The following is a 115,343-nucleotide window of genomic DNA, read 5'->3' on the forward strand; positions in this document are numbered from 1 at the left end:
AAACGTCTTCGATCGGCATCAGGAAGGGCTGGTCAACCGGACGCTCAGGCGTCGGGATGTAGGCATCAACAGCAGCCATCAGTTCACGAACGGCGTCTTCGCCGATCTTCTTGTCGCTGTCTTCCAGAGCGGCAAGAGCCGAACCCTTGATGATCGGGATATCGTCGCCCGGGAATTCGTAGGAGGACAGAAGTTCGCGAACTTCCATCTCAACCAGTTCCAGAAGCTCTTCGTCGTCAACCTGGTCAACCTTGTTCAGGAACACGACCAGAGCCGGAACACCAACCTGACGGGCAAGCAGGATGTGCTCGCGGGTCTGCGGCATCGGGCCGTCAGCGGCCGAGCAAACCAGGATCGCGCCGTCCATCTGGGCAGCACCGGTGATCATGTTCTTGACGTAGTCGGCGTGGCCGGGGCAGTCAACGTGGGCGTAGTGACGGCTTTCCGTCTCATACTCAACGTGAGCCGTCGAAATGGTAATACCACGGGCCTTTTCTTCAGGCGCTGCATCGATCTGGTCATAGGCGCGGAAATCGCCGAAATACTTGGTGATCGCAGCCGTCAGCGACGTCTTGCCGTGGTCAACGTGACCGATCGTACCGATGTTGACGTGCGGCTTCGTGCGCTCGAATTTACTCTTTGCCATGATTGGCTCCTATCCTTTCAGACCCCGTGACGGGGTTAGTCTCTACTTGTCGTTACGGGTGTATCCCGGTCACTTCTGACCGGAATACTTCGCCTGAATTTCCTGGGCCACGTTGGACGGGACCGGAGCATTGTGGTCGAAGACCATCGAATACTGTGCGCGACCCTGCGACATCGAACGCAGGTTATCGACATACTTGAACATGTTCGCCAGCGGAACCAGAGCGTCGATAACGGCGGCATTGCCGCGCGTTTCCTGACCCTGGATCTGACCACGACGGGAGTTCAGATCGCCGATCACGTCACCGACGTAATCTTCCGGCGTTACAACCTCGACCTTCATGATCGGTTCGAGAAGCTGTGCACCAGCCTGACGGGCCGCTTCACGGAAGCAGGCACGCGAGGCGATTTCGAAGGCGAGAACCGACGAGTCAACATCGTGGTAAGCACCATCGACGAGCGTGGCCTTGATGCCGAGCATCGGGAAGCCAGCCAGCGGACCGGAAGACAGAACGCTTTCGATACCCTTCTGAACGCCGGGGATGTATTCCTTCGGAACGGAACCACCAACGATCTTGGATTCGAAGACGAATTCTTCGCCATCCGGATTGGGTTCGAAAATGATCTTGACGCGAGCGAACTGACCCGAACCACCCGACTGCTTCTTGTGGGTGTAGTCTTCTTCATGCGCCTGCGTGATGGTTTCGCGGTAGGCAACCTGCGGCGCACCGACATTGGCTTCAACCTTGAATTCGCGCTTCATGCGGTCAACAAGGATGTCCAGATGCAGTTCGCCCATGCCGGCGATGATGGTCTGGCCGCTTTCCTCATCCGTAGCAACACGGAAGGAAGGATCTTCAGCAGCAAGACGGTTCAGCGCGAGGCCCATCTTTTCCTGGTCAGCCTTGGTCTTGGGCTCGATGGCGATCCGGATAACAGGTTCCGGGAATTCCATGCGCTCAAGAATAACAGGCTTCAGCGGGTCGCAGAGCGTGTCACCAGTGGTGGTTTCCTTCAGGCCGGCCAGAGCAACGATGTCGCCGGCAAAGGCTTCCTCGATGTCTTCACGGCTGTTGGAGTGCATCTGCAGCATACGGCCGACGCGCTCACGCTTTTCCTTGACCGTGTTCATGACCGACGAGCCCTTTTCGAGCTTGCCCGAATAGATGCGGCAGAAGGTCAGCGAACCAACGAAGGGGTCGTTCATGATCTTGAAGGCGAGCATGGAGAGCGGCTCGGCATCATCAGCGTGACGCTCGATGTCCTTCTCGGTCTTCACGTCGATACCCTTGATCGAGGGAATGTCGACCGGCGACGGCAGATAGTCGACAACACCGTCCAGCAGCGGCTGAACGCCCTTGTTCTTGAAGGCTGAGCCACAGAACATCGGGAAGAAGTCAACAGCGATCGTGCCCTTACGGATAAGTTCACGGATCTTGTCGTTGTCGGGCATTTCGCCTTCGAGATAGGCTTCCATGGCGGCTTCGTCCTGCTCGACGATCGTTTCGATCATCGTTTCGCGCCACTCTTCAGCCTTTTCCTTCATGTCGGCGGGAATGTCGGTGACATCCCATTCAGCACCAAGATGCTCACCGTCCCAGACGAGAGCCTTCATCTCGATCAGGTCGATCACGCCGGCAAAATCGTTTTCAGCGCCGATCGGCAGCTGAACGACAACCGGGGTAGCGCCAAGACGGGACTTGATCATCGAAACCGAGCGATAGAAATCGGCGCCGATCTTGTCCATCTTGTTGCAGAAGATCATCCGCGGGACGTTGTACTTGTCAGCCTGACGCCAGACGGTTTCCGTCTGCGGCTCAACACCGGCATTGGCGTCGAGCAGGGCAACAGCACCGTCGAGCACGCGCAGCGAACGCTCGACTTCAATGGTGAAGTCAACGTGGCCGGGGGTGTCGATGATGTTGAAGCGGCGCATCTTGCCGTCGCGGCCCTTCCAGAACGTGGTGGTCGCAGCAGAGGTGATCGTGATGCCACGCTCCTGCTCCTGCTCCATCCAGTCCATCGTGGCTGCGCCGTCATGAACTTCGCCGATCTTGTGCGACTTACCGGTGTAGTAAAGAATACGCTCGGTGGTCGTTGTCTTGCCGGCGTCGATATGCGCCATGATACCGAAATTGCGGTAGTCTTCGATTTTATATTCGCGAGCCATTGAGGACTGCCTTTCGAAATATCGAACGGTTGATTACCAACGGTAGTGGGAGAACGCGCGGTTGGCGTCGGCCATCTTGTGCGTGTCTTCACGCTTCTTGACGGCAGCGCCACGGTTGTTCGCAGCATCCATGAGCTCGCCCGACAGGCGCTCAACCATGGTGGTCTCATTGCGCTTGCGCGCAGCTGCGATCAGCCAGCGGATTGCCAGAGCCTGACGACGCTCGGGACGAACATCAACCGGAACCTGATAGGTCGCACCACCAACGCGGCGCGAACGAACTTCAACATGTGGGGCAATGTTGTCGAGAGCCTGATGGAATACATCAATCGGGCTCTGCTTCATCTTGCCTTCAACCGCATCAAAGGCACCGTAGACGATCGTTTCTGCGACCGACTTCTTTCCGTGCAGCATGACGGCATTCATGAACTTGGTGACGACCAGATCACCGAACTTGGGGTCCGGGTTGATCTCACGCTTTTCTGCACTGTGGCGTCGTGACATGTTTTGTCTCTCAACAGTTGCGGCACTTCATCACGCGGAGAACCTCGCGCAGTGCCATAAAAACGAAAACCGAATTACTTCGGACGCTTCGCACCGTACTTCGAACGGCGCTGCTTACGATTCTTGACACCCTGAGTATCAAGCACACCACGGATGATGTGGTAGCGAACACCAGGCAAGTCCTTTACACGACCGCCACGGATCATGACGACCGAGTGTTCCTGAAGGTTGTGACCTTCACCAGGAATGTAGCCGATGACTTCGAAGCCATTGGTGAGGCGAATCTTGGCGACCTTACGAAGAGCCGAGTTCGGCTTCTTCGGCGTCGTGGTGTAAACGCGGGTGCAAACGCCACGCTTCTGCGGGTTTTCCTGCAGAGCAGGAACCTTGTTGCGCTTTACCTGCGCCTGACGCGGCTTGCGGATCAGCTGGTTTACGGTAGGCATTGAACCATCCCTTTAGAATTACGTCTCTCATCGCCCTTGCGGGCACAACTTGATGCCGTCTCCGGCGATAAAGAGCACATTCAGCTTTTATATGCGCACAAACGTGGCCCGACCCGCCAATAGCAGATGGACCCCAAAAGCAGAGGACACGGTCGCCTTGCCGCGTCATGCGTGCAGCATTTGATCTTCAACGTGCTGTATGGGAACCTAGTCTGAGGTGAACTCCGGGACGAGTCATCCCGAACGGCCAAGCCTCACATGGGTTCGATGGCGTGGGACATACTGTGTTAACCCCGTTCAGTCAAGGGGAACGGCGCGAAATAGTTGGTTTCGGGCCACCTGACGAAACCCAAACGGGCGTTTTACGAAGGCCGGGTAATATTCGCCCTGCAAAAACGCCCCTCAAGCAAGATCCTGTCGCCTGTTCCGGGTATTTCACGTGAGATAGACCTCACCGTTGATTCCTGTCGCCTGGCAAAAATGGCGATCATGACTGACAAGCAGAATCGCACCATCATAGGCATTGAGACCTGCTTCGAGGATCGCGATCGAATCGAGGTCGAGATGATTGGTCGGTTCATCCAGGATCAGCAGTGAAGGCGGCACCTTGCTACCCAATACGCAGGCGAGCCCTGCCCGCATGCGCTCACCACCGCTCAGTTCACCGGCGGGCCGCAATGCTGCCTCGGCGCGAAAGCGAAAGCGGGCGAGCGCGGCCCGGCATTCATTTTCACTCTCACCTCCATTCAGCCGCCGGTAGTTTTCTGCCAGGCTGGCGCCATCATCAAGGATCGAAACCTGCTGATCCAGAAACACATAGGGCACAAAGATCTGCGCTTGCCCTGCCAGAGGCGCCAGCCTTCCGGTGAGAATGGCAAGCAAGGTCGATTTGCCACTTCCGTTGCGCCCGGCAATAGCGGTGCGGAACGGGCCGGTGAATTCAAAGCTCAGCCCGGAAAACAGGACCTTCCCGCCATAGCCGCCACACAGCGCCTCCACTCGGATCACCTGCCGGTCTGCAGCAAGTCCGCTCGGCGGCAGCGTCACGGTAAAGGGGTCGACCACGTCGAAACGTGCTTTGGCCGTCTTCAGTGCGTCCGCCGCCGCGGCCTCCTGCCTGGCATTCAGCATGGTCATCCGCCCGGACGTGGCCTCTGCCTTGCGCTTCAAGCCGCCGGCAACGATCCTGGGCTGATCACCGCGTGCCGCCATGCGCCGGCCATTGGCGTCACGTCTCGCCTTGCTTTCGGCTCGTCTGCGCGTCGCATCGACGGTTTTCCGCTTCTGCTTTAAAGCATCCGTGAACGTCCTTTCAGCAACGGCGCGTTCAGTCTCTTTAGCCGCTTCATAGTCTGCGAAATTACCGCCATAGCGCGCCACACCGTGTCCGCTCATTTCAACGATGTTATCCATTCTGTCGAGCAATTCACGGTCATGGCTGACGATAATCGCGCCCTTCTGCCAGTTTTCAAGAAACCGGCAAAGTGCTGCCCTGCCCTGCCTGTCGAGATTGTTGCTCGGCTCATCCAGAAGCAGGAAATCGGGCTCGGCAAAATTGAGTGCAGCCAGCCGGGCGCGCGAAAGCTGCCCGCCGGAAAGGCTCGACAGTGGCGTATCAAGCAGCGGCTCCAGCCCGAGCCGCTCCAAAGCCGCACAGGCACGTGGCGCTGCCGACCAGTCACATTTCAGAAGTTCGTCAGCACTGAGCGTTCCCGCTTCTGCCCGCGCCGTCAGTGCCAGCATGTCGCGCAGCCCGAAAAGGTCCGACAGGCAATCGCCATCCGCGCAGGAAAATGACTGATCAAGAAGGCCAATACGCGCCGGAACAGCAATATGACCGGTAGTTGGCGCCAAATGACCGGCGATCAGCGCCAGTAGCGTCGACTTTCCGATACCATTCCGGCCAATGAGACCATTGAGACCGGAACCGAAACGACAGTTAATGTCCTGAAAAAGAAAATGTCCGTCATCTGTCCGATAGGACAGATCCGACAGGATCACGGAATTTGGCATGCATCATCTCCAAAGCATAAAAAACTTTCATTGCTTAGAGATTGGAATCCATGCCAGACACATCCTGTTGGTATTGCGGTTAGACATCAGATATCGCAATTGCGAGGCACAGACAAGTGCCGTTGAAAATCACAAAACAGCGAGGAAAAGATCATGATCGCCATTCCAGGCTATACGCGTGACGGAGAGCGCATGGTGTTCATCATCACCGGCAAAGTGTATCATGAATGGAACGGAGATGCAGACGTCCATGTTCTGGTTGCAGCACCGGATGAGGACAGCGCCGTGCGCAACACATTAAACGCCTTGGCAGCCGAAGGCTATTCCGAGGCCGACCTCGACCAGATCGGCTTGATCACCGAGATTCCCGATGAAGAGCCGCATGCCTCGGCCTACGAAACCGCTCTTGAAGGTGAAGTCGCCATTATCAAGATTGCAGAGGAGTAGACCGGTGGCGGTCCACCGGCAACGCTGGCACAGCTACAGCCGGCAGCTTTCCCGGCTTGCCACAGCAAACGGGCGCACGATCGCCAGTTCCTGCCCCATACCGCCGCCAAGATCGGAAAAGGCCTGCAATACCTGTAGCGCCATCGAATATTCGGTCCGGCCAAAACGTGCTGCGATTTCCGCTTCGGTTTTTTTCCTGACCCGGTGATAGACATCTGCAGCCTCGCGTCCCCGCTCCGTCAGCGTGACGTTGAGTCGCCGGCGATCGCGCTCATCCGTCAAACGGTTCAGATAACCACGAGCGACAAGCGCGTCGACCAGTTGTCCTGCCGATTGCTTCGACAGTCCGAGCTCGCGGATGAGCTCGCGCAGTGGCAACCGGCCACGCACCGCGATCCCCGCGATAACAAGTGCGCCGCCCTTGGGCAAATCATCATAGCCGGCGCGTCCGAGTGAACGGGTCAAAAGATCGCCATAGGCTTTCATCGCATTGCGCAACAAGGCCGGTGTGATCATGCCGTGTCGAATATCTCTGTTTTCCATCGCGAACGCTCCGTTTCATTATCTCCTGCAAGACTGATTATTTTAGGGCGGCCTTATAGTAAAATCGGCTTCCCTGATGCTGGATCTGCATTGCGTTCAACCAGCAAGACAACGAAAAGGCCCGGCGGATCGCTCCGCCGGGCCTTTTATCTCAAACCGTATATGACAGGCTTATTCGCCTGGCGTCGGCTCGCTTTCATTGTTCATCTGCGTCAGCATCGGAGTGGCTTCATCCGCACCGCTGGTCTTGCGGCGCTCTTCAAGGATGAGGTCATCACGCGAGGTGGCGATACGGCGGATCTGCGCCATGGCGCGGCCCGTACCGGCCGGGATCAGACGGCCAACGATGATGTTTTCCTTCAGGCCCTGCAGCGTATCGACCTTGCCGGCAATTGCCGCTTCGGTCAGCACCTTGGTGGTTTCCTGGAAGGAAGCCGCCGAGAAGAAGGACGGGGTCTGCAGCGAGGCCTTGGTGATACCCAGAAGGACCGGGTTGCCTTCGGCCGGGCGCTTGCCCTCTTCAATCAACGCGTCATTCATGTCTTCGAGTTCGATGACATCAACAACATCGCCGGTGATATAGCCACTGTCGCCCGAAACCGTGATCTCAACCTTCTGCAGCATCTGGCGAACAATCACCTCGATGTGCTTGTCGTTGATCACAACACCCTGCAGACGATAGACTTCCTGGATCTCGTTGACGAGGTAAGACGCCAGCGCCTCAACGCCCTTAATCGCAAGAATGTCATGCGGAGCCGGGTTGCCGTCGAGGATGTAATCACCCTTTTCAATGTAGTCGCCATCCTGAAGATGGAACGGCTTCGACTTCGGAATCAGATATTCGACGCTTTCGACACCATCTTCGGCAGCCTCGATCTGAATGCGACGCTTGTTCTTGTAGTCACGGCCAAAGCGGATCGTACCATCGATTTCGGCGATGATCGCGTGATCCTTCGGGCGGCGCGCTTCGAACAGTTCGGCAACGCGCGGCAGACCACCGGTAATGTCCTTGGTCTTGGCGCTTTCCAGCGGCGAACGCGCAAGCACGTCACCCTGGCTGACCTTCTGGCCGGGCTCGACCGAAAGGATGGCGTCAACCGAGAGCATCATCCGGGCTTCACCGCCACGCGGCAGCTTCACCACTTCACCCTTGTCGTTCTTGATCACCATCGCCGGCTTCAGATCGGCGCCACGCGGGGTCGAACGCCAATCGATAACAGAACGCTTGGTGAAGCCGGTGGCCTCATCGGTCGTTTCAGTCACCGAGAGACCTTCAACCAGATCTTCAAAGGCAACGATACCGGCAACTTCAGTCATCATCGGACGGGTATAGGGATCCCATTCCGCCAGACGCTGACCGCGCTTGACCGCATCCCCGTCATCGACGAACAGCTTCGAACCATAGGCAACACGCTGCGACGAGCGTTCCTGACCACGCTGGTCGAGGATCTGAACCGCCATGTTGCGGCCCATGGCGACAAGAACGCCCTCGGAGTTACGCAGCACGTTGCGGTTCTTGATCTTGACCGTGCCCTCATAGGAGGATTCCAGGAAGGACTGGTCAACCACGTTCGCCGTACCGCCAAGGTGGAACGTACGCATGGTCAGCTGGGTACCGGGCTCACCGATCGACTGGGCGGCAATAACGCCAACAGCCTCACCGATATTGACCGGCGTACCGCGAGCAAGGTCACGGCCGTAGCAGACCTGGCAGACGCCGGTCTGGACTTCGCAGGTCAGCGCCGAGCGGATCTGCACCGACTGAATGCCCGAAGCCTCGATCTTGATGACGTCCGCTTCGTTGATCTGACGGCCGGCTTCAACGATCAGCTCGCCCGTGTTCGGATCTTCAATGTCGACCAGAGCCGCACGTCCGAGGACGCGCTGGCCGATGGAGGCAACGATCTGACCGGCATCGACGATGGCCGTCATGGTCAGGCCCTTATCCGTGCCGCAATCATTGGTGTTGACGATGCAATCCTGGGCAACGTCAACCAGACGGCGGGTCAGGTAACCCGAGTTCGCCGTCTTCAGAGCGGTATCGGCAAGACCCTTACGTGCACCGTGCGACGAGTTGAAGTACTCGTTCACGGTCAGGCCTTCCTTGAAGTTCGAGATGATCGGCGTCTCGATGATTTCACCCGACGGCTTGGCCATCAGGCCGCGCATGCCACCCAGCTGACGCATCTGGTTCACTGAACCACGCGCACCGGAGTGAGACATCATGTAGATCGAGTTCATCGGCTTCTGACGACCGGTCTCTTCATCGAATTCGACAGCCTTAATGCGGGCCATCATCTCTTCGGTGACCTTTTCGGTTGCCTTGCCCCAGGCGTCGACGACCTTGTTGTACTTTTCGCCCTGCGTGATCAGACCGTCATTGTACTGCTGTTCGTATTCCTTCACCAAAGCTTCGGTGTCGGCAACGATCTTGTGCTTGGCATCCGGAATGACCATGTCGTCCTTGCCGAAGGAAATGCCAGCCTTACAGGCCTGGGCAAAGCCGAGCGACATGATGCGGTCGCAGAAGATAACCGTCTCTTTCTGACCGCAGTGACGATAGACCGTGTCGATCATCTTGGAGATGTTCTTCTTGGTCATTTCCTGGTTGCAGGTTTCATACGGCACATTGACGTTCTTCGGCAGAAGTTCGCCGATGATCATGCGGCCAGGCGTGGTCTCATAGATCTTCGAAACCATCTCGCCGTTTTCATCAACGGTGCGGAAACGGCCCTTGATCTTGGTGTGCAGCGTCACGACCTTGTTTTCCAGAGCGTGATGCAGCTCGCCCAGATCGGCAAAGACCATGCCCTCGCCCGGCTCGTTCTGGTTCAGGATCGAGAGGTAATAGAGGCCGAGAACCATGTCCTGCGACGGCACGATGATCGGCTGACCATTGGCCGGATGCAGGATGTTGTTGGTCGACATCATCAAGACGCGAGCTTCGAGCTGGGCTTCGAGCGACAGCGGCACGTGAACAGCCATCTGGTCGCCGTCAAAGTCAGCGTTGAAGGCGGTGCAGACGAGCGGATGCAGCTGAATGGCCTTGCCTTCAACCAGCGTCGGTTCGAAGGCCTGGATACCCAGACGGTGCAGCGTCGGCGCGCGGTTCAAGAGAACCGGATGCTCGCGGATGACCTCATCGAGAATATCCCAGACTTCCGGCCGTTCCTTTTCAACCAGCTTCTTGGCCTGCTTGACGGTCGAGGAATACCCCTTGGCGTCAAGACGGGCATAGATGAACGGCTTGAACAGTTCGAGCGCCATCTTCTTCGGCAGGCCGCACTGATGCAGCTTCAGTTCCGGGCCGGTCACGATAACCGAACGGCCGGAATAGTCGACGCGCTTGCCGAGCAGGTTCTGACGGAAGCGGCCCTGCTTGCCCTTGAGCATATCGGACAGCGACTTCAGCGGGCGCTTGTTGGCACCGGTGATGACGCGGCCACGGCGGCCGTTGTCGAACAGCGCATCGACAGATTCCTGCAGCATGCGCTTCTCGTTACGGATGATGATGCCCGGCGCGCGCAGTTCGATCAGGCGCTTCAGACGGTTGTTACGGTTGATCACGCGGCGATAGAGATCATTGAGGTCAGACGTCGCGAAGCGGCCGCCATCGAGCGGCACCAGCGGACGCAGATCCGGCGGGATCACCGGAACGACCTTCATGATCATCCATTCCGGGCGATTACCCGATTCAATGAAGTTCTCGACGATCTTCAGCCGCTTCATCAGCTTCTTCTGCTTCAGATCAGACGTCGTATCGGCAAGCTCGGCGCGCAGATCTCCACCGATCTTTTCCAGATCCATGCTGGCGAGCATTTCATAGATGGCTTCAGCGCCGATATTGGCCGAGAACTGGTCTTCACCGAACTCATCGATCGCCAGCATATACTCTTCTTCAGAGAGCAGCTGGTTCTCCTTCAGCGAGGTCAGGCCTGGCTCGGTGACGATGTAGTTTTCGAAATAGAGAACGCGCTCGACATCCTTCAGGGTCATGTCGAGCAGCGTCGAAATGCGGCTCGGCAGCGACTTCAGGAACCAGATATGGGCAACGGGAGCGGCGAGCTCGATATGGCCCATGCGCTCGCGGCGAACGCGCGACAGCGTCACTTCAACGCCGCACTTTTCGCAGATAATGCCCTTGTACTTCATGCGCTTGTACTTGCCGCACAGGCATTCGTAATCCTTGATCGGCCCGAAGATACGGGCGCAGAACAGGCCATCGCGTTCCGGCTTGAACGTACGATAGTTGATCGTTTCCGGCTTCTTGATTTCGCCATAGGACCAGGAAAGGATCTTTTCAGGGCTGGCAATCGAGATCCGGATAGAATCAAAGACCTGCGCCGGCGCCTGCGGATTGAAAAGATTCATGACCTCTTGGTTCATGCCTGTCTCCTTGAATGGGCGGTTGAGCCCTTGGGGGCATCACTCTGTCGCTTCCCGGCCGACACAGTATGCCTTGTAAAAACGGGTATAGCCGCAAAATGCGGCGAAAGCGTTTCCCGACATTTAAAATCGGGAAACCGGCCGCGCCTCCCTCAGGCAGGAGGCGCGCCGCTTTTCAATCTTATTCGGCTGCGTCAGGCAGCACGGTCTCTTCGGCTTCAGGCTCGCCGGCCTGATTTTCCAGTTCGACCGAAAGCCCCAGCGAACGCATTTCCTTGACCAGAACGTTGAAGCTTTCCGGAATACCGGCTTCGAACGTATCATCGCCACGGACGATCGCCTCATAGACCTTGGTACGACCGGCCACGTCATCCGACTTGACCGTCAGCATTTCCTGCAGCGTGTAGGCAGCGCCATAAGCTTCCAGCGCCCAGACCTCCATTTCGCCGAAGCGCTGACCGCCGAACTGCGCCTTACCACCGAGCGGCTGCTGGGTAACAAGCGAGTAAGGACCGATCGAACGGGCATGGATCTTGTCATCAACCAGGTGGTTGAGCTTGATCATGTACATGTAGCCCACGGTGACCTTGCGGTCGAAAGGCTCGCCTGTACGCCCGTCATAGAGCACCGACTGTCCCGAAGGATCATAGCCTGCACGGCTCAGCATTTCCGAAACATCGCCTTCATGGGCACCGTCGAAGACCGGCGTGGCGATCGAAACGCCGCGCTTGGCTTCTTCGGCCAGCAGGACCAGCTGGTCGTCATCGAAATGCTCGACTTCGCTGCGTGCTTCAGAAGCGTAGACTTCCGTCAGCGTTTCCTTCAGCGGCGCGATCTCATTGGTCTGGCGATACTCTTCGAGCATCTCGCCAATGCGCTTGCCCATGCCCGCACAACCCCAGGCCAGATGGGTTTCAAGAATCTGACCAACATTCATGCGGCTCGGCACGCCAAGCGGGTTCAGCACCACGTCAACATGGGTACCGTCTTCGAGGAACGGCATGTCCTCGATCGGCAGGATGCGGGAAACCACACCCTTGTTGCCGTGACGGCCGGCCATCTTGTCGCCCGGCTGGATCTTGCGCTTCACAGCGACGAAGACCTTGACCATCTTCATGACGCCCGGAGGCATTTCATCGCCGCGCTGGACCTTTTCGACCTTGTCCATGAAGCGCTGCTCAAGCCGCGCCTTGGATTCGTCGTACTGGCCACGAAGCGCTTCGACTTCGCCCTGCATTTCCTCGCTCTCAACGGCGAACATCCACCATTGCGAACGCGGATAGGACTGAACCACCTCTTCCGTCAGGACAACGCCCTTCTTGAAGCCCTTCGGGCCTGCAATCGAGGTCTGGCCATCCAGCATTTCAAGAAGACGGGCATAGACGTTACGGTCCAGGATCGCCTGTTCGTCATCACGGTCCTTGGCGAGGCGCTCGATTTCCTCGCGCTCGATGGCCATGGCACGTTCGTCTTTTTCAACGCCGTGACGGTTGAACACGCGCACTTCAACGACCGTACCGAAGGTTCCGGGCGGCATGCGCATCGAAGTATCGCGAACGTCCGATGCCTTTTCACCGAAGATGGCGCGCAGAAGCTTTTCTTCCGGCGTCATCGGGCTTTCGCCCTTCGGCGTGATCTTGCCGACCAGGATATCGCCCGGATGCACTTCTGCACCAATGTAGACGATACCGGCTTCATCAAGGTTCTTCAGTGCTTCTTCCGAAACATTCGGAATGTCGCGGGTGATTTCTTCCGGACCCAGCTTGGTATCGCGGGCCATGACCTCGAATTCTTCCAGATGGATCGAGGTGAAGACGTCTTCAGCGACAATCCGCTCCGAAAGCAGGATCGAGTCTTCGTAGTTGTAACCGTTCCACGGCATGAAGGCGACGAGCGCGTTGCGGCCGAGCGCCAGGTCACCAAGGTCCGTCGACGGGCCGTCGGCGATGATGTCGCCGCGGTTGATGATGTCGCCGACGCGCACCAGCGGACGCTGGTTGACGCAGGTGTTCTGGTTCGAGCGCTGGAACTTCATCAGCCGGTAGATATCAACGCCCGACTTGGAGGCATCGAGATCTTCCGTGGCGCGGATAACGATACGCGTTGCATCGATCTGGTCGACCACACCGCCGCGACGGGCAGCAATGGCAGCACCACTGTCACGGGCAACAATCGGCTCCATGCCGGTACCGACAAACGGCGCTTCGGCGCGCAGAAGCGGAACGGCCTGACGCTGCATGTTCGAGCCCATCAGGGCGCGGTTGGCGTCGTCGTTTTCCAAGAACGGAATGAGCGCTGCGGCAACCGAAACCAGCTGCTTCGGCGAAACGTCCATCAGGTTGATGTTTTCGCGCGGCGCCAGCATCACGTCACCGGCATGACGGCAGACGACGAATTCCTCGACGAAGCTGCCCTTCTCATCCAGCATCGCATTGGCCTGGGCGATATAGTACTTCGCCTCTTCCATGGCCGACAGATAGATCACTTCATCGGTGACCTTGCCGTCATCTGAAATCTTGCGATACGGGCTTTCGATGAAGCCATACTTGTTAACGCGTGCGAAGGTCGCCAGCGAGTTGATCAGACCGATATTCGGGCCTTCCGGCGTCTCAATCGGGCAGATACGGCCGTAATGGGTCGGATGCACGTCGCGGACTTCAAAGCCTGCGCGTTCGCGCGTCAGACCGCCCGGGCCAAGGGCCGAAAGACGGCGCTTGTGGGTGATTTCCGACAGCGGGTTGATCTGGTCCATGAACTGCGACAGCTGCGAGGAGCCGAAGAATTCGCGAACCGCAGCGGCAGCCGGCTTGGCGTTGATCAGATCCTGCGGCATGACCGTGTCGATCTCGATCGAGGACATGCGCTCCTTGATGGCGCGTTCCATGCGCAGCAGACCCAGACGATACTGGTTCTCCATCAGCTCACCGACCGAACGGACGCGACGGTTGCCGAGGTTGTCGATATCGTCGATCTCGCCCTTGCCGTCGCGCAGCTCGACCAGCGTCTTGACCACGGCGAGGATATCGTCCTTGCGCAGAACGCGAACGGTATCTTCAGCGTCAAGATCCAGACGCATGTTCATCTTCACACGACCGACAGCAGAGAGGTCGTAACGCTCGCTGTCGAAGAACAGCGAGTTGAACATGGCCTCAGCCGATTCCATGGTCGGCGGCTCACCCGGACGCATCACGCGATAGATATCGAACAGGGCGTCCTGACGGTTCTCGTTCTTGTCGGCAACCATGGTGTTGCGGATATAGGCGCCGACATTGACGTGGTCGATGCCGAGGATCTGCAGCTCATCGATACCCGACTCGGCGATGCCGGCCAGATTTTTCTCGTCCAGTTCCTCACCGGCCTCGAGATAGATCTCACCGGTCTCCAGATTGACAATATCTTCAGCAAGATAGGCACCGAACAGCTCTTCGTCCGAGACACGCAGCGCCTTGACGCCCTTGTCCTTTAGCTGACGCAGCATGCGCGGGGTCAGCTTCTTGCCGGCGTCGGCAATGACTTCGCCGCTGTCGGCGTCAACAAGCGCGCTGACGACCTTCTGGCCCTTCAGGCGCTCGGGCGAGAACGGCACGCGCCAGCCTTCGCCGTCGCGGACATATGTTGCCTTGTCGTAGAAGGTGTCGAGGATCTCTTCGGTATCCATGCCGAGGGCCATCAGCAGAGATGTTACCGGGATCTTGCGGCGACGGTCGATACGCGCATGGACAATATCCTTGGCATCGAATTCGATGTCGAGCCAGGAACCGCGATACGGGATCACGCGCGCTGCGAAAAGCAGCTTGCCGGAAGAATGGCTCTTGCCCTTGTCATGGTCGAAGAACACGCCCGGCGAACGGTGCATCTGCGAGACGATAACGCGCTCGGTACCGTTGACGATGAAGGTCGCGTTGTTGGTCATCAGCGGCATGTCGCCCATATAGACCGACTGCTCCTTGATGTCCTTGATCGATTTCGCGCCGGTGTCTTCATCGATATCGAACACGATCAGACGCAGCTTGACCTTGAGCGGCGCGGCAAAGGTCAGGTCGCGCTGACGGCATTCATCAACGTCGAATTTCGGTGCTTCGAATTCGTATGAAACGAATTCGAGCATGGAGGCACCGGAAAAATCGGTGATCGGGAAAACGGACTTGAAAACGGCCTGAAGCCCCTCATCGGGGCGGCCGCCAACGGGTTCGTCAACCATGAGGAACTGGTCGTAAGACGCTTTCTGAACCTCGATAAGGTTCGGCATCTCCGCCACTTCCGGAATTTTTCCGAAAAACTTGCGTACGCGCCTGCGACCGTTAAAGGAAAGGGTCTGAGCCATCGTCGCTCCTTGTCAAACTGCATCCGGGCCTGCAACAGACGGTCACCGCTGGCCAGTCGGCTCCGTCACGATAAAGGGGTCTTCTTGAGAACCCATTACCCAAAGACCCGATTGGGGGCCTTTGGGTAATGACTTCGGGTAGAAAAGAGCCGGATCGCGGGTGGCAAAACCACCCGCGATCCTGAAACCAAAAGCTTACTTGAGCTCAACCTTGGCGCCAGCTGCTTCCAGCTTGCCCTTGAGTTCTTCAGCTTCAGCCTTGGAAACGGCTTCCTTGACAGCCTTCGGAGCGCCTTCAACGAGGTCCTTGGCTTCCTTGAGGCCCAGGCCGGTGATGGCGCGGACTTCCTTGATGACGCCGATCTTGTTAGCGCCGGCTTCAGCCAGGATAACGTCGAATTCGGTCTTTTCTTCAACGGCTTCAGCCGCAGCGCCAGCGCCACCAGCGGCAGCAACAGCAACCGGAGCAGCGGCGGAAACGCCCCACTTTTCTTCGAGCATCTTGGAAAGCTCAGCAGCTTCCAGAACCGTCAGGGCGGAGAGGTCTTCTACGATTTTGGCGAGATCAGCCATGTTATCATTCCTTCGTGTGTTTGGTTCGAACTGGTTCGAAATTCATAAACAGCGAAAAACCGCCTCAAGCGGCTTCGTCCTTCGTGGCGTAGGCGTTGAGCACGCGCGCAAGCTGGCTTGCGGGTGCCGAAGCAATCGTCGCGATGCGGGTCGCCGGGGTCTGGATCATACCAACCAGCTTCGCACGCAGCTCGTCCAGCGAAGGCATGGTCGCGAGCGACTTGACACCTTCCGCGTCGAGCACGGTTGCCCCCATGACACCGCCCAGAACAACGAGCTTGTCGTTGGTCTTGGCGAAATCCATGACGACCTTCGGAGCCGTAACCGGATCATCGCAATAAGCGATGAGCGTCTGACCCGTAAACAGATCAGACATTCCCTCGGACTCCGTACCCTGAAGGGCAATTTTGGCCAGGCGGTTCTTCGCGACCTTGACCGTGCCGCCGGCTACGCGCATCTTTGAACGAAAGTCGTTCATCTGCGCAACCGTGACACCGGCATAGTGGGCCACAACAACTGATCCGGAAGCCTTGAAGACTTCGTTCAGCTCCGTGACGAATTCGCGTTTTTCCGCTCTTTCCACTGCCTATCTCCAGTTGACAGGACCAAATGGCCCTGCCGGGTTTGCCTTTGCCGCACGGGACTTGGCGTTACCGCAAAGATCCCGAGCGACGCTCGAGGATCCTGTCCCCTTTCGGCGCGCTCAAAGAACGAGCCCCAAGGCACAACCAGGTTCGAACCAAATCCTTCGCCAAAATCACGGAACCTCCGCAAAGAATGACGGCAAAATCGGTCTCACCCGTCTCATGCAGGCTGATGGATTAAGGTTGCCCACCTGCAATCTCGGACAGGAAACCGGGATAAATCCCGGAGTTTTTCCGGGCCCTGGAGCCCGGAAAACACGTCAGAAAGCCTTGAAATCAGGCTTCCAAAATCAAATCAGGCGTTGACCGTCGAGAGGTCAACCTTGACGCCCGGACCCATGGTCGAGGACAGGGCAACGCGCTTCAGGTAGTTACCCTTGGCGCCAGCCGGCTTGGCCTTGACGACAGCATCGGCAAAAGCGCGGATGTTTTCTTCGAGCTTTTCAGCACCGAAGGAAGCCTTGCCAACGCCAGCGTGAATGATGCCAGCCTTTTCAACACGGAACTCGACAGCACCGCCCTTGGATGCATTGACGGCACCCGTCACATCCATGGTGACCGTACCAACCTTCGGGTTCGGCATCATGCCGCGAGGGCCAAGAACCTTACCAAGGCGGCCGACGAGCGGCATCATGTCCGGGGTCGCAATGCAGCGATCAAATTCAATCGTGCCACCCTGAACCAGTTCAACCAGTTCCTCGGCACCGACGATATCCGCACCGGCTTCCTTGGCTTCGTCAGCCTTGGCGCCACGCGCAAAAACAGCAACGCGAACCGTACGGCCCGTGCCGTTCGGCAGGTTGACGACGCCGCGGACCATCTGGTCAGCATGACGCGGATCAACGCCGAGATTCATTGCGATTTCGATGGTTTCATCGAACTTGGCGACGGCGCGCTCCTTGACCATGGCAACAGCTTCACTCAGCGAGTAGAGCTTGTCGGGATCAACACCTTCGCGGATCTTCTGAATACGCTTTGCAATCTTGGTCATGGCAATCAACCCGTCACTTCCAGGCCCATGGCGCGGGCGGAACCCTCAACCATGCGCATTGCGCCTTCGATATCGGCGGCATTGAGGTCACTCATCTTCGCTTCGGCGATCTTGCGGACCTGCTCGGCGGAGATGGAGCCTGCCTTTGCCTTGCCCGGGGTCTTGGAGCCCGACTTGATCTTGGCTTCCTTCTTGAGGAAGTAAGATACCGGCGGCTGCTTCATGACGAAGGTGAAAGACTTGTCCTGGAAATAGGTAATGATCACCGGGATCGGCATACCCTTTTCCATTTCCTGCGAAGCGGCATTGAACGCCTTGCAGAATTCCATGATGTTAATGCCACGCTGACCAAGAGCGGGACCGATCGGCGGCGACGGATTCGCCGAGCCTGCCGGAACCTGCAACTTGAGCTGGCCTGCAACTTTCTTAGCCATTACTCTGCCTTTCCTGTCTCGACCGGGAGACCCGGTCCTGGTGCCGGATCACTCCGGCGGCTGCGGTTGCGTGGTGCGGAACATTCAGGACCCGGCTTGAGGCCCCTGCCCTTCCACGCGAATAACCCCGAAGGGAACTTAAACCTTTTCGACCTGCCCGTATTCGAGCTCGACCGGTGTTGCGCGACCAAAGATCGACACTTCGACCTTCAGGCGAGCACGCTCTTCGTCCACATCCTGGACAACACCGTTGAACGAGGCAAACGGACCATCGGAAACACGCACCTGCTCGCCGATCTCGAAAGATACGGTCGCCTTCGGGCGCTCAACACCTTCCTGAACCTGACCGAGAATATGATCCGCCTCGGAATCAGGGATCGGAACCGGCTTCTGCTCGCTGCCGAGAAACCCGGTCACGCGCGGCGTATTCTTGATCAGATGGAACACCTGATCATTCATATCAACCCGGACAAGAACATAGCCCGGGAAAAACTTGCGTTCCGAATCAACCTTGCGGCCGCGACGAACCTCAACAACCTTTTCGGTCGGAACAAGGATACGATCGAAATACTGATCGAGGCCCTTCTGTTTGGCCTTCTCCTCAATCGCCTCAGCCACCTTCTTTTCGAAGTTGGAATAGGCATGAACAATGTACCAGCGCATCGCCATCTTAATTTCCCCGCCTGTTAATTGCCGAGACTCAGCACAAAGCTAAGCCCCCAGCCCATCAACTGGTCAGCAGCGAAAAAGAACAACGCCGCAGCAACGACCATAACGAACACCATCAGGGTCGAGATCATGGTTTCCCGGCGCGACGGCCAGACGACCTTGGCCGTCTCGGAGCGAACCTGCTGCAGAAACGTGAATGGATTGGATTTCGATGCCATAAACTGCCCACACCATTACGGCACGTAAAGCGGCATGAGCCAGCCCCACGCACCGCGCGTCTGTTTTGATCTACATAGCACCGTTTTTCAAATTCGCAAGAGGAAAAACGGCAATACCCGAAATTCTACGCTTGAATACAAGCTGCGCAGTAAAGCAGATTGCAAGCGAAATGGCAGGGGCAGAGGGGCTCGAACCCCCGACCTGCGGTTTTGGAGACCGCCGCTCTACCAACTGAGCTATACCCCTTTGCCTCTTCCGTTTTCGCCAATTGGGCGATCCGGTTTCAGACATGGCGCTCCATTTACGGTGCTGCGCCACGCTTTGCAAGTGGCTTTTTCAAACTTTTGCCACCATCCACATTCGCACCGGCACCTGCCAGTGCACCCGCCTTTCCCGCTCAGGCCCTCAGCGCCAGATTGTCCGGGTCAAACGGGCTCTCCTCAACCACGGTGGCATCATAGAGTTCACCCAGTATCTTTATTTTCAGCCGCGTCCCTGGTGACGCATAGGCCGGAGCGAGCATTGCAAGCGCAATCGATTTGCCGATTCGCCAGCCAAAGCCACCTTGCGTCGCGCGCCCGGCCAGTGCTCCATCTTCGGCGTAAATCGCTTCGGAGCCACGCGCATCGACGTCGCTATTGCCCTCGACCAGCAAGGTCGCGAAGATGGCGCTGAGCCCTTCCTCCTTCTTTTTCAGCAGCTGATCGCGACCGATAAATGCCTTCTGCGGCTTGATGAAGCGATCAAGACCTGATTCGTAGGCCGTATATTCGATGGTCATTTCCCGCTGCATGGCGCGGTAGGATTTTTCCAGCGCCATGGCATTCATCGCCCGGATACCGAAAGGCTTGACACCGAATTCGGCGCCAGCCTCCATCAGCCTGTCAAAAATATAGGTCTGCATCGCGATCGGATGATGCAGTTCCCAACCCAGTTCGCCGACGAAATTTACCCTCAATGCATGCGCCGTTGCCGCGCCGATCGAAATCTGCTGTCCGGTCAGCCAGCCGAAATCGGCATTTTCCAATGAGCTCCTTGTCAGTTTCTTCAGAAGATCGCGCGATTTCGGCCCGGCCACGACCAGAACGCCCATCTCCATCGTCATCGGACGCAATGTCACCGAGCCGTCTCGGGGCGCCAACCGCATCAACAGATCATGATCGTGACTTTCAAGTCCGGCACCGGAAACCAGATAGAAGCGCCCCGGCGCCCATTCATAAAGTGTGAACTCGGCCCGCACACCACCCTGTGCGCCGAGCAGATGGCAAAGCGCGATCCGGCCGCGCTTCTTCGGCACGGCATTGGCGAAGATGCTGTCAAGGAATGCCCGGGCACCGGGGCCCGACACTTCCATCTTGGCAAAGGGCGTCATGTCGAGCACGCCGACATGTTCATGCACATGCTTCACCTCGTTGCCGACATGCTCGAAATAATTCGAGCGGCGGAACGACCATTTCTCGACAATGCGCCCATCGTCCAGCGGAGTAGCGTAATTGTGATTGGTCAGCACGTCAGCCCCGACGCCCAGTTCGCTTTCATCGAGCTGATAACCTTCCGGCGCATACCAGTTGGCTCGCTCCCAGCCGAATACCGAGCCGAAAACGCCGCCAAGTGCCTTCAGCCTCCCATAGACCGGCGATGTTTTCAGCGGCCTTGCGGCAGCGCGCTCCTCATCCGGATAATGCATGGTGAAGACATTGGCATAGGCTTCCTCGTTCTTTGCGATCAGATAGCCCTCGGTGGCATAGGGACCGAAACGGCGCGGATCGACGCCGGCGAGATCCACGGTCGGCTCGCCCTCGACAATCCATTCGGCCAGCTGCCAGCCAGCGCCACCTGCCGCGGTAATGCCAAAGGAATGGCCCTCATTGAGCCAGAAATTCTTCAGCCCCGGCGCCGGGCCAACAATCGGATTGCCGTCCGGCGTATAGGCGATTGCACCATTATAGACCTTCTTGATGCCGACCTCGGCAAAGGCCGGCACGCGGGCAAAGGCGGTCTCGATATGCGGCATCAGCCGGTCAAGCTCTTCCTGAAACAGCTCATATTCGCTGTCGGCAGAAGGTCCGTCGACATAACAGACCGGCGCGCCGGCCTCATAGGGGCCTAGGATCAAACCGCCCGCTTCCTCACGCATATACCAGGCACTGTCGGATTCGCGCAGCACACCCATTTCAGGCAGGCCCTGTTTCTTGCGTTCCAGAATGGCCGGATGCGGTTCGGTGACAATATATTGGTGTTCAACGGGTATGACGGGCACGTTGAGGCCGACCATGGCGCCGGTCTTGCGGGCAAAACTGCCCGTACAGGAAATCACATGATCGGCGGTGAAACTGTCCTTGTCTGTCTCCACCTGCCAGCTGCCGTCGTCATTTTGGGCAATCGCCGTCACCGTTGTATTGCGCAGGATCTTCGCCCCGCGGTCACGCGCGCCCTTGGCAAGGGCCTGGGTCAGATCGGCCGGCTGGATATAGCCATCATCGGGATGCTGGATCGCGCCGAGAATGCCATCGGTCTCGCATAGCGGCCATACCTCCTTCAGCTCTTCGGGCGTCAGGAACTTCACATCGACGCCGATCGTCTCGGCGATACCGGAATAATAGAGATATTCATCCATCCGGTCCTTCGACATGGCAAGACGGATGTTGGAAACCTTGGAGAAACCGACATTCAGGCCCGTCTCCTCTTCCAGCGCCGAATAGAGATTGACCGAATATTTGTGCAGCTGGCCAACGGAATAGCTCATGTTAAACAGAGGCAGCAGGCCGGCTGCATGCCAGGTCGAACCGGACGTCAGCTCCTTGCGCTCGATCAGGACCGCATCGCTCCACCCCTTCTTTGCCAGATGGTAAAGGGTTGATACACCGACCACGCCACCACCGATGACGACCGCTCTTGTCCTGATGCTCATTTGCTCCGCCTCATTTTCATGTCGGGCGCCGCGTTCAGGCCCGCCTTGATCGACTATGCAACGCAAGACGGGCGGGCCAAGAGTTCGTTTGCGACATGCTTCGCCGCCGACGCGACGCGGCTCGGGCAAAATCGATGGCAGCGCTCAGCGTCCGCCACTGTCATCATTGCCGGCATCGGGGTGATCGAAAGCCGGCTTCGGATCCTCATTGATCGGCTGTGCGCGACGTTTGATCTCGGCCGCAAGCGCTTCCGCCTTGTCACCGTCACCGCCGGTGATGATATGCAGATCGCGCTGTGGAAACGGAATTTCGATATTTTCCTTGCGGAACCGCTCGAAAATCGCCACCCGGAGATCATTCCTGACCGGAATCCCGTTGAAGACATCTGCCAGATAGACACGCAGTTCAAAATCAAGCGAACTGTCGCCAAAGCCGTTGAAAATCACCATCGGCTCAGGATTGGAAAGCACCAGAGGATGGGCCTGGGCAAGCTCAAGCAGAATATCCATCACCTTGCGCGGATCGGCGGAATAAGACACCCCGACGGCGATCTCCGACCGGCCCATATGGTTATGATGTGTCCAGTTGCCGACGGAGGCATTGATCAGCTCGGAATTCGGCACGATGATCGACTGGCGCTGAAAAGTTTCGATCTCGGTCGCACGCACTGATATACGCTTCACGAACCCCTCCGTCGTTCCCGACACAATCCAGTCGCCAACCTTGAAGGGCCGCTCGATCAGCAGGATCAGGCCGGACACGAAATTCTGGACGATGGTCTGCAGGCCAAAACCGATACCGATGGAAAGCGCCGAGGCCACCAGCGCCAGCGAGGACAGATTGACCCCGGCCGCTGAAATCGCCACCAGCACCGCCAGCAGGATACCGAGATAGTTGATCCCGGTCTTGACCGAATTCCTGACGCCGGGATCGGCACGTGAGCGCAGCAGCACATTGTCATCAAACCATTTCTGGAACCAGCGCGTGATCAGAAAACCGGTAACGAACAGAATAATCGCCAGAAGAATACCGCCCAGCGAAATGGTGATCGAGCCGAGGGTGATCGACGTGAGATGCTTTCCCGCCCAGAGCCTGATCTCGGCAAAGCGCATACCCCATGCCATCAGCAGGCAGGGGATCCCGATCAGGACGGTGAGCGCATAGATTGCCAGACCGCTCAGCAGCGAGATCTGATCGATACGCACCGGTGAAAGCTTGAACTTCGCCGCAATCCTGCGGCCCTGGCCGGTTCTGAGCATGGTGCCGGGCTGCGACACGGCATTGCCGAGCAGAATAGAAACATAGGCCGTCGACAGGATGGCACCGGTCAGCACCACTTGCATGGCGATAAAACGTGCCAGAGCGATATAACCGGTTATCGCGCAGGCCAGCAAAAAGAAGCCTGCCAGACGGATCAGGCCCGCCAGCAGCGAAGGCCACAGCAATTTGACAGCGCGCGTGCGGCGACGCGTCGCCTCGCCATGAAACGGCTTGATGAAGGACACCGCCACAAGGATGAGGCCGATCAGAATGGCGGCAACAAAGCTGCGCACCGCCTCCAGCTCAAGATCCGCCGCCAGCGTTCCATTCAGAACATCGATGACCTGATCACCCCAGTTGATCGTCGCCATCGCGGTGATGGCCCAGTGCAGCTTGCGCGCCGCGCTGGTGCGCATCGGTATCAGCCGCAAGGCGGGATCGCCGGGTGACAGCACATTGCGGGTCAAAAGGAAGACGAAGAAGATGACGGCGATGGCCTTATAGGTGGTGAACACGAACTGCTGCACATCGGGCACCAGCACGTCGAGCCCGTAAAACAGCATATATGAAACGGCCAGGAAGGCGGCGGTCACCAGCGTTGGCAGTCCCGTCGCATAGGCCGCGGTGATTAGCTTGATGAAGAAATCGGGGCTGTCGTCATCCATCACCAACTGTGCCAGCCGCCGCCGCATCAATGAAATCGTGGCGCTTCTGAAAAAAAGCGCCGCGAGCGCGGAAAGCCCGAGCGCCAGCACCAGCTGAACCCGCCTCTCATTCCAGACATAGCGGAACCAGGCGCCATAAGATGCCTGAAAATTCAGATATTCCTGATGCAGAAAGCCGGCAAAATCGGATGAAAACAGGTCCTGAAGATCGGTGTGGGCAAATAGGGCATCGGTAAAAAGATCGCGCCGCATGGTCGCGATCTTTTTCGACGCATCGCCCGCGGCAGAAGCCAGCTTTGACGCCTTGTCCGAAAGCGCGCTCAGCTCGGACCGCTCCGCGATCAACTGATTGCGCTGGTCAGCGGTCACGGCTGGCTCAGGCGGATCATTGGCGCCGGGTGCCTTGCCAAGCTCGGCGATCTGATCGCGAACCGCATTGAGCTTGGCCTCGATATCCACGGTGAGCTGCATCAGATCGCTATCAAGCTGATCAGCGGTCGTCTGCAGGCGGGCAAGGGTGTCATCATCCAGACCGCCTTCCTGCATCTTCTTGTCAAGCGTGGCATAGGCGGCGTTGAAGGTATCAAGCTGCTTGGCGGTTTCAGCGACGAAGGGATCGGCTGAAACCGCGGCAACAGCCTGACTGGCATTGCTCTGCGTATCCGCCGTCTGGGCATTGGCGGGCTGGCTCATGCAAAGGGCCGCAGCGAGAAAAAGCAGAAGCCCAAAAAGCGCAAGATGACGGCAATCCCGGATCCGAGACATGCATGCAACGTCGAATTTCAACTCAAACTCCCTGTTTGCAGCCGCCAGAAGCGGCGGAAGTGATGATCATCCAGTCAGAAAGGATCGTTCATCACCGCCGAAAGTCCATAGCAGTGTCATAATCAATCGTCAGCCTGGCAGCAAAATCGAACAGCATCATGTCGGCTGGTCGCTATTTTACAGCTTGGCCCGTCCAGTGCCGGGCAAACGGCATCTACCCCCCTGCATCGCCAGCCAGGAAGGCCAGTTCCGCGCGGGTCGAACGCCGCCGCAGGACATGATTGCGGTGCGGGAACCGCCCGAAGCGGGCAATAAGATCACGATGCTGGCGGGCATAGTCGACAAAGGTTTCCGCCACCTCCCCCATGGTCTCGAACAGATGGACGCAGCGTTCCTGGTCGCTGAGCTGCTCGGAATGTTCGAAAGGCATGAAGAAAAACACCCGCCGGACACTCTCGACGGCCTCATGAGCACCGGTCGCGACCGCCAGCTTTGCCTCCCGCAAGGCCAGCATATCCGTTGCGAAGGCAAGCGGCGTTGAACGAAACATGTTGCGTGGAAACTGGTCCAGCACCAGCACGGCGGCCAACTGGTAATCCGGCGCCGAACGCCATAACGGATCGACATCACGGGCAAGCGCCAGATGCGTCAAGAGAAAACGCTCGCGGATAATCGCATCGAGGCGCTCAGGATCGCGGGGCGCAAACCAGTCCTCCGGCGTCAATTCCTCGAACCAGAAACGCAGGACCGTTTCCGGATGACAGACCTCGCTGAACTCAGCTGACATGATAATTGACCTCTCCCCGCCATTGGCCGGCTTGTCGCGCTTGCGCCGACCTTGCCCAGACGATACAGTCTTGCGAATAACCGCTCAAGCAGGCGAATGAAGAGACATCATGAACGAAATGCGCCCGTCTCCGGTGCGTAGCGGCGCCAACGTCGCCGTCGCCCTTATCTTTGTTCTTGTTCTTTTTTTTGCGATCAACTGGGCAGGTTCCTTTCTCAAGCCTTTTGCCCTGTCGCTGTTCATCATTGCCGTCACCTGGCCGCTCAAAAGCAGGCTGCAGCGCGTCATGCCCTCCATGCTGGCACTGGCTCTGACGCTGCTGACAACCATCATCATCTTCTTTGCCTTCACCATGCTGGTGGTCTGGGGCTTTTCGCGTGTCGCGACCACCTTCATCGGCGCCGCCTGGCAATTGCAGGTCGCCTATCAGGATCTTACCGGCTGGCTCAGTTCCAAAGGCATCACGGCAGCGACATCGCTGAATGATGTCTTCAATGTCGGCCTTCTGGTGCGCACATTGCAGCAGGTCACCGGCCAGGCCAGCATGACCTTGAGCTTCTGGCTCGTGGTTCTGGCCTATGTGGCGCTTGGACTTGCCGAACTGGACGCGTTGCGCCGCAAGGTCGACACGCTGCACAATCCGGAAATGGCTGAAACCATGCTCCGCGTTGCCCGGGCCACCTCACGCAAATTCGCCCGCTACATGCTGGTACGCACGGAAATGAGCGCGCTGACGGGCTTCATGTTCTGGGCTGTGGCAACCATCCTCGGCCTCGATTATGCGGTGGAATGGGGGGTGATCGCCTTTGCGCTCAACTATATCCCCTTTATCGGCTCGGTGATCGCAACAGTATTCCCGGCAGCCTATGGGGTGATCCAGTTTGAGCACTGGCAGACAGCAATGGCTCTGTTCATCTGCCTCAACCTGATCCAGTTCACCATCGGCAACTATGTCGAGCCGCTGGTCTCAGGCTCACTGCTGTCGATTTCGCCCTTCATGGTCGTGTTCTCGATCTTCTTCTGGACCTTCATGTGGGGTCTGTTCGGCACCTTCCTCGGCGTCCCGATTGCCATTGCGCTTCTGACCATCTGCGAGGAAACGCCGTCCCTTGCCTGGCTTGCCCGTCTGTTCGGCCGCGCGCCGCCAGCCGAAGCTCCCGTTCAGCGTACCGTCCTTGAACTTCCAGCACCGGACGAAAAGGGCTGAGCCCCGTCACCACATGGATTTTGCCGCCCGCGCCGGCCATTCGGCATCATAGGTCTCGGCATCGAAATCACTGGCGCTTGCGGCACGGGTCAGTTCGCCCGGCGTCGGCAGAGACTTCGGGTCGATGAAGCGTTCAGGGTTCCACAATTCGGCCCGCATCAGGGCACGTGCGCACTGGAAGTAAACCTCGTTGATGGTGATCACGATGACGCTGCGCGGATGCCTCCCGTCCATTTCAAAGCTTTCAAGCAGTGCCGGTTCAATGCTGACGACGGCGCGGGCATTGATCCGCATGGCATTGTTCGAGCCCGGCACCAGAAACATCAATGCGATACGCGGATCGCGCACGATATTCATCAGCGAATCGACACGATTATTGCCACGCCAGTCAGGTAGATGAAGGGTTTTCTCATCGGCCACCCGCACCACGGATCCGGCATCGCCGCGCGGCGAGCAATCAAGCCCTTCCGGCCCGACCGTTGCCAGCGCAACGAAGGGGGACGCCTCGATCATCCGGCGATATTCCACCGTCAGCGCCGGTGTAACCTTCACCAGCGAGGCCTCTCCCGGCGCGCCATAGATCGCCTTCAGCTGTTCGATCGTTTCGATGACCTTCATTCACACCTCTCCTTCAAAATGCGGCGCCAGGACTAGACCGGACGCATGACCGGCATGTGAAAGGCATGCGCCCTTCCTGAGTTCAGTCGCGGCTGAGACCTTTGGCCTCCAACTCCGCCTCGTAGACGGCAAAAAGTGAGTCTCCCGTTTCGCCGAGTTCGCGCAGATAGGTCCAGGTGTAAATGCCGCTGTCATGCATGTCGTCAAAGCCGATCCGAACGGCATAATTCCCGGCCTGCTGTACGGTGATGATCTCGACCTTTCGCTTGCCCGGCACGGTAACCTTCTGCCCCGGCCCATGCCCCTGCACTTCCGCCGAAGGTGAGAGCACACGCAGCATTTCGGCCGGCAGGGAAAAGCTCGCGCCATCGGCAAAACGGACCGTCATCTGGCGGCGATCCTTGGAAATACGGATTTCGGTCGGTTCGATTATCATAGGATCCTTCACGACTGGGTTCACATCCTGTTGTTTGTCTTCACTCTTGACCGGGGCCGAGTCAAACGACATTTTCCCCGGAAAAGGAGAGATGCGCCAGTGGATACAAGTTTGCTCGCCCCCGAAAAACCGGTCACAAACCGCAAACGCGCGCCGCTCATCGATAATTTCGGCCGGACGATCTCCTATCTGCGCGTCTCGGTGACGGACCGCTGCGATTTCCGCTGTACCTATTGCATGGCGGAAAACATGACCTTCCTGCCAAAGCGCGACCTGCTGACGCTCGAGGAGATGGAGCGGCTTTGCAATGCCTTCATCGATCGCGGGGTGACCAAGCTGCGCCTGACCGGCGGCGAACCTCTGGTGCGCAAGAATGTCATGCATCTCTTCGAAGGCCTTGGAAAACGGCTTGGCAACGGTCTCGACGAACTGACACTGACCACCAATGGTTCACAGTTGCATCGCTATGCTGGAAGCCTTTTTGATGCCGGTATACGCCGCGTCAATGTCTCGCTCGACACACTTGATCCTGAAAAATTCCGCGCCATCACCCGCTGGGGTGATCTTGAAAAGGTGCTGCACGGGCTGCGCGCAGCGCGTCAGGCAGGCTTGAAGGTCAAGCTCAATGCCGTGGCGCTTGCCGGTGTCAACGAACAGGAAATTCCTACCCTGATGGAATTTGCCCATGGCGAAGGCATGGAGCTGACCCTGATCGAGGCCATGCCGCTGGGAGAGGTTGATCAGGACCGCTCGGCGCAATATCTGCCGCTGTCAAAGGTGCGCGCCAGCCTGGCCGAACGCTACACGCTGGACGAAAGCCCGCATGCGACCGGCGGTCCGGCCCGCTTCGTCACGGTGGCGGAAACCGGCGGCCGGCTCGGCTTTATCACCCCGCTCAGCCATAATTTCTGTTCCAGCTGCAATCGCGTCAGGCTGACCTGCACGGGCATGCTCTATCTCTGCCTCGGCCAGGACGACAACGCCGACTTCCGCAAGGTCCTGCGCGAAACAGATGACGAAGATGTGCTGCATGCAGCCATTGACCGGGCCATTTCGCTCAAGCCGCTGGAGCATAATTTCGAGCTGGACGAACATCGCAGCAAGGTGGCCGTGAAGCGGCATATGAATGTCACCGGCGGCTAGAAAGAGACACGCTGTAAATCCGGCGGACAATTGACTGATCGGCTATACGAAAATGGCTTTTCAGGCTAAGCGTCAGTTTCCCGGAACGACAGGGCTTGAAATGCGCATTTCCACCAATATCCAGGGCGCGATCTTCATGATCCTCGCCATGGCCTGCTTCGCCGCCAACGACGCGACCGTCAAGCTCTTGACCAAAGAGATTGGCATCGGCCAGATCATGTTCTTTCGCGGGATGTTCATTGTCCTGCTGGCGCTTGCCATTGCCTGGCGCGCGGGTGTTCTGGGCAGCGTGCGCAATGTCTTTCAGCCAAAAATCGTGATCCGCAGTTTCTGCGAACTTGTCGCAGCGGTAACCTATCTCGAAGCGCTGCGGCTGATGCCGCTTGCCAATGCCTCAGCGATCCAGCAGTCGCTGCCGCTCGCCGTCACGCTCGGGGCAGCGCTTTTCATGGGAGAACCGGTCGGCTGGCGCCGCTGGAGCGCCATTCTCGTTGGTTTTATCGGCGTCCTGATCATCATTCGACCCGGCCCGGACGGCTTCGATACGGGCGCGATTTTCGTGATCATGGCGGTTTTCGGCGCGGCAACACGCGACCTCATGACCAAAACCATCACCGCCTCTGTGCCGGCCATCGTCATCACCCTGTCCACCGCCCTGCTGCTGACGGCCGGAGGTGGCGTGATAGGAACGATTGAAGCCGACTGGAGCATGCTGACCGTTCCGATTCTGCTGAAACTGGTTCTGGCTGCGGCCTTTCTTCTGGGCGGCTATCAGTCGATCGTGGTTGCCGTGCGCAAGGCGGACATCTCCTATATCGCCCCCTTCCGCTATACCGGGCTTTTGTGGGCAGCACTTCTCGGCATGATCGTTTTTGCCAACTACCCCGATGCCCATGTGCTGACCGGCGGTGCGGTCATCGTCGCCGCCGGACTTTATTCCTTCCACCGCGAACGCAAGCGCGGTATCGCACCTCTGGCAGAGACCACCCAGCCCGGCCCTTCGGAGGGCGGCGGGCTGATCGTTCGCGCCCAGGAAGAGGCCAGCGAAAAATGAACCTGCCCGTCCTCATTCTTGCCGGTGGCGCATCGCGCCGCATGGGTCGGGACAAGGCGGGGCTTATGCTCGACGGCGTAACACTTGCCGATCGCGCTGCGGCACGGCTTGCCGGCATGGCCAGCCCATTGCTCCTGAGCGCCGGACCGCACAGCTGCCAAACCGATGGAACCATCACCCTTAGCGACCGGATCACGGGCTTTCAGGGCCCGCTTGCCGGTATTCATTCAGGCCTTTCCTGGCTCCTGGAACAAGGTCATGCAGCCTCGCATATGTTGTCCATTGCCGTGGATACGCCCTTCTTTCCTGAAAATCTTGCCACGGCATTTCTGGCAGAAAATCCGGCCTCGGATGAAATCATACTGGCCGCATCGGACGGCAGACAACACCCGGTATTCGCGCTCTGGCCGCTCAGTTTGACACATATGCTTGAGCAGTTTCTTCTTGTGCCCGGCAACCGGCGGGTCATGGCCTTCATCGCGGCCCATCGCCATCGCGCAGTCGCCTTTTCCGAGATCGAAACGCCCCTCGGAGTGATTGATCCCTTTTTCAACATCAACACTGAAGCGGATCTTGCCACGGCGGCCCGCTTCGCGCCGTATTTTTCAAAGATGTGAAACTGGTTGCGCCACGCACCGATCCGCCCTAAAGCGATTCCAACTGATTGCGCGAGGATGACCATGGCAAAGAAGATAGACGAGCAAAAGCTGGCCGAGGCCTACAACCATGCGCTGGCGCTGGAAAAGGCGGGGTCCTTCGAGCTTGCAGCCGAAGCCTATCGCCGGGTTCTGGCGCTTGATCCCGATGATCATGGCGGAGCGGCCGTGCGCCTTGCCGCCATGGGCTACGGCGATACGCCGGAAAAGGCGCCCGACGCCTATGTCGAAACGCTGTTCGATCAGCATGCCGATGATTTCGAGGATATTCTCGTTGAAAAACTCGGCTATTGCGTGCCGCTGATGATCCGCCAGCGTTTTCAGACACTGGAGACCGGCCCCTTCTACCGCATGCTCGATCTCGGCTGCGGCACGGGCCTTGCCGGTGGTGCTCTGCGCGATATGGTCGACGATATTACCGGCCTCGATATTTCCGAAAACATGGTGCGTATCGCCCATGAGAAAGACCTCTACGAGACGCTATATGTCGCGGAAGTGGAGGATTTTCTCGATGACAATGACGAGGAAGCCTTCGATCTGGTGGTCGCGGCTGACGTCCTGCCCTATCTCGGACGGCTGGAGCCGATGTTCTTCGGCGTTGCCGAAAACATGGTCGAAGGCGGCGTCTTCGCTTTCTCCGCAGAGACCCTGCCAGACATGGTTCTCGGCGAAAAGCCCTTCATGGTCGGCCCGCATCAGCGCTTTGCCCATGCACGCAGCTATATCGAGGAAAGGCTGGAGGCGACCGGTTTCGATCTGGTCGAGATCACCGATATCAATGTGCGTTTTGAAAATGGTGAACCGACACCCGGCTATCTCGTCATCGCCCGCTATCAGGGATCGTGACGCCGCCCGAGCGCCCAATAACGCCACGGCTGATACCAGCGCACCGAGGGATCCAGCGTCTCAGGTACCGGGTCGAACCCATGGGTTCCGCCCGGACCGCAGCGTGAGACCCTGAACAGGGTGAGAAATCCGCCGCGCCACAGGCCGTGCCGCGCAATCGCCTCATAACCATATTCCGAACAGGTCGGCATGTGGCGGCAGGACTGGCCGACAAGGCTGGAAAGCGTCACCTGATACGCCCGGATCAGTGCCATGCCGAAAAGGCGTCCGGGTGTCTTGCGAAACGGGCCGCTGTAATTGCGCGAATACGGCTTTTTTTCGTGACTGTGCGGATGATTATGGCCTGATGCGCACATCGCCGTCAGACCGCCTTTTCCTGTGATCTTCCGTCGCTCGTCTCAAGGCTGCCAAGCGCCTTCACCGTTGCCTCGAACGTCAGCATCACCGATCCGTGGCGGGCGGGATAATCCTTGACGGGTTGAAGACAGCGCATTTCCGCGAACCGGCCATCAGGGCCGTCACCACCGTCTTTCAGCATCGCCCACATGGCTTCGCGTGCCTGGCGGATTTCCGCGGGGCTCGCCCCGATGATCGTCTTCGCCATGATCGACGCCGCAGCCTGACCGAGCGCACAGGCCTTGACCTCGTGGGAAAAATCGCTGATCCGTCCGCCATCAAACTTCAGATAGACTGTCATGCGCGAACCGCAAAGCCTTGAGTGAGCATCCGCCGAACAATCCGCCGCCTCAAGCCGGCCTGACCGGGTCAGATTGCCCGCATAAGACAGGATTTTCGCTGAATAGATATCGTCCATCACTTCACCGCTTTGCAGGAGGCAGCTTAAGCCTCGACGCCATTCACCTGACATAGGCGTCACGTCAGGCCAGTGCAATGCCCCCGATGTTCCCGATGTGATCAACAGAGATTGCCAAAGGATACCGAACCATCCTATCTAGTTCGCAACACAGAGGAAAGAGCATGATCCCATTTGACACGCCGCCCGAAGACAAGTCCGAGCTTGATGAAGCCACCGTCTTCACCCCGCGTTTCGATGAACACGGCCTCGTCACAGCCGTCGTCACCGACATCCGGGACGGCGCGGTACTGATGCTCGCCCATATGAATGCCGAAGCGCTGTCGCTGACGCTGGAGACCGGTGTCGCCCATTATTACAGCCGTTCGCGCGCCAAAATCTGGAAGAAGGGCGAAACTTCGGGCAATCTGCAGCATGTCGAGGCCATTCTTGCCGATTGCGATCAGGACGCCGTCTTGCTGAAGGTTCGCGTGGCCGGCCACGACGCCGCGTGCCATACCGGACGGCGGTCCTGCTTCTATCGTGCCATTACCGTTGCCGATGGCAAGGCAGCGCTCAACTCAATCGACGACCGCCGCGCCTTCGACCCGGCGGAAGTCTATGGCCACAAGCACTGAGCGCGCCGCTTAGCTCGCCAGATAGGATTTGATGTGCTCGGCTTCCATCAGCACTTCACGGATGCGTGACTTGACCACATCACCGATGGATACGATGCCGGCAAGCTTGCCGTTTTCCTCAACGGGAACATGACGGAAATGCTTGTCAGTCATCACTTCCATCAACTGGTTGACGGTCGTGCCCTCATCGCAGCGAAACACATTCTCGGTCATGCCTTCGGCAACCGGCCGGGTAAGACACTTATCGCCATGTTTGCCGATCGAAGCGACCAGATCGCGCTCGGTGAAGATGCCCTGGATATGCATCGCATCATCGACAACAACAACAGCGCCGATCCGGCTCTGGTGAAGTGTCGACGCGACTTCCCCGATCGTTGTCATACGCCCTACGGTGACGACATCGCGCCCCTTTTCATCCAGTATCATTCTGACGGTGATGACCATCTACGCCTCCTTCGCTAAATGCCGCCGCCCTCCCGTGACGGGACAAGCCATGATGGTGCATGAGAGGCCGGGCAATAGCAAGAGCAAGCGCCCCGTGGCGCCCTGATCAAAGATCAGAAGCGCAGCACGCGCGGCGTGCGGTGATCGAACAGCGGAAAAGCCAGAAAACCAAACAGGAACCCGCCAATATGGGCCTGCCAGGCAACATCTGCAGCATCAACGCCGACCAGTCCAAAGCCGGCGGCAACGGCAAGATTACCGATCAGCCAGACCAGCACGAAGGCTCTTGCCGTCTTGTTCTGCGCCACCTGGATGATGGAAAGCCGCGGATTGATATGGGCGTGGACGCTGAAGGCTCCGCGCGGCGTGAAGACGAATCGGCAGGCAGCCCCCATATAGGCGGAGACGACACCCGACGCGCCGATCAGGATTTCGGGCGAGCCCCAGTTCAACGCGGCAAAGAAAAAGGCTGAAAAAACCGCACTCACTATCCAGAGGATCGCAAATCGAAGCGACCCGATGCGATTGGCCACAGGTGCGCCGAAAATCGCCAGCCAGATGCTGTTGAAGATGATATGCGTCCAGCTGCCATGCAGAAGCGAATAGGTCACCGGAGACCAAAGCCAGGCCAGACCCTGCTGATCGAGCGGAAGGGAATAGCGGCCAGCGATGAAGCCAAACCGCATCCAAAGAACAGAACGACCAGAAAAATCAATAACATATTGCTGAAACAGGAAAACCACGAACAGCACCGCCAGTGACGCGATAACCGCAGGCGGCAGGTTGACCGGCGGGTTGGACGGCGGCTTTTGGCCATGGGGCGGCCGGGCAAAGGGAGATGACATGGCAGGCGATCTTTCCGTGTTATGCGCCGTTCGGGTTTAGCGCAAACAGCAGATATTTCAAAGTCCGGCCACCTCGCAAGGCCGCCGCCCGCCAGAGCGCTCCGGGACAACGCCGCCCCATGGTAGCCTGATCGTGATTTTTGAGTTATAAAACCAGGCGTTGACGCAAATGAGCAAAAGCTGAGCACGAGCTTCTGTTTTTGGACGATTACGTTAACGAATTGGGGGGTGATAGACCAATCCTTAAGTCTTTGTTCACCGTGTTGAGATCAGAATAAAGGGTGCTCTGGCTCGCTGAAGGCGCCGGCGCTATCATCGGCGCAGTCTTCGCCAGGAATTTTAACGCCAGCTTCCGCAAGAGTATTTCTAATGCTGCAAGAGGCTTTTCGCCGCTTTCGCCTGAGTTCCGTAAACGCCGTGCTCACCTTTGTGTTCACGTGTGTCGTTATTTCGACGGCTTTTCCCGCCATCAGCGCTGCGGATACCAATGATGCCGCCATCGTGGTTGACGCCAATACGGGCAAGGTTCTCTACAGCGAGAACCCTGATGCTCGGCGTTTTCCGGCATCCCTGACCAAGATGATGACGCTCTATCTGATGTTTGAGGCCATCGACAACGGACAGCTCACGCTGAACAGCAAGATTACATTCTCCAAGAATGCATCGGCGCAGCCGCCGACCAAGCTTGGCATTCGCCCGGGCGGCAGCATCACCGTCCAGACTGCCATCTATTCGCTGATTACCCGTTCGGCCAATGATGTTGCTGTTGCAGTGGCAGAGGATATGGGCGGCTCGGTGTCCGGATTCGCCAATATGATGAACAACAAGGCCCGTTCGCTCGGCATGACGAACACCCATTATGAGAACCCGAACGGCCTGCCGAACAGCCGCCACGTCACCACGGCGCGCGATCAGGCCAAACTCGGCCTCGCGCTGCGTCAGCACTTCCCGGAGTATTATAAGTACTTCTCGACGACGAGCTTCAAATACGGCAACACCTCGATTGCCAATCATAACCATATGCTGGGTACGGAAAACGGCATTCGCATTGACGGCATCAAGACCGGCTACACTAATGCGTCGGGCTTCAACATTGCCACCTCCGCCACCATGGGCAACCGTTCGATCGTCGCGGTGGTCATGGGTGGTTCGACGGCAGCCAGCCGCGACAAATGGGCTGACCGGCTGATCACATCCTACATGAAGAAGGCTTCGAACTCGCGGAAGAAGAGCTATGTCATCGCCCGCGCCTCAACGCCGCGCACCATTGCGATGGACAAGTTTCCGGACAATCCGCCAATTCCCTACCAGCGCCCTGTCGCCGATAGTGGGATCGCACTTGCCTATGCGTCTGCCGACGAGCCGGTCCCCGCGCCTGCTCCTGCCGTCTCCGGCCTTTCCGGCCCGCAGGCTGATCTGATCGCCAATGTGCCGATCCCCACAGAACGTGCGCCCGCCAAATCGGATGAGCCGCTGACGGTGGAAGATGTACTGGCCTCTGCCAATCATGCTGTCGACGCCGTCGGCGAGGCAATCGTTCCAGCGGCAAACGCTGCTCAGCCGGCACCTGACAAGACGCTGACGACCCAGTCGATCGGTGTCCAGGGCTGGGTTGTTCAGGTCGGCACGGCCGCCACTGTTGAGGGCGCCAATGCCATTCTGGAGCGCACCAAAACCCAGGCGGACGGCACACTGAAATCCACCAAGGCCTATACGCTGGCCTATAATAGTGGTGGTCAGCAGCTTTATCGCGCCCGCTTCGCCGGTTTCTCCGACGAGCAGGAAGCGGTCAATGCCTGCCTGGTTCTCAAGCGCAACGGCGTCGAATGCTGGGCCAGCCTGCAGTAGGCCCGCTTCCAAAAAATCGCCACAATCCGGACAAAAAGCCGCCTTTTCAACAAAAGGCGGCTTTTATCATAAACACATTCTAAAGATTTACTGCTTACCTTGGGTGTCAGCGGTTCCATCAGAACCGTCAGGCGCGTGCCGAAAGCACCGCCGTCAGAACCTCGAATTTATCGACACGAGGCATGACGTGACCAGGAAACAGCACTCCGATACCCTTACACCCGCGCCGGGCGATCATCGGCGAAACACGTTCAATCCGCTTTCAGAGGCCGCGGCACGGCTCGCGGATTATGCGCGCGCACAGGGACGATCACGGGCACGCGAGCTGGTGGGGCTGCTGGTCAGTCAGGGCGCCCGTGCAGCGCGTCATGCCGAGCCGCCGGTCAGAATCCACATCTATCTCCCGGAAGATGACCGCGGTATCCGGCCGATCAATCTCAGACTTCGCTGACAGTCATAAGAGAGCCTGATCCGATTTCGGGCTTCAGTTTATCCGTGTAAAAAAGGCGCATCGAACGATGCGCATCAGACCGCTGACAAAATGATTCAGATTGTCTGTTTGGGAGGATCACTACCCCTCCGTCGTCATCCCCGTGCTTGTCACGGGGATCCAGGCTCTTCAGTGCATCGGATTAGAGAGTCTTTCGCCGCGCGGACGCGCGTCTGTTGGATGCCTGTGGACCAAGCACAGGCATGACGTTAGAGAAGGGATAGGGTTTGTCAGCAATATGAAAGGCGCCTCGAACGAAGCGCCTTTTGGCATTTAGGAGCGGCAGGGCGAAACCGCCCTGCCCCGTAATCACATCTTGACTGCGGAAATCTGAATTTCGACGCGCCGGTTTTGAGAACGGCCTTCCGGGGTGGCGTTGGAGGCGATCGGATACTGACTGCCAAAGCCCATTGCCGAGATACGACGGCCGCTGACACCCGACTGCATCAGATAGCTGGCGACACTGTTAGCGCGCTGCTGCGACAGGTTCATGTTATAGGCATCCGATCCAGTGGAATCCGTGTAGCCATTCACATTGATCGCGGTGCGGTCATACTTCACCAGCACTGTGGAGACCGCATTCAGCGTCGAATAGAAGTTCGGAACGATCTGATACTGATCGGTTGCGAAGGTGATATTCGACGGCATGATCAGCGTCAGCTGATCGCCATTGCGCACGATCGAAACACCGGTCCCGGCAAGCGCTGCGCGGAACTCCCGCTCCTGGCTATCAATATAGGCGCCGATGCCACCGCCTGCGACGGCACCGATGGCGCCGCCGATGACAGCGCCCTTGACATCGCCACCGATCAGACCGCCAGCCAGCGCGCCGATCGCGGTCCCCGTCAGCAAGCCCGTACCGGTGTTGTTGGACACCGTCTGCCCGGTATTCGGGTCAGTGGTGGTGCAGCCTGCAAGAAATGCTGTTCCCAGAACAGCGATCATTGCCTTCTTAAGCATGGAAACCCTCAAAAATCGAAATCGTCACGAGTTCAGACAAACATTGCGGCATGTCTATGTCCGAAAGCCATAACAGTGGCAAATACCGCCAATCAGACAATGTTCAAGTGGAAGAGCGACAAAAGTTCAGCCCGCTCCGAAAAATCAAAACCGCCACCGAACGCGTAATGAGCCCGGTGGCGGCATAATCTCACAACCGAATTACTTGGTTGCCATCGCCGGAGCTGCCGCAGCATCAGGCGCGGCCGGCGGTGCAAGCCGGATCTCAACACGGCGGTTCTGTGCACGGCCTTCCTTCGTATCGTTGGAAGCAACCGGGTCAGCCTTGCCATATCCCGTCGGGATCACCCGGGACGGTGTGACGCCCTTGTTGATCAGATAGCCAGCAACCGAATCGGCGCGTTCCTGCGACAGCTTCAGATTATAGGCATCCGTACCGGTGGAATCCGTATAACCGTTCACGTTGATCGACGTCTGGTTATACTTGACCAGAAGTGCGGCAACTGCGGTGAGGGTCGGATAGAATTCCGGGACAAGTTCCGACTTGTCGAAGGGGAATGTCACGCTCGACTGAAGCACGAGCGCAATATATTTCGGCGTCCTGATAATGGTAACGCCGGTACCTTCAAGTGTCTGACGGAACTCGGCTTCCTGCTGATCCATATATTCAGCAGGCGAGCTGGCATTCACGGTAGTTACCGTGACGGTCTCCGGCGCTGTCGCGTTCATGCTATTGCTGGCACAGCCAGCCAGCAATGCAGCAGCCGCTGCTGCAATCATCATCTTCTTGATCATAACTTCCCCTTCCGGTCCGGATCAATGCTAGCCGGACTTTACACAAAAGCCGGTACAGTTCAAACCAGTAAAAGAGGTATTGCCAGATCAAACGCAACCTTCTTTAGCATGCATTACCTCAGGCCTGACCATCACTTGCCGGCAGCGTCGAGGCGTGTTTCAGCTCCCGATGCAGCCTCGCCTCTTCATCCGCCTTTGGCTTGGAGAAGCGCGCCAGCAGAAGATAGGCCACGGGCGTGACATAGAGTGTGACAATGGTTGCGAAACCCAGGCCACCGACAATCACCCAGCCCAGTGCGATGCGCGCCTCCGCGCCCGCACCGCTTGCAAGCACAAGCGGAACGCCACCGAGAATGGTTGAGATCATTGTCATCATGACCGGGCGCAAACGCAGATTGGTGGCATTTTCGACAGCATCCCTGACGCTTTGACCGCGATCGCGCAATTGATTGGCGAACTCAACGATCAGAATGCCATTCTTGGCCATGACACCGATCAGCAAGACCAACCCGATCTGGGAATAGATATTGAGGCTGGTTCCCGTCAGGAGCATTGCCAGAATGGCGCAGCCCATGCCGAAAGGTACGGTGGCCAGAATGATCAATGCGCTCCAGACACTCTCGAACTGGGCGGCAAGCACAAGAAAGACGATGATGAAGGCAAAGCCGAACACCATGAGCATGCCGGATGAATTCTCGCTCAGCGCGGCTGCTTCCGCCTGCGGCATGACATAAGCCCCGGCTGGCAAAAGCGGCGCGGCAAGTTTTTCAACCTCGGCAAAAGCCGGCCCGAGCGCCACACCAGCGGCGAGGTTGGAGGACATGGACACGGCGGCGAGCTGCTGCTCCCGTTCCAGCGTCGGCGCGATCGACCTTTCACTCAGCGTCGCAATCGTCGACAGCGGCACGATACGGCCATCGCCAGCGCGCAGGAAAATATTCTCCAGATCGGCCGGGTCATCGATATTGTCCGTATCGGCCGTCAGCTCGACACTGTAGCTGTCCCCGTCAATATAGACATCGCCGATCGAATCGCCGTCCAGAAGCGCCTTCAGTGCCGTGGACAGGCCGGAAATGCTGATACCGAGATCAGACGCCTTCTTGCGATTGAGGGTAATCGCCACCTGCGCCTGGGTTGCATCATTGCTGAGGCGCGGATTGACGAAATCAGGATCCGTTTCCATCGAAGCCAGAAGGGCGCTGGCCGCCGTCGCGAGCTGAGCATGGCTTGCCCCGACGAGCGAGAAGGACAGACCATTGCCGCCGCCACGGATATTCAGCGAATTCGGCTGCATGGCAAAGGCCTGAAGTGCCGGGACCTGGGCCGCGGCGGCGTTGACATCCTTTGCGATCTGGTCCTGTGTGCGAGAACGCTGATCCCAGGGCGCAAGGGTCAGCACCATGAAACCGCTATTGGTATTGCTGCCAAAGCCGGAAATCGAAAACAGGCTGGCAATTTCACCCCTGTCAATCAGCGGCTGAAGCTTTTCCTCAACCTGCTGCATCCGGTCCCGCGTGTAATCAAGGCTGACACCCTGCGGCGCAGAAACACGCAGCATCAGCATGGAGCGATCTTCCTTGGGCAGCAATTCACTAGTGATGTTGGTATAGGCAATATAGGCGCCGAACATCAAAAGCGCACCAAGCGACAATACGATCAGCGGCGCGGACAGGGCCCAGCGCAGCGTCACGCGGTAGAGCGCGGCAAGGAACATGCCAAGCCGCGCAATCGGACCGGGCTTGGTATGCTTGTGCTCGACCAGAATTCGCGAGGCGAGCATCGGGCAGAGCGTCAACGCAACGAAGGAAGACAACAGCACGGCGAAGGCCAGCACAAAGCCGAATTCACGGAAAAGCCCGCCCGCCTGCCCCGGCAGGAAGGACAGCGGCACAAACACGGCCGCAAGTGTTGCCGTGGTAGCAATGACAGCAAAGAAGACTTCCTTGGTGCCAAGCACAGCCGCCGCCCTCGGCCCCATGCCCCTGGAGCGAAGTCGCACGATGTTTTCCAGCACCACGATCGCATCATCCACCACCATGCCGGTGGCGAGAACAATGGCGAGAAGGGTAAGGATGTTGACCGAGAACCCGGCGAGATAGATGGCTGCCAGCGTGCCGATCAGGGCGACCGGCAGGGTAATTGCCGGAATAAAGGTCGCCCGCCAGTCGCGCAGGAAAAGATAGATGATGGCGACGACGATGATGGAGGCGAGGATCAGCGAGCGCACCACCTCATCGATGGAGCCGGAAATGAACACGGCATCATCGTTGGAAATATGGATGGACGTGCCTTCCGGCAGGGTCTTGTTGAGTTCGTCAACAACCTTGCGGGCGCCTTGCGAAATCTCCAGCGTATTGGATTTGGCCTGGCGGATCAGCCCGAGACCGACACCAGCCTGACCATTATAGCGCAGCCCCGTCGAGGCCGTATCCGGCCCGAAAGTCACCGTCGCAACATCGCCAAGCCGTACATTATCGGCAACCTGAATATCCTCGAATTCTTCCGGCGTCGTGACATCGGCCGTCGCCCGCACGCTGAGCGCCTGTCTGGTGCTGGTGAGATTACCGGCCGGGACATCCCAGCTGACATTGTCGAGCGCGGTGGCAATATCAGCGACCGTCAGCGCCCGGCTTGCCAGCGCGGCCTGATTGATATCGATGCGGAACACCTTGTCGCGGTCGCCATAGACATCAACGTCGGCGACACCGGGAACAGCGGCCAGTTTGTCTTCAATCTGATCGGACACCAGCTTGGTCAGGCTGTCGAGATCCAGCTTGCTCGAGGTGACGGCAAGCCGCATGACCGGCTGCGAATCGGCGTCGGCCTTGACGATCCGCGGATCGTCGGCATCATCCGGCAGCTGGTTCTGCACCTGGCCGACAGCATCGCGCACGTCCATCGAGGCCACATTGATATCGGTGTCGGAGGAAAATTCCAGCGTGACCCGGCTGGAGCCTGTGGAAGACCGCGACGACATGGACTGCAGGCCGCTGACGCGGGCGACAGCCCCTTCGATCACGCTTGTCACCTCCTGATCAACCGTCTCCGGTGCAGCACCGGAAAAGGTCGTTCGCACGGTAATGACCGGACGGTCGACATCCGGCAATTCACGCACTTCGACGCCGAAATAGGCGGCAAGCCCCGCAACCACAATCATGGCATTGAATACGAAGGCCAGGATTGGACGACGCACGAAGAGCGCCGTAATGCCCGGATCCTCCATGGCCTCTTCGTCGTTCAACTGTTCTTCACCGTAAATCTCATGGGCGGCAACAGCCGGGTCATCGCTGACATCCGGCGGAACATGATCCTTGTCACTCATTTCCGTGCCCCTTACGCCGCATTGCGGGACGAAACCTGTTCGCCCGCCTTGCTGCCATCCTGATTGACGACGTCGACCTCAGCCCCTTCGCGCAAGCGCTGCAGTCCCTCGGTAATGACCTGATCACCCGGCTTCAGATCGCCATCGACAAGGATCAGGTCCGGATTGCGGCGAATGATGCTGACCCGCGCCTTCTGCGCCTTTCCGTCAACCAGTTGCCAGACATAGGAGCCTTGCGAATCCCACTGAACCGCGAGCGAATCGACCGCCGGATAAGTGTCGCCGGCAAAATGCATGGTGACATTGAAGGACATGCCCGCGCGCAGCGCGTCATCGGCATTGTCGATCTTGGCCCGCACGGTGAACGTCCGGCTGTCCTCGTCAATGCGGTTGTCGACGGCTTCAACCTCGCCCTTGAACAGTTTGTTGGGCGTGGCAACGGGCCTTGCCTCGATCGCCTGACCGGACTGAATGGCGGCGGCAAAGCGCTCGGGCACGGAAAAATCAACGAGGATTGTCGACCGGTCGTCAATCGTCACGATCGGGCTTGCCGTTGTGACATAGTCACCGGCGTTGATCTGCAGAATACCGGCAATGCCGGCGAAGGGCGCGACAATGTCGCGCTTGGCAAGCGCCAACTCTGCCGACTGCAACTGAAGTTCGGCGGTCTGCTCGGCAATCTGCGAGGTGTAAAGGCTCAGTTCGGAAATGGATGACTTGATCTTCTGATTGATCTGCGACTGACGGGCCGCCGCTTCAAGCGCCACTTTTGCCTGATCACGCGCAACCGTCTCCTCGCGATTGTCGAGCCGTGCGATCACCTGCCCCTTGTCAACCATATCACCAGACGAAATCAGCACATCCGTAATGGTTCCGGCAACCTGGGGCAGAACCGTCACGGTCTGGACCGCCTCACCATCACCGATTGCCTCAAGCACATCATTGACCACCCCCGTCGTCACGGGCTCGGCAACAACCCGGGTCTTCTGCCGTCCACCAGAACCACCGCCGCCCGGGCCGCCAGCACCGGGAGCCTTTGAAGCCGTCTCGACAGCGCCAGAGCCAATACCCAGCCTCACCAGAACATCGCGCCCGCCGGGCGCAAGAAAAAGCCAGGCAACAGCGGCAACCGCCAGAATTGCCAGGCTGGCCAGAACCTGTGTGTAAATTCGCATAGAAGTCCCCGGTAGGAAGCGCCCTGCTCATGCCGCTTTGGAAAACAGCCTGTTTTAACAGGGCTTTGAACGAAATTATGAACGACTGAATCGCGATGACAAGACTGACGGAGGAACCTCTCCAAAGTTTAATATAGTTCAACATGATTGCGGCGAATATCAGTTTTTCCAGAATATATCTCTATATTTCAACATCTTGCCTTAGGGGGAAATCAGAACCATCCAACAGGCAGGACAGATTTTGCCACGCCTAACACATACAATTAATCGTGAACGGTACCCATGCGGTACCTGACTGAGAAACTCTCGCAGGACCGGCAGCCTCGTGGAACGCCGATCAAGTCAAAGCCGCGCATCAATACGTTGCGACATCGACATGGATGCAGAGTTACAGCACCGGCATGACCTATTTAATAAAAAACTGATTATAGAAAATTAATAATAGATACATCTTCATAAAGGCAATAATCGAAACGTATTCATGTATAAAACAAATATGGAAACTGTAAATTGACGGGATATCCTCAATATCGAAAACAGCAACACCATACAAAAACGATAAAAATCAATTTGTATATGATGATCAGAATAGATCATACCATGGAAAAACTGGGGCGGGTGGATACAATCTTGATACAGACTATGGCCTGAGCAGCAGAGAAGATGAATCAGAAATGCTTAAAAATGAAAACATGAAGGAACTGTATCAGAATATAGATAGCAATTATAGCCGTCGGGCGACGCGCAACAGCAATCGTTGATCCGATAGCGGCGGACCGGTTCTATCTGTTTTCTAAAATCGGACTGCTTCCCAAATATTACGTTCTGGCGGCATGATCTTCCTCACCCTTATAGTGCGATGGATGGATCATGCGGCCAAGACTTTACCACCATGCTGCAAACAGCAAAGGGTGGGCGCATCAAGATTGCCCAGCATCAGCCCCCGCAAGACGAAGGCGCAGCCTTTTGCCACAGGCGCGGAATGGCCGGGTGGCGGAACCGCATCCGGACGTCATTTTCATCATGCTATCCGCAGGCCTTCGACGTGACATAAAAACGCCCGGTTAACGCGGCTGCGAAGATGGACGCACAGCACCAAATCACGCGTCAAAACTCATTTTGTTCTGGTTTTGTCGCCATGGCGCTTTTCTTTCCGGCATTAATCACTAAATTGGCGGCATGATTCACCATGGCGACGATATTCCCTTTTTTGATGACGACGACCCGGGCGCAGTGCCGCCGCGACGCGAGGGTAGCGGCATAGCGGCACGCGCCATGGCGGCGCGCCGTGAGCCCCCGGTCCCCGACTATCTCGGGGGGCTGAACCCGGAACAGCGCGATGCGGTTGTCTCCACGGAGGGACCGCTTCTGGTTCTGGCTGGCGCCGGCACCGGCAAAACGCGCGTTTTGACCACGCGGATCGCGCATATTCTGGCTTCCGGCAATGCCTATCCAAGCCAGATCCTCGCCGTGACCTTCACCAACAAGGCGGCGCGCGAGATGAAGGAACGCATTGGCGTTCTGGTCGGCGGTGCCGTTGAAGGCATGCCCTGGCTCGGCACCTTCCATTCGATCGGCGTCAAGCTGCTGCGCCGCCATGCCGAGCTTGCCGGCATCCGCTCCGACTTCACGATCCTCGACACCGATGATGTCATCCGCCTGATCAAGCAGCTGATTCAGGCTGAAGGTCTCGACGACAAACGCTGGCCGGCCCGACAGTTCGCTTCGATGATTGACGGCTGGAAGAACAAGGGGCTGACACCGAAGGATATCCCCGAAGGCGACGCCCGCGCCTTTGGCAACGGCCGTGGCCGCAAGCTGTATCAGGCCTATCAGGACCGGCTTAAAACGCTCAATGCCTGTGATTTCGGCGATCTTCTGCTGCATCCGATCCATATTTTCCGACAGCATCCCGACGTGCTGAAGGAATATCACAAGCGCTTCCGCTACATTCTGGTCGATGAGTATCAGGACACCAACACGGCACAATATATGTGGCTGCGGCTTCTGGCCCAGCGGCCAGGCAATGAGACCGGACCGGTGAATATCTGCTGCGTTGGTGATGATGACCAGTCGATCTATGGCTGGCGCGGCGCCGAGGTCGACAATATCCTCCGCTTCGAGAAGGATTTTCCCGGCGCAAAGGTAATCCGGCTGGAACGTAATTATCGCTCCACCGCTCATATCCTCGGAGCGGCCGGCCATCTGATCGCCCATAATGACGGCCGCCTCGGCAAAACGCTCTTCACCGATCGTGTCGACCCGGATGACGCCAAGGTGCAGGTGCACGCCGCCTGGGATTCAGAAGAGGAAGCCCGCGCTGTCGGCGAGGAAATCGAGCAGCTGCAGCGCCAGGGCGAAGCGCTGAACGACATGGCCATCCTGGTGCGCGCATCCTTCCAGATGCGCGAGTTCGAAGACCGCTTCGTCACGCTCGGTCTCAATTACCGGGTTATCGGCGGCCCGCGCTTCTATGAGCGCCTCGAGATCCGCGATGCCATGGCCTATTTCCGCATGGTTTGCCAGCCAGCCGATGATCTGGCGCTTGAACGGATCATCAATACGCCGAAACGCGGCCTTGGCGAAGCCTCGATCCGCAAGCTGCATGACCATGCGCGCGCCCGCAACATCCCTATGCTGGCTGCTGCGCGCGAGCTTTGTGATACCGACGAATTGAAGCCCAAGGCGCGTAAGGCGCTTTACGATGTCGTCACCCATTTCGACCGCTGGCAGGGCCTTCTGGAAACCACGCCGCATACGGAGCTGGCCGAAACGATTCTCGACGAGAGCGGCTATACGGAGATGTGGCAGAATGATCGTTCGGCAGAAGCGCCGGGCCGCCTTGAAAACCTGAAGGAACTGATCCGCTCCATGGATGGTTTCGAAAGCCTGCGCGGCTTTCTCGAACATGTATCGCTGGTCATGGATGCCGAGCAGGACGAAGATCTCGACGCCGTCTCAATCATGACTCTGCACTCGGCCAAGGGGCTGGAGTTCAAGACCGTCTTTCTGCCCGGCTGGGAAGAAGGCCTGTTCCCGCATCAGCGCGCGCTGGATGAGAGCGGCCGCGCAGGCCTCGAAGAAGAGCGGCGGCTTGCCTATGTCGGCCTCACCCGCGCCAAGCGAAACTGCCATATCTGGTTCGTTTCGAACCGCCGCATCCACGGCCTGTGGCAATCGACCATGCCGTCGCGCTTTCTTGATGAGCTGCCAGGCGATCATGTCGAGGTCGGAGAGACCGAAATGTCTTATGGCGGCTATGGGCAATCGCGCTTTGACCGTGCCGAACCCTTTGCCAATTCCTACGGCACACCAGGCTGGAAACGGGCACAGTCGCATCGCAGTGACGCCACGCGTGACAATTGGGGCAGCCGATCCGGTCATCAGGTCGAACGCATCGGCTACGGAGAAAGCGGACCAAGCGGCAAGACCATTGACGGCGAACTGGTAGCCCGGTCGGTGGAAACGACGCCGTCGCGCTTTGCGCCCGGAGACCGTGTTTTCCACATGAAGTTCGGCAATGGCAATATTGTCGCCATCGAAGGCAACAAATTGACGATCGACTTCGACAAGGCCGGCCGTAAACGTGTGCTTGAGGGTTTCATTCAGCCTGTGTGAACGATGCGGCTGGCTGCCTTGTCTGCATCGTCGAAAAGCGCAGCTGGCACATAGACTGGCTGTTCGTCAATACGCGTGAATTTGCGTGGCCTTCCTGCCCCAATTCGTCTTTTGGAAAGCTTTTTCTGCTGTATGCTTGTGTCGGATTTCATTGACGGAACCAAACGCGGTTCCGATGGCCCGAAACGAGAGAATGAAAACAAGGCGGGGTTCCTCAGCTATCTGGCTGCTTTCAGCTGATTTCTGGGCCCGGGCAATCGCCCGCGGGCTCGCGCTTGTGCTTTTGGTTTTGCTGACGGAGCCCCTCTTCCTGACGGAATTCGCCTTCGCCCAGAGCCATCTCGATTTCGGCGATGTGTTTGAAGACAGTCCGGTCGCCATGCTGATGGTGGATACTGACGATACGCAGATCCTGCGAGCCAATCGTGCCGCAGCGCGGTTTTACGGCTACAGCGTTGCAATGCTGGAGACCATGTCGATCAGCGAAATCAACCAGATGTCGCGTGACCAGATCCGCGAGGAAATGAGCCGGGCAAAACAATTGCAGCGAAACTATTTCCTGTTCCCGCACCGTTTCGCCGACGGCACCACAAAAACCGTCCGCGTGTTTTCCTGGCCGGTCCAGTATGCCGGATCAACCGTTTTGCTTTCCGTCATCTCCCATGCCGATGGCGAACAGGTTACCACCCAGTCGCTGGACGACTACACCAGCAAGCTCAACAAGGCGATCATGGACAGAAGCCATGAGCTTGACGAGACCTACAGGCTGTTCAGCCGCATTCTGACCGTGGCTCTTGTTGGCATGCTTGTGATTATCGCCCTTCTGGCTTTCAACATCGTTCGCCGCCGACGCCTCGTCCGGGAACTCGGACGGCAGCACCTTTTGCTCAGCGTGCTGATCGACGCCATTCCGGACCAGATCTATTTCAAACGCTCCGATGGTCGCTTCGTCACCTGCAACACCGCCGCTGCCACCTTTGTCGGCATGCCGAAGGAGATGATCGCCGGAAAAACCGATGCGGAGATCTTCGGTGCCAGCGAAGATGATCTGCTTCGCCGCCAGGTCTTCAGCGATGTCGGCGACAAGTCAACCTTGACGAATGAGGGAGAGATCATCGGACCGAGTGGCAATCGCCTGACCCTGGAAATGATCAAGGCCGCCGTCATCGACCCTGAAGGAAACCGGCTCGGCTCGGTCAGTGTCTGGCGTGATGTGAGCGAACGCCGGCGGACTGAAGAGCGCATCGAAATGCTGGCCTATTCTGACCCACTGACCGGGCTTGCGAACCGCGCACGCGCCTATGATGTCGTCTCCGACTATCTCAAGAGCCCGGAACACCGGAGCGGTTTTGCCGCTCTGATCCTCTTCGACCTAGACAATTTCGCCGCACTCAATTCGATCTTCGGCCATGACGTCGGCGACGGTTTGCTGTGCACGGTCGCAAGCCGCCTGTCCAACAATCTGCGCCCCGGCAGCATGGTTGCGCGCATTTCCAGCGATGAGTTCGTCCTTCTTCTCACCGGCCTCGGCGATGACGAAGAGACCGCACGAAACCGCACTGCAGAGGAGTTACAGCGGCTTCACACATCCGTTGGCGCCTCCGCTATGGTGCGTTCACGTCACATAACGCCAAGTTCAAGCGCGGGTGTCATTCTTTTCGGACGCCAACGCACCAGTGTTGATGATCTGCTGCGCCGTGCCGACCTGGCACTGCACAATGCCAAGGAGCGCGGTCGCGGCCAGATGGCCTGGTTCCAGCCAGACATGGTCAATGACCTTGTCGAGCGTTTCGACATAGAACGCGATCTGCAGAACGCTCTTCTGCACGACCGCTTCCAGATCTACCTCCAGCCGAAAATCTCGACGGCCTTTGCCGGCAACTATTACGAGGCTCTGCTCAGGCTCAATCACCCGATCCGCGGCATTATCGGCCCCGATCATTTCATCAGCATTGCCGAAAGCACTGGCATGATCCTTGCCATCGGAGGCTGGGTTCTGGACCAGAGTGCCCGGCTGCTGCGCGCACATCCCGATATCCACCTGTCCGTGAATGTTTCCGTCCAGCAATTGCTGCAGGATAATTTCGTCGAGCGGCTGGAGCGGCTGATCGCTACCTATCATTTTGACCCTGCACATCTGACGCTGGAAATGACGGAGACGCTCGTCATCGCTAACTTCGAAATGGTTTCGACGCGGTTGAAGCAGGTCCGCGCGCTGGGCATTCGCCTGTCCATCGACGATTTCGGCACGGGCTATTCCGCCCTCATTTATCTGAAGCGGTTGCCGATCGATGAATTGAAGATCGACCGGAGCTTCGTTGCCGGCGTTCCCGATGACAGCAGCGACACTTCGCTGGTCGAATTCATCGTCGCCGTTGCCCGCCATCTGCATCTGTCGCTGGTGGCCGAGGGCGTTGAAAACAAGAAACAGGAAGCCTGGCTGCGCGAACGGGGTTGCGAATTCCTGCAGGGCTATCTCTACAGCGAGCCAAAGCCGGTCGACCATTTTCTGAAACACCGGCCTGAGTGAATCAGATCAACGCTCCAGATCGCCTGATTTGCACATCTGTTTGGCGAGAAGAAACGGCGTCCGATTTTCGGGCCGATACTGTAGGCCCTTCCCATCCGGCATGATCCTGTTGCATGCTATGCCCCTCATGTAATTCCAGAATAATCCCATCGGAAAGTCTTACCCATGAAAGCGCTCCTGCTCGTCGACATCCAGAACGGGTTCTGCCCTGGCGGGAATCTCGCAGTTGAGGACGGCGATGCCGTCGTCGCCGTCGCAAACCATCTGATTGAGACCGGTGGCTACGACCTCGTCATTGCCTCGCAGGACTGGCATCCACCAGGCCACGGTTCCTTCGCCTCGGCGCATCCAGGCAAGGCACCATTTGACATGGGAGAACTGGCCGGAAAGCCTCAGGTCATGTGGCCGGATCACTGCATCCAGGAAACGGCGGACGCCGATTTCCATCCCGATCTCAAGACAGAGGCGATCCACTACATCCAGCAAAAGGGCATGGATCCGACCGTCGATTCCTATTCGGCCTTTCGTGATAATGACCACAATGCCAAAACTGGTCTTGATGCCTGGCTGCGCGCTCAAAACGTCGACACGCTCGATGTCATGGGCCTTGCGACCGATTTCTGCGTCAAGTTCACTGCGCTCGACGCTCACGAAATGTTGCCCGGCATCGAGGTCCGGCTGATCGCCGATGGCTGCCGCGGCATCAGCGCCGAAGGCGTGGCAACGGCGCTCGCGGAGCTGCGGCAAGCCGGCATAAGCGTGATCGACAGCAAGGACGCCTGAGGTCTCAAACCGGCTTTTCAAGAAGCAGGATCTGGTCGGCGAGATCTTCCAGCCGGCTGGTCAGAACGCCATGCGCATCGCGCAGGCCCTGATTATAAAAGAGCGGCCCGAATTCGCGGGTGAGGAAATCGAAGAAGAGTTCAGCCTGCAATTGCCCGGTCTCGCATTCAAGCTCTGTTTCAAGATAGTCGCGCAAACTGGCGGCGAAGGCCGTTTTTTCTGAACGCGAAAATTCAATCATGGCCCTGTCCTTCATTGATGGGTGGATCAACAATTCTTGTTTGAATTCCGGCCAAGACCATTTCATGATCCGGCCTTCACGTGAAAGAAGACAAATGAATACAGACGGATTTTTCGCCGGGCTCAAGGATGGCCTTGTGCCTGCCCTCTCGGCCGCGCCTTTCGGCGTCCTGTTCGGCGCTGTGGCAGTCGCACAGGGCCAGACGGTTTTCGAAACCGCGCTCATGAGCTTCACGATCTTCGCCGGTGCCAGCCAGCTGGTCGGCGTGGAACTGTTCGGCCACCGCGTTGCTGCCTGGATCATTATTCTCTCCATCGTGGCGGTCAATTTCCGGCACGTGCTCTATTCGGCGGCCATGACGCCGGCGATCACCCATTTCAGCCTGGCGCAAAAGGCGATCGCCTTCTTCCTGATGACCGACCCGCAATTTGCCGAAACGCTGAAGCGTCATGAAAAGGGCCATGGCGTCAGCTTCGTCTGGTATCTAGGTGTAGGGCTCTGCCTCTATGGCCTCTGGAACCTCATGACACTGATCGGCGCGACGCTTGGCGGCTTCATCGACAATCCGGCGGCCCTTGGCCTCGATATCCTGCTGCCGATCTATTTCCTCAACCTCGTTATCGGCTTCAGGAAGCGCGACAATTTTCTGCCGGTCGTCCTCGTCTCAGCACTGTGCTCGGTCATCGCCTATGCCACAATCGGCTCACCCTGGCATGTCAGCATCGGTGCGCTGGCCGGTGTCGCACTCGCGGCCGCCCTGCCGCCCAAGACAGGCAAGGAGGCGAAAGCATGAACGGCTTCACCGATCAGCACATGATCATCGTGATCCTGCTTGCCGCCATTGCCACCTATCTCACCCGCATTGCCGGCTATGTGCTGCTGTCGGTGATGACCAACATTCCGCCGCGCGCCGAAGCAGCCCTTAATGCCATTCCGGCCGCGGTGCTGACCACGCTGGTCGCACCTGCATTTTATGCCGGCGGATGGGAGGCGAAGATTGCCATTGCCGCCGCGCTCGTGACCGGTCTCAAATTCGCCTCACCGCTACCGATGATCGGTGTCGGCTGGTCACTGGTGATGATCCTGCGCTATTTCGTGATTGCCTGAAAAGTCAGGCAATCACATGGTTTAGCCGATTTTTTTCAAGTCAGTGGACGGGTCGCCGCCTCCAGCCAGTCCCGCTCCGCAGCATCGGTAACAAGCGGCAAGAGCTTCTCACGCACAGCGCCATGATAGGCGTCCAGCCAGACAAGTTCCTCACGCGTCAGCAGGGCAGTATCAATCAGACGGGCGTCAATCGGGCACCAGGTCAGTGTTTCGAAGCCAAGCATCGGCCGGTCGCCGCCAGCAACCGGTGCGGCTTCCGTCACCACAAGCAGGTTCTCGATCCGAATGCCGAATTTTCCCGGCAGATAATAGCCGGGCTCATTCGAAATGATCATGCCCGGTTTCAACTCAGCACTGCCGGCGCGCGAAATGCGCTGCGGCCCTTCATGCACAGAAAGATAGGAGCCGACGCCGTGGCCAGTGCCATGGCCGAAATCAGCACCAGCCTTCCATAATGCGATGCGCGCCAGCGGATCGATATCCTGCCCGCGGGTGCCAACCGGGAAGCGCGCAGCCGAAATCGCGATCATGCCCTTTAGAACGAGCGTGAAGAAACGCTTCTGCTCGGCAGGCACGGTACCGATGGCAAATGTGCGTGTAATATCGGTCGTACCATTTTGGTATTGTCCGCCCGAATCGACAAGATACATTTCGCCCGCCTGCAGCATGCGGTTGGTATCGGTTGTGACCCGGTAGTGGATGATGGCGGCATTCGGCCCGGCACCGGAAATCGTTTCAAAGGAAATGTCTTTCAGCGGGTTCTGCATACGATCACCGGTTTTCCGGCGGGCATCCTCCAGCGCCTCGGCCGCCGCGATCTCGCTAACGCTGCCGGGGTCCTGGCGATCAAGCCAGGCGAGGAACGAAACCATCGCCACACCGTCCTGCAGATGCGCCTGACGCGAGCCGGAAAGCTCCGCCCCATTCTTGACCGCGCGCGCAAGGACCACCGGGTCAGGCTGCCCCTCCCAGATCCCGCCAGCGCCTTCGATCAGGCGAACGACAGCAAAGGGCGCCTGGGCCGGATCAAGCAGCATTGTCGCCTTCGCCTTTGCCAGTTCGCTGACGGCGGGACCAAATTCTTCCGGCGGCGCCAGTCCGGCAAGCGGAGTGAGATATTCCCGCACTTCATCATCGATCTTGTCCGGATCAATGAAAATCATCGCCGTGCCATCCCTGCGGATGATCGCGCGCGACAGCGGCGATGGCGTGTGAGCGACATCAAGGCCGCGAATATTGAACAGCCAGGCAACAGCCGTCGGATCACTCACCAGCAGCGCATCGGCATGTTTGCCCGCCAGCATGGCGGCAATAGCTCCAAGCTTTCCGCGGGCTGGCTCACCGGCCAGATGATCGGGCTGGATCGAGATCTTTCCCATGGGCTCGGCCGGGCGGTCAGACCAGATGCGATCGACCGGATTGGCATCAACCAGAACCAGTCCGCCGCCGAAACCGGCAAGCGCCTGCTTCAGCTGCTCGACCTCTTTGAGCGTATGCAGCCAGGGGTCTATGCCGAGTTTCAGCCCATGCGGCTTCCGCCCGGCGAGAAAGACATGCGGCGGCGCACCGACAAGGTCGCCAGCCGATATCAGCGCCGGGTCCACCTGGGCAGCAAGCTGGGTCGTATAGCGCCCGTCGACAAACACAATGGCAGTCTCTTCCATGATTAGTGCAATACCGGCGGAACCTGTAAAGCCGGTCAGAAAGGCCAGCCGCTCTGCTGAAGGTGGCAGATATTCACCCTGATACGCATCGGCGTGGGGTACCAGAAAAGCGTTGATCCCGAGTTCGGGGAATAGTGCGCGCAGGGCGGCAATGCGCGGCGCGGCCTGATCGGGACGGGAAACGACTTCAAAGGACTGAAACATTGGAACACCCGGAAATTGCGCCGGACTACGCCACGAAGCAGGGACGTACCGGCAGGCAGAAAATGCAATGCGCCAGGCCAGAACCTGACGGGACCTGCGAACAATATCTGCGCCGGACACAGCCTGCAAGCAACGGCCGGCCCGCCCCTGGCAACGGAAAAGCTGCCGACATCACTGCGTTCTTGAAGAATGACAGAGGAACAGGGCAAGCTGCTTAATTTCAAGGCACAACATGGCCAATCATAAGGCCAATCCAACGGTTCATGCGCCTATTGCATGGCTCCCATGAGACAGACCACCTGCCTCACAGGGGTTGTACGGCCTATATAGGGTTCAGTTAATTGATCAAGACGTCGTTTGAGACGCGGAGCTGAGAAAAGAGTTCGAAGCCTGCCTCACGACGAACATAGGACCGGCGAAAAACCGAGCGCCGATCCTGGAACAAGGAGAGATAAAATGGGTATCTTCCGTAACGCTTACAAGAACATCACCGAAGCCCGCCAGCGTCAGGCTGACCGTTATGTCAACGGCGCCCTGATGAACCTTGACGACGCTTCGCTGAAGGCCATGGGTACGTCCCGCGCCGAGCTGCGCCGCAAGGGCACCTCTGGCTACCTGCTCTGATGCCGGTCTGGCCGATCCATCCTCCCAGGACCGGTTTGAACCAGCCAGAAAGATCTGCTTGAGCGACCCGCTCGCGGATCACGATCAGGAAACTGATCAAAGGCGGTGCCTCTGGCGCCGCCTTTTCTATTGCTGAAAGTTCAGCATTTCCTCGAAAGACGACGCACAAATCACTAGTCAGCCTTGGGGAAAAGCAGTTCGACAATATATTGTGCATCGAAGCGGGTATCGAGCATGCCGTAGCTTGAGCGCCATCCCGCAGCCAGCCGGGTTTCCAGATAGGCATCGGCAATGCGCCCCGCGCCGAGGCGATAAAGCTCTGCCGCCGCTGCGGCATGGGCAAGCTGTTCGACAAAGATACGCGCGGCACTGGGATCGGAACGGCACAGCGCCATCGCCGCGCGCAGCACCTCGATGATCTTCACCCCCGAACTGCCAAGATCGCGCGCGATCAAGCGGAACACGGCGTCGAACAGATCCGCGCCGTGCTCGACAACCTTGAGAAGGTCGAGCGCCATCATGTTGCCGCCGCCATCGAGAATGGCGAGCGCCGGTGCATCGCGGTAATGCCGTGCCAGCACGCGGTCCTCGCTGTAACCATTGCCGCCCATCACCTCCATGGTTTCAGCAATGACGGCCGGAGCGATCTTGGTGGCGAGATAACGCGTTACCGGCGTCATGACACGGGCATAGGCAGCTTCCTCGCCGCTATCGCGCGCCCGGTCGAATGATTCGGCCAGGCGGAATGAAAGCGCGCCAGCAGCGCCCACATCCAGCGCCAGATCGGCCAGCACCCTGAGCATGAGCGGCTGGGAGACAAGTGCTCGGCCCTGGACAAGGCGCGCCCGGCTGGCATGCACCGCCTCCGCCAGTGCCGCACGCATCAGACCACTGGAGATGACCGCTTGATCCAGCCGCATCAGCGTCAGCATATCCAGCACTGTGCGGCTGCCCTCGCCCGGCCCGCCAAGCAGGAAACCGAACACATCGGCAAATTCCATCTCGACCACGCCGACAGAACGCATTCCGAGCAGATCCTTGATCCGCTGGAAACGCAGGCCATTTGGCTGGCCATCATCCAGAATGCGCGGCACGATGAAGCAGCCAATCCCGGCCTCGGTCTGCGCCAGCATGATGAAGGCATCGCTCATCGGGGCGGCAACGGACCATTTGTGTCCGCTTAAGCGATAGATCCCCTCGCCCACGCGCTCGGCACGGGTGGTTACGGCTTTCATGTCGCTGCCGACCTGCTTTTCGGTAATGGCAAGGCCCACGGTCACAGCCGATTTCTGCCCGTTTGGCCGCATGGTCGAATCATAGCGCCGCGACAATATTTTCGGTGCCCAGATCGCGCGCAATTGCGGCGATGCCGCCAGTACGGAAACCGCAGCCGATGTCGATGACATCGGCAGAAGATGACCGCATTCCAGCTGCGCACTCAAAAACATCCGCACGGCTCTGATCTTGTGCGCCTTGCTGCGCGAATCAGCATCAAGCGGCGGCTCCCACAGCGAAGCATGCAGGCCCGACGACATGGAGCGACGCATCAGCGCATGCCAGGCGGGGTGATATTCAACACTGTCAATGCGTTCACCAGCCGGACCATGCGTCTTCAGGATCGGCGCGTGGATATTGGCCATTCGGGCCAGTTCCTGCGCTTCAGCAGATGTTACATGACGCCCGAGCGTCACCAGATCATCCTTGAGCGGCTTTGAAAGACTGCGCGTCAGATCCCCCAGCAGCGGATCCGACTGATAGGCATTGATGCCCGTAAACGGCCTCGGCTGATTGAGTTGACTATATATCGTGTCAGACCGGCTTGGCGTCATTCGGATCACTTCTCTTCAGGCAATGGCAGCAGTTGGCACGCCGGAACGCACCGTGTCAAACCCGGGTAACAATGCCATGAGGCGCTTGCAGGGCGGGCGCGCAGCCATTATAGACCGCAAGACCCCATACGGAGGAAAGCTTTATGGTCTTCTTTCCCCATCGCCATCTGATCGGCATTCAGGGCTTATCCCCTGTCGATATTGAAACCCTTCTCGACAAGGCCGAAGAGGCGATCGAGCTCAATCGCGCCCGCGAGAAGAAAACATCCACATTACGCGGCCTCACCCAGATCAACCTGTTCTTCGAGGCATCGACCCGTACCCAGGCATCGTTCGAGCTGGCCGGAAAGCGGCTCGGCGCCGATGTCATGAATATGTCGGTCGGCAATTCATCCGTCAAAAAGGGTGAAACGCTGATCGATACCGCCATGACGCTGAACGCCATGCACCCGGACGTCTTGGTGATCCGCCATTCCTCGGCGGGCGCGGCCGCGCTTTTATCACGCAAGGTGGCCTGCTCGGTTGTCAATGCCGGCGACGGCGCTCACGAACACCCGACCCAGGCATTGCTGGACGCGCTGACGATCCGTCGCGCCAAGGGGCGCCTTGACAATATCATCGTGACGATCTGCGGCGACATTCTTCACTCCCGTGTCGCCCGCTCCAATATCATCCTCTTGAACACCATGGGTGCCCGTGTGCGGGTTGTCGGTCCGGCAACATTGCTGCCGGCGGGCATGCGCGACATGAGCGTCGAAGTGTTCGATACGATGGAAGAAGGGCTGAAGGGCGCCGATGTCGTGATGATGCTGCGCCTGCAGCGCGAGCGCATGGCCGGCTCCTTCGTCCCTTCAGTGCGGGAATATTTCCGCTTCTGGGGACTGGATGCCGAAAAGCTGAAGGCTGCCAAGGAAGACGCGCTGGTCATGCATCCCGGCCCGATGAACCGCGGCGTCGAAATCGCCACCGATGTTGCCGATGGGCCGCAAAGCGTGATCGAAAAGCAGGTGGAAATGGGCGTTGCCGTTCGCATGGCCGTGATGGAGACGCTGATGCTGTCTGAAAATGGAGGGCCACGCCTATGACAACGCTGGTTCTGACCAATGCGCGGGTCATTGATCCCTCGCGCGATCTCGATGCCAGAGGCACCATCATCGTCAAGGACGGCATCATTGCCGCAGCCGGACCGGAAGCGACGAACCAGGGCATTCCCGAGGGCGCCGAGGTGGTCGACTGCGAAGGCCTTGTTGCAACGCCGGGTCTGGTGGATGCGCATGTCTTCGTCGGCGAACCCGGCCTTGAGCATACCGAGACTATCGAATCGGCAAGCCATGCGGCAGCGGCGGGCGGCATCACCTCCTTCATCATGATGCCGGACACCAATCCGCCGATCGATGACATTGCCCTGCTCGAATTTGTTTTGAAGACCGCCCGTGACAATGCGGTCGTCAACATCTATCCGGCCGCAGCCCTGACCAAGGGGCTGAAGGGCACGGAGATGACGGAAGTTGGCCTGCTGAAGGAAGAAGGCGCCGTTGCCTTCACCAATTGCCAGCATCCGATCGCCGATAACCGCGTGCTGCGCCGGGCAATGACCTATGCCCGCTCCTTCGACAGCGTCGTGTCACTGGAGCCGCGCGACCCCTATCTCTCGGCAGGCGACATGAATGAAGGCCTGTTTGCCAGTTGGCTCGGGCTGGCGGGCATTCCCCGCGAGGCGGAAATCATTCCGCTGGAGCGTGACCTGCGTCTGGCCGCCCTGACTGGCGTGCGCTATCACGCCGCCAAGATCTCCGTGCCACAATCCACCGAGGCCATCCGGGTCGCCCGCGAGCGTGGCGCCAATGTCTCAAGCGGCATCTCGATCAACCATCTGACGCTCAACGAGCACGACATCGGCGAATACCGCACCTTCTTCAAGCTATCGCCGCCACTCAGAGCCGAAGAAGACAGGCTTGCCATGGTCGAGGCGCTGAAGAACGGGCTGATCGACATCATTGTCTCCTCACATGACCCGCAGGACGTTGATACCAAGCGCCTGCCCTTCTCGGAAGCGGAAAACGGCGCGATCGGGCTGGAAACCATGCTCTCGGCCGCCCTTCGCCTGCACCATTCGGGCGAGGTTCCGCTGATGCGGTTGATTGATGCGCTTTCGACCAGACCGGCAAGGCTGTTCGGGCTCGAAGCCGGAACGTTGAAAGCCGGCGCGCGCGCCGATATCACGCTGATAGACCTGGAGGAGCCGTGGCTTGTCGGGCCGGACACGATCCGTTCACGCTCGAAAAACACGACCTTTGAAGATGCCCGGTTTTCCGGGCGCGCCGTCGCTACCTATGTCGGCGGCAAGCGCGTTTATCAGCGCAGCCTCTAGAACCGTTGCGGCAAAGCCGAGAAAGCGTTTGCCGCAACAATTGCGTCGAAAACAATGATAGCGCATTTTCGCATGAAATTCGGAAATGCTCCGACAACAGTCCAGAAGGACCGGCCCCATGACTGAGCTCCTTTCCTTTCACGTGACCCTGGCGCAGGCGGCCATTGTACTGGCTGGCGGCTATGTGCTGGGATCGATCCCGTTTGGACTGCTGATCACCCGGATCGCCGGGCTCGGTGATATCCGCAAGGTCGGTTCAGGCAATATCGGCGCCACCAATGTTCTGAGAACCGGAAAACGCCATCTTGCTGCGCTGACGCTGCTGCTGGATGCCTTCAAGGCGACCGCCGCCGCCATTCTCGCCACCACACTTTACGGTCATGATGCCGGTATATTGGCGGCGTTCGCAGCCTTTATCGGCCATCTTTTTCCCGTCTGGCTCGGTTTCAAGGGCGGCAAGGGCGTTGCAACCTATATCGGCGCACTTCTGGGGCTTGCACCTGCCGTCGTGTTGATTTTCGCCTTTGTCTGGCTGCTGGTTGCGCGCCTCAGCCGCTATTCGTCACTCGCGGCACTTGTTGCAACCCTTGTCATCCCGGTTGCATTGTGGATAATGAGGCAACCAGAAATGTCACTTGTTTTTGCTGTCATGACATTAATTTCGTGGTGGCGGCACAAGGCGAATATCGAGCGCTTGATTTCCGGCACCGAAAGCCGGATCGGAGATAAGGGATGAATGCAGACCGGCACCATGGAATTTTCTTCAGTCTTGGTGCCGATCTATGCCGAATGACACAGTAAAGGGCGGCGAGCTTAGCGCTGCAGCCTCGCCTCTGAGGCGATCTGGCATTGTACTCACCGACAGGCAGCGTCTGGCATGGCTCAGACTGATTCGCAGCGACAATGTCGGTCCTGTTACCTTCCGATCACTGATCAACCACTATGGAACGGCCGAAGCGGCCCTTCAGATGATCCCCGAACTTGCGGCGCGCGGCGGCTCTTCCCGCGCAATCAGGATCGCAACCGTTGACGAGGCCGAACGGGAACTGGAGACAGCCCGCCGCTTTGGCGCCCGCTTCGTCGGCATCGGTGAGCCGGACTACCCGCCAGCGCTGCGCACGATCGAGGGTGCGCCGCCTGTTCTGGCCATGAAGGGTAGCGGCGCTGTCGCGACCCGCCCCTCTCTCGGCATTGTCGGCGCCCGCAATGCCTCGGTCAGCGGTGCCAAATTCACCGCTATGATAGCGCGCGCAGCCGGAAGTGCCGGCTACAGCGTCGTCTCCGGCCTCGCCCGTGGCATTGACACGGCGGCCCATCGCGCCAGCCTTGCCCATGGCACTCTGGCGGCAATCGCCGGCGGGCTGGACAAGCCCTATCCACCTGAGAATGAAGATTTATACCGTACCATCGCCGATGATGGCGGCGTTGTGATCACCGAGATGCCCTTTGGCTGGGAGCCGCGTGCGCGCGACTTCCCACGACGCAACCGGCTTATCGCCGGCGCATCACTTGCAGTTGTTGTTGTCGAGGCGGCGATGCGTTCCGGCTCCCTGATCACCGCAAGGCTTGCCAATGAATTCGGCCGCATCGTTCTGTCTGTTCCCGGCTCTCCGCTTGATCCGCGTTCGGAAGGAACCAACAGGCTGATCAAACAGGGTGCCTCGATCATCTGCGGCCCTGACGATGTGCTTGAGGCTCTGGCGCCGCTGACGCAGATGGAACTGCCCATGTCGCCCGGCGCCGAGGATGGCGAGGACGGGGAAAATCCGGAAGACCTGATGCCGCCAAGCGAAGATGAACGCTCACGCCTCGCCGAAGCACTCGGACCAAGCCCCTGCCATCTTGACGATCTGATCAGTTTTACCGGCATTCCCGCCGGGAAAGTCCAGCTTCTGTTGCTTGAACTCGATCTCGCAGGACGGCTGGTTCGCCATACGGGCGGCATGGTTTCCCTGGCATGAGTGCTATCAAACGACCGTCAAGGCGCGCGTAAATTGCCGTTTCGTAGGAAAAAGACTAAGAATATCGGGAAAAATGGCCTTTTGAATGTAACCGTCTTTTTACGGCCGTACTCGTAATTATAGATCCGGCCACTGCTGAGACTGGGAATAAGGTTACATTTTTGTTTTGGAGCGTGACTGCAGATCGGTCGCCTCAATGTAGGCCATATCGATGAGATAGCTCAACATGTCTTCGCCGGAGGAATCGGCCAGACGTCTAAGCTCACCAAGCATCTGGCGAATATACTCAATGCTGTCAGCGAGATGGACCTGATTTTTGTCATCTGAAGACAATTTCGACATCTTTACTGCGTCCGGTTTGGCGAAAATTACAGCAGGCCTGACCTCCGCCGGAAGCCAACCTGGTTCACCATAACAACTTACCCCACGATTGCAATAAATTAAATAGCACTTATAGGTTGTATTTTGCCATTGCGGCCGAATTTTCGGCGCTGGGGCTTGACCGGACGGAAATCACTGTCCATGTCGGAAGCCAACGGGCCAATGCAAAGCCGGCTTTTTCTTCTCGTGCCGGCTCCCTTGAAAGAATTGAGACAAAGTGATGGACGTAGTCGTTGTAGAATCCCCAGCGAAAGCCAAGACAATCAATAAATATCTCGGCAAGGGTTACAAGGTTCTCGCGTCCTTCGGCCATGTCCGGGATCTGCCCGCCAAGGATGGTTCGGTACTGCCGGATGAGGACTTCGCCATGTCGTGGCAGGTGGATACCGCCTCGGCCAAGCGGATCAAGGATATTGCCGATGCGCTGAAATCGGCCGATGGCCTGATCCTGGCAACGGACCCGGATCGCGAAGGTGAAGCCATTTCCTGGCATGTTCTCGATGTCCTGAAGAAAAAGCGCGTCATCGGCCAGAAGCCGGTCAAGCGGGTGGTGTTCAACGCCATCACCAAAAATGCCGTTCTTGATGCCATGGCGCATCCGCGCGATATCGATGAGGCGCTGGTCGATGCCTATCTGGCACGGCGCGCGCTTGATTATCTTGTCGGCTTCAATCTTTCGCCAGTGCTGTGGCGCAAATTGCCCGGCGCCCGCTCTGCCGGCCGTGTGCAGTCGGTGGCGCTGCGCCTTGTCTGCGACCGCGAAAGCGAGATCGAGCGTTTTGTGCCTGAAGAATACTGGCGCATCTCGGCCGATCTGAAGACCCCGCGCGGCGATGTTTTCGCGACCCGCCTGGTTTCGGCTGAAGGCAAGCGGGTCCAGAAACAATCGATCGGTGATGGCGAAACCGCCAACCGCATCAAGGCCATGCTGGAAAGTGCGGCCTATACGGTGGAAAGCGTTGAGGCAAAGCCGGTCAAGCGCAATCCCGGCCCGCCCTTCACCACCTCGACGCTGCAGCAGGCGGCCTCCTCACGCATGGGCTTTTCGGCTTCGCGCACCATGCAGGTTGCCCAGCGCCTCTATGAAGGCGTCGACATCGGCGGCGAGACGGCTGGTCTGATCACCTATATGCGTACCGATGGTGTGCAGATGGCGCCGGAAGCCATTGAAGCCGCCCGTGCTGCGATTGGTGACCAGTTCGGTGCCCGCTACCTGCCACCATCGCCGCGGGCCTATTCCACCAAGGCCAAGAATGCGCAGGAGGCCCATGAGGCCATCCGCCCCACCGATTTCTCGCGCACGCCAGCCATGGTGAAGCGCTATCTCGATGCTGACCAGTTCCGGCTCTACGATCTGGTGTGGAAGCGCGGCATTGCCAGCCAGATGGCCTCAGCCGAAATGGAACGCACCACCGCCGAGATCACCGCTGCCAGCGGATCCGATCGCGCCGGCCTGCGCGCCGTCGGCACCGTCGTGCGCTTTGATGGCTTTCTCGCCGCCTATACCGATAACCGCGAGGAACAGACGCCCGGCGATGATGGCGACGATGATGGCCGTCTGCCCGAGATCAATCAGGCTGAGAGCCTGGGCAAGGAAAAGGTCAATGCCAGCCAGCACTTCACCGAGCCGCCGCCGCGTTATTCGGAAGCCTCGCTGATCAAGAAGCTGGAAGAGCTCGGCATCGGCCGCCCGTCGACCTATGCCTCGACGCTCGCCACCCTGCGTGACCGCGACTATGTGAATATCGACCAGCGCAAGCTGATCCCGCAGGCCAAGGGCCGGCTGGTAACGGCCTTCCTTGAAAACTTCTTCACCCGCTATGTCGAATATGACTTCACGGCAGGCCTTGAGGAAAAGCTCGACGAGATCTCCGATGGCAAGCTGAACTGGAAGCAGGTGCTGCGCGATTTCTGGAAGGATTTCTTCGCCCAAGTGGAAGACACCAAGGAACTGCGCGTCACCAATGTGCTTGACGCGCTGAACGAAGCGCTGGCGCCGCTTGTCTTCCCCAAGCGCGAGGATGGCGGCGATCCGCGTCAGTGTCAGGTCTGTGGCACTGGCCAGCTATCGCTGAAGCTCGGCAAATATGGCGCCTTTGTCGGTTGCTCCAACTATCCGGAGTGCAATTTCACCCGCCAGCTTTCCGCCGATGCCGAAGCCGACGCGTCGGGCATCAACCCGAACGAACCAAAGGAACTTGGCAAGGATCCGGTCACCGACGAACCGGTCACGCTCAGAACCGGCCGTTTCGGCCCCTATGTTCAGCGTGGTGACGGCAAGGAGGCCAAGCGTTCCTCTTTGCCCCGCGGCTGGAAGCCGGAAGATATCGATTTCGAAAAGGCGCTGGCGCTTCTGTCGCTGCCGCGCGATGTCGGCCAGCATCCGGAGAGCGGCAAGATGATCTCTGCCGGGCTTGGACGCTACGGACCTTTCGTGCTGCATGACGGCACCTATGCCAATCTGGAAAGCATCGAGGATGTGTTCTCGATCGGCGTCAACCGCGCCGTGTCGGTGCTGGCGGACAAAAAGGCCAAGGGCGGCCGCGGGCGTGCCACACCTGCGGCGCTGAAAAGCCTTGGCGACCATCCCGATGGCGGCGAAATTACCGTGCGTGACGGCCGTTACGGCCCCTATGTCAACTGGGGCAAAATCAACGCGACCCTGCCCAAGGGCAAGGATCCGCAAAGCGTGACGCTGGAAGAAGCCCTGCCGCTTCTGGAAGCCAAGGCCGGTGCCAAAAAGGCAGCCGCCAAAAAGACGACGGCGAAGAAGGCAACGGCTGAGAAGGCCAGTGAGAAGAAACCGGCAGCGAAGAAAAGTGCTGCCAAGTCCAAAACCGCTTCAACCGCGAAGAAGAAGGCGCCGGCCAGGAAAAAGGCTGACAGCGCGTCCGCGGGCGAAGCCGAAAGCGGTGACAATTGATCGCAAAACCCCGTTCCGGCAAAAACTTGCCGACAAAATCCGCCGACGCACCGATCATCCATGGTCAGGTGCCGCCGCGTGACGTGCTGCTGCGCTTCATTTCGGAAAATCCTGACCGCGCCTCAAAGCGCGAAATCGCCAAGGCGTTTGGCATCAAGGGTGCCGAGCGCATTGCGCTCAAGGATGCGCTGCGCGACCTCGAAGACGAGGGTATGCTGCAGAAAAAGCGCAAGAGCCTGATGCGCCCGGGCGCGCTGCCACCGGTGACGGTGCTCGACATCACCACCCGCGACAAGGACGGCGAACTGATCGCCCGCCCCGCCGAATGGCCGGAAGAAGAAGGCGCGGCGCCTGCCGTGCTGATCCGCCAACCGCCAGGTGCCGCGCGCGGCAAGAAGGGTGCGCCCGCTGCCGGTATCGGCGACCGGGTGGTTGCCAAGATCTTCCGCTCCAAGTCGGAGACCGGACCGGCCTATACCGCCCGCGTCATCAAGTTGATCGACAAGCGCAAGCTCGCAGCCCTCGGCGTGATCCGCATGATGGAGGATGGTGACGCCCGGTTGATGCCGATCGACCGGCGCGACAGTGAGATCGCCATTGCCGAAGCGGATCTTGGCGACGCCAAAGACGGCGACCTTGTCGAAGTCGACGTTCAGCGCTCGGGCCGCTTCGGCCTGCCGCGCGGTTCCGTTCTCGCCATTATCGGTTCGCTGTCCTCCGAAAAAGCGGTGTCGATGATCGCCATCCACGCCCATGGTATTCCGCATATCTTCCCCAAACCCGTGATTGACGAGGCCGAGGCTGCCAAGCCTGCCGACATGTCAAAGCGCGAGGACTGGCGCGATGTGCCGCTGGTGACCATCGACCCGCCGGATGCCAAGGACCATGACGACGCCGTCTATGCCGAGCCGGACACCCGGCCCGAAAACGAAGGCGGCGTGATCGTCACGGTGGCGATTGCCGACGTCTCCTGGTATGTCCGCCCTGGTTCTGCCCTTGACCGCGAAGCGCTGAAGCGCGGCAATTCGGTCTATTTCCCCGATCGCGTCGTGCCGATGCTGCCGGAGCGCATTTCCAACAATCTCTGTTCCCTGCGCGAGGGCGAGGACCGCCCTGCCCTTGCTGTGCGCATGGTCTTTTCCAAAGAGGGCCGCAAGGCCTCCCACACCTTCCATCGCATCATGATGAAGAGCGCCGCCAAGCTCTCATACCAACAGGCACAGGCCGCGATTGACGGCAGAACCGATGACAAGACCGGCCCGTTGCTGGAGCCCGTCTTAAAGCCGCTATGGGCCGCCTACGCGATCATGACGCGCGGGCGCGACCGTCGCCAGCCGCTCGATCTCGACCTGCCTGAACGCAAGATCCTGCTGAAGGAAGACGGCACTGTGGATCGGGTCGTTGTTCCCGCCCGGCTCGATGCGCACAAGCTGATCGAAGAAATGATGATCCAGGCCAATGTCGCAGCCGCCGAGACGCTGGAACAGAAGAAGCAGGCACTGATCTACCGCGTTCACGACCAGCCCTCCTTGTCGAAACAGGAGACGCTGAGGGAGTTTCTGGCAACGCTGTCGATCCCGCTTGCCAAGGGTGGTGCGCTGCGCGCCAATGCCTTCAACGGCATCCTTGCCAAGGCCGAAGGCAGCCCGCACAAGGATCTGATCAATGAAATGGTGCTGCGCTCGCAGAGCCAGGCAGTCTATTCACCGGAGAATGGCGGCCATTTCGGCCTCAATCTGATGAAATATGCCCATTTCACCTCGCCGATCCGCCGCTATGCCGACCTTATTGTTCATCGCGCGCTGGTCGCAGGCCTTCACCTCGGTGACGGCGGACTGACACGTGAGGAAGAGACGCAGCTAGACGACATCGCCGCCGAAATCTCGACCTTCGAGCGCCGTGCCATGGCGGCGGAGCGAGAGACGGTTGACCGGTTGATCGCCCACCATCTGGCGGGCCGCATCGGCGAAAGCTTTGACGGCAGGGTGGCAGGCGTCACCCGCTCGGGCCTGTTCATTGCGCTTCCCGAATATGGCGCCGACGGCTTCATTCCCGTCTCCACGCTTGGAAACGACTTCTTCGTCCATGACGAGGTGCGTCAGGCGCTGGTGGGCGAAAAAAGCGGGCTTGGCTATCAGCTGGGCGATACGGTCGAGGTGCAGCTTGTCGAAGCGATCCCGCTTGCCGGTGCCCTGCGCTTCGAGATGCTGAGTTCCGGCCGCAAACTGCCCGGCGCCCAGCGCTCGTTCCACAAGTCAAAGCGCGGCCGTGTCCAGCGCGGCGGCGGCGCTGGCAGGAGCCGGGGGCGGCGCTGAACGCCCCCCCCCCCATCCCCCTGAAAGCGGTTCACCTTCAGGTCCGGCTTAAGCCTCAGAGCCTGAAAGCTTCATCAGCACGATCCCCGAGATAATCAATCCGGCGGCAATCAACCTTCCGGGCGTTGCCGCCTCGCCCAGTACGGCAATCCCAACGGCAAAGGCGCCGACAGCGCCGATCCCGGTCCAGACCGTATAGGCGGTGCCAAGCGGCAGGGACCGCATGGAAACTGACAGCAGAACAAAGCTTGCCAGCGACGCGACGATCGTGATGGTGGTGGGAACGAGCAATGTGAAGCCTGCGGATTTCTTCATCGAGAAAGCCCAGACGATTTCCAGCACACCGGCGATTGCAAGATAGAACCAGGCCATGGCGGCCCTCCTTTTCAAAAGTGGGCCGGGCCGTCCCGGAATGATCACGACGACGCGGGTCGTCCCGCGCAGGCCAGGCCTTTAGCCTCGATCACGCAGGAAATCAATGTTCTCACCGCGCCACACCAAGCCAGATCACATGTTTCAGGCCGCGCCGCTTGGCATTGGCGCGCACCATGTGAAGCTCGGTGGTAAAGCCGCTCTTTTTCATGCGCCCGGTAAAGCGCTCATCCGGGCCGGAGGACCAGATGGCCAGCACACCGCTTGCCGTCAGCGCTCTTCGGCTCCGCGAAAGCCCCTGAAAATCATAAAGGCCATCATTATCCGACCGCGTCAGGCCGTCCGGCCCGTTGTCGACATCGAGAAGAATGGCGTCAAAAGCATCATTTGAACCGGCGATCAGCGCGGCAACATCGCCGTTGAAAATCTCCACCCGCGGATCATCCAGACAGCCCTTGAACACCGGCGCCATCGGTCCGCGTGCCCATTTGACCACCGCAGGCACCAGTTCGGCGACGACGACCCTGGCATCCTCAGGCAGAACGGCAAGGGCAGCACGCAGGGTGAAGCCCATACCGAGACCGCCGATCAGCATCACGGGCGCCTTGCGGGCCGCGATTTTTTCAAAGGCAAGCTCGGCCAGCGCTTCTTCAGAGCCGGAAAGGCGGCTGTTCATCAGCTCGTTGGAACCGAGCATGATGGAATATTCCGTGCCGCGCCGCTTCAGCCTGAGCGTGCCGGTCTCACCCGGTATCGAAGCTTCGTCAAGTTCTTCCCATGGAATCATCTGAATGCCCTTCCTCTGACAATGAGGTCTATCACGCGCGCCGCCAGATACTGTCCAGATTTGCGCAAAAATATTTGCCAGCGGGTAAAGTTGGTCTATGAGATCTGCGCATCGAAAACGCGTTTCACCGCAGCGAAGGACAGTTCGTTGTGGCATTTGCAAACGCAGACATGATGCACATGCTCTGTTTCGGCCGGGGTCCGGCCCTCTTGAGGAAATGATACTACATGCCGCAGTCTTCGTCCGAGGCCGCCCCGACGGTCATTCGCTGGCGTTCTCTGGTTGCCGCCATCGCCGCCGTTACCGCCGTCGGAATGGCGATGGGGCTTGGCCTCCCGCTGCTGAGCGTGATTCTCGAAAAGCGCGGTATCTCCTCCTCGATGATCGGCTTCAACTCCGCCATGGCCGGCATCGCCTCGATGATGGCGGCACCTCTGACGACGCGGCTGGCACACCGATTCGGCGCGGCGCCTACCATGGTCGGCGCCATCATCATCGCTGCGCTTTCCGCCCTCGGCTTTTATTACGCGCCGCATTTCTGGATGTGGTTCCCGCTCCGCTTCACCTTTCATGGCGCGATCTCCACCCTGTTCATCCTGTCGGAATTCTGGATCAACGCCGCCGCTCCGCCGCATAGACGCGGCCTCGTTCTCGGCTGTTACGCAACGGTGATGTCGCTCGGCTTTGCCGCAGGGCCGCTGATCTTTTCGGCAACCGGCAGCGCCGGGCTTCTGCCCTTCGCCATCGGCGCCACTATCATTCTGGCGGCCGCCATTCCTGTCATCATCGCCCGCAATGACGGCCCGAGCATCGACACGGCACCGGATCTGCACTTCTTCCGCTATATCTTCGCCGTTCCCTCCGCCACCGCCGCCGTCTTTATTTTCGGGGCCGTCGAAGCGGGCGGCCTGTCACTGTTTCCGATTTTTGCGACTCGCTCGGCCTTTTCCGAGCAGCATGCTGCCCTGCTTCTGACGCTGATGGGGGTCGGAAACCTGATCTTCCAGATCCCGATCGGCATGATCACCGACCACCTGAAGGATCGACGCCAGATGCTGCTGGCGCTGGCTATCATCGGCTTTGTCGGAGCGCTCTCCTTGCCGCTGATCGTGCACAGCTTCATGCTCACAGCGATCGTGCTGCTTTTCTTCGGCGGCTCCATTGCCGGGCTCTATACGGTCGGTCTCAGCCATATGGGCACACGGTTTTCCGGAGCCAATCTTGCCGCCGCCAATGCAGCCTTCATCTTCTGCTATGCCATCGGCACGGTGATCGGCCCGCAGGCCATTGGCAGCGCCATGGATGTGGCCGGCAAGGACGGTTTTGCCGGGGCAATCGCGATTTTCTTTGGCCTTTACCTGCTGCTTGCAGTGGTTCGCCTTGTTTTTCGCCGTCGTCAGTCTTGACTTTTGCGTCAGGATTCGTAGTGTCCCGCCAGACTTCGCCAGGACCGGAATAAGCCGGTCATGGGCGATCCTAGCGAAGCGTTCAGCCCTTCGTATCGAAGCTGGGCGCTTTTTTGAGTTTTTAAGCAAAGTCCGGGCATACCGGTTCCGCATTTCGATGAGAAGGCGGACTGCTCTTAAGGCGGAACGAAAATGGCAAAGGCAACCACGATCAAGATCAAGCTGCTGTCCACGGCTGACACCGGCTTTTTCTATGTAGCAAAGAAAAACAGCCGCACGATGACGGAAAAGATGGTCAAGACCAAATATGATCCGGTCGCGCGCAAGCACGTTGAATTCAAGGAAACCAAGATCAAGTAATCTTCGGTCTTCGGGATTTTTCAAAAACGCGCAGCTCCGGCCGCGCGTTTTTTTATGCCCTATTGCTTACCCTTCTCGCGCGACTTGGCCTGCTTTGCCGCCCGCCGCTCACGATGCGCCATGCGGAATGCGATGACCCGTGCTCTGATCGCGGCAACCCGCAGGGCGATCTCCGCCCGCCCGCGACCGACCTCCTGCAACTCATCGGCATAGGCGATGGCAAGCGCCTTGCGATAGCTCTCCAGCCCCTCCTGCGCCATGGATTGCAGACGCCGCATCACGGACACCCAGAGCGGAGATACCAGCAAGCTGATCGCCGTAATGGCGATGACAAGGCGATAGAGATCCTCCCCCATCGCCCCGGCGGCAAGACCGGCGGCAGCCAGTACAAAGGAAAACTCGCCCACCTGCGCCATGGAAAGACCGGCCACCAGAGCCGTCTGAGGCGACGAGCCAGTCCAGCGCAGCAGCATGACATTTAGCACCGATTTGGCCGCGACAATGGCGATGGCGGCAAACAGCACGGTAAAGAGCTTGTCCCAGATATAGCCGAGGTCGATCAAAAGGCCGATCGACAGGAAGAAGATTACCAGAAGCACGCTCTGGATCGGCTCGATAACGGGGATGATGCGGCTGCGCAGCGTGGAATTGCCAACACAGATACCTGCCAGAAAGGCGCCATAGGCCGGAGAGAGACCGGCAATACCAGTCAGCGCCGCAGCGCCGAAGCACAAGGCCAGCGCACCGAGCGCCAGCAGCTCGACCTTATCTTCCAGCCTGTCGGCAAAAGGCACTTTGAGCTTGCCGTAACGGCCAAAATACCAGAGCAGGCCGGCCATCAGCCCGACGGCAACCAGCACCTTCAGCACCGTGCTCGTAGCGTCAAAGCCAGCACCGCCGAAGCTTGATTCGAAAATCAGCATCGGCACGACGGCGATATCCTGGGCAATCAGCACACCAACAGCGATACGCCCCGCATCACCGCGCAGCACCCCCATTTCATCCAGCATCTTCATCGCCACAACCGTGGAGGACATGGCGATAACAAAGCCGAGAATGATCATTTCACGCGGCGAGGCATGAACGAGCACGCCGATAATGGCCGCCAGTGCCATGGCGCAGACAAGCTGACCGCAAACAACCAGCAGCGCCTGCCTGAGCGACATGACAAAGGCGCGAATCGATAGCTCCATACCGATGAAAAACAGCAGCATGACCACGCCCATCTCGCCAAGAAAGGCAACACTTTCACTGTTTTCGATCAACTTGAAACCGGTTGGCCCCAGCAGTACACCGGCAAGAATGAAGCCGACAAGCGGCGGCTGGCGCAGCCACAGAAAGGCGATACCGGCAATGGCGGCAACCGCAATGACAAGCGCCACGGCAACGAAGCTTGCACCATGGCTGGCGACTTCAGCCGTTTCGGCGACAACGCTTTCCAATCCGGTTCTCCTTCGTGATGCGGTGACGTTGGGCGATCTCCCGAATACCCCTTAGGGCCGTTTGAAACAGCCCGTCCTGAATCGTGCTTCTCGAGTTTGAAGCGAAAGCGTTGAAAAATCGTTCCGCTCCGATAAGACAAAATACCGCAGTCGCACAGCAAAAGAACATCCCGGCGACGTATGAACTTCCTTAGACAAAGGTATGAAAACAAACCGATTTAGGCTCGAAGCTGCGGAGAATAAACATCGCCCCGGCCGCGTGATATTGAGCATGAAGCGCAAAGATTTTGCCGCGATGCAGCAATGTTTTTGCTTCCGTAACGGCTGAAACCATCATATCTTTGCTGAAAACAGGAGGAAACCGGGATGAGCATTTCACGGTCTCTGCAGGCGATTGTCGTCTGCGCAGCATTCGCCTTTGTAGCTATCATGCTGTTCATCTAAAGTCGCATTTGTTTCGCGGCTTTTCAGCCCGCCGGTTTTCCGGCGGGACAAATTGGAACCTTCGGGTGGCCAAACGCTTTTTCTTTTAGTGAGCAGTACCTATCTGATGGATGTGACATGATTGTTTCGCCGCCGCATGGTGATGCAAAATGTCCTTGCCCGCAGCTTTTTGAAAGGCCAGGGCCAGTTCGATGGTGAGGCTTGTGTGAGAAAAGGAGTTTGTCATGTTCGAGAAAGTTTCCACGCCATCCGATCTTCTGGAACGTTTGCGCCCCTCGCGGCCGCAAAGCGTGCAGGATGTGGTGCGTGATGAAGTCAATGCGCTGGCTCTGACCGCCCGTAAACACCCCGCAGCCAGTGGATCCGCTCTGGCCCTTGTCGGCCTGGTCGCCTTCGGCGTCGGCTTTTTGTCTGGCCGGGTTTGTGAACAGGCCCATACGCCGAAGCGCCGCATCTTCCGCCGTCGGCCAAGCCCGCGTGAAAGGTTCAGCGAGGCGGCTTCCCGATTTGCCAAGAAATACAGATAACCGGCAAGAAGCAGACAGAATCGGCACGTTCAGGCACGCGCATAGCTGCGCAATCCTTCGTCCTGGAAGGGAGCAGGGCTTTACGCCCTGCCCTTTCCCGTTGATTGGCCGAATAGCACATCCAGAACCGCTCGGTTCCGTCACTGCAGGCTTTGCAATTGCCATTGGCCATCAATATAGGCCAGCTCGGCCGTCTCTCCATGCTTCACATTTTGAGTCTTGCCGCCGAATTGCAGGTCAACAGCCCAGGTTGAGTTCACCACCAGCTTAAAGCGGGACTGCTCTTCCACGCCTGCGGGCAGTACGATTGCCCCGACCCAGTTACCGTCTGCCGTATCGGCCTCAATCCACTGATGGTTTTGGAACTGCTCATACAGATAGTCGCCAGACCGGTCGAGTTTTTCGAGCGAGCCTTCAGGCAAGACATAATAGTCCTGCTGCGCCCCGATACGCTGCACCATCCAGCGATTGTCGCTGTAAACCAGTTCGGCGGTATTCCCGGTTGTTATGTTTTCTGTCTGACCGTTGAACTGAAGATTGACGGCAAGTGTCGAACCGACATTGAGTAAGAACTTGCTGCCTTCTGCAACATGGTCCGGCAGGATCAGCGTATTGAGCCACCCTCCATCATAGGTGGTTACCGAAATCTTTGGATGATCGACGAAGAGTTCGGTGAGATAGTCGGGCGACTGCAGCGGCTGTAGCTGATCATAGGTCGTCAGCGCCAGATAGGGATTGTCCAGCTTCCAGTCGGCTCCCGCATAGTCCCAATAATTGCCAACCTGTGGTGAGCCAACGAGATCCATACCGCCTGTGCTCATATAGAAGCCATCGACCTTGGCCTGTGATCCGCCAAATCCGCTGTCGACAGGCAATATATCGGTATCCCCATAGTCGTAGTTGAAGCACATATCCGGCCCGCCAGCCTTGGCGTCATAGCCTCTGTCAAAGAAGACGTCTGAGATGGGGTGGCGCCCGCTGCCCATGGCTGGCGTGTACCAGATATTCGAATAGATGATCAGGGTCTGCTGCACATCAGCACAGGAATCATAGCCCGCCTCATAATCCTCCAGAAATGAGGCGGGCATCGGCGGATAATAGTCGGAGCGATTGGGCACCCGGAGCGTAAGGACATCAAAATCCTCGGGAAAGCCGCTGCCATTCCTGCCGGAAATATGCAGCGTATAGTCAAGCGCATCGGGCACGACATGCTCTGCCTTGACGGTGAAGGTATAGGTATCGCCGAGATAGAAGTCATAGTCGGAAAAACAGCGAAGATTGTCGCCTTCCGCTGTCCCCTGATGCGCTTCACCGCAGATACCATAGGGATCCCTGACCACTTCAGGCAGGCCGTAACCATTGTCCCAAAGCGTCATGATCAGCTTGCGCGAATGCGGCGCATCGAATGTTTCGCGGGTCTGCTGCAGCCCGAGATAGCCCGATGTCCAAAACATGGCAGCGTAATACATATAGTGACCGGAGGTCACCGGCGTCACATCGAGCGAAAACGTGCTCCAGTTATGCGGGCCATCAGTCTTGTAGTAGATATAGCGCACATGGCCGCCTGCATTGGCAAAGGGCGTCGCAGGAACGGCCCCCTTGAGCGTGTCGTGAAGCGAAGGTGTCGCGACATTCTCCGCAACCAGCTCGGCAGAAGGATTTGTTTCGGCAAACCAGTAGCCGCGCACAACGCCATTCTCGTCTGTCTCCTCACCATCCGAATAGAAGAAGCGCCCGTCTCCCTCACTACGCGGATAGACATGCAGATGGCAATCCGTTGCAGGCTGACCGGAAGGCAGGGTCGCCTTGGCGACAATCTCCGTCGGCGTCCACGTTTCATCTCCCTGAACATACAGCCGATCTGAAAACAGCGATCCCTGCAGGGCAAAAAGCTGTGACGGCGCCTCAAAGGCGACACGGGCCGATGCGCAATCCTCCCCGGCCAGAACCGGCATTGGCATCAAAATTCCGCCCAGCAGCGCGGCCGCGCAGATCTTATTGCATCTGCCAGCGAAAAAGCGATGCCTGCCAGCTCGCGCGGACACCCTTATTGATTGTATATACAAAGAAGTCGACATCGTTGCTTTTCTCCTCTCAAAGCAAAGAAATGCCACGACGATCATTCCGATCGCCACATGATATCGACGGTTCGTCTCTCAATGAACAGGATGCAGCCCCGCAAAACTGCCGCCACATTGTGTTGTTTTTGTGTCTATCGACTTTCGTTCACGAATCTATCTATTTGCTTTAAAAACATTTTTTAGTACAAAAACGAGACGGGCCGACAGTATCACCTCTGTAGCACGACCGTAGCATCCCGCTTTCGCAGAAGATCACAAGCCTCGGCAATAGCCGCCACGAGATCGGGACAGTGATATTTGGAAAGCACAGCGCGTAATCATCTTATGATTGCATTTACTGACCAAACGATGATGAGAATCTGCCTATCAGGCCTATTGACGAAGCGACGCGCGAAGGTGCTTCCAGCACAAGCACGGAACAATATGGGAGGTCTGTTCCTCCCAGTCGCATTTTCCATGGCGGCTGACAGATCGCGCATCAAACAGGGCATCATGTTTCGCTCACCTGATGCGTTGAAAAAGCAGTATGGGCGTAACCATTTTGACCGGCCGATATTTCCGACAGTCGCAATTTATCGCATGCCGGACCGTTGGCAATTTCACAAAGACCGAACGAAGCCCGCCCTGGAACGCACAGGGCAGTGCAAGGCTGAGCGGCCCAACCCACAGCCCCGGCATTTTGACACGAAACGGGCTCGGCAAACGCCAATATAAAATGATTGAGAGCTGGGGTAATCAAGAGAAGAATGGTCGGGGTGGCGGGATTCGAACCCACGACCCCTTGACCCCCAGTCAAGTGCGCTACCGGGCTGCGCTACACCCCGACCTGCCGTAACGGCCCGTCCCCTTTAGCTTTTCATGTCCCCGCCTGCAAGAGGCAATTTCCGTTTCCCAGACAAAATCGGAAAAATCCCACCTTCCCATCTACGTTACACGGTGCAGGCCGGGCTCCAAAAGAGCCGACGCCATGACTGCCTTGTCAACGCCGGTTTCGCGATAGGGCTGTATCCGGGTGGGCTGAGCCCCCAGCGCAGCAAGCTCTTCAGCGATCCGCGCCGTTTGCGCCGTATCGAGAAGCCCCGAATGCACAGTGGTGCGCAGCTCGTAATCGACCCCGCTCGCCAGCAGTGCCATCAGGCTTGAATGCGCCTTCTCGCCGCTTCGCGGCACCTGCGTGATCGCCTCATAATTCCCAAATGGTGCCTTGATATCCAGACCAACCCAGTCAACCAGCGGCAATAGACGTTTCAGCCGGTCGGGATAGGGCCCTGCCGTGTGCAGCCCGATGCGAAAACCGAGCAGCCGGACATCTTGAATGGCCACATCAAGCCCCGCCTGCGCGGTGGGCTCGCCGCCGGAAAAGACGACGCCATCCAGCAGGCCACGCCGGGTTTCAAGGAAGGCCAGAATATCGCGCCATTCCAGCGCCCCCGCCCGCCCGGCCGGCAAAAGCCCCGGATTATGGCAATAGGGGCAGCGCCACGGGCAACCCTGAAGAAAGACAGTGGCGGCGATCTGCCCCGGCCAGTCACAGAAGGAAATGCGTTCGAAGCCGCCGATCCGAAGATCGGCGGCAGACCGGCCATCAGTCATCGGCACCGGGCTCGACAAAATTGCGGCGTTCGTTGAATTCGCCCTTCTTGCCGATATTGAAAGAGGAGACCGGGCGGTGATAGCCCATCACCCGTGTCCAGATTTCGCAGGGCTGGCGCTCACTGTCGTCAAGCGCAATCTCATCCTGTTTCATAGCAATATTCTGCATGTCCATGTCGTTGGTCCTTCTTAGCAGGCAATGGCCCGGCGCTTCTTCTCCAGCCGTTCGGCATCGCATTTCGGGCAGAACGCATGTTCGCCTGCGAGATAGCCGTGGGTCGGGCAGATGGAGAAAGTCGGGGTGACGGTGATATAGGGAAGCCGGAAATTTTCCAGCGCGCGGCGCACCAGCTTCTTGCAGGCCTCTCCGGAAGACATGCGGCTGCCCATATAAAGATGCAGCACCGTGCCGCCGGTATATTTCTTCTGCAGCTCTTCCTGTAGCGACAGCGCCTCGAAGGGGTCATCGGTGAAGCCGACCGGCAACTGGCTGGAATTGGTGTAATAGGGCTGCTCTTCCGTGCCGGCCTGCAAAATATCTGCGAAGCGCTTCCTGTCTTCGCGGGCAAAGCGATAGGCAGTTCCTTCCGCCGGCGTTGCCTCGAGATTGTAAAGATGGCCGGTTTCTTCCTGGAAACTTACAATCCGGGCGCGGACATGATCGAGAAGCCTAAGCGCCAGCGCCCTGCCCTCTTCAGTGGTGATATCGTCGCGATCGCCGGAGAAATTCCGCACCATCTCATTGATGCCATTGACTCCGATGGTGGAGAAATGATTCTTCAACCGTCCGAGATAGCGCTTCGTATAGGGAAACAGCCCCTCATCAATCAGCCGCTGGATCACCTTGCGCTTGACCTCGAGACTATCGCGGGCAAGGCCGAGCAGCCGATCAAGCCGGCTGAGAAGCGCTGCCTCGTCCCCTTTCGCAAGATAGCCGAGCCTTGCGCAATTGAGAGTGACAACGCCGAGCGATCCCGTCTGTTCCGCCGAGCCGAACAGACCATTGCCGCGCTTCAAAAGCTCGCTCAGATCCAGCTGCAGACGGCAGCACATGGAGCGCACCATGTTAGGCGAAAGCTCGGAATTGAGGAAATTCTGGAAATAGGGCAGCCCGTATTTGGCCGTCATCTCGAAAAGCCGGGTGGCATTCTCGCTCTCCCAGGGGAAATCCGGCGTGATGTTGTAGGTCGGGATCGGGAAGGTGAACACCCTGCCCTTGTCATCGCCGGTCGTCATTACTTCCATATAAGCGCGATTGATCATGTCCATTTCGGTCTGGAGATCGCCATAGGCGAAATCCATCTCCACACCGCCAATGATCGGGTGCTGATCTCTCAGGTCATCCGGGCAGACCCAATCGAAGGTGAGATTGGTGAAGGGCGTCTGCGTTCCCCAGCGCGACGGTACGTTGAGATTATAGATCAACTCCTGGATCGACTGCCGCACATCGTCATAGCTGAGCCCGTCTTTGCGGATGAAGGGTGCCATATAGGTATCAAAAGACGAAAAGGCCTGCGCGCCGGCCCATTCATTCTGCAGCGTGCCGAGAAAATTGACGATCTGGCCGACGGCGCTGGACAAATGCTTTGCCGGCCCCGCCTCGACCTTGCCCGGCACGCCATTGAGCCCCTCGGTCAGCAGCGTCCTCAGCGACCAGCCGGCGCAATAGCCGGATAACATATCGAGGTCATGAATATGCAGATCACCGGCACGGTGCGCCGCGCCGATCTCGCGGGCATAGACATGGGAGAGCCAGTAATTGGCTGTGACCTTGCCGGAGACGTTGAGGATCAGACCGCCGAGTGAATAGCCCTGATTGGCATTGGCATTGACCCGCCAGTCAGAGCGGTCAAGATACTCATCAATGGAAGAGACGACGTCGACGGCCACATGTCGGTCATCACGCAGCGTCGCATGGCGCTCGCGATGGACGATATAGGCGCGCGCGGTCTCGAAATAGTCTGCGGCGACCAGCACGCGTTCGACAATATCCTGAATCCGCTCGATCGAAACCGCTTCCGCGACTGTCACGCCCTGGCTGAGGATTTCAACGACAAGGGCCGTGAGGCGCGACGCCTCGCCCGGACCGAACGCATCCGTCGCAATGGCAGCACTGAGGATGGCCTTTTCAATCTTGGCCGGATCGAAAGGCATATGGGCGCCATTGCGCTTGATGACCTGGCTGGGTTCGGCCGCAACACACCGGCCGGTTTCGGGGGCGAGTTCTCGCCTGGTAATCTGGGGCATTCAGCGCCTCTTCTCGGTAACGAGAGCGCGCTGATCAAAAAAGACGCAAAGCCGCTTCGGGGCGCTGATGCACCCCGTTTTCCCGGATCACGCCCTTGGGATCACCCCGCCCTCAGACAATATCACGTCACGGCAGGTCTCCTGGCTTGCGGGTCAAAAACCCCTGCCCTGCCTTCCCGGAAATGCTCCAGTGGCACCGATGGACATGGATCTCACCGCTTACAGTTGCGGGGGCAGCGCCGGCCTTCAGCCCCGTTTCATAAGGCTGTCACCGGCTTCCCTCTTGGCTTTCGCACCTTACGATGCGAATGACCGCGACACCCCATATAGGCAGCAGATAGCCGCCAAACGCAAGATGTTGAGGGTGCGGCGAATTTGCTTGAAGAAAATCAAACGCCGCTGCAATCAGCTATTACGCACCGCATGGTGATATTTGCGGTAGATATCGTCAATATCGACCGTCGGCTTCGGCGTGGTGATATTCATGCCTTCCAGCGTCTCAAGAATGATATTCGCAGCAGCCAGATTACGGAACCATTTGTGATTGGCCGGCAGCACATACCAGGGCGCATGTTTGGTCGAACAATTGCTCAGCATCGCCTCATAGGCCTCGATATAGGCATCCCAGCGTTCACGCTCGGCATAGTCAGAGGCAGAAATCTTCCATTGCCGCTCCTTGTCCTCAAGGCGCTTTTCGAAGCGGTCCAGCTGTTCATCCTTGGAGATGTAGAGGAAGAATTTGACGATTGCGACGCCATTTTCAGACAGATATTCCTCGAACATGTTGATCTGGTGATAGCGCTTCGACCAGACCTTTTCCGGTACGAGATTGTGAACGCGGGCAACCAGAACATCTTCGTAATGCGACCGGTTGAACACGGCCACCTGTCCAAGAGCCGGCGTTCTCGCATGCACACGCCAGAGAAAGTCATGCAGCTGCTCTGTCAATGTAGGCTGTTTGAAACTCGCAACATAAGTGCCCTGCGGGTTCATCGCCGTAATCACATGCCAGCAGACACCATCCTTGCCGGCAGCATCAATGCCCTGCAGCACGACAAGCAGCGCATGTTTCTTCTCGGCATAGAGCTGCTCCTGCAATGGGGTGATCCTGCCGAGCACCTTTTCCAGCTCCGCCTCGCCTGCCTTTTTGCTTTCGATTTCGCCGTGATAGCCGGGATCGAGCTTGCTCAAGTGAACCTTGCTGCCCGGCTCGACCACCAGATGCTTGCGGAAATCCATGGCCTTCCTCCTTCTGCCCTCAAATCTGCAAAGGCCAGCCGGGGACCGGCCGGCCTCATTGGCAAAGCCTAGCGGTTTAGCCTGGCATTGATAAGCTCAATCGACATGGCACGCCGCGCCGAACGGTTCTCCAGCACGGTATCAATCCCCATGCGGATGAAGCCAAGAATGAAGAGCCAGATCAGCAGATAGCACCAGACAAGCCCGATCAGACGCCAGGGCAGCTCAGGCACCAGAATACCGAAACCACACATCAGCACGGCGGCCACCTGTGTCAGCACAATCGCGATCAGCAGCGGACGGGCCGGGAAAGGCGGCTTGAGGAACCAGTTTTCCTTACGCGCCACCAGCAACAGCAAATGTCCGCCCGCAACGAGCTGCAGGAACATCATAGACTGGATATGCGCCTGATTGGTCAGCCCGAGCCCGGCCCAGCGGGCAGGTTCCGACAGAACCTCCATCCCCATCAGCAGCAGACCGAATGATTCGACTATCGAGGCAAAGCCAAGCACGGCGGCAATCGTCAGCAGGCGCGGCATCTTCCAGCGCACCGGCTGCTCGCTGACCGTGGTGTTGTCATAGGCAATCGTCATGATCGGCACATCATCCAGCAGCGACATGATCACGATCATGATCGGTGTCAGCGGCTGAAAACCAAGGAAGATGGTCGACAGAACGACCAGGAACATGATGTCCATCGTCAGCGCGACACGATAGACGGTATAGGCCGTGATGCGGCCGAAGATACGCCGTGCCTCGTCAATCGCGTTCTGGATCACGGACAGGCCCGGCGCGGTGAGAATCAAAGCGGCGGCACCGCGCGCAGCGTCCGTTGCGCCGGAAACCGCGATACCGCAATCGGCCTGCTTCAGCGCCGGTGCGTCATTGACACCGTCACCGGTCATGGCCACGAGATGGCCAGCCTCCTGAAACGTCTTGACGATGGCATATTTATGCTCGGGAAAAACCCGGGCAAAGCCATCGGCGGCAAGGATCTGATGCGCGATCGGCCCCGGCACATGGTCCGGATCCATATCCGGCGGAAAGACATCCGCAGCCGTCAGGATGTTGGAGCCGAGCCCCAGCTGACGTGCTGTTTCACGGGCAATCGCGGTATCGTCTCCGGTGATCATCTTCACCGTGACGCCCTTTGTGCCAACATTTTCGATGGTCGCCTTTGAATCATCGCGCGGCGGATCGAACATCGGCAGGATGCCAAGCAGCAACCAGCTGGTGCCGCCATCATCGGAACGGGCCACAGCCAGTGCACGATAGCCCTTGGCGCCGAGCGCTGCGACGTCGTCATCAACCTTCTTCGATACCGACTCATCCGCCTTGGCGAGTTCGACAATGGCATGCGGCGCACCCTTGGCCGTCAGGAAAGAAGCGCCGTCCGGGCCGGTGACGGCGGCCTGCGTGCGCTTTGAAACCGGATCAAACGGCGTGAACTTGTCGATCCTGTAGCTCTTCAGCACCGCCTTTTCGCTCAGCGCACCGATGACGGCACTGTCAATCGCATCGGCATCTTCCGCCTTTGAGGCCAGCGCCCCAGCGAGAATGATCGCCTGCGGATCCGTCGCCGCCAGGACGATGGGATCGCCAAGGGTGAGAATATTCTTCGTCAGCGTGCCGGTCTTGTCCGAGCATAAAATATCTGCACCGGCCATTTCATCAATGGAGGTCAGCCGCGAGACGATCGCCTTTTCCTTCGACAGCGCCAGCGCGCCAAGCGCCATGGTGATGGAGAAGACGGCGGGCATGGCGACCGGGATCGACGCGACCAGCAAAACCAGCACGAATTGCAGGATCTCCAGCGCATCCGACAGGCCCCAATTATCCGTTTTGACGATATCAACATAGACCTGAACCGCCACCATGATCATCGCCAGAACCACGGCGACTACGATCAAAAAGTTGCCGATCTGGAACATCGCCCTTTGCGCCTGGCTTGCAGAGCCGGCGCCAGCAACCAGCTTTGCCGTTCGACCGAAAAAGGTTTCAGCGCCCGTGGCTGTCACCACAGCGGTCATTTCGCCCTGCTTCACCACGCTGCCGGAATAGGCTTCATCACCAACATGCTTGGTCACCGGCAGTGATTCGCCGGTCAACGCGGCCTGGTCGATCGAGGCATAGTCACCACCGACCAGACGAATATCGGCCGGGACGATACCACCCAGCCTGATCTTGACGATGTCGCCAGGTACCAAAGTCGCGGCGTCGATGGTAACAAATTCACCGTCCCGCAAGGCTGTCGCCTGCGGCGCCAGCGAATTCTTCAGCGCCGTGAGTGCATTGGACGCCTTGCTATCCTGGAAGAATTCAAGCCCGGCATTGAAGATCAGCAGGCCGAAAATGATCACGAAATCACCGATATCGCCGAGGAACAGCGAAACAAGCGCCGCCGCCTCGATCATGAAGGCGATCGGCCCGACAAAATGGATCGCAACCTTCTTGAACAGGCTTTCCTTCTTTTCGGGCAGCGCATTCGGGCCATACTGGCCGAGCCTGGCTTGCGCCTCAGCCGCACTCAATCCTTTGTCTGGATCAACCTTGAGCGCCGACAGCACAAGCTCCAGTGGCGCCTTGGATAGATTTTCCCTGCCTTCATCTGCCATTGCAAATCTCCGCTAAAAGCCCCTGACACGGCTGCCGTGCTCTTCCCCGTTGGTCTCTCGCCAGCCTGAACCCCGGCGCGCCGCATAAAGCTTATGCCACCATCGGCGCGCATTAAAGGATCATTTTGCAACCGCAAATATTGCACTGCAAAGCGTCTTATCACCGCAGCAGGATCGACAAAAAATCGCGCCACAGAGTGCCGTGGCGCGATGACAAAATTGTGATATCCGTGTTGCAGTGGGCTTGAAGCCCGGCATCCGCGTTGCCGCCCGACGTTTCAGGCGTAAATGCAGATCATGACAATCAGCGCACCTGATCCAGCAGCCGCTTGCATTCAAGCAAGTCGTAGAGAACCTCCTGCAACAGATCGTCATCGGCCTTGCCACGACCACTCGCCGGCGACAGTTTGCCGCTATCGTCACTTCTGCCGAAAAAACGCCGCCCCGCCGATTTCTTCGGCCGCCCGACGATCTGCTCGTCATCGAACATAGAGGTCTGGTCGTTACCGCCATGCCCATCGTCCTGGGCGGTGCCCGCCAGCGCCTGCAGCACTTCGGCGTCCCCTGTTCCAACAGCGGTGACGAATTTGTTGCCATTGGTGCGCAGCAGTTTCTGCACACCCTTGATCGTGTAACCGTGATCGTAAAGCAGATGCCGGATCCCCTGCAGCAATTCGACATCTTCAGGCCGGTAATAGCGACGTCCGCCGCCGCGCTTCATCGGCTTGACCTGGGTAAAACGGGTCTCCCAGAAGCGCAGCACATGCTGTGGCAGATCAAGCTCCTCGGCAACTTCCGAGATGGTTCTGAAGGCTTCCGGGCTTTTGTCCATGAGTGCGCTCCTGATGCAGCATGTAATGCCACTATTTCAACGAGATTCGCTGCCAATGACAAGCCTGCCCCGCCGCAAACCCCGCGAAAATATCAGGAAGCGTCGCGCGCAGCCTTGGCCTTTCGACCGAGATGCGATTTCAGGATTTTCTGCTTGAGAACGTTGGAAGCCTTGAAGGTCATGACACGCCGCGGTGAAATCGGAACTTCCTCGCCCGTTTTGGGATTCCGGCCGATTCGTTCGTTTTTGTCGCGCACCTGGAAAGTCGCAAATGACGAAAGCTTGACGGTTTCACCACGAACGATTGCGTCACAGATTTCATCAATGACCATTTCTACAAGTTCAGCCGACTCCGTCCTTGAGAGTCCGACCTTTCGGAAAACTGACTCAGCCAGATCCGCACGCGTCACAGTTTTGCCAGGCATTCCCGCATCCTATTGATTGAAAAATTCCCCGTCCGCGAAGACTATTTGCGTCTGCGCACGCGGTCAAGTCAATGCTTGCCGGCAAAGACAGCAATCCGTTCACCAACGCAACAATACTGCACCCCAGGTAAAGCCGCCGCCCATGGCTTCCAGCATGACATGATCATTTTTGCGGATCTTTCCGTCCGCAACTGCCGACGCAAGCGCCAGGGGAATCGATGCCGCTGACGTGTTGGCATGACGATTGACCGTGACGACGACCTTTTCCAGCGGAATGCCAAGCTTCCTGGCAGAACCTTCGATGATGCGGCGATTGGCCTGATGCGGGACCAGCCAGTCAAGATCGTCAGCGCTGATCTTCGCTTCTGCGAACGCGGCCTCGATCACATCCGTGATCATACCGACGGCATGCTTGAAAACCTCACGGCCCTCCATGCGCAGATGACCAATCGTACCCGTCGAGGATACACCGCCATCGACATAGAGTTTTTCGCAATGAGAACCATCAGCGCGCAGGCTGGCGGCGATAATGCCCCGCCCTTCGGCAACCTCTTCCTCAACTGCCTCGAAGATCACCGCACCGGCACCATCACCGAAAAGCACGCAGGTCGTGCGGTCAGTCCAGTCCAGAAGACGCGAAAAGGTCTCCGCACCGATCACCATAACACGTTTGGCACGCCCGGCCCGGATGAAACTGTCAGCCGTTGTAACCGCATAGACGAAGCCGGAACAGACCGCCTGCATGTCGAAGGCAAACCCGTGATGCATGCCAAGACGGCTCTGGATATTGACCGCCGTTGCCGGAAAGGTGTTGTCCGGCGTCGATGTCGCAACGATAATCAGATCCAGATCGTCGGCTGTAAGGCCCGCATTTTCGAGTGCTGCGCGCGCCGCAGCTTCACCAAGCGAGGCTGTCGTTTCATCGGCACCGGCAATATATCTCTGGCAAATACCCGTTCTCTGCTGAATCCAGGCATCGGAGGTATCGACAAGCATCTCCAGCTCAGCATTGGTAACTACCCGCTTCGGCAGCGCCGACCCGACCCCACACACAACAGAACGGATCATTCTTACTCCCTATCGACAGACCATCTGGAAAGCGTGGTTCGCGTCCTGCAGGCTGCGTCTTACATGGTACAAATGCGCCCACCGAACAATGGTCCGTCGAACGCGCTTCTCTTATCCCTGCCAGGGCAGATTTAACAACGCACTTTTCGTTACAAACGTAAAACTTATCGTTTGTCGTACTGATCGACCGTCCGCACGCATCGCCCTAATGACATATGGTGTTGGAAACCGGCGGCCCTGGAGCAGAACCGTCGAGAAAACGAACTAGCCAAGTGCGGCTTCGGGCCCACGCGGCGGCTCATGCTTGGCGTGGTATTCACTAAGATCATGCTGGATCTTGGCCGTCAAACCGTTCTTCACCATGTCATAGGCCACTTCGACGGCTGCGGAAAATCCTTCCGCATCGGTTCCGCCATGGCTCTTGATGACGATCCCGTTCAGGCCGAGGAAAACACCGCCATTGATCTTGCGCGGATCAAGTTTGTCACGCAGCATGGCAAAAGCCGCCCTTGCGAACAGATAGCCAATGCGTGACATCAATGTGCGCGACATCGCCATGCGAAGAAAATCGGCAATCTGGCGGGCCGTGCCTTCAGCTGTCTTCAGCGCAATATTTCCGGTAAAGCCTTCAACAACAAAGACATCCACCGTTCCCTTGCCGAGATCATTGCCCTCAACGAAGCCTTCATAGGCAAGGTTTTCGACATCGGCCTCACGCAACAGCTGCCCGGCCTTTTTGACCTCTTCCACGCCCTTGATCTCTTCAACGCCGACATTGATGAGACCGACAGTCGGACGTTTGATGTCGAACAGCGCACGCGCCATGGCCCCGCCCATCAGCGCGAAATCGAGCAGCTGTTTCGCATCTGCGCCGATCGTGGCGCCAATATCGAGCACAATGCTCTCACCGCGGGTCGTGGGCCAGATACCGGCAATGGCCGGTCGGTCGATCTCCGGCAATGTCTTGAGGCAGAAAACGGCCATAGCCATCAGCGCTCCGGTGTTGCCGGCGGAAACAGCGACGTCGGCCTCATTGTCGCGCACAGCCTGAATGGCCTGCCACATGCTCGAAACATTGCGGCCGCGCCGCAATGCCTGGCTGGGCTTTTCATCCATACCAACAGCAACGTCACAGTTGTGAATGGTTGAGTGTTCTTTCAGCTTGGGATGAGCCTGCAGCAGGGCTTCGATCTCATCCTGCTTGCCAAAAAGCTGATAGCTGATGTCAGGATGGCGCTGCAGCGCTTTCGCTGCGCCGCCAATCGCCACCTTGGCTCCGACATCGCCGCCCATGACATCTATCGAAATCTTGATCACGCGTTCTTGAATCCCATTACCTTGCTTCCGGTGAAGCCGGGTCAAATTACCCTTTTTGCCCTGTTAAACAACCACAGCCGGCTATTTATCGACAAATTTGCCAGTGCTTTGGTTTCGGCACCAAATATTTGGCAGTTTTGTGAAATTCTCTCAAGTCCCTAAGGAAAGTTGCAGCTGACAGCTCATAAAGGCTTTCCATTAGCCTCTTGCGCGCGCAACGCCAAGCCCCTTTTACGGCTTGGGTTTCCAGTCTTTCAGGGCGGCAAAGGGTGATTCCTTTGCATCATCGGGTTCGACAACGGCTTCCTCCTCCTCGGCAGGCGGCTCGAACCCGACCCCTTCTTTGCGCGGATAAGGATCAATGCCCAGCGCAATCGCCTCAATGGCGATGGTGGCAAGATCGATCTCACCGCCGGTGAAAACTTCAGGCGCATCCGGACCGTCAGGATCAACCAGCAAGGCGCCATCTTCGCTGAAATCCCGCTTGATCTGCCGTGACCCCTCCGGCAGGAAGGTCATGTCGACCTCCTCGTCAACCGAAGCAGACATCGGCTCAAGCGTGACGATACAGGCCTGAGTTAGCCGCGCAGAAACCCTGCCTCGCACCCGCAGCCCCTCCTTTCGCCACAACGTGACCTCAAGATCGGCAACAGCGCTTTCAACCGAGACCACGCCGAAAATGTCGGCAAGCGCGGCGCGGCCGTCTTTATCGGCTTCGATATGGACGTTCTTCACCTTGCCCGACGCGCGGGCGGCGGCAAAGGGGGAAGTAAAGCCATCAATGGCACTTTCGGCATTCTCAATGGGCACGGCCCGCCTCCAGATGTTCGGGGACAAGGAAACTCACAAGCCCTGTCTCCACGACAATTTCGTCCAGCCGCGCCAGATGATCGGTATTTTCCAGCATCCAGCGCGCCAGCTCGCCCATATCAGGCGGATCGGGTTTTTCCGAGTAAAAATTGAACTGCAGCGCGCGTGAAAGCTGGGAGAGATCACGCGCTTCAAGCGCCTGGGCATAGCGTTCAAGCCTGCCGTAAAACATTCCGGCCAGCTTTTTCATGCGCTTCGGCACCGAATGATCGCCGACCCCCAACTCGCGAATCGAATAGTCGACATCCATAAAAAAGGCGTCGACAATGGCCTGGGCGATTTCCTTGCCAGCGGCACCGGACTTCGCCGTACGCCGCAGAAACAAGATCATCACCACCGACAGCATCTCGAAACGGCCCATCACCGTATCCGGCGCGTTATACTCCACATAGAAGCAGGGCATACGGGCAGTCGCCGTAATCACGCCATACTGACGGTCGACAACGACCCTGTTGTTGCGCCTAGAACTGAAAATACCCATCGCCATATTTCTTCTTGATCCGCAAACGAGGCCGTAACCGACACGCTTTGCATTGCATCCGGACGCAAGCTGGTTTACCCAAGCATTTCGTCACCGGCAATGTCATCTCGACAAGTTAGATTGACGGCGTCCGGAACGCTTGCAAAACTCGTTCGATGGTAATTTGCGGTCGAAATTCTCGCAACCTCGAATGTAACAGCTTTAGCCGATGATCCCGGCTAGGGGCGGTCATCTGGCGGGGCTGCGCGAAAATAGACCAACGGGCCGTTAGATTATTGGCCAGACAAGAGATTTGTAACAGGGAGTGTTTCTTGGAAACTCGTCGCAGGAGCTTTGGAGCGAAACCGGTTCGTCTGGCAGTTGCAGGTGCAGTGATCGGCCTGACCCTTGCCGCAGCGGGATGCTCGACAACCCAAACGCTGTATCAGGGATACGTGATCGATGAACAGATGCTGCAACTGGTCAAGCAGGGCTCGAGCCGCGAGCAGGTACTGCTGACGCTCGGCCAGCCTTCCACAACAGCAACTTTCGATAACGAGGTGTTTTATTATATCTCGCAGCAGAAGCAGCGGACCTACGCCTTCCAGAAGCCACGCCTGATCTCGCAGGAAATTCTTGCGGTCTATTTCGGCTCGGACGGCCGCGTCGAAAAGGTCGCACGCTACACCCTGCAGGATGGCCATGTTGTCGATATGGTATCCGATACGACACCGACAGGCGGCAAGGACATGACCTTCATTCAGCAAATCCTGTCGGGTACGAACAAGAATTCGGCCCGCAACTTCTTCGATACTGCAGCTGGCAACAACGCCATCAAGTAAGGCACTGCCGCCAGAACACATATCAAAGCCCGGTCGCCATGCGACCGGGCTTCTTTGTTTTCAGCTGTCAGCGAAGACCGGCCACACGGGGACCGCCCGCCAAAGTCAGGCCAGAATGGCCAGCAAGAGCAGAGCCACGATATTGGTGATCTTGATCGCCGGGTTGACGGCCGGACCGGCCGTGTCCTTGTAAGGGTCGCCGACCGTATCACCGGTGACGGAAGCCTTGTGGGCATCAGATCCCTTGACGTGGCGGGCACCATCCTTGTCGACAAACCCATCCTCGAAGCTCTTCTTGGCATTGTCCCATGCGCCACCACCCGAGGTCATCGAGATGGCAACGAACAGGCCGTTGACGATCACGCCCAGCAGAGAGGCACCGAGAGCTGCAAAGGCTGAAGCCTTGGACCCGGACAGCGCCCAGACGCCGAAGAAGACGACCAGCGGTGCCAGAACCGGCAGCAGCGAGGGGATGATCATTTCGCGGATCGCCGCCCTGGTCAGCATATCGACTGCACGGCCATAATCCGGACGATCCTTGCCCTCCATGATGCCGGGCTTTTCGCGGAACTGCTTGCGCACTTCCTCGACAACGGCACTTGCCGCCCGGCCAACGGCCGTCATCGCAATGCCACCAAAAAGATAGGGGATCAGACCGCCAAAGATCAGACCCGCAACCACATAAGGGTTGGACAGCGAGAAGGAGATATCGCCCATTCCGGCGAAGAAGGGATATTTGTCGCCATTGGCGGCAAAATAGCTCAGATCGTTGGAATAGGCAGCAAACAGCACCAGAGCGCCGAGACCGGCAGAACCGATGGCATAGCCCTTGGTCACGGCCTTGGTGGTGTTGCCGACGGCGTCCAGCGCATCGGTGGATTTGCGCACTTCCGGCGGCAAACCAGCCATTTCGGCAATGCCACCGGCATTGTCAGTGACCGGACCGAAGGCGTCGAGTGCAACGATCATGCCCGCAAGGCCAAGCATGGCGGTAACGGCGATGCCGGTGCCAAACAGGCCAGCCAGCTGATAGGTGGCGATAATGCCGCCGCAGATGACGATGGCTGGCAGGGCGGTTGCCTCAAGCGAAACGGCAAGCCCCTGAATCACATTGGTGCCATGGCCTGAGACTGAAGCCTGGGCAATCGACACGACCGGGCGCTTTCCGGTGCCGGTATAATATTCGGTGATCACCACGATCAGCGCGGTGACGATCAGACCGACAATGCCGCAGAGAAACAGGTTGAAGCCGGTAATGTTGCGGCCAGCGACCTCGCCGAGACTGCCAAAGCCGACGGTTGCCAGAACGGCAATCGCCAGACCGACAATCGACAAAAGGCCGGTGACGATCAGACCGCGGTAAAGCGCGCCCATGATCGAGCCGTTCGCACCGAGCTTGACGAAGAAGGTGCCGGCAATGGACGTCAGGATACAGACCGCACAGATGGCGAGCGGCAGCAGCATGACGCTTGACAGAATGGCCGTCCCGCCAAAGAAAATCGCCGCCAGAACCATGGTCGCGACCACAGAAACCGCATAGGTTTCGAAAAGGTCGGCCGCCATGCCGGCGCAGTCGCCGACATTGTCGCCGACATTGTCGGCAATCGTTGCCGGGTTGCGCGGATCATCCTCGGGGATACCGGCTTCCACCTTGCCTACCAGATCGCCGCCGACATCGGCCCCCTTGGTGAAGATGCCGCCGCCAAGACGGGCAAAGACCGAAATCAGCGATGCACCGAAACCGAGCGCAACCAGCGCATCGATGACCATGCGATCGCCGGGATCATAACCAAGAATAACCGTCAGAATGAAGAAATAGACCGAAACGCCAAGCAGAGCGAGACCTGCAACCAGCATGCCGGTGATGGCACCGGACTTGAAGGCGATGTCAAGCCCTGCGGGAAGGCTGTGCGATGCCGCCTGGGCGGTACGCACATTGGCGCGAACGGAAACATGCATGCCGATAAAACCCGCAGCCCCCGACAGGACGGCGCCGATGACAAAGCCGATGGCCGCCGTCAGCGACAGGAGCAGCCAGGCCAGCACGAAAACCACAACGCCGACAATGGCAATCGTCGTATATTGCCGCGTCAGATAGGCCTGCGCCCCTTCGCGGATAAAGCCCGCAATTTCCTGCATACGCGGCGAGCCCTGATCCGCGACCATGACGGAGCGGATCGCCCACAAGGCATAGACAATGGATATAAGGCCGCAGAATATTACTGCGAGTAATATCGTCATTTTCCGTTTTCCTTCCCTCTACGGCTTCACCGGTGTTTTCCCAATATCCGGTTCTGCTGAATGATGCCGTTCGATCCGGATATGCACCGGATCTCCATTGCCGCCTGGCCATCTTGCAGACTGTCGTCTGTCCTCCCTGCCCAATGGCGGACCACGATGAGAGTGCGGTCAGCTTGGTAAGGCGTCAAGTGGCAACAGTAGAGGGATGAAAAAGCACAGGGCGCTTTGCGATAAAGCAAAGCGCCCCGGAAAATTGCAAATCGATTTAGAATGACGGCCTTACGGGCTCAACCCTTCTTGTCCTCACGCAGCTTCCGCGCCAGACGGTCAAGCACGGCGTGAACCAGCTTGCTCTCCTCACCTTCGAAAAAGGCAACTGCAATCTCGACATATTCGGTGACGATGACAGCCACCGGAACGTCCTTGCGGTCCTTCAGCTCGAAGACGCCGCAACGCAGTATGGCACGCAGCGTGCTGTCGAGACGCGAGAGCGTCCAGCCTTCAGCAAGCGCGCCGGCAATCAGCGGATCCAGAACCTTCTGCTCGCGGACAACGCCTGCGACCAGAAAGCGGAACCAGGATGCGTCCGCCTTGAGATAGGTATCGCCATCGATTTCCTGGCCGAGGCGAAAGGCCTCATATTCGCTCAGGACGTCGGACAGCGCCGTACCGCCGACATCCATCTGGTAAAGCGCCTGAACGGCGGCCAGCCTTGCGGCGCCGCGCTGGTTTGCTGTTTTCTCGTTTTGCATGTTCCACCTCGCATGCCCTTCAGGGCTGCGATCAAAATTGTCCCGGGATCATCGGATGCGCCGCTAAACCATGAACCGGCCCACTTCGCAAGTCACTTTGCACGTCAGGCGCTGTCTGTATCCGTATCGCGGCCGATTTTCGCCGAAAATTCGGAAATGATCTTCTCGAAATCCTCAGTCGTCGAGAAATCCCGGTAGACGGAGGCAAAGCGGACAAAGGCAACGTCATCCAGGCTTTTCAGGGCCTCAAGCACCAAAAGCCCGATTTCTTCAGAGCGGATCTCGCTCTCGCCCGAGCTCTCCATGCGCCGCACGATGCCTGAAACCGCACGCTCGATCCGCTCGCGTTCAACCGGACGCTTGCGAAGGGCGATATCGAAGGAGCGGACCAGCTTCTCGCGGTCAAAGGCGACTTTGCGGCCGTTTTTCTTGATCACCACCAGATCGCGCAGCTGCACCCGCTCGAACGTGGTGAAGCGCCCGCCGCAATCCGGACAGACCCGCCGCCGGCGGATCGAGGTATTATCCTCCGCCGGTCGCGAGTCCTTGACCTGGGTATCAGGCGAATTGCAGAAGGGGCAACGCATCAGCCGAGATAGCCATACATCGGGAAGCGATCGGTCAGCGACACGACCTTCGTCCGCACGGCAGCCTCAACGGCAGCATTGCCTTCATCGGAATTGGCTTCCTTCAGTCCGTCGAGAACCTCGACGATCAGACGGCCGATCTCGGCAAAATCCTCTTCCTTGAAGCCGCGAGTCGTGCCGGCCGGCGTGCCAAGGCGAACACCGGAGGTGACGAAGGGCTTTTCGGGATCGAAGGGAATGCCGTTCTTGTTGCAGGTGATGTAGGCGCGGCCGAGCGCCTGTTCGGCGCGCTTGCCGGTGGCATTCTTCTTGCGCAGATCGACCAGCATGGAGTGATTGTCCGTGCCGCCGGAAACGACATCAAGGCCACCATCCATCAACGCGCCAGCCAGCGCACGCGCATTCTTGACGACCTGCGCGGCATAATCCTTGAATTCCGGCTGCAGCGCTTCACCAAGAGCCACAGCCTTTGCGGCGATGACATGCATCAGCGGACCGCCCTGCAGACCCGGGAAAACGGCCGAATTGATCTTCTTGGCGATATCAGCGTCATTCGTCAGCACCATGCCTCCGCGCGGACCGCGCAGCGATTTGTGCGTCGTCGTGGTGACGACATGGGCATGCGGGCATGGCGAGGGATGCTGGCCGCCGGCGACGAGGCCGGCAATATGCGCCATGTCGACCATCAGATAAGCGCCGACTTCATCAGCAATGGCGCGGAACTTTTCCCAGTCCCAGATGCGCGAATAGGCAGTACCGCCAGCGATGATCAGCTTCGGCTTTTCCTTGCGGGCCTTTTCGGCAACCTCATCCATGTCGATCAGATTGGTGTCACGGGTCACACCATAGGAGACAACGTTGAACCATTTGCCGGACATGTTGACCGGCGAACCATGGGTCAGGTGACCGCCCGAATTCAGATCAAGGCCCATGAAGGTGTCACCCGGCTGCAGTAGCGCAAGGAAAACGGCCTGGTTCATCTGCGAGCCGGAATTTGGCTGGACATTGACGAATTCGACGCCGAACAGCTTCTTGGCGCGGTCAATGGCGAGTTCTTCAGCAATATCGACGAACTGACAGCCGCCATAGTAACGCTTGCCCGGATAGCCCTCTGCATATTTGTTGGTCATGATCGAGCCCTGAGCCTCGAGAACGGCGCGTGAAACGATGTTCTCCGAAGCGATCAGCTCGATCTCATGACGCTGACGACCGAGTTCCTTGCCGATCGCGCCAAAGATTTCCGGATCGGTATCGGCGAGCGAGCGGTTAAAGAATGTTTCGGTAAAACCTGTCTGATTTGTCATCGCATGAGGCTCCTGAGCGGGTTGCGGGCGGAAGGCGTTTTAACGCCCGCCGACCTAACGTGCAATAGAACAAAGCCGCCTGCGGTATAAGTCCGCAGGCGGCATTCAACATCTTATTCGCGAATCTTCGTTTCGTACGGCTTATTCGACGCCCGTTGTGGTCTGCAGCGCCAGTTCCGGTGCACCGTCGAGGTTATAGATATCGTCGCGGAACTGGACCACGCCGTCACGGGCCGACCAGGCAGTGATGTAGACGAAATGGTTCGGAACCTCCTGCGCCAGCTTGACCGGGGTGGAAATGCCGCTGCGGATGGTTTCCTCAATATGAGTGCGATCCCAGCCGGGCGTGTCTTTCAGCAGCCAGACGTCGAGGTCTCGGACATTCTCGATACGCACGCAACCAGACGATTCGAACCGGACAAAGTCATTGAACAGGCTCTGCGTCGGCGTATCATGCATATAGACCGAGTACTTGTTGTGGAAGTTGATCTTGGTCGAGGCCATGGCACTGTTGGGGCCCGGATCCTGACGGAAGGTCAGGTTCGGCGCCTTCTCGGCATTCCAGTCGATCGTCATCGGATCGACTTCCCGGCCCTTGTTGTCATAAAGATGGATCTTCTGATCCGTCAGATAGCTCGGATCCTTCTGCATCAGCGGCATGATATCCTTCTGGATGATCGAGCGCGGAACGGTCCATGGCGGATTGAAGATGATCTCGAAGATCTTGGAATTCAGGATCGGCGTCGCGCGCGAAGGCCGGCCGACAATGGCGGTATTGCGCAGCGCAACCACGTTGTTCTCAACCGCTTCGGCATAGGCGGCCGGAATATTGACCAGAACGTAGCGCTGACCGAGATCGGTTCCCAGATCTTCAATACGGGCCAGATTGGTCTCAAGCTGGTTGAGCCGGACATCGGCGCTGACATTGAGTGCCTTCAGCGTGTATTCGTCGATATAGCCGGTTTCCGGAAGGCCATGACGGGCCTGAAAATGGCGCACGGCCCCCTGAACATAGCTGTCATAGGAATTCGACATGCCGGCAGATGCCTGCAGGTCACCGGACGTAATCAAGCGCTTGCGCAACTGCTGCACGGACGAATCGGTAACGCCGAACTGAAGCGGCACATTGGGGTGGACCTCGGTCCAGCCGCCATTGGCGACGATCTGCTGATATTCGCCGATCGCCTGGGTCTGGTTGATGCTGGCATTGGGGCCGAGAATGGGCTGATTGGATGTCACCACAGCCTGAGCCCGCGTATTGGCAGCATCAAACTGATCATCCCAGTTGCCGCGGCCTTGTGCATTGATCAGCGCATCGACAGCCGACTGAGCCCGTGCGAGTGCGGGCATCGCCAATGCACCGGCCGCAGCGGCCGTCACGAAGGCGCGTCGCGAAAGGCGCTTCTTCGAAAATTCGCTTCTGTTCTTCTCAGTCATCTCAATCCAGCTCAAACGAGGAAAAGCCGAGAGCGCAAGGCGCCACATTCGGACATCGGAAATCTAGGGTCTTGGACCTTTTGCCCTAAGCCCTTTCACAGCAATATGGCCAATTGTTGTCAGCAACAGGCAGTGGAAAGGCAAGGGCAGCCACACGCAACCTTAATGCCAGCGAATGAACATCCGGTAAATCCAGAGCGCGATATAGACCAGAATCAGAATGACATGAAGGGTGATGATGACGGGCGCTTCACCGAAAATGCGCGGGTAACCGCCATGGCTGACGATTTGAATTCCGGCACCGATAAACCAGATGACAGCCCCCCAGCCGACACCGAACCAAAGTCCCAGAGCGGCAACGGGGAAGCCAACGGCCAGAATGGGTTCAACAAAGCGGACATCGGGGTGGACCAAGTCGAAACGCCCTGCCCCGCCGTGGGAAAAGCCGATCAACGCCGCCCAGCAGGCAAGCGCCAGGACGATCAGATAGAGGGCCACTCCCCGCTGGAACAGCAGAAAAAAACCCTGCGAAAAACTGGAGCGATAAGTCGTGCTGCGATCCGATTCCATGATCGCTGTTATAGCCGAAACCGTGCCTAACAGAAGACAGGTTTTAAACCGATGAGACAATTCGATCATTTTATCGTGAGATGCTTGGTGCTAAACCGCCTGACATCCGTCAACCGACAAGACGAGAGCTGAGGTACAGAATGAACAGCAATGAAGACAAGACCCACATCGTCGACAGGATTACCGGCCACCGCCGCATGCGCAGGATCCGCAAGACCGACTGGCAGCGGCGCATGGTACGCGAAAATCAATTGAGCGTTGACGACCTGATCTGGCCGGTCTTCGTCGTGCCCGGCACCAATATTTCCGAACCGATACCGGCAATGCCTGGCGTGGAGCGGATGAGCGTCGACCGCCTCGTCGAGGCTGCGCGCATGGCCGCAGATCTCGGTATTCCAGCCCTTGCGACCTTCCCCAATATCGAGATGGAAAAGCGCGACCAGACCGGATCGGAAATCCTGAACCCCGATAACCTGATCAATCAGGCAACGCGTGCCGTGAAAAAGGCCGTGCCCGAGATCGGCATGATCACCGATGTGGCGCTCGATCCCTTCACCAGCCACGGCCATGACGGGATCCTGCGCGACGGCATCATCGTCAATGACGAGACGGTAGAGCATGTGGTCAAGGCAGCGATCGCCCAGGCCGAGGCCGGATCGGATATCATCGCCCCGTCCGAAATGATGGACGGCCGTATCGGCGCCATTCGCCAAGGGCTTGATGCGCACGGGTTTCAGGATGTCGGCATCATGTCCTATGCGACGAAATTCTCCTCTGGCTATTACGGCCCCTATCGCGAAGCGATCTCCACTGGCGGCCTTTTGAAGGGGGACAAGGCGACCTATTACGTTGATCCCGCCAATGGAACCGAAGCGCTGCGCGACGCAGCACTTGATGTGGAAGAAGGCGCCGACATGCTGATGGTGAAGCCCGGCCTGCCCTATCTCGACATCTGCTGGCGGTTGAAGGAAGCCTTTTCGCTTCCGGTCTTCGCCTATCAGGTTTCCGGTGAATATTCGATGCTGAAGGTCGCTGCAGAGCGTGGGCTGATTGATGGTGACCGGGTGATGATGGAAACACTGCTTGCCTTCAAGCGCGCAGGTTGCGACGGCATTCTCACCTATTTTGCCGTTGATGCGGCCAAAAAGCTGGCGAAAGCCTGATATTCAGCAGCCCAGCCATTGCAGGCGGGGGCCATCGCCCCCAAATGCTTGGGCCTGACGCCTGCAACCTTTCTTCGTTGCGGCCTAACGAAAGCCTTTAAGAGACCTGCCATGAGCCTTGACCGAGACACCAGCCTTTATGCACCGACCGACTGGCGCGCTTATTCCGGCGTATTGTCACGGCGTATCTTCGCCTTTCTGGTCGATTATATCATTATCGCCCTTCTCTGGGTTCCAGCAGCCGTCATCGTATTCTTCGTCGGCATCGCCACCTTCGGCCTTGGTTTCCTGCTCTATCCGATCCTGTATTTCATCGTCGCGATCTTCTATTTCGGCATGACAATGGGCGGACCGGCTCAGGCCTCGCCCGGCATGCGTGCCATGGGACTGAAGATCGTGCGCACCGATGGCATGCCGATGGATTTCCTGACAGCTGTCGTTCATCTGGCACTGTTCTGGATCTTCAACTCGATCCTGACGCCACTGGTGCTGGTCGTTGGCCTGTTTACCAGCCGCAAGCGCCTGCTGCATGATTTCCTCATCGGCGCCGTGATGGTGCGCAGCGAGCCGTTCTGACGATTTCCAGACAGATAATGCAAATATTTGACCGGCTTGACGTGAACAGTTGACCTTTTTCCGGTTTAGGCCATGCTAGTTCCGTGAACCGGTTCGCTATCCGGCATTTTCCGGTTCACGAGATCGAACCGAATCTGGCGTGACCATCCGGTAGGCTGAATATGAACACTCAGACCACGCAGTCACCACAATTTTATCTGACTGCCCCCGCGCAATGTCCCTATCTGGAGCAGGAGCGTGAACGCAAGGTCTTTACCCATCTGGTTGGCCCCCGCGCTGCCGAGATGAACGATCTGCTGACCCAGGGCGGCTTCCGGCGCTCGCAGAATATTGCCTATCGGCCAGCCTGCGAGAACTGTCGCGCCTGCGTGTCCGTGCGCATCATCGCCAGCGAATTCATGCCGCATCGCAGCATGAAACGCACCATATCCCGCAACAGCGACCTCATCGGGACAGAATTGCCGGCCCAGGCGAGCCTTGAACAATATGACCTGTTCCGCACCTATCTCGACAGTCGCCATCAGCAGGGCGGCATGGCTGACATGTCGATCGGCGACTATTCGGTGATGGTGGAGGAAACCCATGTCGAGACGCGGGTGATCGAATATCGTGTGCGATCGGGGTCTCTCGAAGACCCCGGCGAGCTTGTCGCAGTGGCGCTGACCGATGTGATGATCGACGGGCTTTCGATGGTCTATTCCTTCTTCAATCCTGAATATGAAAAGCGCTCGCTCGGCAGCTTCATGATCCTCGATCATATTCGCCGCGCCGAGGAAGCAGGCCTGCCTTACGTCTATCTTGGCTACTGGGTGAAGGGTTCACGCAAGATGGATTACAAGAAGCGGTTCCTGCCGCAGGAGCACCTGACCGGCCATGGCTGGGAACGCGCGGATCCGGATTTTCCACCGGAAGACTGACATCCAGTGATCTATAACCCATTGAATCTACGCATTTTTTCTCCTAAAATCGATTCCGATTTTCGGACCCATGCTTTAGGCGTGGCAAAAAAACAGCGCCCACTTTTCGCCCGATGCTCTACACCTTCATCACCACGACGCCGGCGGCAATCAGCAGTGCTGAGAGCCAGCGCCAGCGATTGACCTCTTCGTTCAGGATGAAAGCTGCAATCAGCGTGGCAAACAGAATACTGGTTTCCCTGAGTGCGGCCACAAGCGCGATCGGCGCCACGGTGAAGGCCCAGACGGCAATCCAGTAGGCCCCAAGCGACATCGCTCCGGCGGCGATACCGGTTCTCCAGGCGGGCAGCACAGCCGAAAAGGCATGACGCCCTTTGAGAAGAAAGGCGACCACTGCCATCATCAGCGCATCGACGATCACCATGGCGAGAATAAAGCCGGACGCCGTGCCGGCGATACGCGCCCCGGTGCCATCTACCAGCGTGTAGCTGGCGGTAAACCCCGCTGTGCCGAGTGCGTAAAACACCGCCCGCCGATCCATCTTGCGCGCCGACGCTCCCTTCAGCGTCATCAGCAGGATGCCAGCGGAAATCACCGCAATCGCCACCAGCGCGGCCGGAGACAGGACGACACCGAGGCAGGTGATAGAAACCAGTGTCACAATCAGCGGCGCTGTGCCACGCGCCAGCGGATAGGCCTGGCTGAGATCGGAAAAGGCATAGGCCCGGATCAGAAACAGCTTGTAGCCGGTATGCAGCAGGGCGGCTGCGAGAATGAAGCCCCAGGAAGCTAGCGCAGGCTTTTCAACGAAAGGCAGGATCGGCAGCGCGATCACCGCCTGCACCAGTGCCAGAAGAAGAATGGTCGAGAAACGATCCAGCCCGACCTTGACCACCGAGTTCCAGCCAGCATGAAGCAGTGCGGCCAAAAGCACAGCCGCAAACACGTAGGTTTCCATCGCATTATTTCCAGAAGAAATCGCCATCGACGGCGACCAATAAGGTGAGATAATATGTCATACCTCTATTTCACCCATTGATTTCATTTTGGAAAACGACAATTCTTCATATTCAATGTGAGAAAAACGCACATGAAACGCGGAACCCTGCCCCTGAATGCCCTGCGCGCTTTCGAGGCCACCATGCGCCATGGCCAGATGGGGCTGGCGGCAGATGAACTGGGCGTGACCCACAGCGCCGTCAGCCGGCAGGTCCGCCAGCTTGAGGTGATCCTCGGCGTCCCACTATTCGAGGGACCACGCAACCGGCTCACCCCCTCCCAGGCGGCACTGGATCTGCAACCGGTGCTCAGCGAAGCCTTTGAGAGCATGGAACGCGCCGTCGCCCGGGCGATGCAGCGCGATCGCCATGTTCTCGACGTCTCCTGCACCAGCACGCTAGCCATGCGCTGGCTCATACCGAGACTGGTCGATTTCCAGACACGCCACCCGACCATCGAGATCCGCCTGACGGCCGATGACGCTGCTGTCGACTTTTCCCGGCATCGCTTCGACGTGGCCATCCGCGTATTGAAGCCGCCCTTTGGCGACGCCATCGTCGACCCGTTGTTTCCCGACGAAACCGGCCCCGTTCTGAGCCCGCGGCTTGCAGGCGATATGGCGCTGGATGATCCCGCAGCCCTTGCCCGCCTTCCCGCATTGCAGACCAGAACCCGCCCCCATGCCTGGATGGACTGGGGACGTCAGCTTGGCCTGCAACCACCGGCGGACGGCCGCATCTTTGAACATTTCTATTTCATGCTGGAAGCAGCAACAGCCGGGCTTGGCGTTGCCATCGCGCCCGAAATCCTTGTGCGGGATGATCTGGCGGCCGGCCGGCTGATCGCCCCGTTCGGCTTTCTGCCGTCAGGACTGACCTATGTCGCGCTTCGTCCGCGAAGACCCAACCGCGCGGCGGAGCGCTTTGTTGTCTGGCTGACCGGAGCGAGCGAGACGGGAAGCAGCAATGGCGGCGACCGCTAGCGCCCATCCTAATTGCTGCAATCGTGAAGGCAGGACGCAGTCCGCCTGTTCGGGCGGCCATATCAGCTGACGCTGACGGCATCTTCAGGGCGCGCCGGAGGCCGGAGCGGTCAGGATGCTGCCAGCTCCGTACCGTCGTCTTCCGTGTTCTCGAGGCGATCGTAAAGCGCAGCGTTGAACCGCGCCATATAGGCGACAAAACGATCCACGTCCTCGCTGTTCCAGTCTGTCATCAACCGGTCCATACGCTGGCGGCGGGTATCGCGCATATCTTCCGCAAGAACCGCCCCTTCATCGGTACGGGCAACCAGCACGCTGCGCCGGTCATCCGGATCGACCTTACGCACCACGAGACCGCGCGCCTCCATAGCGGCGACCTGGCGGGTCACCGTTGTTGCATCAAGCGCCAGCGTCTTCGATAGCATCCCAACCTTGCGCGGACCTTCGGCCAGCTGCAGCAGCAACAGATAATGCGAACGCTCCAGCGGATAATTGCGCCTGCGATTAAGCGCCTCAAGAAGGCGTGCCAAAACAGCAGCCTCCTGCTCCAGTGCGCTGATCCCCTCAGCGGCATTCTGGCTCACCATATGATTCCCCTGCTCTTTCGTACTCTGGAGCTGCGGACAAAAAGCGAGAAAGTGACTATTCGCCAAGCCGCAACGCCAAAGACGTAAATCCAGGTTATCGGGCGCCATCCCCGGTCGCCCGACGACCTAAAGCCTTTATGCACGGAATAAAAGTTTTTCACAGCCTTAAAGGTGCAGATCCGGTTGCAGCGTCAAATTGATTTATATATGCATTATACATTAACTGTATCATACATCAATAACGAAAGACCGCATCATGGCTGCGCATGACGCAACTCCCAATTTCCTTGATCAGCCGAAAGCCGTATGGGCCACAGCCTTTGCCTGCGTGGTTGGCTTTATGTCGATCGGACTCGTCGACCCCATTCTGACCTCGATTGCCAAGGGGCTGAACGCCTCCCCATCCGATGTGTCACTGCTATTTACCAGCTACTTCCTTGTCACCTCGGTGATGATGCTGTTCACCGGCTGGCTCAGCAGCCGCATTGGCGGACCGAAGACCCTTCTGGTCGGCGCGGCGCTGATCGTCGTCTTTTCCGCCCTTGCGGGCATGTCCCACTCGGTTGCCGAGCTTGTGCTGTTTCGCGCGGGCTGGGGGCTTGGCAACGCCTTTTTTGTCGTCACCGCACTGTCGGTCATCGTCGCGTCCTCGCGCGGCGGCATGAGCGCGGCCATTCTAATGTATGAGGCGGCGCTCGGGCTTGGCATTTCCGCCGGTCCGCTTCTGGGTGCCGCCCTTGGCGGCATGTCGTGGCGCTATCCCTTTTTCGGCACGGCAACCCTGATGGCGATCGGCTTCATCGCCATTTTCTTCCTGCTGCCTGCACAGCCGAGGCCTAAACACAAGATCTCCGTCACTGCACCGATCCGCGCGCTCGGGCATGCCGGTCTGCTAACGGCAGCCATTGCCGCTTTCTTTTACAATTACGGTTTCTTCACCGTGCTGGCTTTCGTGCCCTTCGTGCTCGACATGTCGGCCCATGCTGTCGGTCTGATCTTCTTCGGCTGGGGCCTTTTGCTGGCGATCTTCTCCGTCATCGTCGCGCCACGCCTGCAGGCCCGTTTTTCGACCGTTCAGATCCTGGTCAGCTGCCTGTTGATCTTTGCAGTTCTGTTGCTGGTCATGGCCTTCAGCCCGATCAGGATCATCGCGCTCTGCGTCATCTTATCCGGCGCACTGATGGGGGTCTGCAACACGGTCTTTACCGAACTTGCGCTCGGTGTCTCCGACAGCCCGCGCCCGGTGGCGTCTGCCGGCTATAATTTCGTGCGCTGGTTTGCCGGCGTCATCGCCCCCTTCGCCGCGCCGCATCTGGCAGAAAGCTTCGGCACGGCCTCGGCTTTCTACGTTGCCGTCATAGCTGCGATCGCCTCCTCACTGGTGCTCTATCTGCGCCGCCAGACACTCACGGAAAAGGACGAAACCGAACCGGTTCCTGCGCCAGTCAGCGCAGGCATCGTCGCAGCCATTGCCGGACTGCCGCAGGATGCGGCCGTTCTCACCCGCGCTGCCGAACTGGCCCGCAACCACGCCCTCCCGGTCTTTCTGCTGCATGTCCGCACCTATGAGGTAATGGACGGCACAGCGGCCACAGCCGAAAAGACAGAGGACGCCATCCGGTTGCTCGATGCGGCCATTGCCGACATCAAAACACGGGGTCTTGCAGCCAGTGGAGAGGTCATCGAAGCCGCCGCCGCCCATCTGGTACCGGCGATCGACGTGAAGCTGAAAGCGCTTTCGCCCCGCTATGTCGTGCTCGGACGCGGCACCGGCGGCGATCTCAGCCATGGCAGCACGGTCGAAGGCCTGGTGCGCAGCGTGCCGGAAGGCCCGGAAGTGGTTCTCGTCTGAACCGGATGTGAAAAGGCCCGCAGATTTGCGGGCCTTTTTGCTGCTGACAAACCTCGTCCCTTCTTCTGACGTCATGCCAGTGCTTGGTCCACAGGCATCCAGCCGACGCGCGTCCGCGCGGCGAAAGGCTCCTATAATCCAATGCCATAAAGAGCCTGGATCCCCGTGACGAGCACGGGGATGACGACGGAGGAGAGCTATCTTACCCGGTAAATTTGCTGGAGCGCGGGAAGCCCTTGGGCACGATGCGGCCCGCCATGGCGCGGTCGCCCATCCATTCAAGCAGTTCGTCCTTCGATCGCGTGTGGGTCCGCCCGGCGCTGTCACTCCATGTCAACCCGTCTGCCATGGCAAAGCATTTGGCATCCGAGAGACCGCCATCCTTGTAGCGCTGCAGGCGCACGCCCTTGCCGCGCGCCATTTCCGGCAGCTGCGCCAGCGGGAAAACCAGCATCTTGCGGTTTTCACCGATCACAGCCACATGATCACCGGAAACGGGTGCAGTGAGCTTCAACTCGGCTTTAGCGGAAAGGTTCATCACCTGCTTACCCTTACGGGTATTGGCAATCATCCCGTCCTCTTCGATAACGAAGCCAGAGCCTTCCGTCGATGCCAGCAGCAGCTTGCGGCCAGCCTCATGGACAAAGGCGGTCACGACGTCCTGGTCGGCCTCCATATCGACCATGATGCGCAGCGGCTCACCATGACCGCGCCCGCCGGGAAGCTTGTCGGCACCAAGCGTGAAGGCCTTGCCGCCGGTGGTCAGCACCACCAGCTTGTCCGTCGTCTGCGCCGGGAAGGCGATTTTCAGCTGATCCCCCTCCTTGAAGGAAAGCCCCGCCGTATCGACATGGCCCTTCAAGGCACGGATCCAGCCCTTTTCCGAGATGACGACCGTAATCGGTTCCTTCTCGATCATCGCCTGATGAATTGCAGCCTCGTCCGTTTCCGGCGCATCGGCAAAGGTCGAACGGCGGCGACCAAGCTCGGTTGCCTTGGCGAAGGTCTTCTTCACCTCGCTGATTTCCCAGCCGACCGTCTGCCACTGCTTCTCATCCGATCCAAGCAGCAGTTCGATCTCCGCCTTCTCCGCCGTCAGACCATCGAATTCCTTGCGGATTTCGAATTCCTCAAGCTTGCGCAGGGCTCTGAGCCGCATATTGAGGATCGCCTCGGCCTGAATGTCGGTGATCGAGAAGCGCTCCATCATCACCGCCTTGGGCTCGTCCTCTTCGCGGATGATACGGATCACCTCATCGAGATTGAGATAGGCAATGAGCAGACCGCCGAGAATTTCCAGCCGCCGGTCAATTGCCGCCAGCCGGTGACGCGAGCGGCGCAGCAGCACCTCGCGGCGGTGGCCGAGCCATTCACGCAGCACATCGACAAGGCCCATGACCTTCGGAACCTTGCCCTGCGACAGCACGTTCATATTCATCGAGAAGCGGCTTTCAAGCTCGGTCAGCTTGAACAGCGATTCCATCAGCAGTTCGGGATCGACCGTGCGCGTCTTCGGCACCAGCACGACGCGGATATCTTCCGCCGATTCATCCTGAATATCTTCCAGAAGCGGCAGCCGCTTGGCGATCAGCAGTTCTGCAATCTTCTCGATCAGACGCGATTTCTGCACCGAATAGGGAATTTCGGTGACGACGATCTGATAATTGCCGCGGCCGAGATCTTCCTTCTCCCAGCGGGCGCGCACGCGGAAACCACCGCGCCCCGTGCGATAAGTCTCGACCATGCTGTCGAAGCTCTCGACAATGATGCCGCCGGTCGGGAAATCCGGCCCCTGGATCATCTGCGCCTTCGGCCCTTCCTGGCCCGGCAGCGTCATGATGTCTTCGACACCGGCTTCGGGATGCTTGATCAGGTAGAGCGCGGCCTCACAAAGCTCATGCGCATTATGCGGCGCGATCGAGGTCGCCATGCCGACGGCAATACCGGAGGCGCCATTGGCCAGAAGGTTCGGGAAAGCACCGGGGAGCACGATTGGCTCATCGTCCTCCTCGTTATATGTCGGGCGGAAATCCACCGCGTCCTCGCCAATGCCTTCCAGCATCAGCGCCGCCACCTCGGTCATGCGTGCTTCGGTGTAACGCATGGCTGCAGCGCTATCACCATCGATATTGCCGAAATTGCCCTGACCATCGACCATCGGATAACGCTGGGCAAAATCCTGCGACAGACGCACCAGCGCGTCATAGATCGAGGCATCGCCATGCGGGTGAAACTTACCCATGACATCGCCGACGATACGGGCGCATTTCTTGTAGGCAGCGTTCGGCCGCACACCCATTTCACTCATGGCATGGATGATGCGGCGGTGAACGGGCTTCAGCCCGTCACGCACATCCGGCAAAGCCCGGTGCATAATGGTCGACAAGGCATAGGCAAGGTAACGCTCCTCGAGCGCCTTGCGCAGGTCGACCGGATCGATATTGTCACCACCATCAGGCGGAAGTAGATCTTTTCCCATAGAATTCTGTTAGACGATGCAAGGCAGCCGGGCAAGGCGGACAACGCACACTCCCCTTAAAAATCAGGGCATCCAGCGTGACTACGGCACCAGCAGACCTGCGTATCGCACATATTTGCCGCCCCCTTGCAAGGTGAGTTCTCAAGTTCCGGCAGATCTCATGTCACATTGGCTCAAACATGCTGCCCTCGCTGCGGCCAGGTTGGTCTCCTCGACGTCATGGCGGCACCCTATGATCAACCGCGCGAGGCAATCCCCAACGGCACCACCGCCGGAAGCCATTCCCGAATTGGCCGGCCTGTCGAACCAAGCATAACCGCCAGTAGCGCAGTGAAACCAGCCGGATGAAAGGCGAACCCTGGCTTGTTATACTATGCAGGGTTCGCTTTTCACGGCAGTTCCCGTTATAAGGATATCATGCTCGCGAATGCGAGAATGATTTGACGACGCCTCGGGCCGGAGAGTTTCATGAAGACCCATCACGCTTTGATCTTCACCGCCACGATACTGGCCATGCCGGTGCTGGCTGTTCCCGCCTATGCCGTCGACGGGGCCGACTTTCTGAAGAAACTCGATGCGGTGCAAACCGCCCAGTCAAGCCAGACTTTTACCTACTCCGCTATCGAGGAAGGTGCTGACAACACATTGGTGGTTCATGATTTTCTGCTGGCGCCATCACCAGACACAGCCAATGACGACAGCTTCAGTCAGGTCGCTCCGGTCGAACTCGTGGTAACCGGCCTGCGGGAAAATGCTGATGGCAGCTATGATGCCGATGCACTGAACCTGCCGGCAACCGAATTTGCCAATCGCGATACTCACATTCGCTTCACCGGACTGGCGCTCGGCAATATCCACGTACCGGCCGTTCCCTCGAGTGACAGTTTCAGTGGTCTCTTTCATGCAGACACCGCCAGTATGACCGGCATTGATGCTGATTATAAAGGCAAGCCAGTGCTTGCTATCGACAGTGTCGACAACAGCCAAGTCTATGACATGGATAGCCAGACGGTCCGTTTTTCCTGGCAGGCGGCCAATATCGCGCTCGACCTGAACCCCATTGACGAATTGAGCCCGACCCTCAGGGAACGGCTTCAAAAACTCGATCTGATGACAGCAAAGGCCAATCTCACATCCATCGGGACGTGGAACCTTGCAAGTGGCGAGTTGCAGCTTGAATCAGCCAAAGCCGATATCGACAATGTCGGCGAGATTGAAACCAGTGCCAACCTGATGGGCTTTTCGATGGATACGCTCGGTCAGCTTGACGAGCTGAAGGGACTGGCACTACCCAGCCAGGGCGGCGACAATGCGGCTGTTCAAAAGCAGGCCCAGTCACTCGTGCTGATGCAGAAATTTGCAGTCAGCTCGCTCTCGGTCCAGTTTACTGACGCCTCCATCACCAACCGCCTGCTGGAGATGCTGAGCGCCGAACAGGGCGAAAGCAAAGGCGCCCTGACGGAAAAACTGCGCAACACGCTGTCGGGTGCGATCGGCTATTTCAACTCTCCGCCATTGACCGCCATGGTCAACGGCGCAGCCGATGCCTATCTTGCCGATCCGAAATCGCTGGAAATCAAGATCCAGCCGCCCTCGGCGACCCCGATCTTCTCCGTGTTCCTCACCGGTCTTGCCGCGCCGCAGGCCCTGCCCGGCATGCTTGGCCTGTCAGTGGCAGCGAACCAGTAGCGCGACAGGTCCAGGTGATCAAAAAAGCAACGGTGTTATGGGGCAAGCACCGTTGCTTATACATTGAATGCCGGCGGTCTCCGCGAAGCGGAAGCCATGTCACGAAACATGATCAAAAGTGGATATTCAGGCGGAGAAACGCCCGGCATCCGCCCCATAATAATTGATATAGCGATCGGAAATGGCCGCAATCGGCAGCACCACCAGAACGTCGGTGGTGTTGAACGCATGGTCTATGACCGCTCCATCGCCGATCATAGCGCCAAGGCGCAAGTACCCCTTGATCAACGGCGGCAGCGACACAAGCGCCTTGCGATCATTGATGTCTTCAGCCGGCATGAAGTTCATGTCGACGGCCTGTTCAGCCTGTGCGGAAACCTGCCATTCACCAATCGCGCGCGCCTTGTGATAAAGAAAGGACAGCGCCAGGGCATGGTCTTTAGGATTTGCGCCGTGAAACGAAGCGCAGCCGAACATGGCACCGATATTGTGGCGCAGCGAATAGGCCCAGTTGCCTTGCCAAAGCAGCTCAACAGTGCGTTTTCCGCGATAGTTGGGCAAGACGCAGGAGCGGCCGAGTTCCATGAAGCGCATTCCCTCATGGCGCGCGATCAGCGGATCGATATCGAATTCCCCGCAGGAGTAAAATCCGCCGCTCGCCATGGCGACGTCATGGCGCAACAGACGATAGGTGGCGACGATCTGATCTTCCGTATCGCCTTCTATATTGCGATCGAGAACCAGCAGATGATCGCAGATCGCGTCCCAGCGATCAAAGTCCCGCTTGATCCGCATTGCCTCAGGCGGCAGCTGCGCCTGCATTTCCTCGACGAAAACGCGATAGCGCACGGACTGCGCAGCGTCGATCTCGCGGTCATTGGCGGCTAGCCGTGTCTCCAGCGATCCGATACGACCGAGAAGTTCGTTGCCTGCCTCGTCCTGCAAATGTCCGGCGGCGGCCCCCGCTTCAGCGGCGGGATGAATGTAGTCAAGCGCTTCAATGGTCATGAACTGGCCCGGAAGGTTGTCTTTATCGTTCATAAAGCACTTCTTTGCGACATGGTCGTGACACGCCCGGAAGAGCGGCAGCACGCTGGCACGGACGCCTTCTGCCCGCGATAGCGGAACGGACCTGTACCACCCTTCAAATGAAACTGACGGATTATATTACAGCAGCACCGATACACCGTCCACAATCATGGCGGGCCGTTGCCTTCGTACCGTGAGGCAAAACCAGTGTCAGCTTTCTTCTTTCGCGTTCTTCTTGCCCGAAAGGCCCAGCAGGAACTCATCCAGAAACACCAGAACGGCACCTATGGTGATGAAGCTGTCTGCCAGGTTGAAGACGGCGAAAGACCAGTTGCCGACGTGGAAGAGAACGTAATCAATGACATGGCCATAGACAAAGCGGTCAATGATATTGCCGAGCGCACCGGAAACGATCAGTGCCAGTCCGAGCTGCAGCAACGACCGCCTGGCATCACTGCGCCACCAGAACCAGCTGACAAAGGCAACGATGATGATGCGCGCGCCGACAATCAGATAACCGTTGGCATCGGAAAACATCGAAAAGGCAATGCCGAGATTATAGGTCCGGTAAAGCGCCAGAAAGGGCAGAACTTCGACCGCCCGATGAAAGGGCAGGAAATATTCCACAGCCGCCTTGATCATCTGGTCCAGTGCCACGGCGACAAAGACGAACAGAATGGCCACCGGCAGCCGTGACAGGGGAGAGACTTTCATCGGCGCGGCTCTCTTTCATCGAGCGTGAGAAGATGGCGGCGCGCCTCGAACAGCATGACACCTGTTGCAACGGCCAGATTGAGCGAATCGGCCAGTCCAGCCTGCGGGATACGCACCAGAGCCCCTGCCCCATCGGCCAGAAGATCGGGCAAGCCCTGCTGCTCATTGCCCATCAGAAGCACGACGGGACGCCCCGAATAGTCGACCGTGCGGTAATCAACAGAACCGGCCAGATGCGTTGCGACAACATGCGCATTCGTCTTCTTCGACCAGGCAAGAAAGGCCTCCGGCGATGTCCTCGACACCGGCACGGCAAAGACAGAGCCCATCGTCGCCCTGACCGTCTCGATGGAAAAGGGATCCGTGGTATCGCCGATCAGAATGACGCCGGCCGCACCGGCCGCGTCGGCAGTGCGGATGATGGTGCCGAGATTGCCGGGATCGCGCACCCGGTCCAGCGCCACATAGGTATCGCCATCCCTGGGGTGGATCGCTTCAAGCGGCTGATAGCGGCTCTCGAAAATGCCGACCACCATCTGCGGATTATCACGCCGGGTAATAGCTGACAGGACCTTTTCGGAAACCTCCAGAACCAGCCCACCAGACGCGACCGTGCGCGCAGCAGCACGTTCCACCGGTGCCTTGCCCTTAGCCGCCTTGGCATAGATCAGCGTGCGGATCGACCAGCCCAGCTCCAGCGCATCGATCACGAGCTTCAGCCCTTCGGCAAGGAAAGTGCCGCTCTCCTCGCGGTGCTTCTTCTGCGACAGCGCCCGGATATCCTTGATAATCGGATTGGCAAGGCTTGTCACTTCCTTGACCTGACCGACCCGCGGGGTCCTTCGTGTATCAAATCCGTCAATCATCGGGGTAACCACCGCGCATAAAGAGAGGTCGAAAGCGCCCTGCCCGTCTCACTGCCATCAAGGCCGCCTTCGCGGAGCACCAGTTCACCGGATTCGACAACGCCGCCAAAGCCGCGCATCGTTTCCATCATCAGCTCATGGATCGAATAAAAGCTGGCGCGAATCGAATAGGCCGTCAGGACAAGGCCAATGCCATCCGGCTTCATGATTTCACGGCACAGATCCAGCATGCGCGGCAAATGCTCAAACAGCTGCCAGACCTCCCCATTGGGTCCCCGGCCGAATTTGGGCGGATCGGTGAGGATGATATCGTAGCGATTGCCGCGCCGAACCTCGCGTTCGATGAATTTCATCGCATCATCGCATATCCAGCGGATCGGCCGATCCTCTAGCCCTGCCAGCGCCTGGTTTTCCCGCGCCCAGCCAATCGCTTTCTTAGATGCATCGACATGGGTCACCTCTGCGCCAGCCCGCGCAGCGACCAGCGAGGCAACGCCGGTATAACCGAACAGGTTCAAGACCCTGACCGGTGCCCCGCCCTTCGCCTTGATGATCGCATCCTGCATCCAGCTCCAGTGAGCAACCTGCTCCGGGAACACGCCAACATGGCGGAAGGATGTGAAACGGCCGAGAAAATCAACATCCAGAAGCCGCATCGGCCAAACCTCGCCAAGCGCGCCCTTTGGGAAGCGCCAGCGCCCCATGCCATCTTCATCGGTATCGCCAGTGAAAACGGCATCGACATTTTCCCAGGTCGCGGCATCAAGAAGCGGTGGCCAGAGCGCCTGCGCTTCCGGGCGCACAATCCGGTATGGACCATATTGCTCGAGTTTCAGACCATGGCCACTGTCCACCAGATGGAACTGCCCGGCCGCTTTCGATTCAAGAATGACGGGGATGCGCTCCGCAGGCCGCGCGCCCGGCTTCAGAGCAATCCATTCAATCGGCTGGGCTGCGGCGGCCTCCCTTGGTGCCGCCTGCGGGCGGCCTTTCGGCCGTCCTTCATCGCTCCGCGCAGACGTTTTGCGCTGATTGGGCTTGCGCGACGCCTCTACCGGCCGCTCCGGCCGCACCCGCCTGTTTTTTTTTGTTGGTTTCATCAAACCGGATCACGCTTCCTGCAATTCGAAACTGCCTGCAATTCAAGACTGAATGGCCGAATAGCATCCCCGAACGCCAAGCGAAAGAGCGTGATCACGATTGCCAGGATCGCCAGACCCGCATCAGGGTGCGGGCAGCTTCTCCGCCGTTGACGTCAGCCCGGCAATCTCGTCGGCACGGCTCTTCTGCTTGTCTGCTTCGCTTTGCCAGGCAACCGCCTCGCGCCGATGGCTCTTGGCGCGTTTGCGATGCTTGCCTTGCGAAAACCAGGTGGCAAGCGAACCGGCAACAAGGCCGATAATGAAGGCAATGAGGAGATAGACGAAGAAGGGCGCCGTTACAGACAGCACCTTGTCTGCCGGATCAAACGGATTGAGCGCCAGGGAAACCGGAGTACGATTGGCAACCGAAAACAGCACCAGAAGAATGCCGAGCGGCAAAAGAATGATGAAATTGATCAGCTTTCTGCCCATGCCAAAACCTCACATGCCATTCAAAATGCAACGCCCGCGACACAGCCGCGCGCCTGCCTCCGCACAAGCCTGAATGCTCAATCGTCTTCATCGGCCTGATCGGGATTGAGACGCTCACGCAACTCCTTCCCGGTCTTGAAGAAGGGAACCCACTTCTCCTCAACGAAAACCGTGTCGCCTGTGCGCGGGTTACGCCCGGAACGGGACGGCCTGTTCTTCACCGAGAATGCACCGAAACCGCGCAGCTCGACCCTGTTTCCGGCGGCAAGCGCGTCGGCAATCTCATCGAGAATGGCGTTGACAATATTTTCCACATCCCGGTGATAAAGATGCGGATTGCGCGAAGCGACGATCTGAACCAATTCGGATTTAATCACGCTGTTCCCCTCAAGGCGTTGATTACCAATTATTTTGCCAGACGGAAACAAGCCCGTCAACGAAGCCGGCCCCCTTTCCGGGGTACTCGCCTACAAGCGATCCCAAGCCAGCCTTTTGCAACAGAAAAACAGCTGCATTGGCCATATTCAGATCGAACCCATCATTGTTTATGTCATCCCAGGATTCAATATCAAGATTTTCCGGCACATCTCGTTCGTGAAGATAGGCAAGAATGTCCTTTTGGCCGCCAACTGCGTCAATCAGTCCGTCTTCGACAGCCTGACGCCCGGTGACGATGCGGCCATCGGCAAGGGCCAGCGCCTTTTCTCGCGGCATATCGCGCCGCTCGGCGACCAGATCGACAAACCAGTTATAGCTGTCGGAAACAACCGAGCCCAGCATGGCTCTGACCTGAGGTGTTGCCGCATCGAAGGGCAACGGCTCTGCCTTCATCGGCGCAGATTTGACCGTGCCCATGGTCACGCCGATCTTGTCGAGCAATTCCTTGGCCTGGGGATACATGAACAAAACGCCGATGGAGCCGGTGATCGATGTTTCGCCGGCAAAGATGCGGTCACCCGCAAGCGCAATCATGTAGCCAGCTGACGCCGCTTCGGTGCGGATATCGGCAACAACCGGCTTCTTTTCTGCAACAGCACGCAGCGCCTTATAGATTCGTTCGCCGCCATAGGTACTGCCACCGCCCGTCGACAGAGAAACAATCAGCGCTTTCACACGGGTATCGTCGCCGATATCTTCGATCTTCTGCAAGAGCGCCGGATCATCAACGATCATGCCGGAAATCGTCAGTTCAGCAATATGGGGCCGCGTCAGCACCCGCGCAGCATCCGGCCCCATGATGAAACGATAGCCCCCCAGAATCACGACAGCCACAAGAATGAGGGTCACGGCACGCCACCATGTCAGACGACGGCGAAGCCTCCGGCGCTCCAAAATCGCTGAAATCGTCAATACGGCCCCCTAAATCTGCATTTATGAAAATTTCGAGTGACTTATCACTTGCCACGGGCGCAGAACATAATCAATTTTCTAAATAGAATGTAAGGTCAAATTCGATATTGCCATCATGGAGACACTTTGACGCCACGAGGTCGAACGAAGTCGTCGCTAAGGACGATCGCAATCATAGCAGCGGACAGATCGCGGTCAGGCCGGGAAGACAGAAATGACAGATGCAAGCTACGGCCATACGGACACAGGTGCTGAGCAGTTCCGGAAAAATCTGGCCCGACAGAACGCACGGAATTATCGCATCGCCACCCGTCACTCAAGACGCGTGCGCTATCTGAAATTCTTGTTGCCGCTGCTTGCCCTCGTGATCTCACTCGGACTTGTTGGCTTCACTGTGATTCGCGCCATGGTACCGGAACAGTTGTCGCTCGATTCGGCAACGGTCGAAAACGGCATGATCGTCATGACCAATCCCGGGATTTCAGGCCGCAACAGCAACGGCATTCAATATACGCTAAACGCCGAGCGGGCACTGCAGCCGATTGACAACCAGAACAAGGTCATCCTCGAAAAGATCAAGGCAGCCGTGCCGATTGACAGCACCACGACGGCACGTGTGACCGCGCAAAGCGCCATCTATGATCGCCTGAATGACCGGCTGAACATCAATGACCCCTTCACATTGCGTCTTTCAAACGGCCTGACTGCAGACTTCAATTCCGCCTTCATCGATATCAAGGCGGGTGAACTCAAGAGCGATACACCTGTCTCTATTACCGCAAGCCAGGCAACACTGGTTGCACAAAATGTCAATATCACCGATAACGGCAGGAGTATCGACTTCGGCGGCGGCGTTCATGTCGTCCTGAACCCCACGGCACTCACCACAGCCGAACAATGAGGTTATTCATGCTGGCTTTGCGTTCCGGAAAATGCCTTTCCGAAGGGATCGTCGCTCTCTGTTTGACGTCAGCTCTGGCGATTGGCACCGCAGCACCTGCCTTTGCGCAAAGCTCGACGATGGAAGGCTTCAAGCTCGCCAACGACCAACCCATCAACATCACCTCCAAGGATGCGCATGTGGATGACAAGACGAAGAACATCGTCTTTTCCGGCGATGTTGTTGCCATCCAGGGCGACAACAAGGTGCAGGCATCGAAGATGATCGTCAAATATAAGGGCGGCTCGACCGGCATCGCGTCGGGCAGCGGTGATCTGGAACGTATCGATCTGGAAGACAATGTTCAGGTGAATTCGAAAACCCAGCAGGCCACTGCCGATACCGGCTATTTCGACATGGTGTCGCAGCAGATCGTACTGGAAGGCAAGAAGGTCGTCCTCACCGAGGGCAAGAACGTCTTTGTCGGCTGCAAGCTTACCGTCGATATGGTGACGAGCGAGGCCCATCTTGATGCCTGTGGCGGTCGCGTGCAGATCCAGCTCGACCCCAAATCGCAGAAATCCAACTGATCAGCCCGGAGTAACGACGTGAAAAGCGTTCAGCAAAGCGCAGACGCCCGTCGACGGCGATACCAGGATGCTTCAGGTGGTGGCGCAAACATCTCCGATGAGCGCTATATGGGCACATTGATCGCACGCGGGCTGACGAAATCCTATCGCCAGCGGCGTGTCGTCAACGGCGTTTCACTGGTGGTCAGGCGCGGTGAAGCCGTCGGGCTGCTTGGCCCGAATGGCGCTGGAAAAACCACCTGCTTTTACATGATTACCGGCCTCATTCCGGTCGACCAGGGCGCCATTGCGCTGGACGGCCACGACGTCACACGGTTGCCCATGTACCGCCGCGCCCGTCTCGGCGTCGGTTACCTGCCTCAGGAGGCCTCCATTTTTCGAGGTCTGACGGTGGAAGAAAACATCATGGCCGTTCTGGAGCTGACGGACCTGAAGAAGAAGGCACGCAAGGAAAAGGCCGAGCAGCTGATGGAGGAATTCTCCATAACACGCCTCCGCAAATCACCCGCAGTCGCGCTTTCAGGCGGCGAGCGCCGCCGTCTTGAGATCGCCCGCGCCCTTGCCACTGATCCAACCTTCATGCTGCTCGATGAACCCTTTGCCGGTGTTGACCCGATTTCCGTCTCCGATATCCAGAATCTTGTTCGCCATCTGACCCAGCGCGGCATCGGCGTACTGATCACGGATCACAATGTGCGCGAGACGCTTGGCCTGATCGACCGCGCCTATATCATTCATGCGGGCGAAGTACTGACCCATGGCAAAGCAGACGATGTCGTCAACAACAACGATGTGCGCCGCCTGTATCTGGGCGACAATTTTACGCTCTAAACCCGACAAATCCGCTTTTTCGCGTCGGATATAGCTTGCCGCTTGACCGGATGATTGTTTTCAAGCAATTTTTGGGCCAGATAAAACACATTCGGCTCACAATCGTATGATTGGTCGTTGGTCGGGGGAATGTCCGTATGGCTCTCAGTGCCAGCCTTTATCTGCGTCAGAACCAGTCGCTGGTGATGACGCCACAGCTCATGCAGTCGATCCAGCTCTTGCAGATGACGCATCTGGAGCTAACGCAATTCATTGCGCGGGAAATTGAAAGCAACCCCCTGCTCGAGACAGCACCATCCGATGACGGGAGCGGTGATGGCGCAGCTGATGAACAAGCGCACGGCGAAACTGAGAATGATGCGCTGTCCGGCGACTGGTATGGCGATGATAACGCAGCAAGCCAGGCTGTTCTGGCGGATCAGCTCGACAGCAATTTCTCCGAAAGCTATTCAGACGAAGGCCAGGGCGAACAGCGTCAATCCTCTGAAGCCATGAGCCAGTGGAAATCCATGACCACGGGGACGTCCGGCGACGAGCCGTTCGATCTCGATGATTTTGTCGCCTCCCGCCCCTGCCTCAGGGACCACCTTACCGACCAGATCGCACTGACATTCCGCGCCCATCGTTCGCAGGCGATTGCCCGTTACCTGATCGACTATCTCGACGAGGCCGGCTATTTCCTCACCCCGCTTGAAGAAATCGCCCCGCGCATCAACGTGTCCGTCGATGACCTCAAGCCCGTTCTGACAACACTTCAGACCCTGGACCCGCCCGGCATTTTCGCGACCTCGCTCAGCGACTGCCTGAAGCGCCAGCTGCAACAGAAAGACCGGCTCGATCCGGCCATGCTTGGCCTGGTTGAAAATCTGGATCTGGTGGCTCGCCGCGACTTCACCAGGCTCAAAAAGCTCTGCGGCGTCAATGATGACGATATTCTCGACATGATCCGTGAGGTCCGCGCGCTCAACCCCAAGCCGGGCAGCACCTATATCCTGCAGCCGCCAGAATCGGTTCTGCCTGACGTGATCGTCACGAAAGACCTTCAGGATGGCTGGAGAGTTGAACTGAATCAGGACACATTACCGCGCGTTCTGGTCAACAGGGACTATCTCGCCAGCATCAAGACCGGCGGCATCATGTCCGATGCCGACCAGACTTTCCTGAATACCTGCCTGCAGAATGCCAACTGGCTGACCCGCAGCCTCGATCAGCGGGCCCGCACCATTCTCAAGGTCGCAAGCGAGATCGTCCGGCAGCAGGAAGCTTTTTTAAAGTTGGGTGTAGACCATCTACGCCCGCTGACGCTCAAGACCGTCGCCGCCGCCATCGACATGCACGAATCAACCGTGAGCCGGGTCACAACCAACAAATTCATGCTGACACCGCGCGGTCTTTTCGAACTGAAATACTTCTTCACAGTTTCGATCGGATCGACCGAGGATGATGGCGCCAATCGCTCGGCGGAAGCCGTACGACATCGCATCCGCCAGCTGATCGCCGCCGAAACGGCAGAAACCGTTTTGTCGGATGACGACATCGTCTCGACGCTGAAATCAGAAGGAACGGACCTGGCTCGCCGCACGGTTGCAAAATATCGCGAGGCGATGAACATCCCCTCATCGGTTCAGCGCCGACGTGAAAAACGCGCAATGGCACGCGTTTCAGGACTCTAGCCCCAGGAAAAACGGTCTGCGAAAAGAGTTCAGCCAAGTAAGATTGACCCGCCTGATAGGCAGCGATACAACCCTCACCCCGCTATCGGAAAACGGCATATGCGAAATATGGGGCATTTGATGCAGCATATTCTCCACAGAAGGAATGGCGGCAGGTCTGGCGCTTGATGCGGCCGGAATATCAGCAAAAAATCGATCAGAATGCGTATGAACGCCCATCATTCGGCACCGGACATCTTGGAGGAGTTCATGGCTTGGCGTAGACTGATTTTCGCAAACACGAAAAGAAGGGAAAAACCATGAGTGTGCGCGTTTCAGGAAAGCAGATGGAAGTCGGAGAGGCATTCCGTCAAAGGATCGAGGATCAGATAGAGGAGGCCGTCACAAAGTATTTCGATGGCGGGTATTCGAGCCAGATCACCGTTGAAAAATCCAGCAACGGCTTTTCCGCAGATTGCAAGGTGCACCTCGACAGTGGTGCGGTTCTCCATGCGGCCGGCAAGGCCCATGAGCCGCAGGCCGCCTTCGAGGCCGCCTTCGAGCGCATCGCCAAGCGCCTGCGCCGCTACAAGCGGAAGCTGAAGGACCATCACAACGGTGCTGCTGATTTCGCAGAAGTCGCATTCACAGTTATGGATCTTGCCCCGGATGAAATGGAGGAAATTCCCGACGATTTTGCACCGACCATCGTGGCCGAGAGCAAAACAGAGGTTCGTACGATGGCAGTGGCAACTGCCGTCATGTCTCTGGACATGACAGATAAACCACTGATGTTGTTCCGAAACCCGGACAACAAATCCCTGAATATTGTCTATCGCCGACCGGATGGAAATATCGGCTGGATCGACACTGCCAATATCAAGGGTTGATTGAAGCCGGCGGGTATGCTTTAGCATGCCCGCTTTCTTTTCACCTGCGCGCTGCCTTCGGAATGAGATATCATCCGCCCCCGCAGTGGCGATGCCGACCGGGTTTGCGGCGAAACGAACCCGTCAAGGAATTGGGGTTATGGCACTTACTGACCTGCTCAAACAGGAAGCGATCATTCCCGCGCTCAAGGTGAATTCCAAAAAGCAGCTGCTCCAGGAGCTTTCTGCCCGTGCGGAAGACATCACCGGCCTGCCGGAGCGCGAGATTTTCGAAGTAGTGCTGCAACGCGAACGGCTTGGTTCGACCGGGGTTGGCAATGGTATTGCAATTCCGCACGGCAAATTGCCGAAGCTCACCCATATGACCGGCGTCTTTGCCCGGCTCGATCATCCTGTCAATTTTGAATCGCTTGACGACCAGCCTGTCGATCTCGTTTTCCTGCTTCTGGCACCGGAAGGCGCCGGAGCAGATCATTTGAAAGCACTCTCTCGGGTTGCCCGTTTGCTGCGCGACCATGACCTGACCACCAAAATCCGTGCGTCTGCATCGCCAACAGCAATTTACACTTTCCTCAATTCCGAACAGACGCCCAGCGCGGCCTGACTACCCCCCACATTTTCGTAACTTCAGCACAGCAACCGGCAATCCGCCCTGCGCAAATCCTGGCGTGGCTTTTTCAGCACCCT

At 58.2% G+C, this 115,343-nt stretch carries 98 protein-coding genes, 2 tRNA genes, 1 pseudogene and 1 riboswitch; of the genes and pseudogenes, 37 read left to right on the plus strand and 64 right to left on the minus strand.

Features of this window, described 5'->3' with window-relative positions:
• The 5 genes from FJU08_RS18235 to FJU08_RS18255 form a co-directional block, all read right to left on the minus strand.
• Positions 1-646 (minus strand): GTP-binding protein (locus tag FJU08_RS18235; protein WP_141150483.1); only part of this gene is annotated, 646 nt, incomplete at its 3' end.
• A gap of 69 nt (positions 647-715) precedes the next feature.
• Positions 716-2,815 carry an elongation factor G gene (gene fusA / locus FJU08_RS18240; RefSeq protein ID WP_141150484.1) on the minus strand — a complete coding sequence of 700 codons (2,100 nt, stop codon included), beginning with the start codon at positions 2,813-2,815 and terminating at the stop codon, positions 716-718.
• A 33-nt stretch (positions 2,816-2,848) separates the two neighbouring features.
• On the minus strand, positions 2,849-3,319 hold the full coding sequence (gene rpsG / locus FJU08_RS18245) for a 30S ribosomal protein S7 (RefSeq protein WP_141150485.1): 471 nt from the start codon (positions 3,317-3,319) through the stop codon (positions 2,849-2,851).
• Positions 3,320-3,393: 74 nt separating this feature from the next.
• Complete coding sequence (gene rpsL, locus FJU08_RS18250; RefSeq protein ID WP_003507760.1) at positions 3,394-3,765, minus strand: 30S ribosomal protein S12; 372 nt, start codon at positions 3,763-3,765, stop codon at positions 3,394-3,396.
• Positions 3,766-4,200: 435 nt separating this feature from the next.
• On the minus strand, positions 4,201-5,778 hold the full coding sequence (locus FJU08_RS18255; protein WP_141150486.1) for an ABC-F family ATP-binding cassette domain-containing protein: 1,578 nt from the start codon (positions 5,776-5,778) through the stop codon (positions 4,201-4,203).
• A gap of 153 nt (positions 5,779-5,931) precedes the next feature.
• Here FJU08_RS18255 and FJU08_RS18260 point away from each other — a divergent pair, with 153 nt between their 5' ends.
• Positions 5,932-6,225 carry a transcriptional regulator gene (locus FJU08_RS18260; protein WP_141150487.1) on the plus strand — a complete coding sequence of 98 codons (294 nt, stop codon included), beginning with the start codon at positions 5,932-5,934 and terminating at the stop codon, positions 6,223-6,225.
• Between the two features lie 33 nt (positions 6,226-6,258).
• On the opposite strand, the gene FJU08_RS18265 is transcribed toward FJU08_RS18260, so the two are convergent.
• The 13 genes from FJU08_RS18265 to FJU08_RS18325 form a co-directional block, all read right to left on the minus strand.
• Entirely contained in the window at positions 6,259-6,768 is a 510-nt protein-coding gene (locus FJU08_RS18265; protein WP_141150488.1) for a MarR family winged helix-turn-helix transcriptional regulator, read from the minus strand.
• A 171-nt stretch (positions 6,769-6,939) separates the two neighbouring features.
• Positions 6,940-11,154, minus strand: a complete 4,215-nt coding sequence (gene rpoC, locus FJU08_RS18270) for a DNA-directed RNA polymerase subunit beta' (RefSeq protein WP_141150489.1) — start codon at positions 11,152-11,154, stop codon at positions 6,940-6,942.
• Between the two features lie 181 nt (positions 11,155-11,335).
• Positions 11,336-15,478 (minus strand): DNA-directed RNA polymerase subunit beta, encoded by a 4,143-nt coding sequence (rpoB, locus tag FJU08_RS18275; RefSeq protein ID WP_141150490.1) that lies wholly within the window; start codon positions 15,476-15,478, stop codon positions 11,336-11,338.
• Between the two features lie 195 nt (positions 15,479-15,673).
• Positions 15,674-16,051 carry a 50S ribosomal protein L7/L12 gene (rplL, locus tag FJU08_RS18280; protein WP_141150491.1) on the minus strand — a complete coding sequence of 126 codons (378 nt, stop codon included), beginning with the start codon at positions 16,049-16,051 and terminating at the stop codon, positions 15,674-15,676.
• A 64-nt stretch (positions 16,052-16,115) separates the two neighbouring features.
• On the minus strand, positions 16,116-16,634 hold the full coding sequence (gene rplJ / locus FJU08_RS18285; RefSeq protein ID WP_141150492.1) for a 50S ribosomal protein L10: 519 nt from the start codon (positions 16,632-16,634) through the stop codon (positions 16,116-16,118).
• Between the two features lie 356 nt (positions 16,635-16,990).
• Entirely contained in the window at positions 16,991-17,686 is a 696-nt protein-coding gene (rplA, locus tag FJU08_RS18290) for a 50S ribosomal protein L1 (protein ID WP_141150493.1), read from the minus strand.
• 5 nt (positions 17,687-17,691) lie between these two features.
• Positions 17,692-18,120 carry a 50S ribosomal protein L11 gene (gene rplK, locus FJU08_RS18295; protein ID WP_141150494.1) on the minus strand — a complete coding sequence of 143 codons (429 nt, stop codon included), beginning with the start codon at positions 18,118-18,120 and terminating at the stop codon, positions 17,692-17,694.
• Positions 18,121-18,258: 138 nt separating this feature from the next.
• The gene (nusG, locus tag FJU08_RS18300) at positions 18,259-18,789 is read right to left on the minus strand and encodes a transcription termination/antitermination protein NusG (protein ID WP_141150495.1); all 531 of its coding nucleotides are present in this window, start codon (positions 18,787-18,789) and stop codon (positions 18,259-18,261) included.
• A gap of 17 nt (positions 18,790-18,806) precedes the next feature.
• The gene (gene secE / locus FJU08_RS18305; RefSeq protein ID WP_141150496.1) at positions 18,807-19,007 is read right to left on the minus strand and encodes a preprotein translocase subunit SecE; all 201 of its coding nucleotides are present in this window, start codon (positions 19,005-19,007) and stop codon (positions 18,807-18,809) included.
• Positions 19,008-19,178: 171 nt separating this feature from the next.
• Positions 19,179-19,254 (minus strand) — tRNA-Trp (locus tag FJU08_RS18310).
• Between the two features lie 151 nt (positions 19,255-19,405).
• On the minus strand, positions 19,406-21,919 hold the full coding sequence (locus FJU08_RS18315) for a GcvT family protein (protein ID WP_141150497.1): 2,514 nt from the start codon (positions 21,917-21,919) through the stop codon (positions 19,406-19,408).
• A gap of 144 nt (positions 21,920-22,063) precedes the next feature.
• Positions 22,064-24,538, minus strand: coding sequence for a mechanosensitive ion channel domain-containing protein (locus tag FJU08_RS18320; protein ID WP_181409918.1), 2,475 nt, complete (start codon positions 24,536-24,538; stop codon positions 22,064-22,066).
• A gap of 286 nt (positions 24,539-24,824) precedes the next feature.
• Positions 24,825-25,397: a DUF924 family protein gene (locus tag FJU08_RS18325; RefSeq protein ID WP_141150499.1), complete on the minus strand. Its 573-nt coding sequence runs from the start codon at positions 25,395-25,397 to the stop codon at positions 24,825-24,827.
• Positions 25,398-25,506: 109 nt separating this feature from the next.
• On the opposite strand from FJU08_RS18325, the gene FJU08_RS18330 reads away from it, so the two are divergent.
• Positions 25,507-26,604 (plus strand): AI-2E family transporter, encoded by a 1,098-nt coding sequence (locus FJU08_RS18330; protein WP_235890815.1) that lies wholly within the window; start codon positions 25,507-25,509, stop codon positions 26,602-26,604.
• Between the two features lie 6 nt (positions 26,605-26,610).
• Here FJU08_RS18330 and FJU08_RS18335 read toward each other — a convergent pair whose 3' ends face one another.
• Together FJU08_RS18335 and FJU08_RS18340 are read right to left on the minus strand one after the other, a co-directional pair.
• The gene (locus FJU08_RS18335) at positions 26,611-27,222 is read right to left on the minus strand and encodes a pyridoxamine 5'-phosphate oxidase family protein (RefSeq protein ID WP_141150500.1); all 612 of its coding nucleotides are present in this window, start codon (positions 27,220-27,222) and stop codon (positions 26,611-26,613) included.
• A gap of 82 nt (positions 27,223-27,304) precedes the next feature.
• Positions 27,305-27,658 carry a gamma-butyrobetaine hydroxylase family protein gene (locus FJU08_RS18340; RefSeq protein ID WP_141150501.1) on the minus strand — a complete coding sequence of 118 codons (354 nt, stop codon included), beginning with the start codon at positions 27,656-27,658 and terminating at the stop codon, positions 27,305-27,307.
• A 99-nt stretch (positions 27,659-27,757) separates the two neighbouring features.
• On the opposite strand from FJU08_RS18340, the gene moaA reads away from it, so the two are divergent.
• From moaA to FJU08_RS18360, 4 genes are read left to right on the plus strand one after another with little or no spacing between them, the layout of a single operon-like run.
• Positions 27,758-28,801 (plus strand): GTP 3',8-cyclase MoaA, encoded by a 1,044-nt coding sequence (gene moaA / locus FJU08_RS18345; RefSeq protein ID WP_141150502.1) that lies wholly within the window; start codon positions 27,758-27,760, stop codon positions 28,799-28,801.
• 52 nt (positions 28,802-28,853) lie between these two features.
• Positions 28,854-29,855, plus strand: coding sequence for a DMT family transporter (locus FJU08_RS18350; protein ID WP_235890817.1), 1,002 nt, complete (start codon positions 28,854-28,856; stop codon positions 29,853-29,855).
• On the plus strand, positions 29,852-30,472 hold the full coding sequence (mobA, locus tag FJU08_RS18355; protein WP_141150503.1) for a molybdenum cofactor guanylyltransferase MobA: 621 nt from the start codon (positions 29,852-29,854) through the stop codon (positions 30,470-30,472). Before FJU08_RS18350 ends, mobA begins: the two co-directional genes overlap by 4 nt.
• A 57-nt stretch (positions 30,473-30,529) precedes the next feature.
• Complete coding sequence (locus FJU08_RS18360) at positions 30,530-31,357, plus strand: class I SAM-dependent methyltransferase (RefSeq protein ID WP_141150504.1); 828 nt, start codon at positions 30,530-30,532, stop codon at positions 31,355-31,357.
• On the opposite strand, the gene yidD is transcribed toward FJU08_RS18360, so the two are convergent.
• Both yidD and FJU08_RS18370 read right to left on the minus strand, forming a co-directional pair.
• Entirely contained in the window at positions 31,345-31,713 is a 369-nt protein-coding gene (gene yidD, locus FJU08_RS18365; protein ID WP_141150505.1) for a membrane protein insertion efficiency factor YidD, read from the minus strand. The genes FJU08_RS18360 and yidD overlap by 13 nt on opposite strands.
• 5 nt (positions 31,714-31,718) lie before the next feature.
• The gene (locus tag FJU08_RS18370; RefSeq protein WP_141150506.1) at positions 31,719-32,171 is read right to left on the minus strand and encodes an iron-sulfur cluster assembly scaffold protein; all 453 of its coding nucleotides are present in this window, start codon (positions 32,169-32,171) and stop codon (positions 31,719-31,721) included.
• Between the two features lie 164 nt (positions 32,172-32,335).
• Between FJU08_RS18370 and hisI the strand changes: the two genes are divergently transcribed.
• Positions 32,336-32,788, plus strand: a complete 453-nt coding sequence (hisI, locus tag FJU08_RS18375; RefSeq protein WP_141150507.1) for a phosphoribosyl-AMP cyclohydrolase — start codon at positions 32,336-32,338, stop codon at positions 32,786-32,788.
• A gap of 9 nt (positions 32,789-32,797) precedes the next feature.
• On the opposite strand, the gene FJU08_RS18380 is transcribed toward hisI, so the two are convergent.
• Both FJU08_RS18380 and FJU08_RS18385 read right to left on the minus strand, forming a co-directional pair.
• The gene (locus tag FJU08_RS18380; RefSeq protein WP_141150508.1) at positions 32,798-33,232 is read right to left on the minus strand and encodes a CBS domain-containing protein; all 435 of its coding nucleotides are present in this window, start codon (positions 33,230-33,232) and stop codon (positions 32,798-32,800) included.
• Between the two features lie 113 nt (positions 33,233-33,345).
• Positions 33,346-34,077 carry a rhomboid family intramembrane serine protease gene (locus tag FJU08_RS18385; protein ID WP_141150509.1) on the minus strand — a complete coding sequence of 244 codons (732 nt, stop codon included), beginning with the start codon at positions 34,075-34,077 and terminating at the stop codon, positions 33,346-33,348.
• 369 nt (positions 34,078-34,446) lie between these two features.
• On the opposite strand from FJU08_RS18385, the gene FJU08_RS18390 reads away from it, so the two are divergent.
• Together FJU08_RS18390 and FJU08_RS18395 are read left to right on the plus strand one after the other, a co-directional pair.
• On the plus strand, positions 34,447-35,925 hold the full coding sequence (locus FJU08_RS18390; RefSeq protein ID WP_141150510.1) for a D-alanyl-D-alanine carboxypeptidase: 1,479 nt from the start codon (positions 34,447-34,449) through the stop codon (positions 35,923-35,925).
• A 187-nt stretch (positions 35,926-36,112) separates the two neighbouring features.
• Positions 36,113-36,376: a hypothetical protein gene (locus FJU08_RS18395; RefSeq protein WP_141150511.1), complete on the plus strand. Its 264-nt coding sequence runs from the start codon at positions 36,113-36,115 to the stop codon at positions 36,374-36,376.
• 348 nt (positions 36,377-36,724) lie between these two features.
• Here FJU08_RS18395 and FJU08_RS18400 read toward each other — a convergent pair whose 3' ends face one another.
• The 4 genes from FJU08_RS18400 to FJU08_RS18415 form a co-directional block, all read right to left on the minus strand.
• Positions 36,725-37,375, minus strand: a complete 651-nt coding sequence (locus tag FJU08_RS18400; RefSeq protein ID WP_141150512.1) for a YiaD family glycine zipper/OmpA-like lipoprotein — start codon at positions 37,373-37,375, stop codon at positions 36,725-36,727.
• Positions 37,376-37,576: 201 nt separating this feature from the next.
• Entirely contained in the window at positions 37,577-38,170 is a 594-nt protein-coding gene (locus FJU08_RS18405; RefSeq protein ID WP_141150513.1) for a YiaD family glycine zipper/OmpA-like lipoprotein, read from the minus strand.
• A gap of 118 nt (positions 38,171-38,288) precedes the next feature.
• Positions 38,289-41,393, minus strand: coding sequence for an efflux RND transporter permease subunit (locus tag FJU08_RS18410; protein WP_141150594.1), 3,105 nt, complete (start codon positions 41,391-41,393; stop codon positions 38,289-38,291).
• A gap of 110 nt (positions 41,394-41,503) precedes the next feature.
• The gene (locus FJU08_RS18415) at positions 41,504-42,667 is read right to left on the minus strand and encodes an efflux RND transporter periplasmic adaptor subunit (RefSeq protein WP_141150514.1); all 1,164 of its coding nucleotides are present in this window, start codon (positions 42,665-42,667) and stop codon (positions 41,504-41,506) included.
• Between the two features lie 1,179 nt (positions 42,668-43,846).
• Here FJU08_RS18415 and FJU08_RS18420 point away from each other — a divergent pair.
• The 3 genes from FJU08_RS18420 (at position 43,847) to pncA (ending at position 49,598) form a co-directional block, all read left to right on the plus strand.
• A complete protein-coding gene (locus FJU08_RS18420; RefSeq protein ID WP_141150515.1) occupies positions 43,847-46,285 on the plus strand; it encodes an ATP-dependent helicase in 2,439 nt (812 codons plus the stop codon).
• A 193-nt stretch (positions 46,286-46,478) separates the two neighbouring features.
• Positions 46,479-48,815 carry a sensor domain-containing phosphodiesterase gene (locus FJU08_RS18425; protein ID WP_181409919.1) on the plus strand — a complete coding sequence of 779 codons (2,337 nt, stop codon included), beginning with the start codon at positions 46,479-46,481 and terminating at the stop codon, positions 48,813-48,815.
• Positions 48,816-48,980: 165 nt separating this feature from the next.
• Positions 48,981-49,598 (plus strand): bifunctional nicotinamidase/pyrazinamidase, encoded by a 618-nt coding sequence (gene pncA, locus FJU08_RS18430; protein WP_141150517.1) that lies wholly within the window; start codon positions 48,981-48,983, stop codon positions 49,596-49,598.
• Positions 49,599-49,602: 4 nt separating this feature from the next.
• On the opposite strand, the gene FJU08_RS18435 is transcribed toward pncA, so the two are convergent.
• Positions 49,603-49,839, minus strand: a complete 237-nt coding sequence (locus FJU08_RS18435; RefSeq protein ID WP_141150518.1) for a DUF2164 domain-containing protein — start codon at positions 49,837-49,839, stop codon at positions 49,603-49,605.
• Positions 49,840-49,933: 94 nt separating this feature from the next.
• Here FJU08_RS18435 and FJU08_RS18440 point away from each other — a divergent pair, with 94 nt between their 5' ends.
• Entirely contained in the window at positions 49,934-50,632 is a 699-nt protein-coding gene (locus tag FJU08_RS18440; RefSeq protein WP_141150519.1) for an AzlC family ABC transporter permease, read from the plus strand.
• Entirely contained in the window at positions 50,629-50,946 is a 318-nt protein-coding gene (locus FJU08_RS18445) for an AzlD family protein (protein WP_141150520.1), read from the plus strand. Before FJU08_RS18440 ends, FJU08_RS18445 begins: the two co-directional genes overlap by 4 nt.
• Before the next feature lie 35 nt (positions 50,947-50,981).
• Here the strand turns inward: FJU08_RS18445 and FJU08_RS18450 are convergent, their stop codons facing one another.
• A complete protein-coding gene (locus FJU08_RS18450) occupies positions 50,982-52,814 on the minus strand; it encodes an aminopeptidase P family protein (RefSeq protein WP_141150521.1) in 1,833 nt (610 codons plus the stop codon).
• Between the two features lie 456 nt (positions 52,815-53,270).
• On the opposite strand from FJU08_RS18450, the gene FJU08_RS22835 reads away from it, so the two are divergent.
• Positions 53,271-53,438 carry a hypothetical protein gene (locus tag FJU08_RS22835; RefSeq protein ID WP_181409920.1) on the plus strand — a complete coding sequence of 56 codons (168 nt, stop codon included), beginning with the start codon at positions 53,271-53,273 and terminating at the stop codon, positions 53,436-53,438.
• A gap of 173 nt (positions 53,439-53,611) precedes the next feature.
• Here the strand turns inward: FJU08_RS22835 and FJU08_RS18455 are convergent, their stop codons facing one another.
• Positions 53,612-55,267 (minus strand): acyl-CoA dehydrogenase family protein, encoded by a 1,656-nt coding sequence (locus tag FJU08_RS18455; protein ID WP_141150522.1) that lies wholly within the window; start codon positions 55,265-55,267, stop codon positions 53,612-53,614.
• Positions 55,268-55,410: 143 nt separating this feature from the next.
• Between FJU08_RS18455 and FJU08_RS18460 the strand changes: the two genes are divergently transcribed.
• The 4 genes from FJU08_RS18460 (at position 55,411) to dprA (ending at position 59,599) form a co-directional block, all read left to right on the plus strand.
• Positions 55,411-56,352, plus strand: coding sequence for an aspartate carbamoyltransferase catalytic subunit (locus FJU08_RS18460; protein WP_141150523.1), 942 nt, complete (start codon positions 55,411-55,413; stop codon positions 56,350-56,352).
• Positions 56,349-57,638 (plus strand): dihydroorotase, encoded by a 1,290-nt coding sequence (locus FJU08_RS18465; RefSeq protein WP_141150524.1) that lies wholly within the window; start codon positions 56,349-56,351, stop codon positions 57,636-57,638. The genes FJU08_RS18460 and FJU08_RS18465 overlap by 4 nt, the downstream gene beginning before the upstream one ends.
• Before the next feature lie 118 nt (positions 57,639-57,756).
• On the plus strand, positions 57,757-58,374 hold the full coding sequence (plsY, locus tag FJU08_RS18470; protein ID WP_141150525.1) for a glycerol-3-phosphate 1-O-acyltransferase PlsY: 618 nt from the start codon (positions 57,757-57,759) through the stop codon (positions 58,372-58,374).
• 46 nt (positions 58,375-58,420) lie between these two features.
• Entirely contained in the window at positions 58,421-59,599 is a 1,179-nt protein-coding gene (gene dprA, locus FJU08_RS18475) for a DNA-processing protein DprA (RefSeq protein ID WP_141150526.1), read from the plus strand.
• 153 nt (positions 59,600-59,752) lie between these two features.
• Here the strand turns inward: dprA and FJU08_RS18480 are convergent, their stop codons facing one another.
• Positions 59,753-59,932: a hypothetical protein gene (locus FJU08_RS18480; protein ID WP_328592423.1), complete on the minus strand. Its 180-nt coding sequence runs from the start codon at positions 59,930-59,932 to the stop codon at positions 59,753-59,755.
• Positions 59,933-60,200: 268 nt separating this feature from the next.
• Here FJU08_RS18480 and topA point away from each other — a divergent pair, with 268 nt between their 5' ends.
• Positions 60,201-62,903: a type I DNA topoisomerase gene (gene topA / locus FJU08_RS18485; RefSeq protein WP_141150528.1), complete on the plus strand. Its 2,703-nt coding sequence runs from the start codon at positions 60,201-60,203 to the stop codon at positions 62,901-62,903.
• 26 nt (positions 62,904-62,929) lie between these two features.
• The gene (gene rnr / locus FJU08_RS18490) at positions 62,930-65,218 is read left to right on the plus strand and encodes a ribonuclease R (protein WP_235890822.1); all 2,289 of its coding nucleotides are present in this window, start codon (positions 62,930-62,932) and stop codon (positions 65,216-65,218) included.
• Positions 65,219-65,266: 48 nt separating this feature from the next.
• Here the strand turns inward: rnr and FJU08_RS18495 are convergent, their stop codons facing one another.
• Together FJU08_RS18495 and FJU08_RS18500 are read right to left on the minus strand one after the other, a co-directional pair.
• Positions 65,267-65,590, minus strand: a complete 324-nt coding sequence (locus FJU08_RS18495; RefSeq protein ID WP_141150530.1) for a DMT family transporter — start codon at positions 65,588-65,590, stop codon at positions 65,267-65,269.
• 112 nt (positions 65,591-65,702) lie between these two features.
• Positions 65,703-66,377, minus strand: coding sequence for a spermidine synthase (locus tag FJU08_RS18500; protein ID WP_141150531.1), 675 nt, complete (start codon positions 66,375-66,377; stop codon positions 65,703-65,705).
• A 227-nt stretch (positions 66,378-66,604) separates the two neighbouring features.
• Here FJU08_RS18500 and FJU08_RS18505 point away from each other — a divergent pair, with 227 nt between their 5' ends.
• Both FJU08_RS18505 and rpmG read left to right on the plus strand, forming a co-directional pair.
• On the plus strand, positions 66,605-67,783 hold the full coding sequence (locus tag FJU08_RS18505; RefSeq protein WP_141150532.1) for an MFS transporter: 1,179 nt from the start codon (positions 66,605-66,607) through the stop codon (positions 67,781-67,783).
• Between the two features lie 192 nt (positions 67,784-67,975).
• Positions 67,976-68,143: a 50S ribosomal protein L33 gene (gene rpmG, locus FJU08_RS18510; RefSeq protein WP_141150533.1), complete on the plus strand. Its 168-nt coding sequence runs from the start codon at positions 67,976-67,978 to the stop codon at positions 68,141-68,143.
• A gap of 59 nt (positions 68,144-68,202) precedes the next feature.
• Here rpmG and FJU08_RS18515 read toward each other — a convergent pair whose 3' ends face one another.
• A complete protein-coding gene (locus FJU08_RS18515; RefSeq protein WP_141150534.1) occupies positions 68,203-69,585 on the minus strand; it encodes a cation:proton antiporter in 1,383 nt (460 codons plus the stop codon).
• A 668-nt stretch (positions 69,586-70,253) separates the two neighbouring features.
• On the opposite strand from FJU08_RS18515, the gene FJU08_RS18520 reads away from it, so the two are divergent.
• Complete coding sequence (locus tag FJU08_RS18520; protein ID WP_141150535.1) at positions 70,254-70,556, plus strand: hypothetical protein; 303 nt, start codon at positions 70,254-70,256, stop codon at positions 70,554-70,556.
• 140 nt (positions 70,557-70,696) lie between these two features.
• Here the strand turns inward: FJU08_RS18520 and FJU08_RS18525 are convergent, their stop codons facing one another.
• The 13 genes from FJU08_RS18525 to FJU08_RS18585 all read right to left on the minus strand — a co-directional run bounded on the left by FJU08_RS18525 (position 70,697) and on the right by FJU08_RS18585 (position 85,324).
• A complete protein-coding gene (locus tag FJU08_RS18525; RefSeq protein ID WP_141150536.1) occupies positions 70,697-72,517 on the minus strand; it encodes a DUF3472 domain-containing protein in 1,821 nt (606 codons plus the stop codon).
• Positions 72,518-73,384: 867 nt separating this feature from the next.
• Positions 73,385-73,461 (minus strand) — tRNA-Pro (locus FJU08_RS18530).
• Between the two features lie 100 nt (positions 73,462-73,561).
• A complete protein-coding gene (locus FJU08_RS18535) occupies positions 73,562-74,230 on the minus strand; it encodes an anaerobic ribonucleoside-triphosphate reductase activating protein (protein ID WP_141150537.1) in 669 nt (222 codons plus the stop codon).
• Positions 74,223-74,405, minus strand: coding sequence for an anaerobic ribonucleoside-triphosphate reductase (gene nrdD / locus FJU08_RS18540; RefSeq protein ID WP_141150538.1), 183 nt, complete (start codon positions 74,403-74,405; stop codon positions 74,223-74,225). Before nrdD ends, FJU08_RS18535 begins: the two co-directional genes overlap by 8 nt.
• A 14-nt stretch (positions 74,406-74,419) precedes the next feature.
• Positions 74,420-76,477 (minus strand): ribonucleoside triphosphate reductase, encoded by a 2,058-nt coding sequence (locus FJU08_RS18545; protein WP_141150539.1) that lies wholly within the window; start codon positions 76,475-76,477, stop codon positions 74,420-74,422.
• Positions 76,478-76,591: 114 nt separating this feature from the next.
• Positions 76,592-76,809, minus strand: a riboswitch (cobalamin riboswitch).
• A gap of 73 nt (positions 76,810-76,882) precedes the next feature.
• Positions 76,883-77,716 (minus strand): polyphosphate kinase 2 family protein, encoded by an 834-nt coding sequence (locus FJU08_RS18550; protein ID WP_141150540.1) that lies wholly within the window; start codon positions 77,714-77,716, stop codon positions 76,883-76,885.
• A 68-nt stretch (positions 77,717-77,784) separates the two neighbouring features.
• A complete protein-coding gene (locus FJU08_RS18555; RefSeq protein WP_141150541.1) occupies positions 77,785-80,331 on the minus strand; it encodes a plasma-membrane proton-efflux P-type ATPase in 2,547 nt (848 codons plus the stop codon).
• A gap of 304 nt (positions 80,332-80,635) precedes the next feature.
• Positions 80,636-81,163, minus strand: coding sequence for a MerR family transcriptional regulator (locus FJU08_RS18560; RefSeq protein WP_141150542.1), 528 nt, complete (start codon positions 81,161-81,163; stop codon positions 80,636-80,638).
• A gap of 92 nt (positions 81,164-81,255) precedes the next feature.
• Entirely contained in the window at positions 81,256-81,588 is a 333-nt protein-coding gene (locus FJU08_RS18565) for an integration host factor subunit alpha (RefSeq protein ID WP_141150543.1), read from the minus strand.
• A gap of 99 nt (positions 81,589-81,687) precedes the next feature.
• Complete coding sequence (locus tag FJU08_RS18570) at positions 81,688-82,656, minus strand: beta-ketoacyl-ACP synthase III (protein ID WP_141150544.1); 969 nt, start codon at positions 82,654-82,656, stop codon at positions 81,688-81,690.
• Between the two features lie 264 nt (positions 82,657-82,920).
• A complete protein-coding gene (plsX, locus tag FJU08_RS18575; protein ID WP_141150545.1) occupies positions 82,921-83,973 on the minus strand; it encodes a phosphate acyltransferase PlsX in 1,053 nt (350 codons plus the stop codon).
• A gap of 231 nt (positions 83,974-84,204) precedes the next feature.
• Entirely contained in the window at positions 84,205-84,783 is a 579-nt protein-coding gene (locus tag FJU08_RS18580) for a YceD family protein (RefSeq protein WP_181409921.1), read from the minus strand.
• Positions 84,773-85,324: a ubiquinol-cytochrome C chaperone family protein gene (locus FJU08_RS18585; RefSeq protein WP_407943725.1), complete on the minus strand. Its 552-nt coding sequence runs from the start codon at positions 85,322-85,324 to the stop codon at positions 84,773-84,775. The genes FJU08_RS18580 and FJU08_RS18585 overlap by 11 nt, the downstream gene beginning before the upstream one ends.
• Positions 85,325-85,635: 311 nt before the next feature.
• Between FJU08_RS18585 and FJU08_RS18590 the strand changes: the two genes are divergently transcribed.
• Positions 85,636-86,145 (plus strand): outer membrane protein assembly factor BamE, encoded by a 510-nt coding sequence (locus tag FJU08_RS18590; RefSeq protein ID WP_141150548.1) that lies wholly within the window; start codon positions 85,636-85,638, stop codon positions 86,143-86,145.
• Positions 86,146-86,250: 105 nt separating this feature from the next.
• Here FJU08_RS18590 and FJU08_RS18595 read toward each other — a convergent pair whose 3' ends face one another.
• From FJU08_RS18595 to FJU08_RS18620, 6 genes are all read right to left on the minus strand, one after another.
• Positions 86,251-88,386 carry a sodium-translocating pyrophosphatase gene (locus FJU08_RS18595; RefSeq protein WP_141150549.1) on the minus strand — a complete coding sequence of 712 codons (2,136 nt, stop codon included), beginning with the start codon at positions 88,384-88,386 and terminating at the stop codon, positions 86,251-86,253.
• A 287-nt stretch (positions 88,387-88,673) separates the two neighbouring features.
• Positions 88,674-89,138, minus strand: a complete 465-nt coding sequence (nusB, locus tag FJU08_RS18600) for a transcription antitermination factor NusB (protein WP_141150550.1) — start codon at positions 89,136-89,138, stop codon at positions 88,674-88,676.
• Between the two features lie 104 nt (positions 89,139-89,242).
• Entirely contained in the window at positions 89,243-89,725 is a 483-nt protein-coding gene (nrdR, locus tag FJU08_RS18605; RefSeq protein WP_141150551.1) for a transcriptional regulator NrdR, read from the minus strand.
• Positions 89,725-91,029, minus strand: a complete 1,305-nt coding sequence (gene glyA, locus FJU08_RS18610) for a serine hydroxymethyltransferase (protein WP_141150552.1) — start codon at positions 91,027-91,029, stop codon at positions 89,725-89,727. The genes nrdR and glyA overlap by 1 nt, the downstream gene beginning before the upstream one ends.
• Positions 91,030-91,170: 141 nt before the next feature.
• The gene (locus tag FJU08_RS18615; RefSeq protein WP_141150553.1) at positions 91,171-92,466 is read right to left on the minus strand and encodes a L,D-transpeptidase family protein; all 1,296 of its coding nucleotides are present in this window, start codon (positions 92,464-92,466) and stop codon (positions 91,171-91,173) included.
• Positions 92,467-92,628: 162 nt separating this feature from the next.
• The gene (locus FJU08_RS18620; protein WP_141150554.1) at positions 92,629-93,036 is read right to left on the minus strand and encodes a DUF6163 family protein; all 408 of its coding nucleotides are present in this window, start codon (positions 93,034-93,036) and stop codon (positions 92,629-92,631) included.
• 140 nt (positions 93,037-93,176) lie between these two features.
• Between FJU08_RS18620 and hemB the strand changes: the two genes are divergently transcribed.
• The 3 genes from hemB (at position 93,177) to FJU08_RS18635 (ending at position 95,692) form a co-directional block, all read left to right on the plus strand.
• On the plus strand, positions 93,177-94,199 hold the full coding sequence (hemB, locus tag FJU08_RS18625) for a porphobilinogen synthase (protein WP_181409922.1): 1,023 nt from the start codon (positions 93,177-93,179) through the stop codon (positions 94,197-94,199).
• Positions 94,200-94,310: 111 nt separating this feature from the next.
• Positions 94,311-94,775 (plus strand): RDD family protein, encoded by a 465-nt coding sequence (locus FJU08_RS18630; protein WP_141150556.1) that lies wholly within the window; start codon positions 94,311-94,313, stop codon positions 94,773-94,775.
• Between the two features lie 161 nt (positions 94,776-94,936).
• A complete protein-coding gene (locus tag FJU08_RS18635) occupies positions 94,937-95,692 on the plus strand; it encodes an arginyltransferase (protein WP_141150557.1) in 756 nt (251 codons plus the stop codon).
• Positions 95,693-95,810: 118 nt separating this feature from the next.
• Here FJU08_RS18635 and FJU08_RS18640 read toward each other — a convergent pair whose 3' ends face one another.
• On the minus strand, positions 95,811-96,650 hold the full coding sequence (locus FJU08_RS18640) for a DMT family transporter (RefSeq protein ID WP_141150558.1): 840 nt from the start codon (positions 96,648-96,650) through the stop codon (positions 95,811-95,813).
• A 132-nt stretch (positions 96,651-96,782) separates the two neighbouring features.
• Between FJU08_RS18640 and FJU08_RS18645 the strand changes: the two genes are divergently transcribed.
• Complete coding sequence (locus FJU08_RS18645; RefSeq protein WP_141150559.1) at positions 96,783-97,673, plus strand: LysR substrate-binding domain-containing protein; 891 nt, start codon at positions 96,783-96,785, stop codon at positions 97,671-97,673.
• Between the two features lie 110 nt (positions 97,674-97,783).
• Here FJU08_RS18645 and FJU08_RS18650 read toward each other — a convergent pair whose 3' ends face one another.
• On the minus strand, positions 97,784-98,260 hold the full coding sequence (locus FJU08_RS18650) for a MarR family winged helix-turn-helix transcriptional regulator (protein ID WP_181409923.1): 477 nt from the start codon (positions 98,258-98,260) through the stop codon (positions 97,784-97,786).
• A gap of 256 nt (positions 98,261-98,516) precedes the next feature.
• Between FJU08_RS18650 and FJU08_RS18655 the strand changes: the two genes are divergently transcribed.
• Positions 98,517-100,112 (plus strand): MFS transporter, encoded by a 1,596-nt coding sequence (locus FJU08_RS18655; RefSeq protein WP_141150561.1) that lies wholly within the window; start codon positions 98,517-98,519, stop codon positions 100,110-100,112.
• A gap of 202 nt (positions 100,113-100,314) precedes the next feature.
• Here the strand turns inward: FJU08_RS18655 and parC are convergent, their stop codons facing one another.
• Positions 100,315-102,591 (minus strand): DNA topoisomerase IV subunit A, encoded by a 2,277-nt coding sequence (gene parC, locus FJU08_RS18660; RefSeq protein WP_141150562.1) that lies wholly within the window; start codon positions 102,589-102,591, stop codon positions 100,315-100,317.
• Between the two features lie 468 nt (positions 102,592-103,059).
• On the opposite strand from parC, the gene FJU08_RS18665 reads away from it, so the two are divergent.
• On the plus strand, positions 103,060-104,280 hold the full coding sequence (locus tag FJU08_RS18665; protein WP_141150563.1) for a hypothetical protein: 1,221 nt from the start codon (positions 103,060-103,062) through the stop codon (positions 104,278-104,280).
• 126 nt (positions 104,281-104,406) lie between these two features.
• Here the strand turns inward: FJU08_RS18665 and olsB are convergent, their stop codons facing one another.
• The 7 genes from olsB to sppA all read right to left on the minus strand — a co-directional run bounded on the left by olsB (position 104,407) and on the right by sppA (position 109,813).
• Positions 104,407-105,288 carry a l-ornithine N(alpha)-acyltransferase gene (olsB, locus tag FJU08_RS18670; RefSeq protein ID WP_141150595.1) on the minus strand — a complete coding sequence of 294 codons (882 nt, stop codon included), beginning with the start codon at positions 105,286-105,288 and terminating at the stop codon, positions 104,407-104,409.
• Between the two features lie 231 nt (positions 105,289-105,519).
• The gene (gene lspA / locus FJU08_RS18675; protein ID WP_141150564.1) at positions 105,520-106,023 is read right to left on the minus strand and encodes a signal peptidase II; all 504 of its coding nucleotides are present in this window, start codon (positions 106,021-106,023) and stop codon (positions 105,520-105,522) included.
• Entirely contained in the window at positions 106,020-106,889 is an 870-nt protein-coding gene (locus FJU08_RS18680) for a TrmH family RNA methyltransferase (RefSeq protein ID WP_141150565.1), read from the minus strand. The genes lspA and FJU08_RS18680 overlap by 4 nt, the downstream gene beginning before the upstream one ends.
• Entirely contained in the window at positions 106,886-107,989 is a 1,104-nt protein-coding gene (locus FJU08_RS18685; RefSeq protein WP_141150566.1) for a class I SAM-dependent methyltransferase, read from the minus strand. Before FJU08_RS18685 ends, FJU08_RS18680 begins: the two co-directional genes overlap by 4 nt.
• Before the next feature lie 123 nt (positions 107,990-108,112).
• Positions 108,113-108,463, minus strand: coding sequence for a LapA family protein (locus FJU08_RS18690; protein WP_141150567.1), 351 nt, complete (start codon positions 108,461-108,463; stop codon positions 108,113-108,115).
• 77 nt (positions 108,464-108,540) lie between these two features.
• The gene (locus FJU08_RS18695; protein ID WP_141150568.1) at positions 108,541-108,840 is read right to left on the minus strand and encodes an integration host factor subunit beta; all 300 of its coding nucleotides are present in this window, start codon (positions 108,838-108,840) and stop codon (positions 108,541-108,543) included.
• Between the two features lie 22 nt (positions 108,841-108,862).
• A complete protein-coding gene (gene sppA, locus FJU08_RS18700; protein ID WP_407943726.1) occupies positions 108,863-109,813 on the minus strand; it encodes a signal peptide peptidase SppA in 951 nt (316 codons plus the stop codon).
• Between the two features lie 214 nt (positions 109,814-110,027).
• On the opposite strand from sppA, the gene lptC reads away from it, so the two are divergent.
• From lptC to ptsN, 6 genes and pseudogenes are all read left to right on the plus strand, one after another.
• Positions 110,028-110,714, plus strand: a complete 687-nt coding sequence (gene lptC, locus FJU08_RS18705) for an LPS export ABC transporter periplasmic protein LptC (protein WP_141150570.1) — start codon at positions 110,028-110,030, stop codon at positions 110,712-110,714.
• Positions 110,715-110,722: 8 nt separating this feature from the next.
• The gene (locus FJU08_RS18710; RefSeq protein WP_141150571.1) at positions 110,723-111,283 is read left to right on the plus strand and encodes an LptA/OstA family protein; all 561 of its coding nucleotides are present in this window, start codon (positions 110,723-110,725) and stop codon (positions 111,281-111,283) included.
• A 102-nt stretch (positions 111,284-111,385) separates the two neighbouring features.
• A pseudogene (gene lptB / locus FJU08_RS18715) lies at positions 111,386-112,114 on the plus strand (LPS export ABC transporter ATP-binding protein); the annotation flags it as partial.
• A 137-nt stretch (positions 112,115-112,251) separates the two neighbouring features.
• Positions 112,252-113,787 (plus strand): RNA polymerase factor sigma-54, encoded by a 1,536-nt coding sequence (rpoN, locus tag FJU08_RS18720; RefSeq protein WP_141150572.1) that lies wholly within the window; start codon positions 112,252-112,254, stop codon positions 113,785-113,787.
• A gap of 299 nt (positions 113,788-114,086) precedes the next feature.
• Entirely contained in the window at positions 114,087-114,656 is a 570-nt protein-coding gene (gene hpf, locus FJU08_RS18725) for a ribosome hibernation-promoting factor, HPF/YfiA family (RefSeq protein ID WP_141150573.1), read from the plus strand.
• 139 nt (positions 114,657-114,795) lie between these two features.
• On the plus strand, positions 114,796-115,260 hold the full coding sequence (gene ptsN / locus FJU08_RS18730) for a PTS IIA-like nitrogen regulatory protein PtsN (RefSeq protein WP_141150574.1): 465 nt from the start codon (positions 114,796-114,798) through the stop codon (positions 115,258-115,260).
• Positions 115,261-115,343: the final 83 nt, after the last annotated feature.

The sequence above is a fragment of the Martelella alba genome, assembly GCF_006516955.1.
GTDB classification, from domain to species: domain Bacteria; phylum Pseudomonadota; class Alphaproteobacteria; order Rhizobiales; family Rhizobiaceae; genus Martelella; species Martelella alba.

Bases quoted from the DNA above. Each gene is read 5' to 3' on its own strand.
- fusA (WP_141150484.1), bottom strand. From the start codon at position 2,815: ATGGCTCGCGAATATAAAATCGAAGACTACCGCAATTTCGGTATCATG.
- rpsG (WP_141150485.1), bottom strand. From the start codon at position 3,319: ATGTCACGACGCCACAGTGCAGAAAAGCGTGAGATCAACCCGGACCCC.
- rpsL (WP_003507760.1), bottom strand. From the start codon at position 3,765: ATGCCTACCGTAAACCAGCTGATCCGCAAGCCGCGTCAGGCGCAGGTA.
- FJU08_RS18255 (WP_141150486.1), bottom strand. From the start codon at position 5,778: ATGCCAAATTCCGTGATCCTGTCGGATCTGTCCTATCGGACAGATGAC.
- FJU08_RS18260 (WP_141150487.1), top strand. From the start codon at position 5,932: ATGATCGCCATTCCAGGCTATACGCGTGACGGAGAGCGCATGGTGTTC.
- FJU08_RS18265 (WP_141150488.1), bottom strand. From the start codon at position 6,768: ATGGAAAACAGAGATATTCGACACGGCATGATCACACCGGCCTTGTTG.
- rpoC (WP_141150489.1), bottom strand. From the start codon at position 11,154: ATGAACCAAGAGGTCATGAATCTTTTCAATCCGCAGGCGCCGGCGCAG.
- rpoB (WP_141150490.1), bottom strand. From the start codon at position 15,478: ATGGCTCAGACCCTTTCCTTTAACGGTCGCAGGCGCGTACGCAAGTTT.
- rplL (WP_141150491.1), bottom strand. From the start codon at position 16,051: ATGGCTGATCTCGCCAAAATCGTAGAAGACCTCTCCGCCCTGACGGTT.
- rplA (WP_141150493.1), bottom strand. From the start codon at position 17,686: ATGACCAAGATTGCAAAGCGTATTCAGAAGATCCGCGAAGGTGTTGAT.
- rplK (WP_141150494.1), bottom strand. From the start codon at position 18,120: ATGGCTAAGAAAGTTGCAGGCCAGCTCAAGTTGCAGGTTCCGGCAGGC.
- nusG (WP_141150495.1), bottom strand. From the start codon at position 18,789: ATGGCGATGCGCTGGTACATTGTTCATGCCTATTCCAACTTCGAAAAG.
- secE (WP_141150496.1), bottom strand. From the start codon at position 19,007: ATGGCATCGAAATCCAATCCATTCACGTTTCTGCAGCAGGTTCGCTCC.
- FJU08_RS18315 (WP_141150497.1), bottom strand. From the start codon at position 21,919: ATGAGCATCAGGACAAGAGCGGTCGTCATCGGTGGTGGCGTGGTCGGT.
- FJU08_RS18320 (WP_181409918.1), bottom strand. From the start codon at position 24,538: ATGAGCCAGCCCGCCAATGCCCAGACGGCGGATACGCAGAGCAATGCC.
- FJU08_RS18325 (WP_141150499.1), bottom strand. From the start codon at position 25,397: ATGTCAGCTGAGTTCAGCGAGGTCTGTCATCCGGAAACGGTCCTGCGT.
- FJU08_RS18330 (WP_235890815.1), top strand. From the start codon at position 25,507: ATGAACGAAATGCGCCCGTCTCCGGTGCGTAGCGGCGCCAACGTCGCC.
- FJU08_RS18335 (WP_141150500.1), bottom strand. From the start codon at position 27,222: ATGAAGGTCATCGAAACGATCGAACAGCTGAAGGCGATCTATGGCGCG.
- FJU08_RS18340 (WP_141150501.1), bottom strand. From the start codon at position 27,658: ATGATAATCGAACCGACCGAAATCCGTATTTCCAAGGATCGCCGCCAG.
- FJU08_RS18350 (WP_235890817.1), top strand. From the start codon at position 28,854: ATGGCTTTTCAGGCTAAGCGTCAGTTTCCCGGAACGACAGGGCTTGAA.
- mobA (WP_141150503.1), top strand. From the start codon at position 29,852: ATGAACCTGCCCGTCCTCATTCTTGCCGGTGGCGCATCGCGCCGCATG.
- FJU08_RS18360 (WP_141150504.1), top strand. From the start codon at position 30,530: ATGACCATGGCAAAGAAGATAGACGAGCAAAAGCTGGCCGAGGCCTAC.
- yidD (WP_141150505.1), bottom strand. From the start codon at position 31,713: ATGTGCGCATCAGGCCATAATCATCCGCACAGTCACGAAAAAAAGCCG.
- FJU08_RS18370 (WP_141150506.1), bottom strand. From the start codon at position 32,171: ATGGACGATATCTATTCAGCGAAAATCCTGTCTTATGCGGGCAATCTG.
- hisI (WP_141150507.1), top strand. From the start codon at position 32,336: ATGATCCCATTTGACACGCCGCCCGAAGACAAGTCCGAGCTTGATGAA.
- FJU08_RS18380 (WP_141150508.1), bottom strand. From the start codon at position 33,232: ATGGTCATCACCGTCAGAATGATACTGGATGAAAAGGGGCGCGATGTC.
- FJU08_RS18385 (WP_141150509.1), bottom strand. From the start codon at position 34,077: ATGTCATCTCCCTTTGCCCGGCCGCCCCATGGCCAAAAGCCGCCGTCC.
- FJU08_RS18390 (WP_141150510.1), top strand. From the start codon at position 34,447: ATGCTGCAAGAGGCTTTTCGCCGCTTTCGCCTGAGTTCCGTAAACGCC.
- FJU08_RS18400 (WP_141150512.1), bottom strand. From the start codon at position 37,375: ATGCTTAAGAAGGCAATGATCGCTGTTCTGGGAACAGCATTTCTTGCA.
- FJU08_RS18405 (WP_141150513.1), bottom strand. From the start codon at position 38,170: ATGATCAAGAAGATGATGATTGCAGCAGCGGCTGCTGCATTGCTGGCT.
- FJU08_RS18410 (WP_141150594.1), bottom strand. From the start codon at position 41,393: ATGGAGGATCCGGGCATTACGGCGCTCTTCGTGCGTCGTCCAATCCTG.
- FJU08_RS18415 (WP_141150514.1), bottom strand. From the start codon at position 42,667: ATGCGAATTTACACACAGGTTCTGGCCAGCCTGGCAATTCTGGCGGTT.
- FJU08_RS18420 (WP_141150515.1), top strand. From the start codon at position 43,847: ATGATTCACCATGGCGACGATATTCCCTTTTTTGATGACGACGACCCG.
- FJU08_RS18425 (WP_181409919.1), top strand. From the start codon at position 46,479: ATGAAAACAAGGCGGGGTTCCTCAGCTATCTGGCTGCTTTCAGCTGAT.
- pncA (WP_141150517.1), top strand. From the start codon at position 48,981: ATGAAAGCGCTCCTGCTCGTCGACATCCAGAACGGGTTCTGCCCTGGC.
- FJU08_RS18435 (WP_141150518.1), bottom strand. From the start codon at position 49,839: ATGATTGAATTTTCGCGTTCAGAAAAAACGGCCTTCGCCGCCAGTTTG.
- FJU08_RS18440 (WP_141150519.1), top strand. From the start codon at position 49,934: ATGAATACAGACGGATTTTTCGCCGGGCTCAAGGATGGCCTTGTGCCT.
- FJU08_RS18445 (WP_141150520.1), top strand. From the start codon at position 50,629: ATGAACGGCTTCACCGATCAGCACATGATCATCGTGATCCTGCTTGCC.
- FJU08_RS18450 (WP_141150521.1), bottom strand. From the start codon at position 52,814: ATGTTTCAGTCCTTTGAAGTCGTTTCCCGTCCCGATCAGGCCGCGCCG.
- FJU08_RS22835 (WP_181409920.1), top strand. From the start codon at position 53,271: ATGGGTATCTTCCGTAACGCTTACAAGAACATCACCGAAGCCCGCCAG.
- FJU08_RS18455 (WP_141150522.1), bottom strand. From the start codon at position 55,267: ATGACGCCAAGCCGGTCTGACACGATATATAGTCAACTCAATCAGCCG.
- FJU08_RS18460 (WP_141150523.1), top strand. From the start codon at position 55,411: ATGGTCTTCTTTCCCCATCGCCATCTGATCGGCATTCAGGGCTTATCC.
- FJU08_RS18465 (WP_141150524.1), top strand. From the start codon at position 56,349: ATGACAACGCTGGTTCTGACCAATGCGCGGGTCATTGATCCCTCGCGC.
- plsY (WP_141150525.1), top strand. From the start codon at position 57,757: ATGACTGAGCTCCTTTCCTTTCACGTGACCCTGGCGCAGGCGGCCATT.
- dprA (WP_141150526.1), top strand. From the start codon at position 58,421: ATGCCGAATGACACAGTAAAGGGCGGCGAGCTTAGCGCTGCAGCCTCG.
- topA (WP_141150528.1), top strand. From the start codon at position 60,201: ATGGACGTAGTCGTTGTAGAATCCCCAGCGAAAGCCAAGACAATCAAT.
- FJU08_RS18495 (WP_141150530.1), bottom strand. From the start codon at position 65,590: ATGGCCTGGTTCTATCTTGCAATCGCCGGTGTGCTGGAAATCGTCTGG.
- FJU08_RS18500 (WP_141150531.1), bottom strand. From the start codon at position 66,377: ATGATTCCATGGGAAGAACTTGACGAAGCTTCGATACCGGGTGAGACC.
- FJU08_RS18505 (WP_141150532.1), top strand. From the start codon at position 66,605: ATGCCGCAGTCTTCGTCCGAGGCCGCCCCGACGGTCATTCGCTGGCGT.
- rpmG (WP_141150533.1), top strand. From the start codon at position 67,976: ATGGCAAAGGCAACCACGATCAAGATCAAGCTGCTGTCCACGGCTGAC.
- FJU08_RS18520 (WP_141150535.1), top strand. From the start codon at position 70,254: ATGTTCGAGAAAGTTTCCACGCCATCCGATCTTCTGGAACGTTTGCGC.
- FJU08_RS18525 (WP_141150536.1), bottom strand. From the start codon at position 72,517: ATGCCAATGCCGGTTCTGGCCGGGGAGGATTGCGCATCGGCCCGTGTC.
- FJU08_RS18535 (WP_141150537.1), bottom strand. From the start codon at position 74,230: ATGACTGATGGCCGGTCTGCCGCCGATCTTCGGATCGGCGGCTTCGAA.
- nrdD (WP_141150538.1), bottom strand. From the start codon at position 74,405: ATGGACATGCAGAATATTGCTATGAAACAGGATGAGATTGCGCTTGAC.
- FJU08_RS18545 (WP_141150539.1), bottom strand. From the start codon at position 76,477: ATGCCCCAGATTACCAGGCGAGAACTCGCCCCCGAAACCGGCCGGTGT.
- FJU08_RS18550 (WP_141150540.1), bottom strand. From the start codon at position 77,716: ATGGATTTCCGCAAGCATCTGGTGGTCGAGCCGGGCAGCAAGGTTCAC.
- FJU08_RS18555 (WP_141150541.1), bottom strand. From the start codon at position 80,331: ATGGCAGATGAAGGCAGGGAAAATCTATCCAAGGCGCCACTGGAGCTT.
- FJU08_RS18560 (WP_141150542.1), bottom strand. From the start codon at position 81,163: ATGGACAAAAGCCCGGAAGCCTTCAGAACCATCTCGGAAGTTGCCGAG.
- FJU08_RS18565 (WP_141150543.1), bottom strand. From the start codon at position 81,588: ATGCCTGGCAAAACTGTGACGCGTGCGGATCTGGCTGAGTCAGTTTTC.
- FJU08_RS18570 (WP_141150544.1), bottom strand. From the start codon at position 82,656: ATGATCCGTTCTGTTGTGTGTGGGGTCGGGTCGGCGCTGCCGAAGCGG.
- FJU08_RS18585 (WP_407943725.1), bottom strand. From the start codon at position 85,324: ATGGGTATTTTCAGTTCTAGGCGCAACAACAGGGTCGTTGTCGACCGT.
- FJU08_RS18595 (WP_141150549.1), bottom strand. From the start codon at position 88,386: ATGACGATATTACTCGCAGTAATATTCTGCGGCCTTATATCCATTGTC.
- nusB (WP_141150550.1), bottom strand. From the start codon at position 89,138: ATGCAAAACGAGAAAACAGCAAACCAGCGCGGCGCCGCAAGGCTGGCC.
- nrdR (WP_141150551.1), bottom strand. From the start codon at position 89,725: ATGCGTTGCCCCTTCTGCAATTCGCCTGATACCCAGGTCAAGGACTCG.
- glyA (WP_141150552.1), bottom strand. From the start codon at position 91,029: ATGACAAATCAGACAGGTTTTACCGAAACATTCTTTAACCGCTCGCTC.
- FJU08_RS18615 (WP_141150553.1), bottom strand. From the start codon at position 92,466: ATGACTGAGAAGAACAGAAGCGAATTTTCGAAGAAGCGCCTTTCGCGA.
- FJU08_RS18620 (WP_141150554.1), bottom strand. From the start codon at position 93,036: ATGGAATCGGATCGCAGCACGACTTATCGCTCCAGTTTTTCGCAGGGT.
- hemB (WP_181409922.1), top strand. From the start codon at position 93,177: ATGAACAGCAATGAAGACAAGACCCACATCGTCGACAGGATTACCGGC.
- FJU08_RS18630 (WP_141150556.1), top strand. From the start codon at position 94,311: ATGAGCCTTGACCGAGACACCAGCCTTTATGCACCGACCGACTGGCGC.
- FJU08_RS18635 (WP_141150557.1), top strand. From the start codon at position 94,937: ATGAACACTCAGACCACGCAGTCACCACAATTTTATCTGACTGCCCCC.
- FJU08_RS18640 (WP_141150558.1), bottom strand. From the start codon at position 96,650: ATGGAAACCTACGTGTTTGCGGCTGTGCTTTTGGCCGCACTGCTTCAT.
- FJU08_RS18645 (WP_141150559.1), top strand. From the start codon at position 96,783: ATGAAACGCGGAACCCTGCCCCTGAATGCCCTGCGCGCTTTCGAGGCC.
- FJU08_RS18650 (WP_181409923.1), bottom strand. From the start codon at position 98,260: ATGGTGAGCCAGAATGCCGCTGAGGGGATCAGCGCACTGGAGCAGGAG.
- FJU08_RS18655 (WP_141150561.1), top strand. From the start codon at position 98,517: ATGGCTGCGCATGACGCAACTCCCAATTTCCTTGATCAGCCGAAAGCC.
- parC (WP_141150562.1), bottom strand. From the start codon at position 102,591: ATGGGAAAAGATCTACTTCCGCCTGATGGTGGTGACAATATCGATCCG.
- FJU08_RS18665 (WP_141150563.1), top strand. From the start codon at position 103,060: ATGAAGACCCATCACGCTTTGATCTTCACCGCCACGATACTGGCCATG.
- olsB (WP_141150595.1), bottom strand. From the start codon at position 105,288: ATGACCATTGAAGCGCTTGACTACATTCATCCCGCCGCTGAAGCGGGG.
- lspA (WP_141150564.1), bottom strand. From the start codon at position 106,023: ATGAAAGTCTCTCCCCTGTCACGGCTGCCGGTGGCCATTCTGTTCGTC.
- FJU08_RS18680 (WP_141150565.1), bottom strand. From the start codon at position 106,889: ATGATTGACGGATTTGATACACGAAGGACCCCGCGGGTCGGTCAGGTC.
- FJU08_RS18685 (WP_141150566.1), bottom strand. From the start codon at position 107,989: ATGAAACCAACAAAAAAAAACAGGCGGGTGCGGCCGGAGCGGCCGGTA.
- FJU08_RS18690 (WP_141150567.1), bottom strand. From the start codon at position 108,463: ATGGGCAGAAAGCTGATCAATTTCATCATTCTTTTGCCGCTCGGCATT.
- lptC (WP_141150570.1), top strand. From the start codon at position 110,028: ATGACAGATGCAAGCTACGGCCATACGGACACAGGTGCTGAGCAGTTC.
- FJU08_RS18710 (WP_141150571.1), top strand. From the start codon at position 110,723: ATGCTGGCTTTGCGTTCCGGAAAATGCCTTTCCGAAGGGATCGTCGCT.
- rpoN (WP_141150572.1), top strand. From the start codon at position 112,252: ATGGCTCTCAGTGCCAGCCTTTATCTGCGTCAGAACCAGTCGCTGGTG.
- hpf (WP_141150573.1), top strand. From the start codon at position 114,087: ATGAGTGTGCGCGTTTCAGGAAAGCAGATGGAAGTCGGAGAGGCATTC.
- ptsN (WP_141150574.1), top strand. From the start codon at position 114,796: ATGGCACTTACTGACCTGCTCAAACAGGAAGCGATCATTCCCGCGCTC.